This window comes from Enterobacter sp. PL_is379, assembly GCF_055817355.1.
In genome coordinates this window covers 115,344-230,686 of sequence record NZ_JBVPGT010000029.1, presented here as the reverse complement: position 1 = coordinate 230,686, position 115,343 = coordinate 115,344, and the positions used below count along the sequence as shown (strand labels likewise).

The window sequence follows — 115,343 nt, the reverse complement described above, 5'->3', positions numbered from 1 at the left end:
TACCGAGGCCAGCTGGCTTTCGTTGTCAGAGTAACGGAATAACGCCGAATGCAGCACCACGTTACCGCCAAAGAAGGCGAAGGCGTTGATTTCGTCGTTATTGATTAAATAGAAATGGAAGGGGGTTTTTACCGAGTCGGCGTGCGAAACCAGACGCATCCCCAGCCCGTTAATGTACTGTACCAGCAAAGGGTCGTTAATCAGCGGGGCGCTGCCGCGCAGCTGGCGAACATAGTAATCCCCCATTTGCATCTCTTGCCCAATAGAGAGCGTGCTTCCTGCTGTGGTGCCCATGTCCGGCAATGTATCGGACGAGTCAGCAAAAGCGGGCAACACCTGACCGACCGTCACCGCGGCAATCAGTGTCGCAACCAGTGTTTTTCTCAACTGCCTGAACATAACCACTGTCCTGTATGTTGGATGTGCTAATTTGACCGATGAACCGGTATATCGTTCATCTCTGCTGCTCTGGGAGTGTAGCCGTGTTGTAGCATGAAGAAAATCCCATTCATCAGGCTTTTGCGGATTGTGATCGGGATACAAAAAGCGAAAGTCTTTTTTGTGACAGTTAGATACAATTCATCGTCTCACTCCCGCCATTCGATTCAGGGAAGGGTTGTATGCTCGAAATGTTAATGCAGTGGTACCGGCGTCGGTTCAGCGACCCGGAAGCCATTGCTTTGTTGGTTATTCTGGTTGCCGGGTTCGGTATTCTGTTCTTCTTCAGCGGCCTGCTCGCGCCCCTGCTGGTGGCGATTGTGCTGGCGTACCTGCTGGAGTGGCCAACGGCGCGCCTGGAGCACATCGGCTGTTCCCGTCGCTGGGCAACCAGCATCGTGCTGGTGCTGTTTGTCGGCATCCTGCTGTTAATGGCCTTTGTGGTGATGCCGGTTGCCTGGCAGCAGGGGATCTACCTTATTCGCGATATGCCCGGCATGCTCAACAAGCTTTCTGATTTTGCCGCCACGCTGCCGCGCCGTTACCCGGCCCTGATGGATGCCGGGATTATCGACGCGATGGCGGAAAATATGCGCGCCCGCATCATGACGATGGGCGATTCGGTGGTGAAATACTCTCTGGCTTCGCTGGTCGGACTGCTGACGCTGGCGGTTTACCTTGTGCTCGTGCCGCTGATGGTCTTCTTCCTGGTGAAAGATAAAGACCAGATGCTCAACGCCGTGCGCCGTATTCTGCCGCGTAACCGCGGGCTGGCGGGGCAGGTCTGGGAAGAGATGAACCAGCAGATCACCAACTACATTCGCGGCAAGGTGCTGGAGATGATTGTCGTGGGGGTCGCCACCTGGATTGGCTTCCTGATTTTCGGCCTGAACTACTCGCTGCTGCTGGCGGTGCTGGTGGGGCTGTCTGTCCTGATTCCGTATATCGGCGCGTTTGTGGTGACCATTCCGGTGGTTGGCGTGGCGCTGTTCCAGTTTGGGCTGGGGACTGAGTTCTGGAGTTGCTTCGCGGTGTACCTGATTATTCAGGGCCTGGACGGTAACCTGCTGGTACCGGTGCTGTTCTCCGAAGCGGTGAACCTGCATCCGCTGGTGATTATCTTATCGGTGGTGATTTTCGGCGGGCTGTGGGGGTTCTGGGGCGTGTTCTTCGCCATTCCGCTGGCGACGCTGATTAAAGCCGTGGTTCACGCGTGGCCGGATGTGCCGGCGGTGGAAGAGAAGTAGTTTTGAGCGGCCTGATGCCCTCACCCCGACTCTCTCCCACGGGAAGAGGGGGGAAACACGAAAAACGGCAACCTGGGTTGCCGTTTTGCTGTTTATCAGGCGCTTTCTTTCAGCCAGTTCAACACCACGTCGTGGTGGTTGCTGGTTTTGAAGTCGTCAAACACGTGTTCAACTTTTCCGTCAGCGTCAATCAGGAAGCTGATGCGGTGAATACCGTCGTAGGTTTTACCCATAAACGTCTTCTCGCCCCAGACGCCGAACTGCTCGCACACCTGATGGTCTTCATCAGAAAGCAGCGTGAAGTTCAGCAGCTCTTTTTCAGCAAATCGTGACAGCTTTTCTGGTTTATCCGTGCTGATACCCAGCACTTCCACGCCGACTTTTTTCAACTCGTCCATGTTGTCGCGTAAGCCGCAGGCCTGTACGGTGCAGCCGGGGGTCATGGCTTTCGGGTAGAAATAGACCAGAACACGCTGTCCCTGGAAGTCGGTCAAATTTACTTGCTCGCCGTCTTGATCCGGTAAGCTAAATTTCGGTGCGATGTCACCGGCTTTCAGTGGGTTCATTACTCAACTCCATCCTGTTCGTGCTGCGAATAATTGACGACGCTTATACTGCCCTGCGCGTTTAATTCTGTACAGAGGGCTTTGAACGCTTGCTCGATATTTGACGCATCCTGTGATGCAGGACTGTGCGCGGTAATTTGAATAAAGAGCGTGGGAACCGTACTTGCGTCGCCCGGCTGTGTGCGGGAAACGAGCTCGGCAATGTTCATCTGATGGCTGTCAAACAGCGCGGTGAAGCGCTCTATCAGATGGGGAGAATCAGGCACTTCAACCTGCACCCAGACGGTAGAAGGCATAGCCGGACGCGGTCGCGCCGTGGTGCGCTTCATGACAATCAGCAAATCCAGCTCGGCGCCCTTCAGCGGCAGGGTCGATTCAATCAACGTAATGGCGTTCCATGTCCCGGAAAGCAACATAATAAATGTGAACTCTTCGCCAAGCATGGCCAGACGGCTGTCTTCGATATTACAGCCGCAGCTGCTTACGTGGCGGGTGATGGTGTTCACGATACCCGGCCTGTCGGCACCCAGCGCAGTGATAACCAGGTAATGTTGTGATGAGGTTGTCAAACCTGTTCTTCCTTTGCATGGTTAAGTCTTCCTAAGGAAAGCATAAAAAAAACATGCATACAACCGCCTGAGAGCCTCAGGTCGCTTGCTTTTATTACAGTTCCAAACGTAACATTGAGGCTCTTGTTCGCACAGAGGATGGCTCATGTTCACGGGAAGTATTGTCGCGCTTGTTACACCGATGGATGAAAAAGGTAATGTCTGCCGGTCAAGCATGAAGAAGCTCATTGATTACCATGTCGCCAATGGAACCTCGGCGATCGTTTCGGTAGGGACTACCGGTGAATCCGCAACGCTGAGCCACGACGAGCACGGCGATGTAGTGATGCTGACCCTGGAACTGGCTGACGGACGTATTCCGGTCATCGCGGGGACAGGGGCTAATGCAACCGCAGAAGCTATCAGCCTGACCAAACGTTTTAACGACAGCGGCATCGTTGGCTGTCTGACGGTGACCCCTTATTACAACCGTCCTACTCAGGAAGGTTTGTTCCAGCACTTCAAAGCCATCGCTGAACATACTGACTTGCCACAAATTCTGTATAATGTGCCGTCCCGTACCGGTTGCGATATGCTGCCGGAAACCGTTGGTCGTCTCTCGGAAGTAAAAAATATTATCGGTATTAAAGAGGCGACAGGGAACTTAAGCCGCGTTCATCAGATCAAAGAGCTGGTTTCAGACGACTTTATCCTGTTGAGTGGTGATGATGCGACCGCGCTGGACTTTATGCAGCTCGGTGGCCATGGCGTGATTTCCGTAACGGCAAACGTTGCGGCGCGCGATATGGCTGAAATGTGCAAACTGGCCGCAGCCGGTCACTTTGATGAAGCCCGTGTCATTAATCAGCGTCTGATGCCGCTGCACAATAAATTATTTGTCGAACCCAATCCGATCCCAGTGAAATGGGCATGTAAGGAGTTGGGGCTTGTAGCAACCGATACGCTGCGTCTGCCAATGACACCGATTACCGACCACGGTCGTGACATCGTCAGGGCGGCGCTGAAGCATGCCGGTTTGCTGTAGAGTTTAGGGAGATTTGATGGCTTATTCAGTACAGAAGTCGCGCCTGGCGAAGGTTGCGAGTGTTTCGCTTGTTATGCTGCTCGCTGCCTGTAGTTCAGACTCGCGCTACAAGCGCCAGGTGAGCGGTGATGAATCCTATCTGGATGCGACCCCGCTTGCTGAACTTCACGCACCGGCTGGTATGATCCTGCCGATTCAGAACGGCGATTATAATATTCCCGTGACCAACGGCAGCGGCCTGGTCGGTAAAGCGCTTGATATTCGTCCGCCAGCACAGCCTCTGGCGCTGGTTAACGGGGCGCGTACCCAGTTCACCGGTGATACGGCGTCTCTGATGGTTGAGAGCGCGCGCGGTAGCACGCTGTGGCCGCAGGTTGTCAGCGTCATTCAGTCGAAGAACTACACCATCGATAAACGCGATGACGCCAGCCAGACGTTAACCACCGACTGGATCGAGTGGAACCGTCTGGATGAAGACCAGCAGTACCGCGGTCGTTATCAAGTCTCCGTAAAACCACAGGGTTACCAGCAGGCGGTTAACGTTAAGCTGTTGAACCTGGAGCAGGCGGGTAAACCGGTTGCGGATGCCGCGTCCCTGCAGCGTTACAGCACCGAAATGCTGAACGTGATTGCCGCGGGTCTGGATAAAACCGCGACCGATGCCGCCAACGCCGCGCAGAGCCGCAACGGTGTGACCTTCGATGTGCAAAGCGGTGCGGATGATACCGGCCTGCCAATGCTGGTGGTTCGTGCACCGTTCAACCAGACCTGGCAGCGTTTGCCAGCGACGCTGGAAAAAGTGGGCATGAAAGTGACCGACAGCACCCGCTCAACCGGTAGCATGACGGCAACCTATAAGCCGCTCTCCGACAGCGCATGGCAGGAACTGGGCGCGAAAGATCCTCAGCTTGCCTCCGGTGACTACAAAATTCAGGTCGGTGACCTTGATAACCGCAGTAGCCTGCAGTTTATCGATCCGAAAGGTCACACGCTGACCCAGTCGCAGAACGATGCGCTGGTCGCTGTCTTCCAGGCAGCATTCAGCAAATAAATACGAGGGCTGGTGAATCCAGCCCTTTTTATTTTCGTGCCACGCAAACGTGTGCGTGGCATAATATGCCCAGTTTTGAACACAAATCATCACACCAGGAGTAATGAAGATGCAGAAGCAAGCTGAGTTGTATCGTGGCAAAGCGAAGACCGTATACAGCACGGAAAACCCGGATCTGTTGGTGCTCGAGTTCCGCAATGATACGTCAGCAGGGGATGGCGCACGCATTGAGCAGTTCGATCGTAAAGGCATGGTGAACAACAAGTTCAACCACTTCATTATGACCAAACTGGCCGAAGCGGGTATCCCGACCCAGATGGAAGCGTTGCTGTCCGATACGGAATGTCTGGTGAAGAAACTGGATATGGTTCCGGTTGAGTGCGTTATTCGTAACCGTGCGGCGGGCTCCCTGGTGAAGCGTCTCGGCATTGAAGAAGGTATCGAGCTGAACCCACCTCTGTTCGACCTGTTCCTGAAAAACGACGCCATGCATGACCCGATGGTCAACGAATCCTACTGCGAAACCTTCGGCTGGGTGAGCAAAGAGAACCTGGCGCGTATGCAGGAGCTGACCTATAAAGCCAACGACGTGCTGAAAAAACTGTTTGATGACGCGGGCCTGATCCTCGTCGACTTCAAGCTGGAGTTTGGTCTGTTCAAAGGCGAAGTGGTGCTGGGCGATGAGTTCTCACCAGACGGTAGCCGCCTGTGGGACAAAGAAACCCTGGATAAAATGGACAAAGACCGTTTCCGTCAGAGCCTGGGTGGCCTGATTGAAGCCTACGAAGCGGTTGCTCACCGTTTAGGCGTTAAGCTCGACTAACTCCCTCACCTGCCAAAGGATGTTCGCATCCTTTGGCGTCTTACCTTTGTTTCCTATGGTAATCTTGCCGTTAACCGCCTACGATCATAGCTATTATAAATGGAATAGTTCGAGGTGGTTATGCGCTGGCAAGGGCGTCGTGAAAGTGACAATGTAGAAGACAGACGCAGTGATGGTGGCGGCGGTCCTTCAATGGGGGGGCCCGGCTTCCGGTTACCCAGCGGCAAGGGCGGCATCATCCTGCTGATTGTGGTGTTAGTCGCGGGTTACTACGGCGTTGACCTCACCGGGTTGATGACCGGTCAGCCGCTGCAACAGCAGCAGCATTCTCAGCGCTCCATCAGCCCGAATGAAGATGAAGCGGCCAAATTTACCTCCGTTATTCTCGCCACAACAGAAGACACCTGGAGTCAGCTGTTTGAGAAAATGGGGCGTACCTACCAGCAGCCGAAGCTGGTGATGTACCGGGGGGCAACCCGCACCGGATGCGGCACCGGACAATCCGTGATGGGGCCGTTCTACTGCCCGGCAGACGGTACCGTCTATATCGATCTCTCTTTTTACGATGACATGAAACGCAAGCTTGGTGCCGACGGTGATTTTGCCCAGGGCTACGTGATCGCGCATGAGGTTGGCCATCACGTGCAAAAGCTGCTGGGGATTGAGCCAAAGGTACGCCAGCTGCAGCAAAATGCGTCGCAGGCTGAAGTGAACCGCCTGTCCGTCAAAATGGAGCTGCAGGCGGACTGCTTCGCGGGCGTCTGGGGTCACAGCATGCAGCAGCAGGGCGTGCTGGAATCCGGCGATCTTGAGGAGGCGCTGAATGCCGCTCAGGCTATCGGTGACGACCGTCTTCAGCAGCAGAGCCAGGGGCGCGTCGTACCGGACAGCTTCACTCACGGTACCTCACAGCAGCGCTACAGCTGGTTTAAACGCGGTTTCGACAGCGGCGACCCGGCGCAGTGTAATACCTTCGGCAAAGCGATGTAATGCTGGCGTTTGATCAGCTGATACGCGAGCTTGAGCGCACCGGCCATCGTCGGCTGGTGGTGCTCAGCGGTGAGGCGCAGTGGACGTTAAGCCAGGCGGTTGCCCTGCGTGACGCCTTGCCCGGAGACTGGGTAAGGCTTCACGAACATCCTTCAAAAGCCATCAGCGGCCTGCTGGGACGCGAGTTCCGGCATGCCGTTTTTGACGCCAGCACCGGGTTTGATGTCGCCGCGTTTGCCGCCCTGAGTGGAACGCTGAGCGCCGGAAGCCTTCTGGTGCTGCGGGTTCCGCCGCTTGCTGATTGGGCCGACAGGCCTGACAGCGATTCTTTGCGCTGGAGCGACAGCGTGGAGCCAATCGCCACTCCACACTTTGTGCACCACTTCTGCCGGACGCTTGCCGCCGATTCGGATGCGATTGTCTGGCATCAGCATCGTCCCTTGTCCGTTCCCGTTGCGCCGGATTTACCCGCCTGGCAGCCTGCCAGCGGCGCACCGCAGCGCGAGCAGGCGGAGATCCTCGACCTGCTTCTGACCATGCCTGCGGGCATTGCCGCGGTAACGGCACCGCGCGGACGCGGAAAGTCAGCGCTGGCGGGGATGCTGCTCAGTCGCATTCAGGGGAGTGCGTTGGTCACGGCACCGGCTAAAGGGGCAACGGATGTCATTGCGCGCTTTGCGGGCGAGCATTTCCACTTTATGGCTCCGGACGCGCTGTTGGCCTCTTCACGCCAGGCTGACTGGCTGATTGTCGATGAAGCGGCTGCGATCCCTGGTCCGCTGCTGGAGAAGCTGGTGACGCGTTTTCCGCGCGTAGTGTTAACCACCACGGTCCAGGGCTATGAGGGGACGGGCAGGGGATTCCTGCTCAAGTTCTGCGCCCGTTTTAGCGGATTGCGGCATTATGCCTTATCGACCCCCATTCGCTGGGCTGCCGGATGCCCGCTTGAGCGATTCGTGGCGAATGCACTGTTATTTGATGATGCGCTTATCGATCGCAAACCGGAAGGCGACGTGCGTATAACGCCGCTGGCGCCGCGGATGTGGGAGAGTGACCCGGCACGCGTGGCAAGCGTTTATGAACTGCTGTGTGCTGCACACTACCGTACTTCACCGCTCGATTTACGCCGGATGATGGACGCGCCCGGCCAGCACTTTGCTGTTGCCGGAACGGAGGCAGAGATCGCCGGCGCGCTCTGGCTGGTGGAAGAGGGCGGGTTGTCCCCTGAGCTTAGCCGCGCCGTGTGGGCGGGATACCGGCGTCCACGCGGGAATCTCGTGGCGCAGTCGCTGGCGGCGCACGGCGGATCGCCACTCGCGGCGACGCTGAAAGGGCGACGGGTTAGCCGCATTGCGGTTCACCCCCTGCGCCAGCGGGAAGGCATCGGGCAACGGCTTATCCGTAGCGCCAGCGGGGAAGACTATCTGTCGGTGAGTTTTGGTTATACCGACGAGCTGTGGCATTTCTGGCATCAATGTGGGTTTGTGCTGGTGCGGATGGGGAGCCATCGGGAAGCCAGCAGCGGCTGCTACACGGCGATGGCGCTGCTGCCGCTGAACGAAGCCGGGCGTCAGCTGTGCGCGCAGGAACATCAGCGTTTGTGCCGGGATATGCGCGTCCTGTCGGCCTGGAACGGTGAAAAGATCCCGGTGGAAGACGGCTGGGAAGCTACCCTTAATAGTGACGACTGGCGGGAGCTGGCGGGGTTTGCGTTTGCCCATCGGGCGTTTTCAACCTCGGTTGCCGCGCTGACGCGGTTGTTGCTCACCGTTGATATGCCGCTTCCGGCCCTGCGGGGGAAAATGGCAGGGAAAGCGGATGAGGTCGGGCGAAAAGCGTTGCTGGCAAAGCTGCGCAGTGAAACCGCGCAAGCGCTTGAAAGCCTTGATTATCCGCGCTGCCAGCGGTTGAAGGAAGCCATTTTGCAATGGCAATTTTTTCAATGACTTCTTCAGTAAAGTGGCATGGTCATTCCCGCCGGGAGGCGTAGAATCCAGGTCATCTATTAAGGAGACCACCATGAAACACGACCATTTTGTTGTTCAAAGCCCTGACAAACCGGCTAAACAGTTACTGCTTCTGTTTCATGGTGTTGGCGATAATGCCGTCAATATGGGTCAGATTGGCAGCTGGTTTGCGCCCATTTTCCCCGAAGCGCTGATTGTCAGCATCGGTGGCGTTGAGCCATGCGGCCCGAACGGGCGCCAGTGGTTCTCGGTTCAGGGCGTGACGGAAGAGAACCGTCAGGCGCGCATCGATGCCATCATGCCGACCTTTATCGATATCGTCCGCTACTGGCAACAGCAGAGCGGCGTGGGTGCCGACGCGACCGCGTTGATTGGCTTCTCACAGGGGTCAATCATGTCGCTGGAAAGCGTTAAAGCGCAGCCGGGTCTGGTTTCACGGGTAATCGCGTTTAACGGCCGTTTTGCGACGTTACCGGCAAGCGCAACCACGCAGACCACGATCCACCTGATCCACGGCGGCGAAGACCGGGTGATTGAGCTCTCGCATGCGGTTGCTGCCCAGGAAGCGTTGATTCGCGAAGGTGGGGATGTGACGCTGGATATCGTTGACGATCTGGGCCACGCCATCGACGACCGCAGCATGCAGTTCGCGCTCGATCGTTTGCGCTATACCGTACCGAAGCACTACTTTGATGAAGCGCTCAGCGGCGGTAAGCCGGATAATGATGATATTGTTGAGTTTATGTGAGGTTATCCCCTCTCCACAGGAGAGGGGATACAGACCGATTACTTCTTCTGGTCTTTCTTCGGCCAGTCGTCGTCATCGTCCCACTTGTCGTTAAAATCACGGTGCGGGGGAAGGTCCGGTTTGTTGGCGAGAAATTTTTTATGGTCAACGCGCTTCAGGTCTTTAATCACGTTCAGCAATACGCCAACCAGAAAAACCAACACCAGAATCCACCAGTACTTTGAAAGCCAATCCATTCGCTATTCCTCTCAGAGCGTTCGTCAGGCGACGAGTTGCTCCATAATACGTTGATACATACGGGCCAGCAGTTGCAAATCTGCCGCATTGACACACTCATTTATTTTATGAATGGTTGCGTTTACTGGCCCCAGTTCGACAACCTGGGCGCCCATACGGGCGATAAAGCGTCCGTCTGAAGTGCCACCCGTTGTCAGCAGCTGTGGCTTAATTTCATTATAGTGCTCGATGGCGTTCACCACCGCATCCACCAGCTTACCGCGCTGCGTCAGGAACGGCTGGCCGGAAAGCCACCACTCCACGGTGTAGCGCAGCTGATATTTTTCCAGCAGGGCGATAACGCGCGCCTTGATCATCTCATCGGTCAGTTCGGTGCTGAAGCGGAAGTTAAACTGGACGAAGTAATCACCCGGGATCACGTTGTTGCTGCCGGTCCCGGCCTTGACGTTCGCAATCTGCATGCTGGTTGGTGGGAAGAATTCGTTGCCTTTATCCCACTCGATGCCCACCAGCTCGTTCAGCATCGGCGCAGCGCGATGTACCGGGTTATCGGCCAGATGCGGATACGCAACGTGCCCCTGAACGCCGTGAATGGTCAGGTTACAGGTCAGCGAGCCACGGCGCCCGTTTTTGACGACATCACCCACCACTTCGGTACTGGACGGCTCACCGACCAGGCAGTAGTCCAGACGCTCGTTGCGCGCCATCAGCGCTTCAACGACCTTCACGGTACCGTTATGGGCGCTGGCTTCTTCGTCGGAGGTTATCAAAAACGCGAGACGGTTTTTGTGGTTCGGATGCTGCGCCACAAAGCGTTCTGCCGCCACGACCATCGCCGCCAGAGAGCCTTTCATGTCTGCCGCGCCGCGACCAAACAGCATGCCATCGCGAATGGTCGGCTCAAACGGCGGGTTAATCCAGCGATCCGCATCACCTGCGGGAACGACGTCAGTATGCCCGGCAAAGGCCAGCGTTTCACCCTGACCGCGCCACGCCCAGAAGTTCTGGGTATCGCCAAAATCCATGTGTTCAACGGTAAAACCGATGGCACGCAGGCGTTCAATCATAAGAGCCTGACAACCTGCGTCGTCCGGGCTAAGGGAAGGACGGCGAATAAGCTGCTGAGTCAGCTCAATGACCGGGCATGACATAAACTACACCTCAACGAAAAAAGTCGGAATAAAGGGTTTCACTGAAACCCAGCAGCATAGGCTGCCCTGGCGCGCAGAGCAATGGGCGTTTGATAATTGCCGGCATCTCGAGCATCAGTTTTGCCGCGCTGTCGGCATCTTTGATGCTGGCGCGCAGAGAGTCGTCCAGTTTACGCCAGGTGGTACCGCGGGTGTTCAGCAGGGCTTCCCAGCCCAGTTCGCGAATAGCGCTATGCAGAAATTCTGCATCGAGCCCATCGGCACGGTAATCGTGGAAGCGGTACTCCACGCTGTTTGCTTCCAGCCAGCGGCGGGCTTTTTTGATGGTGTCGCAATTTTTAATGCCGTACATCACAACCATGGTGAATCCTTTTGATGTTCTGATAATTAAATGTTCAGTAAATTCGAAGATATATCCTTAAGTGGAATATAACACATTCAGGAATCGTCTGGATTAATGTGTCTTCTTAATTCGACTCACAACTGTACGCTGAATATTCTTTCATCATTTAAGCATAGATGTCCATAAACTTTAAAAAACCAATAAAGTCAGCCAATAAAATAAAACTCACCCGTCCGTAGGGTTATTTCAAAATATTGCTGGCCGTCACAAAAAATTGAGGGCTCTCCGTTCATATTTATCATAAATCCCCGCAGGACGTGGGGTACAATCACAGCAATTGGTTAAATAGTCTTCACAATGATGGTACGTTTTTGTAGAATGCGCATAATAATAAGAGAGGTTGTTATGATTGAACGTGAACTGGGGAACTGGAAAGATTTTATCGAAGGCATGCTTCGTAAATGACATTCAGTAAGAATTGCAAGAGCACTAAAATAAGTAAAATAACCATAGTGTGAATTAATCACACAATAAAAAGGCGGCCGATAAAGCCGCCTTTTTTTATTTCAACCACTTACTCAGGACGTTCCTTCAGCGGGAAGCGGCGACGCACCAGTACAAAGAACAGCGGAACGAAGTAAATGGCCAGAATGGTGGCCGAAATCATGCCGCCCATCACCCCGGTCCCGACCGCATGCTGGCTGCTGGAGCCCGCGCCCGTGCTGGTTGCCATTGGCAGAACACCAAAGACAAACGCCAGCGACGTCATCAGGATCGGACGCAGGCGCTGACGGCAGGCGTGCAGCGTAGCGGCCATCAGCTCGTGGCCTTTGGCATTCATCTCGTTGGCAAACTCAACGATCAGAATGGCGTTTTTCGCCGACAGCCCAATGACGGTGAGCAGGCCCACCTGGAAGTAGACATCGTTCTCCAGGCCGCGCATCCAGGTCGCCAGCAGCGCACCGATGACGCCAAGGGGCACCACCAGCATGACCGAAAACGGGACCGACCAGCTCTCATACAGTGCGGCAAGGCAGAGGAAGACCACCAGCAGCGAAAGCGCATAAAGCGCAGGGGCCTGCGCCCCGGAGAGACGCTCCTGGTAAGACATGGCCGTCCACTCGAGACCAAAACCGGCGGGCAGCTGCTGCACCAGTTTTTCCATGGTGTCCATGGCAGTACCGGTACTGACGCCCGGCGCGGCTTCCCCGACGATTTCAACCGCAGAATAGCCGTTATAGCGCTCCAGGCGCGGCGAGCCGCTCTCCCAGTGCGAATTAGCAAAGGCGGAGAACGGCACCATGCCGCCAGCATTATTCCTGACAAACCAGCGGTTGATATCATCCGGCAGCATGCGGAACGGCGCGGCGGACTGGACATACACTTTTTTCACGCGGCCGCGGTCCATAAAGTCATTCACATAGCTCGAGCCCCACGCCGTCTGCAGGGTGTCATTGATATCGTTGATCGAGACGCCCAGCGCCTGCGCCTTACGCTGATCGATATCCACCTGGAGCTGCGGACTATCATCAAGGCCGTTATGGCGAACGCGGGTCAGGCCCGGATCGTTGCCCGCCAGCGCTAGCAGCTTATCGCGTGCCGCCATCAGCGCCGTGTGGCCCGCCCCTGCGTGATCCTGCAGCTCCATATCGAAACCGGCAGAACTGCCCAGCCCGCTTATCGCCGGTGGACTGCTGGCAAAGACGCGCGCCTCTTTGATGCGCGCAAAGGCTTTGGTCGCACGTTCAATGATGGCAAATGACGTTCCCGTTCTGGTATCGCGCTCGTCCCAGTCCTTCAGACGGACGAACATGCGGGCGACGTTCTGCCCGTTCCCGCCCGGACCGGAGCCGACGGTAGAGAAGACCGACACCACGTTATCTTTCTCTTTGGTGAAGAAGTACTGTTCCACTTTCTGGACCACTTTCAGCGTCTGCTGCTGCGTTGCGCCGCTCGGAAGCTGCACCGAGGTGGTGAACATCCCCCGGTCTTCCATCGGCAGGAACGAGGTGGGCAGGTGCAGGAACAGCCAGACCATGCCGCCCAGCAGCACAACGTAAATCATCATCCAGCGCAGGCTGCGGTGCAGTACGCGACCGACGGCAGATTCATACCGCGCGGCGTTGCGGTTGAACATCCGGTTAAACCAGCCGAAGAAGCCTTTCTGACCGTGATGCTCCCCTTTGTGCAGCGGTTTCAGAATGGTGGCGCACAGCGCGGGGGTGAGGATCAGCGCCACCAGCACGGAGAGCACCATCGCCGAGACGATGGTTATCGAGAACTGACGGTAAATCGCCCCGGTGGTGCCGCCAAAGAAGGCCATCGGGATAAAGACGGCCGACAGCACCATCGCAATCCCGACCAGCGCCCCCTGAATTTGCCCCATGGATTTGCGCGTCGCCTGGCGCGGAGTGAGTCCTTCTTCGCTCATGATGCGCTCGACGTTTTCAACCACCACGATGGCATCATCCACCAGAAGGCCAATCGCCAGCACCATGGCAAACATCGTCAGGGTATTAATGCTGTACCCGAACGCGTACAGCACCGCAAAGGTCCCCAGCAGCACTACCGGGACGGCAATGGTGGGGATCAGCGTCGCGCGGAAGTTTTGCAGGAACAGGTACATGACCAGGAACACCAGCGCGATGGCTTCCAGCAGGGTCTTCACCACGTCCTCAATCGACGCTTTAACGAAGGAGGTGGTTTCATAGGCGACTTTATACTCCAGCCCGTGCGGGAAATACTGCGACAGCTCGTCCAGACGATCTAACACCAGTTTCGCCGTCGCCATTTCGTTCGCGCCGGAGGCCAGTTTAATCCCCAGGCCGGAGGCCTGATTGCCGTTAAAGCGGCTCAGGTAGTCGTATTTCTCCGCCCCCATTTCCACCGTGGCAACATCGCCGAGACGCACTTCCGACCCGTCCTGATTCACGCGCAGGGTGATGTTGCGGAACTGGTCCGGCGTCTGCAGCAGGGATTGCGAATTGATGGTGGCGTTCAGAGCTTGCTTATCAACGGAAGGCGTTCCCCCCAGCTGCCCCACCGCAATCTGGGCGTTCTGGGCTTTAATGGCATCCGTCACGTCGGTTGCCGTCATCTGGTAGCTGTTCAGCTTGTTGGGATCGAGCCAGATACGCATCGAGTATTGTGAGCCGTAGGCGTCGATATCTCCGACGCCGTTAATCCGGCTGATAGGATCCTGAATATTACTGGCGACGTAGTCCGCGATGTCCTGTTTATCCATCGAGCCATCTGTCGAGACAAACGCGATGGTCAATATGTTGGTATCGCCAGTTTTACGCACGGTCACGCCCTGGTTCTGCACCGCCTGGGGCAGCTTGCGCATGGCCGACTGCAGCTGGTTTTGGACCTGCTGCACCGCTTCGTCCGGGTCGGTGCCCGCCTTAAAGCTCAGGGTCACCGTCGCCTGACCCGTGGCGCTACTTTGCGAGGACATGTACATCAGGTTATCCAGACCCGTCATGTTCTGCTCGATAACCTGCGTCACGGTATTTTCCAGCGTTTGCGCGGACGCGCCGGGGTAGTTGGCGGTGACGCGCACGTTAGGCGGTGCCAGGTCGGGGTATTGCTCAACAGGAAGTGAAGTAATCGCCAGGACACCTGTCAGACACAACAGGATGGCAAGCACCCAGGCAAAAATGGGGCGATCGATGAAGAAATTCGCCATGAAAGTGTGACCTCGTTTTGCTGCACGTCATTATTGTTTATTGCCCGCATAACTTTAGCGGTAAGGGCCAGGTCAAACGTGGAGAAATAAAGGAGATAATGTAAATTATCATGCGCTTTTCCCTGCGCTTGCCCCTTTACCGTTATTTACCTGTTAACGGCGTGGGCACCGGGAACGTCACGCTGACCAGCGTGCCGCCGTTTTGCGGCTGTGAAAAGTGTAGTGTTCCCCCAAGCCGTTGCGCGCGTTCACGCATAATGTTCAGCCCGTAGTGTCCCGGCGGCTCGCTGGCCTCGCCAATTCCGATCCCGTTGTCACGAATGCTGACGCAGTGCGTACCGTCCGCTGCCGTCACGCAGTTCACCGCGATTTCGCTGGCCTGCGCGTGCTTAATGGCGTTCAGCACGGCCTCACGCACGATCTGTAAAAGATGCACCTGCTTTTGCGCGTCCAACGCCAGCGAGGAGAGGCGACAGTCGAGATGCAGCTTAGCCTGCGTCTGGCTCTGCAGGATGTCCAGGGACTCCTGTAGCGCCGCGGGTAAATTCGCGTGGTTCAGCGTCAGGCGGAAGGTAGTGAGCAGTTCGCGCAGCTGCTGCCAGGCGTTGTTCAGCTCGCGGGAGAAGTCGGAGATGATGGTCTGCGCCGGAGTATTTTCCTCCGGCACGGCGCGTTTGAGCAGCGCAAGCTGAATGCGCAGATACGACAGCACCTGCGCCAGCGAATCGTGCAGCTCGCGGGCGATGGTGGCGCGCTCTTCCATCAGCAGCAGCTGCTGGTAATGTTTTTGCGCCTGGTTAAAGTACAGCCCGCGCCCGAGCATGGTCGCCACGCTTCTCATCAGCGGAAGGGGGACGCTGTCCGTTTCGCTTTGCCAGCGCAGCTCGCCGTAAAGGGTGTCCTGCATCAGTACCGGCAGGTTTTGTAGAGGGATCCCCCTGGACTCCTTCCCTTCACACAGCCGCCAGTCGTCGCTGGTGCGCAGCTCCAGATAATTCATCTGCGTATAGTCATGGACAATCTGCAGGATATGCCGGAAACAGTGGCTGTCTATCTGGCCGGTATTCAGCGCCTGCGAGCACTTGAACAGCATGTCGAGCTGCTGGTGGGCTTCGTGCAGGTGCCGCGTTTTTTCCGCGACCGAAGCCTCAAGCGAACGGTAGAGCGTATCTAATTCGGCGGACATGTGGTTGAAGGCGCGGGAGAGCTGGCCCAGCTCATTCGGCAGGGCGGAATCCGGCGCCGGAGTTGCAAATTCCCCGCGCTCAACCCGTTCGCTGGCCGCCACCAGATTGTTAAGCGGCAGCACCACCTGGCGACGGATGCGTCGCAGGGTAAACAGCGTCAGCAGCAGGATCCCGAGAGCGCCTGCCAGGGAAAGCAGGGTCACCGTCTGAATTTTATGTTCGGTGTAGTGCTGAAGGGCGAGGACAAAGGCATCAATGCGGCCGACAAAATCTTCAATATTGTGTTGATACCACGCGCTGTCGCCGCGGGCGATGTGAGCATCCATCTCCTGCCAGGCCACGTGCAGCTGCTGGTAGCGTGCTTTAACATTGTCCGGAACGTACCAGCGGTTCAGCTTCTGCAGCGCAGGCGCGCCGAGCGTCTGTTGCCAGCTCTCGCGATGTGCAGCAAGGGAAGGGCTGTTGCGCTGCATCTCGTAGCCCAGACGATAGCTCTGCATGCGCAGCGAGCCGGCGATATTAATGGCTTCGGCATCGCGCTGGCTGCTGGCCAGCGTCAGCAGCGCGACGGTGCTGCTGAGCACGGATAGGGCAATGATCGAAAAGAAAGCCCAGGCAAGGCTTCCGGAAACGGGTCGTTTAACGGTCACAGAACGGCTCTCTGAATAAAATTGATCTGCCACAGGTTCACTGGAAATAATTGGGCGTTCAGGGCATTTGAACATTGCCCGATCGCACCGTGATGCGTAAATACCATACTCTTATAAAGAGAAAGGTTATTGAACCAAAAACAGGTGTGGTTATGAATCGTTTTATTATGGCTAACAGCCAGCAGTGCATTGGGTGTCGCGCCTGCGAAGTGGCCTGCGTGATGGCGCACAACGATGAGCAGCATGTCCTGAGCGAGCGCCATTTTCATCCTCGTATTACGGTCCTGAGATCCGGTGAGAAGAGCAGCCCCGTGACCTGTCATCATTGTGAAAATGCACCCTGCGCGCAAAGCTGCCCGAACGGTGCCATCAGCAAATGCGATGACAGCGTACAGGTGAATCAACAAAAATGCATCGGCTGTAAGGCCTGCGTGGTGGCCTGCCCGTTTGGCACGATGGAGATTATCGTCACCCCGCTCGACAACGGCAGCGTGAAGGCCTCGGCGAATAAATGCGATCTCTGTCTGACGCGGCCACACGGCCCGGCCTGTATCGAAAATTGCCCGGCAGATGTCCTCTCACTGGCAACGCCTGCTGTCCTTGATCATCTGGCGAAATCGCGCCGACAGCGCACGGCCTGCCTGGAGGCGCAGCCCTGGCATGCGGAGGCCGTCGGAGAAGATGCTCCGCGCACCAAACTGCAGCAGATGCAGGGGACGGCGCCACGCGGCGAGCCCGATAAACTGGCTGCCGCTGAACGCGTAAGCCATTTTAACGAAATTTACCTGCCGTTCCGGGACGGGCAGGCCGCCCGCGAGGCGTCGCGCTGCCTGAAATGCGGAGAGCACAGCATTTGCGAATGGACCTGCCCGCTGCATAACCACATCCCACAGTGGATTGAGCGCCTCAACGCGGGGGATATCGCCGGCGCGGTCGAGCTTTCTCATCAGACCAACTGTTTACCTGAAATTACCGGCCGCGTCTGCCCGCAGGACCGATTATGCGAAGGGGCCTGCACAATACGTGAAGAGGCGGGATCCGTGACCATCGGTAACATCGAGCGCTATATCTCCGATCGGGCGCTGGCGATGGGCTGGCGGCCGGATATGTCCGCCGTCACGCCGACAGATAAACGTGTCGCGATTGTCGGCGCGGGGCCTGCCGGGCTGGCGTGCGCCGACGTGCTGGCGCGCAGCGGCGTGAGCGTGACGGTCTATGACCGGCATCCGGAAATCGGTGGATTGCTAACCTTTGGCATCCCGGCATTCAAGCTGGACAAATCGCTGCTCGCGCGGCGCAGAGAGATATTTACCGCGATGGGGATCCGCTTCGAGCTGAACTGCGAGGTGGGCCAGGACGTATCGATGTCGCAGTTAAAGCACGATTACGACGCTCTGTTTATTGGCGTGGGAACCTATCGTTCGATGAAGGCGGGTATCCCGCATGAAGACGCGCCAGGGGTCTATGACGCGCTGCCTTTCCTGGTGGGCAACACGCGGCATGTTATGGGGCTGCAGGCGACGGCCAGCGAACCATTCATCGACACCCATGGCTTAAACGTGGTGGTGCTTGGCGGGGGCGATACCGCCATGGACTGCGTCCGCACCGCGTTACGCCACGGTGCGGCGAAGGTGACCTGCGCCTATCGTCGGGATGAGGCCAACATGCCGGGCTCGAAGAAAGAGGTGAAGAACGCCAGAGAAGAGGGCGCGGCGTTTGAATTTAACGTCCAGCCGGTTGAGCTGACGCTGGATCCGAACGGAAAGGTCAACGGTATCCGGATGCTGCGTACCGAGCTCGGAGAGCCGGATGCGCAGGGACGGCGGCGACCGGTTCCCGTGGCGGGCAGTGAGTTCGTGATGGCCGCGGATGCAGTCATCATGGCGTTTGGTTTTAACCCGCACGCGATGCCGTGGCTGCAGGCGCAGGGTGTCGAAACGGATGACTGGGGGCGGATCGTTGCCTCCGTCGAGAGCCGTTACCGTTACCAGACGACTAACCCGCAGATCTTCGCCGGGGGCGATGCGGTACGCGGCGCGGATCTGGTGGTGACCGCCATGGCGGAAGGGCGTCATGCGGCGCAAGGGATACTCGACTGGCTTGGGGTTAACGCGCCAAAACATCATTAAACCGGCGGGCGACAAAGCGGGATTCACGGCGTAGTATAGGACGACTCATTGTGTCGTGGAGCCCGTATGACCCTGAAAATTGACGTTATCAAAGACAAAATTCTCTCTGAAAACTACTTTGTCCTGCGTAACATCACCTATGACCTTACGCGTAACAACGGTGAAGTGATCCGCCACAAACGCGAGGTCTACGACCGCGGCAATGGAGCAACTATTCTGCTCTATAACCGTGAAAAGCGGAGCGTGGTGCTGATCCGCCAGTTCAGGGTGGCGACATGGGTCAATGGCAACCCTGACGGACGTCTGATTGAAACCTGCGCGGGCCTGCTCGATGATGATGAGCCGGAAGTCTGCATCCGCAAAGAGGCCGTTGAAGAAACCGGCTTCGAAGTGGGCGAGGTCAAAAAGGTCTTCGAGCTGTTTATGTCGCCCGGCGGCGTGACGGAAATCGTCCATTTCTTCATCGCGGAATACAGCGACGCGCAGCGCACTCACCGGGGCGGTGGCGTCGAGGATGAAGATATCGAAGTGCTGGAACTTCCTTTTGCCCGAGCGCTGGAGATGGTGCGAACAGGGGAAATCAGGGATGGTAAGGCGGTGATATTACTGCAGTATTTACAGACTACCGGGCTGATGAATACCCCTTTCGAACGGATATAGCCTGTTTTTCGGGTATATCTGATAAATCCGATTGAGCAACCCCGGCGGGAACACGAAGATACTGCCCAGTTATGCGTTTTCGTTCCGGGATTGTGCCATTCATGCGCTACAGCGTCTTTTTATTTTCCCTGTTTTGGGTGCTCCTCGCGCCGCAGGTGCGGGCTGCACCCGCGCAGCAAGCCTTTTCTGACTGGCAGGTGACCTGCAATAACCAGAACTTTTGCCTTGCCCGCAACACGGGCGAACATCGTGGTCTGGTCATGACGCTCACCCGAAGCGCCGGGGCGAAAACGGATGCCACGCTGCGTATCGATCTCGGCGGTCTTGATACTCCCTCCGTTAAAGAGCCTGAGATTGCTCCCCGCCTGCTGCTGGATAACGTTCCTCTGAAGCTCGACAAACAGCGCTGGCAGCTCACGCCCTGGCATCTGAAAACGGACGATGCGGCCACCATCACCGCCTTTCTGAAAAACATCCAGGAAGGGAAGTCCCTGACCCTGCGCGGTGGTAAGCAGGTCATTTCACTGAGCGGTCTGAAAGCCGCGCTGTTGTTCATTGATGCGCAGCAAAAGCGCGTCGGCAGCGAAACTGCGTGGATAAAGAAAGGTGACGATCCGCCGTTAAGCGTTCCGCCTGCACCCGCCTTAAAAAAGGTGGCGGTCGTCAATCCGACCCCGACGCCACTCTCCCACGCCGAACTGAACGACCTGCTGGACTATGGTACCGGACGGATGAACAGCAGCCAGTGCTCGCTGGATCCTAACCGCCGGGAAGTGCGCGTCACCGCGTTAACCGATGACAAAGCGCTGCTGATCGTCAGCTGCGAGGCGGGGGCCTATAACACGGTCGATCTGGCGTGGCTGGTATCACGTAAAAAACCGTTCACCGCCCGCAGCGTCAGGCTGCGTCTGCCGTTTACGCCGTCAAGCGACGGCAGTGAGATGGAGTTGATGAACGCCAGCTTCGATGAGAAGACGCGCGAGCTGACAACGCTCGCGCTGGGACGCGGTATGGGCGATTGCGGGATCCAGACGCGCTGGCGTTTCGACGGCCAGCGTTTCCGCCTGGTGCGCTACGCCGAGGAGCCCAGCTGCGACAACTGGAATGGGCCAGATGCCTGGCCCACGCTGTGGATCACGCGGTAGCTTTTCTGCCGGGTAAGCGCCAGCGCCACCCGGCAAAGCAGACCGCACCCTCGTTACTGTTTACGGAAAAAGTCGTTATACAGCATGTAAAGATGCGCCGCGCTCCAGGAGAAGTTAGGCGCGCCCTGCTGCGCGCCGGTCAGCGGGTTGTAGTTTTCCTGAATCGGGCCGTCGGACGTTAACCCCTTCGCGTGCTTAAAGAAGTTTTCTGCCAGCGTTTGAGCCTGCTCCCGGTAGCCATAGCGTTCCATCCCTTTCAGCCCAAACCAGAACTGGTCGACCCACACCCGGCCTCGCCAGTAGATATCCGGACCAAAGGCCGGGTTGGTTAGCGCGGCAGTCCCGAGCGGCACATACGTGTTGAACTCTTTCGGATCCAGCATCACCTTCACCACGGCATCCGCATGCGCCTGCGTTGCCGCACCGTTAAACAGCGGCGACCAGCCTTCCGGTCCTTTACCGCGCTCGACGATAGGGTTGCCCGCACAGCCGTTCGCCAGCGGTTTATCCTCGATACGGATGTCATAGTAAAAACCGCTCTTCGCGTCGAACATGCAGGTATTGATGTAGGTCGCGAGCTTATCCGCCAGCTGGCGGTAGCGGCTGGCCTCCTGCTCTTTACCCAGCAGGCTCGCCATCTGCGCCAGATAGTGATTGTCGCTGTACATGTAGCTCGCCTGATCGACGGACTCCTGCAGCAGCGAATAGCCCAGCAGCTTGCCCTCGTTATCGCGATTTTCAGCAAACTTCACCGTCCAGTCGCTGCGCTTGCCGCCGTTTTCGACGTAGTTATCCAGCTGGGCTTTATCGATAAAACCGAATACGGCTGCGTCATCGCGACCTGATTCCCACGAGGCCGCAACCTGCGCCGGGATCTCCAGACTGTCGTAATGGTCCTTGTCGATCACCCGGGCATAGTTGTTCAGGCCGGAAAGCGATTCCTCTTTATCGCCTTTTTTGACCGTAAAGAGCATCTCCCCGCTGGCGGTGTTATGGGCTTTGTCACGCGTCGCGCCGTACTCCGGCACGCCGTTGCCGTTATGGTCGCGGTTGCGCAGCCACCAGTCGTGGTAGGCCACCAGTTTAGGGTACATTTCTGCCAGCCAGGCTTTATCCTGCGTGGTGTTATATACCTCCATCACCGACCACGCTGCCAGGCTCGGTTTAGTATTGCGCTCATTCCAGTTGCCGCCGTCGCCGCCGCGTTCCGGGCTCAGGTTCCAGGCGATGAGATCCGGCACAAAGCCGGCATCCTGCGGGCGTACCGGATCGTCGGGTTTGATTTGCCAGGAGAAGACCGCGCGAATGTTCTCTTTGGCGATATCCGGGTTGAAATGCGACATGGCAAACGCCTGTTTCCAGGTATCCCAGGGCCAGGTCTGGTTGCCGGAGAACCACCGTCCGGTGACGGATGGCGTCACCGTGTTATAGCGCACCGCGCCGCCCGGCGAGCGCCAGTTGCCGTTCAGCGTCTCGATGGCCTTCACCGCCACGCGGGTTTGCTCTGGCGTGGCGTTAGGGTTAGTTAACCCTTTCTGCAAATAGCCCTCCCAGCGCTGCTGCGAGGCCGTCATATAAGCGGCCGGGCGCGCCAGAATATCGCGGATCTGCACCTGCTCGCGCTTCACCTCATCGGCATTCAGCAGATGGGAGTAGGTGGTATACAGCGTGGTGCTGCCGGTAATGTGTGCCCGGCTGGTAAAGCGATGCCCGTCGACGGTGGTCTCGACGGGGAGGGATTTATGCACCTGATATTCGGAACTGCCGGAGGTCAGAAGATCCCAGGTGGAGCGTACTTTGCCAAAGGTCACTTTCAGGCCGTCACGGGTGGGGACCAGCCTGCGCTGGTAATCCGGATACGCGCCGTCGATGGTCTTATCCGACAGCGGTTTGCCCTCTTTGGCCTCCAGCTTTTCCAGTAGTTCGCCGTCCCACACCAGTTCCAGCGGTGCCTTGCTGGTGATGCGGGTCTCCAGCAGCGAGGTGCGCGCGGTGGCAAAGCGCAGCGTCATCACGATCTGCACATCTTTCGCGCTCAGCTTTTGCACCAGCGCGCCGGGAAGGCTGTAAGCCTCAAGGGTAAAATCGACTTTTTTGCCGTTCTGATACACATTCAGGCGATCGAAATTGGTCGCCATAAAGTTGATGTACTCTTCGGTGAGCAGCGCTACGCCGGGAAATCCTCCCTGGGTCTGCGGCCCGTTCGGCAGCAAATGACCATGCCAGGCACCCAGATCGAAAAAGGGATTAAACCGCTGGTGGTCGTCAGCGTCGAAATCGTGCATGTATTCCGGCGCACCGGTACGGTTGATGACATTTTTAAAATCAGCTGGAGCGGTGGCATGAGCCGAAAAGCTGAGCGCCAGCGCGCAGGCCAGCGGTGTAAGGCTGAGTTTCATATCGGAAGATCCTTTTACCAGTAGACGTATTGCATCAGGAAGACCTGATCGCTCGGGTCGCCGGAGGCATTTTTCATGTAAAAGCGGCTGTCGGCTGCGGTGGCAAAGCGTCCACCGCCGTACTCATACCAGATGCCGAACTGCATAAACGAGGTTGTTTCATCGGCGGCATTGTCCGGGCGATGCTTTGCGTAGCTGTAAGCGGTGGAGAGATAGACGCCTTTTAACGCTTCAACCATGGCGCTGACCATATAGCCGGTTTCAGTCCCGGAGACGTCCTTGCCGCTGGCGCGTCCGGTGTGATGCCAGGCGCGCGCCGCCAGGTTGGGCGACAGAATGCCGGTCAGGAAGAGTTGTCCCGTGCCGTCGGTGACCTCAAGTCCGTTCATCCAGGTGACATCTTTGACGATGTCATACTGGATATAGCCATTCGCCATCGCCGGATAGGTATACTTATCGTCATAGCGATCGTATTTACCAAAATGCAGCCAGGCTTTGCTCTCGTCATGGTGCCCCGCAGGCGTGGCGGTGACGCTGTAGCGCAGGTTCCCGGAGAGGTTTTGTACCTTGAGCGCGTACATAATGTCGCGGGTGTTGGGGATCACGTAGCCCAGATCGGGCGTGAAATCTCCCCACCACTGCAGGTCATCAAGGGAGGAGTCCTGACGCAGGCTGAGCATGATCTCGGTGTTGCCGTCGGTTTTGTAGCCGCCGTAAAAGCGGTTAAGCCCACCTTCGAATCCGCCCCAGCTGTGGTCGGGCACCCAGGCGTTCCCCTGATGGTCAGCCTGTACGGTCCAGCCCTCGCCGTAAATCAGGCCGAACCAGTGCCCGTATTTCATTTCCAGACCACTCTCAATGTAGGTGCCGTCACTGTATTTATGTTTATTCTGACCTTCTAAATCCATATATCCGCCAACTCCCAGCTCGCCATAAAAACGAAACGACGGAGAGGTAATTTCCGGGGTTCGGGTATCGTCATGTTCAGCGGGTCGGGCTTCTTCTGCGGCAAATGCCGGGCAGCAGAAAGAGAGGGCAGCGAGTGCCCCAATTGTTTTCTCTTTAATTTTCATGCACTCATCCCAGTGAAAAAATATCCATGCCTTCAGCGTTAGTGAAGATTTGAGGCAGGTGACGCTTCTGTTTGTTGTTGTTCTTTTGATAATCCCTTGACGTATTTGCTGTATTTCCACCAGGCAAATCCGAGGAATAACACAATGCCACCGACGTTATAGAAAATAATCGTCAGAATATTGGCACCGGTGGGGAAAGTTGAGGCCACAAAGCCGATGGCAAAAATCACAATCAGCATCGACACCACCACCATGCCCGTGGTGCGTGAGCCCATTTTGAAGTCGCGCGGGAGATGATCGAGCTTACGGCGCAGATTCAGGTAGGCCAGCATAATGAACAGCGGCGGTAACATTGACGCGGCGGCGGTCATATTAATGACGGTATTCATCAGCTCCTGCGCGGTATTCGACCCCATAGTTGGGATAATCATGAGCGGAATGACGATCAGATACTGGATCCACGCCGCCCGCGCCGGTACGCCGTTCTCGTTCAGCGCCACGGTTTTTGGCCCAAAGATGCCGCTCGGGATTTCAGAAAAGAAGATTTTGACCGGGGTTGCCGTCCACATCAGCAGGGAGCCGAACATCGCGGTAAAGGAGACCAGGCCGACGAAGCGGTTCATCAGCACTTCCGGCAGGCCAAACCATACCGCCAGGCCGTGGAACACCTGTACCGAACCACCGGTGAATTTCAGCTCTTTGCTGCTGATAAAGACGTTAATCAGCACCGAGGAGATGGAGTAGAGCACGCCGATGAAAATCCCCGCCAGAATGATCACCCTGACAAAGGATTTTGAGCCGCCCTTCACGTCGTTAACGTATACCGCAACGGACTCTGCGCCCCCGGCGGCCATAAATATCCAGGTGGTGATGCCGAGGAAGGCCCAGTTGAAGTTGGGGATCATCGCGTCAACGGTAATCGGGTCGGCTGGCTGCACGCCGCCCACCAGCGCCGCGCCGGCCAGAAGAATATAGGAGAGGGTCAACAGCAGCATGAGCGTTGAGGTCACCGACGTGATAGGCCCCAGCATCTTCGCCCCGTTGGTGGACACCCAGGTCGAGAAGGCGAACAGCACCATGCTCAGTACCGTGGTGGCAAACGGCGTAAGAATGTACTCATAGCCCAAAAAGGCGTAAGAGGCGTAGGCGATGACGCGCGGTAATAACGAGGTAAAGAAGAACAGGTTCACGAACCAGTAGGTGTAGGCGGTAATAAACGCCCAGCGCCCGCCGAGCGAGCTTTTCACCCAGGCGTACACGCCCGCTTCGGAGTTTTTATTCAGGGAGACAAACTCCGCGATGATTAAGCAGAAAGGAATAAAGTAGAACAGGGTGGCTAAAAAGAACATCGGCGCGGAGGCCAGCCCCAGCTCGATGTTGTTATTAATCACGTTGTTAAAACTGAATACGGCGGCAAACGTCAGCGACAGCAGGCCGAATTTGCCGATGGTATTACGCTTGGTAGTTTCAGACATAACCTATCTCCGGGTACGAGGAGGATAGCGGTGCTTCATTGGCACCGCTGGATTTTTTATTTGTTATGGAAATAACCGTCTTCGATGGTCACATAGAGGACGACTTTTTTGGCTGGCGTTTCGCTGATAAAGCGATACGCCTCGTGGTTTTCACATATCACGATCTGTCCCTCCCGCACCTGTTCGGTATGGCCCACGCCTTTCAGGTATTCGCGGTCGGTTTCATCCCGGTAGCACTCCACAAGCTGAAGGGCGTCTTTTGCGGCGTACTCAATTTTCTGCGCGCCCTGCAGGTAGTAATGGACCTCGAAATAGCGGCGATGGCCGACGAACAGCGCGTCGGTGCTGGCATCATGGGTCACGCGGTAGGCCAGAGAGTCGCCAATCGAGTGGGCAACGCCGGGCTGGATGTGGTCGATGTTATTAATGGCCTCTGTGCAGCGCTGCCATTTGCGGCCCGTGCGATAACGCTGCTGGAACTGTTCCAGGCTGTCGAGAACGATCATTTTTCTGCCTCGCTATGCGAATTCATGGAGAAGAAACCGCTGCCGAACCGATGGCGCGCCAGCGTCTGCGCGGCGGTGTGTCCGCCTTCCAGCGGGAGCAGGGTGAAGCCGTAGCGGAACGGCCGGAACCAGACGCGCCAGGTATCCAGCACTTCGCTTCCCCAGGAGTTAGAGCCTAAGCCCAGTACCTGATGGTCGAGATTGAGGGTGATGTCCTCGCTGCGACGCAGTTCGTTGCAGTGCTGCGCGGCGTGGATGTTCTCTGCCGTGTAGTGCCAGGCGCTGAAATGGATGGGCTGCTCAGGCATCACCAGCAGGCCGCTGCCGTGACGGCTGGCGAGCGTTGCCCAGCGCACCTGCTGACGGTTGCCGTTGTTCTGCGGGAACGGGTAGTTTTCGAACATTTCGTCCACCGTGGTGTGCCACAGGTCTATGGTGCTGGCCTGCTGGCTGTCCGGGTAGTTCTCTCCAGGGCCGCGTCCGTAGTAGCTTACCTGGTCGAATTCGCCGTTGATGCCGAGGGTAAAGCCGATGCACGGGATAATGTGCGGATAATCACCGTAGCGTTCACCGCTCAGCTCAACGTTAATTTGCCCGTCGGCGGCAATGCGCCAGCGATAGGTGCAGCGCATACCAAAATCAAACACCGGCGGGGCAATCAGCGTGCGGGTGGTAATGACGATCGCATCGTCCTGCTGCTCGACCTCAAAACCGCGCAGGTGCTCCTGCATAATCTGCAGATGGTTGGGTTGCCACAGCCCCTCATACTCCTGCTTGTGGTTATCAATCATCGGTTTGAAAAAGTTAATCTTTGGTTCACGGGTGATGTTTTCCTCACCGTTAACCAGCCAGGAGCAGAGTTTCCCCGTCACTTTTGAGAAGCGTGCGCGGAAGTTATGCCCGATCACGGTACAGTTCAGACGGTCTTCTGCCAGCCGCAGCGGTGTGGCGTTAGCGTTACTAAACGGCGTGGCGTGAGCCGTGCACGCTTTTAGCGGGAACTGATACACCGCAATCTCGTGCCCCGCTTCGCTGTAGCGCGTGCGGCTGTTTTTGCTGATGCGCACGGTCAGGAACGCTTCGTGCTCGTCGAGTTCGGGCAGGTTCAGGCTCACGCTGCGGGTGCTGTTGGGGGCCAGCCCGGAAATTGTCAGCGGCTGGCTGTGCAGGGTTTCACCTTCGGCACGCACCTCAACGAGCAGGGTGTAATCATCCAGGCTGGTGAACCAGAAGCGGTTTTCAACGTGCAGCTCGCCGTTCTGCCAGCGAAGTTTGACCGGGGCAATCACCTGCTTATATTCACGCAGGCCCGGACCCGGCGTTTGATCGGAGTAGATCAGTCCGTCGAGGCAGAAGTTGTAGTTATTCGGGTAGTCACCAAAGTCGCCGCCGTAGGCGTAATACGTATTGCCGCTGGCATCTGCCGCCTGAATACCGTGGTCGCACCACTCCCAGACGTAGTGGCCCTGAATACAGTCGTGGCGATCGAAAACGTTTTGATATTCCGTTAACCCGCCCGGGCCGTTGCCCATCGCGTGGGCGTATTCGCAGATAACGCGCGGTTTGGCGTGGGGATACTCGCCGAACAGGTTCATCAGCGGCACGCGGGTGTACATGGTGGAGATGATATCCACCACCTCGGCGTCGCGATCTTCTTCGTAATGCAGCAGGCGCGTGTCATCCAGCGCCTTTGCCGCCCGGGCCATGGCGCGGATATTACAGCCGTAGCCGGACTCGTTTCCAAGCGACCAGATGATGATGGAAGGGTGGTTTTTCTGGGCGTGAATATGGCGCTCGATGCGCTCAACGTAGACATGTTCCCACACCGGATCGTCCGTGATGCGGCTCAGGTCGCCGACGTTGGCAAAGCCGTGGGATTCCACATCCGTCTCCGCCATCACGAACAGGCCGTAGAGGTCGCACAGCTCGTAGAAGCGCGGATCGTTGGGGTAGTGGGCGGTGCGCACCGAGTTGATATTGTGCTGCTTCATCAGGATCAGGTCGCGCTCGACGCGATCCATGCCCACGGCGCGGCCTTTCTGGTGATCGTTGTCGTGACGGTTTACGCCGTGCAGCTTCAGGTAGCGGTTGTTCACGTAGAACAGGCCGTCTCGCACCTTGATGTCGCGGAACCCAATGCGCTGAGGGATAACCTCCAGCGTCTGTCCGTGTTCATCTTTGAGCGTTACGACCAGATGGTAGAGGTAGGGCGATTCCGCAGACCACTGCTGAGGCTGTTTGACCTCAATGCTAAAGGCGGTTTCCGCGCTGCGGGTCACGGTCAGGCTGTCGGTAGTGCCCTGATGGATCGCTGCTTCGCCATCATACAGGGCATACTCCAGCGACACGGCGGATGCGTGCGGGGCCAGGTTTTCCAGCTCAAGCTGACAGAAAAGGGTGGCGTCTTTCCATGCCTCGTCAAAGGTGGTTTTGATCGTGACGTCGCGCACGTGAGTGGGATTTTTGCCGATCAGATAGACGTCGCGGAAAATGCCGGCCGTCCACCACATGTCCTGATCCTCAATGTAGGTCGAATCCGCCCACTGCAGCACCCGCACGCACAGCAGGTTTTGCCCACCGTGCACTGCGTGGCTGATATCAAACTCGGCGGTCAGCCGGCTGCCCTTGCTAAAGCCAATATAGTGACCATTCACGTAGACTTCGAAATAGGTTTCGACGCCGTCAAACTTGATGAGGGTCTGCTTCCCCTGCCAGCCGTCCGATAGCGTGAAGTGGCGCTGATACGCCCCGGTAGGATTGTCTGTAGGTACCCACGGCACGTCGACCGGGAAGGGGAAGCCTTCGTCGGTGTACTGCAGCTGGCCGTGGCCTTCCATCTGCCACATGGCGGGTACGGTAATGTCGCCCCAGTCGGCCATATACTCAGAGGTAAAGTTTTCCGGTACCAGAAGGGGGTGGGTAAAAAAGCGAAAGTTCCACTTACCGCTCAGAGACAGAAAGTGGCTGCTGGCCTCGCGGGCAAAGGTGCGAGCCTGCGCGACGGTGTCGTATGAGAAGAAGTACGCTCGCGGCGGAAGCCGGTTCTCATGCGTGAGTTGAATATTTTCCCAGCGATTCATGCGATCTCCCTGTAGGGGGTAAACATCAATGCTGGAGATTTTAGTAAATATTTTACTAAATAAAATCAGTAAAATTGATTTGCTTTAACTCGATCACGAAATAAAAAAATGCCGGGCATGCCCGGCAGTGTGTTAATCGAGGGGAATTAGCGGGTGGTGCCGCGCAGTTTCAGCACGCTCGGCACGAAAACCTGCAGCGGCAGCGTCCGGCCATCGCGGGCTTTTTCCAGCAGCAGGTTAACCCCCTGGCTGCCCATCATTTCCGAGTGGATGCGTACGGTAGAGAGCGGCGGGAAGGTGAAGCGGGCGGTCGGGATATCGTTCACGCTGATGAGCGAAATGTCCTCCGGGATCGCCAGCCCTTTTTCATGGATAGCGCGCAAGACGCCGATGGCTATCGAATCAGAGGCCACAAACAGGGCGGTAGGCCAGCTTGTCTGAGCCAGCATGGTTTTTGCCAGTTCGTATCCGGATGAGCTGGAAAAACCGCCGCGCCAGATATCCTGTTCTGACACCACCCCTTTCAGGCGACCATACTCGACAAAAGCGGCTTCGCGGATATCGGCTTTGCCGGGCTCATCTTCCCCGCCGATAAAGCCAATGCGCTTAACGCCCTGATCAATGAAGAAATCAACGATCTGCTTGCTGATGCGCGAGAGGTCAATGTCGACGGAATCGAACGCGCTGCCGGGCTCGTGAAAATCGATAAAGCAGACGTTGTCCGTCAGGGCCATTGCGCTACGGCGAGTTGCTGAAGAAGGTTTGCCCACAATCAGTACGCCGGTAAGTTTTTTACTCTCTGGCAGGGTGGCATTGGCGTAACAGTTGCTCAGCTCGACGCCCAGCTTTTCACACTGTGTCTCAATACCGTGGCGGATGGCAAGGTAGTAAGGGTCGTTAATCTCCAGCTCTTGCTGGTAGCTGTAGAGCGCCAGAATGTGCTGCTGACCCACCGCGGCAGACTGCATTTTGCGGGAAGTTGTGCTTTTGTATTCCAGCTTTTCCGCAATCTCCAGAATGCGGTGCTTGGTCTCTTCTTTTACGTTCAACGTTGGGTCATCGTTTAAAACCCGGGATACCGTCGCCAGCGAAACGCCAGCCTCCGTCGCGATGTCTTTGAGCGTAGCCATGTTTGTCCTTATTCCCCCACGTGATGACCCATTGTAAAGGATGAATCAGGACATGCATCCGTTTTTACTAAATATCCTGCCCATTGCTTCCGGCAAATAGCGTGCTAGTATTTAGTAAAACTTTACCAAGGAGAGAGCATGGACACGATAGCTTACGATGACTTTGCAAAGCTGGAGATCCGCGTGGGGACGATTGTGGACGTTAAGCGCCACGCCAACGCAGACAAACTCTATATCGCGCAGATTGATGTGGGCGGAAAAACGCTGCAAACCGTCACCAGCCTGGTGCCGTATTACCGGGAAGAAGAGCTTATGGGAAAAACGGTGGTGGTGCTGTGTAATCTGGCGAAAGCGAAGATGCGCGGCGAAACGTCTGAATGCATGCTGCTCTGCGCGGAAACCGATGACGCCAGCGAAAGCGTGTTGTTAACGCCGGAGCGGGCGATGGCGGCGGGTGTCCGGGTGGTATAAAAAAAGGGTGGCAAAGCCACCCGATTTTCCAGGCCGGGTAAGCGACAGCGCCACCCGGCAACGCAGACCGCACTACAGCACGCTCAGCGCCTTCTCCACCACGTTCTCAACCGTAAAGCCGAAGTACGGGAACAGCTTATCGGCAGGGGCGGACTCACCGTAGCCCCGCATGCCGACAATCGCCCCTTTGAGCCCGACATACTTGTACCAGTAGTCGGCGATACCGGCCTCCACCGCCACGCGCGCCGCGACGTTAGAGGGCAGCACCGACTCCCGGTACGCCTCGTCCTGAGCGTCAAAAATATCCGTAGAAGGCAGGGATACCACGCGAACCGCGTGGCCTTCGGCAGTCAGTTTTTCCGCCGCTTTCACCGTGATTTCCACCTCGGAACCGGTCGCAATCAGGATCACGTCCGGCTTGCCGCCGCTGTCTTTCAGGATGTAGCCGCCGCGGGCGATGTTTTTCACCTGTTCCGGCGTACGCTCAATCTGCGCCAGATTCTGGCGTGACAGAATTAATGCCGTTGGGCCGTTATGGCGTTCTACCGCCAGCTTCCAGCCCACTGCCGCTTCGACCTGATCGCACGGACGCCAGGTGCTGAAGTTTGGCGTCAGGCGCAGGCTAGCCAGCTGTTCAACCGCCTGGTGGGTGGGACCGTCTTCTCCCAGACCGATGGAGTCGTGGGTATAGACCATAATCTGCCGCGCCTTCATCAGCGCCGCCATGCGCGCCGCGTTACGGGCGTACTCGACGAACATCAGGAAAGTGGCGGTGTACGGCACAAACCCACCGTGATGGGCGATGCCGTTGGCGATCGCGGTCATCCCGAACTCGCGCACGCCGTAGTGGATATAGTTCCCGGCAATATCCTCTTTCAGCGATTTCGAGCCGGACCAGATCGTCAGGTTGCTTGGCGCCAGGTCCGCCGAGCCGCCGAGCAGTTCGGGCAGAATAGGGCCGATTGCGTTCAGGGTATTTTGCGACGCCTTACGGGTGGCGATTTTCGCCGGGTTGGACTGCAGGTTTTCAATCAGCGCCTGGGTTTTATCGTCCCAGTCTTCCGGCAGACCGCCGCTCATGCGGCGGGAGAACTCGGCGGCCAGCTCCGGGTGCGCTTTTTTATAAGCGGCAAATTTCTCGTTCCAGGCGTGCTGGGCCTTCTCGCCGTCTTCACGGGCATCCCAGGCTCTGTAGATCTCTTTTGGGATCTCAAACGGCGGGTATTTCCAGCCCAGCTTCTGCCGGGTCAGCGCCACTTCCTCCTCGCCCAGCGCCGCGCCGTGCGCCTCCTCTTTGCCCGCCTTGTTCGGCGAGCCGAAGCCGATGACCGTGCGGCAGATAATCAGGGACGGTTTGTCCTTCACGCTCTGCGCTTCCTGAATCGCTTTTTTCACCGCCTCAGGGTCGTGACCGTCAATCTCATGCACCACGTGCCAGTGGTAGGCCTCGAAGCGTTTTGCCGTGTCGTCGGTAAACCAGCCCTCGGTCTCCCCGTCGATGGAGATGCCGTTGTGATCGTAGAACCCGATCAGCTTGCCGAGCCCCAGCGTGCCCGCCAGGGAGCAGACCTCGTGGGATATCCCCTCCATCAGGCAGCCGTCACCCATAAACACGTAGGTGTAGTGATCGACAATCTCGTGGTCCGGCTGGTTAAACTGTGCCGCCAGCGTACGCTCGGCAATCGCCAGCCCGACCGCATTGGCCAGCCCCTGACCGAGCGGCCCGGTGGTGGTCTCTACGCCCGGCGTATAGCCAATCTCCGGGTGCCCAGGGGTTTTGGAGTGCAGCTGGCGGAAGTTTTTCAGCTCCTCAAGCGGCAGATCGTAGCCGGAAAGGTGCAGCAGGCTGTAGAGCAGCATTGAGGCGTGACCGTTGGAGAGAATAAAGCGGTCGCGATCGTACCAGGTGGGGTTATTCGGGTTGTGCTTCAGGAAGTCGTTCCACAGCACTTCGGCAATATCGGCCATGCCCATCGGTGCGCCGGGGTGGCCGGAATTGGCTTTCTGCACGGCATCCATGCTGAGGGCGCGGATGGCATTGGCGAGCTCTTTACGGGACATAGTTCACTCCGTGGCAAGGTTAAAGTTTGGCGGCGAGAAGGTCTTCAAGTTTGCGCTGGTCGACGGCGAACAGGCGGATACCTTCCGCCAGTTTTTCCACAGCCATCGCGTCCTGGTTGTGTTCCCAGCGGAACTCCGCTTCGGTCATGGTTTTCGGTTTTGGCAGAACGGTGGAGGTGGGCACCAGCTTACGGATCACCGTCTCTTCTTTGTCCTGTAGCTCCTGGAGCAGGTTAGGGGAGATGGTCAGACGGTCACAGCCTGCCAGGGCGAGGATCTGCTCGGTACGGCGGAAGCTGGCCCCCATCACGATGGTTTCGTAGCGGTGCTGTTTGTAGTAATCGTAGATGTTACGGACCGATTTCACGCCCGGATCCTCATCCACCACGTACGGATCCATCGGCTGTTTTGCCTGATACCAGTCGTAGATGCGCCCGACAAACGGTGAGACGAGGAACACGCCCGCTTCCGCGCAGGCGCGCGCCTGGGCAAACGAGAACAGCAGCGTCAGGTTGCAGTGGATACCCTCTTTTTCCAGCACCTCTGCCGCGCGGATGCCTTCCCAGGTGGAGGCGAGCTTGATCAGAATGCGTGATTTATCGATGCCCTGATCCTGGTAGAGCTCCACCAGACGACGCGCCTTATTAATGCTTTTTTCTTTATCAAATGAGAGGCGGGCATCGACTTCGGTCGAGACGCGTCCCGGAATGCTTTTCAGAATTTCTGTACCAAAATTAACCGCCAGCTTGTCGCTGGCTTCGGCGACCTGCTGCTCCTGCGTTTTCCCGCGCTGTTTACCGTAGGCAATGGCGTCATCAATCAGATGGCTAAAATGGGCAAGCCCGGCCGCTTTGAGCAGCAGCGAAGGGTTGGTGGTCGCATCCTCCGGCTGATAGTGGCGAATCGACTCGATATCGCCGCTGTCTGCAACCACGGTGGTGAATTTTTTGATGCCGTCTAGCTGGTTCATAAATGATTACTCCTTGGAAATAAAAGCGTTAGCTGAGTGCGTTAGTTCACACTTCTGGAAAAATCATGATGGACTTAACAAAAAAGCATAGCAGACGGGGGAGGCATTGCTTTTGAGACGGGTAACATGGCTGTTATAAATTGATAACAATTTTTAATGTGTGATGGTGAGAGTTTGGCAGCCTTCAAAGTTTATGCGCTGTCCTGCGGCGATACTATCTGACCGATACGTAAAAGGAATAACAAGATGGACGATCAGTTAAAACAGAGTGCCCTCGATTTTCACGAGTTTCCTGTCCCGGGGAAAATCCAGGTCTCCCCAACCAAGCCGCTGGCAACCCAGCGCGATCTGGCGCTGGCCTATTCGCCGGGCGTAGCTGCCCCGTGTCTGGAAATTGAAAAAGACCCGCTGGCGGCCTACAAATACACCGCGCGTGGCAACCTTGTCGCCGTGATCTCTAACGGCACGGCGGTGCTGGGGCTGGGCAACATCGGTGCGCTGGCCGGTAAACCGGTGATGGAAGGGAAGGGGGTACTGTTCAAGAAATTCGCCGGTATCGACGTGTTCGATATCGAGGTGGATGAGCTCGACCCTGACAAATTCATCAACGTGGTGGCCGCGCTGGAGCCGACCTTCGGTGGGATTAACCTGGAAGACATCAAAGCGCCGGAATGTTTCTATATCGAGCAGAAGCTGCGCGAGCGTATGAACATTCCCGTGTTCCATGATGACCAACACGGGACCGCGATTATCAGCACCGCCGCGATTCTGAACGGCCTGCGCGTGGTAGAGAAAAATCTCTCCGACGTGCGCATGGTGGTTTCTGGCGCAGGCGCCGCGGCCATCGCCTGTATGAACCTGCTGGTGGCGCTGGGTATGCAGAAACACAACATTGTGGTCTGCGATTCCAAAGGCGTTATCTATAAAGACCGCGAGCCGAACATGGCGGAAACCAAAGCGGCCTATGCGGTGGAAGACGACGGTAAACGCACCCTGGACGACGTGATCGACGGCGCGGATATCTTCCTCGGCTGCTCGGGTCCGAAGGTGCTGACCCAGGAGATGGTGAAGAAGATGGCGCGTGCGCCAATGATCCTGGCCCTGGCGAACCCGGAGCCGGAAATCCTGCCACCGCTGGCGAAAGCGGTGCGTGAAGACGCCATTATCTGTACCGGTCGTTCTGACTACCCGAACCAGGTCAACAACGTGCTCTGCTTCCCGTTCATCTTCCGCGGTGCGCTGGACGTCGGCGCAACGGCGATCAACGAAGAGATGAAGCTTGCCGCCGTTCACGCCATCGCGGAGCTGGCGCACGCCGAGCAGAGCGAAGTGGTCGCGTCTGCGTATGGCGACCAGGATCTGAGCTTCGGTCCGGACTACATCATTCCAAAACCGTTCGACCCGCGTCTGATTGTCAAAATTGCTCCCGCGGTGGCCAAAGCGGCGATGGACTCCGGCGTGGCGACGCGTCCGATTCACGATTTCGACGCTTACGTCGATAAGCTCACCGAGTTTGTCTATAAAACCAACCTGTTCATGAAGCCGATCTTCTCCCAGGCGCGCGCCGACGCGAAGCGCGTGGTGCTGGCGGAAGGGGAAGAGGCGCGCGTGCTGCACGCCACCCAGGAGCTGATCACCTTAGGCCTGGCGAAACCGATCCTGATTGGTCGTCCGAGCGTGATTGAGATGCGTATCCAGAAGCTGGGCCTGCAGATTAAGCCGGGCGTCGACTTCGAGATCGTTAACAACGAATCCGATCCGCGCTTCAAAGAGTACTGGAGCGAATACTACGCGATCATGAAGCGCCGGGGGATCACTCAGGAGCAGGCGCAGAAAGCGGTGATCAGCAACACGACGGTGATCGGCGCGATCATGGTCCATCGCGGCGAGGCGGATGCGCTGATCTGCGGCACCATCGGCGATTACCACGAGCACTTTAGCGTGGTGCAGGAGATCTTCGGCTATCGCGACGGCGTCCATACCGCTGGGGCGATGAACGCGCTGCTGCTGCCAAGCGGCAACACCTTTATTGCCGATACCTACGTTAACGACGACCCGACCCCGGACGAGCTGGCGGAGATCACCGTGATGGCCGCCGAGACCGTGCGTCGCTTTGGTATTGAGCCGAAGGTGGCGCTGCTGTCGCACTCTAACTTTGGTTCGTCTAAATCCGCGGCGGCCTGCAAAATGCGTGAGACGCTGGCGCTGGTGCGCGAGCGCGCGCCGGAGCTGATGATTGACGGGGAAATGCACGGCGATGCGGCGCTGGTGGAGAGCATCCGTAACGAACGTATGCCGGACAGCCCGCTGAAGGGATCGGCTAACATCCTGATTATGCCGAACGTGGAAGCGGCGCGTATCAGCTATAACCTGCTGCGCGTCTCCAGCTCTGAAGGGGTGACCGTAGGACCGGTACTGATGGGCGTGGCGAAACCGGTGCATGTGTTAACGCCGATTGCCTCCGTGCGTCGTATCGTGAACATGGTGGCGCTGGCGGTGGTTGAGGCGCAGACGCAGCCGCTGTAATATCACTTTAATTTATTTCCGGCGCGGGTTTCTCCCGCGCCTTTTTATTTTCCCTTTCTTAGTGATCCACTTCACCTTTTAAACCTGGTTGCCGAATTTTGTTATTTGCTCTGACAAAAAATTGCCACGATGAGGGCAGTTTTAGAGGAGGCGGTGAGCAATGGAAAAAGAACGCATTATTCAGGAATTTGTGCCGGGGAAACAGGTCACGCTGGCGCATCTCATTGCGCACCCCGGAGAGGAACTGGCGAAAAAGATCGGCGTTCCCGAAGCCGGTGCCATCGGCATCATGACGCTGACGCCAGGGGAAACGGCGATGATTGCCGGTGACTTAGCCCTGAAGGCGGCAGATGTACATATCGGTTTTCTCGATCGATTCAGCGGTGCGCTGGTTATCTACGGCTCGGTAGGCGCGGTAGAAGAAGCATTATTACAGACGGTAAGTGGTCTGGGCCGGTTATTAAATTTCACATTGTGCAATCTGACAAAAAGTTAATCAGAGGCGGCGATGAAACGTATTGCGTTTGTCGGTACGGTGGGGGCGGGGAAAACGACGCTCTTTAATGCGCTACAGGGAAATTATTCCCTCGCCAGAAAAACACAGGCCGTGGAGTTTAATGAGAATGGCGATATCGATACGCCAGGGGAATATTTTAGCCATCCTCGCTGGTATCACGCCTTAATTACTACGCTGCAGGATGTCGATACGTTGATTTATATACATGCGGCAAATGATAAAGAAAGTCGCTTACCTGCCGGGCTGCTGGATATTGGCGCAAGTAAACGACAAATCGCCGTTATCAGCAAAACGGACCTGCCGGATGCCGACGTCGCCGCAACGCAACAACTTCTTTGCGGGATGGGGTTTCAGGAGCCGATTTTTGAGCTCAATAGCCATGACCCGCGCAGCGTGCAGCATCTGGTGGATTATCTGACTGAGCTCAGCCAAAAGGAGGAAAGGGCAGGTGAAAAAACTCATCACAGCTAACGATATTCGTGCGGCCCACGCACGCGGCGAACAGGAAATGTCAGTTGTTCTGCGCGCCAGCATCATCACCCCGGAGGCGCGCGAAGTTGCGGAGCTGCTGGGCGTCACCATCAGCGAATGCGATGAATCCACGCCATGCGCAGCCGCTGCTAAACCGGCTGCGGTGATTGATGGCAAAACGGAAAACCAACGCATTCGTGAAACCATCATTGCACAGTTACCGGAAGGACAGTTTACCGAAAGCCTGGTTGCCCAACTGATGGACAAAGTCATGAAGGAGAAACAGTCGCTGGAGCAGGGCGGAATGCAGCCGAGCTTTAACTCGGTGACTGGCAAAGGCGGCGTCAAAGTCATCGACGGCAGTAGCGTGAAGTTTGGTCGTTTTGACGGCGCACAGCCACACTGTGTGGGGTTAACCGATCTGGTGACCGACCAGGACGGCAGCAGTATGGCCGCCGGGTTCATGCAGTGGGATAACGCCTTTTTCCCATGGACGCTGAACTACGACGAAATCGACATGATTCTGGAAGGTGAGCTGCACGTTCGTCACGAAGGTGAAACCATGATTGCTAAAGCCGGGGACGTGATGTTTATCCCGAAAGGCTCCAGCATCGAATTTGGTACGCCCTCGACGGTGAAGTTTCTGTATGTGGCCTGGCCTGCGAACTGGCAGTCCTGCTAAGGCGGATGTATGAAGGATTTCATTACCGAAGCATGGCTCAGAGCGAATCATACGCTCAGCGAAGGGGCTGAAATTCATCTCCCCGCTGACGCTCGCCTGACGCCGTCTGCCCGGGAATTACTGGAAAGCCGACATCTGCGCATTAAGTTTATCGACGAGCAGGGCAGCCTGTTTATTGCTAACGAAGACCAGCAGCCGCAGCCGGTGCATGGGTTAACCAGCAGCGATACGCATCCACAGGCCAGCTGCGAACTGTGTCATCAACCGGTGGCGAAGAAACCTGACACGCTGACGCATCTGACGGCGAACAAGATGGTTGCCAAAAGTGATCCGCGCCTGGGATTTCGCGCCGCGCTGGACAGCACCATCGCGCTGGCCGTGTGGTTGCAGATAGAGCTTGGGCAACCGTGGCAGCCGTGGCTTTCGGATATCCGTTCGCGCCTGGGCAACATTATGCGCGCCGATGCGATGGGCGAGCTGCTGGGAGCACAAGCTATCGTCGGCTTAAGTGACGACGATTTACACCGCCTTTCGCATCAGCCGCTGCGCTATCTGGACCACGACCATCTGGTGCCTGAAGCCAGTCACGGACATGATTGCGCGCTGCTTAATCTGCTGCGTACCAAAGTCCGTGAAACGGAGACGGTGGCGGCCCAGGTTTTCATCACCCGTAGTTTTGAAGTCATGCGACCGGACATCATGCAGGCGCTCAACCGCCTTTCCAGTACGGTCTACGTCATGATGATTCTGAGCGTTGCGAAGCACCCGCTGACGGTTAGCCAAATTCAACAGCGACTGGGGGAGAAACCGTGATCATTGAACGTGCTCGTCAACTCTCCCACCGCTCACCTGCACGGGTGGTGTTTCCGGATGCGTTGGATGTTCGGGTACTGAAGGCGGCAAATTATCTGCATCAGCACCGTCTGGCGCGTCCCATTCTCGTCGCCAGTCCGTTTGCGCTGCGCCAGTTTGCTCTCAGCCACCGGGTGGCGATGGATGGCATTCAGGTTATCGATCCGCAAAGCAACCTGCCAATGCGTGAAGAGTTTGCGCTGCGCTGGTTGGCCCGCGCGGGAGATAAAACGCCTGCGGATGCCCGGGAAAAACTCAACGATCCGCTGATGTTCGCCGCGGCAATGGTCAGCGCGGGTAAAGCTGACGTCTGTATTGCGGGTAATCTATCGTCGACGGCAAACGTGCTGCGCGCCGGTTTGCGCATTATTGGGCTACAGCCAGGCTGTAAAACGCTGTCGTCAATTTTCCTGATGCTGCCACAGTATCTCGGGCCGTCATTAGGGTTTGCCGATTGCAGCGTCGTACCGCAGCCCACCGCCGCACAGCTGGCGGATATTGCGATTGCCAGCGCGCAGACATGGCAGGGGATCACGGGGGAAGAGCCGCGCGTGGCCATGCTGTCGTTTTCAAGTAATGGCAGCGCTCGCCATCCCAACGTCGCTAACGTGCAGCAGGCGACGGAGATTGTTCGTGAGCGTGCCCCGCAGCTTATCGTGGATGGCGAACTGCAATTTGATGCCGCCTTTGTTCCGGAAGTCGCCGCGCAAAAAGCGCCCGCCAGTCCGTTAAAGGGCAATGCCAACGTGATGGTTTTCCCGTCGCTGGAGGCAGGCAATATTGGCTACAAAATTGCCCAGCGTTTGGGAGGGTATCGCGCCGTTGGCCCCTTGATTCAGGGGCTTGCCGCACCGCTTCACGACCTCTCTCGCGGCTGTAGCGTACAGGAAATTATCGAACTGGCGTTGGTGGCCGCTGTGCCGCGCCAGACTGACGTGAGTCGTGAAAACGCCTCGCACACACTGGTTGTATAAGGTCCCGTTCTGGACCCCTTTGACTTAAGAGGAAAGCAAAATGGAAGCATTAGGAATGATTGAAACCCGGGGCCTGGTTGCACTGATTGAGGCTTCTGACGCAATGGTTAAAGCGGCACGTGTGAAACTGGTTGGCGTGAAGCAGATCGGTGGCGGTCTGGTCACGGCTATGGTCCGTGGCGACGTAGCGGCATGTAAAGCGGCAACAGACGCAGGTGCTGCGGCTGCACAGCGTATTGGCGAGCTGGTTTCCGTACACGTGATCCCGCGTCCGCATGGCGATCTGGAAGAAGTGTTCCCGATCAGCTTTAAAGGCGACAGCAACGACATGTAAGTCGTCCATGTGACGCCACAAATTTCATTGCTGGCGTCACCCTCTCTCCTTTTCACATTACCTTCTGCGGAGGGTAGGGGGAGGTTTTACCTGAAATATGCCACGGAGGCGCGTATGAAACTGGCAATCGTCACAGGACAAATTGTTTGTACCGTACGCCATCAGGGGCTCGCGCACGACAAGTTGCTGATGGTGGAAATGATTGATGCCCAGGGTAATCCCGACGGCCAGTGTGCTGTTGCTATCGACAGCATCGGAGCGGGAACCGGGGAGTGGGTGCTGCTGGTCAGCGGCAGCTCAGCCCGTCAGGCGCACCGTCACGAATCATCACCTGTCGATCTGTGCGTGATTGGCATCGTCGATGAAGTGGTGGCTGGTGGCCAGGTGATCTTCCATAAATAAGGCAGAAAATCATGAATCAACAGGATATTGAACAGGTCGTGAAAGCGGTGCTGCTGAAAATGAAAGACAGCAGCCAGCCCGTCAGTGCCGTTCAAGAAATGGGCGTTTTTGCCTCCCTGGATGACGCAGTGACGGCAGCAAAACTGGCCCAGCAGGGGTTGAAAAGCGTCGCCATGCGTCAGTTGGCTATCGCGGCTCTTCGCGAGGCGGGCGAAAAGCACGCCAGAGAATTAGCGGAACTTGCCGTCACAGAAACCGGCATGGGACGCGTTGACGATAAATTTGCCAAAAACGTGGCGCAGGCACGCGGTACGCCGGGGGTGGAATGCCTGTCTCCACAGGTCCTGACCGGCGATAACGGCCTGACGCTGATTGAAAATGCGCCGTGGGGCGTGGTGGCCTCGGTGACGCCGTCTACCAACCCTGCCGCAACCGTTATTAACAACGCCATCAGCCTGATTGCCGCTGGCAACAGCGTGGTCTTCGCTCCGCATCCTGCGGCAAAAAAAGTCTCTCAGCGCGCCATTACGCTGCTTAACCAGGCGATTGTTGCCGCAGGCGGCCCGGCAAACCTGCTGGTGACCGTTGCCAATCCGGATATCGAAACCGCCCAGCGCCTGTTCAAGTACCCAGGCATCGGCCTGCTGGTGGTGACCGGCGGTGAAGCCGTAGTGGATGCTGCGCGTAAGCACACCAACAAGCGTCTGATTGCCGCCGGCGCGGGTAACCCGCCGGTGGTGGTGGATGAAACGGCCGACCTGGCCCGCGCGGCGCAGTCGATCGTCAAAGGCGCATCGTTTGATAACAACATCATCTGCGCCGATGAAAAAGTCCTGATCGTCGTGGATAGCGTTGCCGACGAACTGATGCGCCTGATGGAAAGCCAGCATGCGGTGAAACTGACAGCGGCTCAGGCCGAACAGCTGCAACCTGTGCTGCTGAAAAATATCGATGAGCGCGGTAAAGGCACGGTCAGTCGTGACTGGGTAGGCCGCGATGCAGGAAAAATCGCGGCGACGATTGGTCTGACCGTACCAGAGCAAACGCGGCTGTTATTCGTCGAAACCTCAGCGACGCATCCGTTTGCCGTCACCGAATTGATGATGCCGGTGCTGCCTGTCGTGCGGGTCGCCAGCGTCGATGAGGCCATTGAACTGGCGGTCAAGCTTGAAGGCGGCTGTCACCATACGGCGGCGATGCATTCGCGCAATATCGACAACATGAACCGCATGGCAAACGCCATTGATACCAGCATTTTCGTCAAGAACGGACCTTGTATTGCGGGGCTTGGGCTCGGCGGTGAAGGCTGGACCACGATGACCATTACCACACCAACCGGGGAAGGGGTGACCAGCGCGCGCACGTTTGTGCGTCTGCGTCGCTGTGTGTTGGTGGACGCCTTCAGAATTGTATAAGGAGTAAAAGGGATGGCGCACGACGAACAGCGTTGGCTGACACCCAGGCTGCTAAAAGCGGCAGCGCTATGTAACCAGACGCCTGCTGCGAGCGATTCACCGCTGTGGCTGGGCGTTGATTTGGGAACGTGTGATGTGGTGTCGATGGTTGTCGACAGTGACGGACAGCCGGTTGCGGTTTGCCTGGACTGGGCCGATGTCGTGCGCGATGGCATCGTCTGGGATTTCTTCGGCGCGGTGACCCTCGTTCGTCGCCATCTCGATACGCTCGAACAACAGCTGGGTTGCCGCTTTACCCATGCGGCAACCTCGTTTCCACCGGGAACGGACCGGCGCATTTCGATCAACGTGCTGGAGTCTGCCGGACTTGAAGTGAGTCATGTGCTCGACGAACCGACCGCGGTGGCGGACCTGTTGCAGCTCGATAACGCTGGCGTGGTGGATATCGGGGGCGGTACCACCGGGATTGCCATTGTTAAACAAGGCAAAGTGATCTATTCCGCCGATGAAGCGACCGGCGGGCATCATATTTCCCTGACCCTCGCCGGGAACCGTCGCATCCAGTTGGAGGAAGCCGAGCAGTACAAGCGCAGCAATGGCAAAGAAATCTGGCCAGTGGTTAAGCCGGTCTACGAAAAGATGGCGGAAATCGTGGCTCACCATATAGCCGGACAGGGCGTCGCTGACTTGTGGCTGGCCGGTGGCTCCTGTATGCAGCCGGGCGTTGATGAACTGTTCCGTAAGCGTTTCCCGAAGCTGCAGGTGCATTTACCCCAGCACAGCCTGTTTATGACTCCGCTGGCGATTGCAAATAGCGGAAAAGAAAAAGCGGAAGGAATCTATGCAAGCTGAATTGCAGACCGCGCTCTTTCAGGCATTCGATACCCTGAATCTGCAACGCGTAAAAACGTTTAGCGTTCCACCGGTTACGTTATGTGGACTGGGAGCGCTGAGTACCTGTGGGCAGGAAGCAAAAGCGCGCGGACTGACGCATATGTTCGTCATGGTTGATCGTTTCCTGCATCAGGCGGGGATGACCGCTGCACTGGAGCGCAGCCTGGCGATGAAAGGCGTGGCGATGACGCTGTGGCCATGTCCGGCGGGCGAACCGTGCATTACGGACGTCTGCGCGGCGGTCGCGCAATTGCGTGAATCTAAGTGCGATAGCGTTGTGGCCTTCGGCGGCGGTTCCGTACTGGATGCCGCAAAGGCAGTCGCGTTGCTGGTGACCAACCCCACGCAGACGCTGGCTGACATGACGGAGCACAGCGTGTTGCGTGCGCGTCTGCCGCTGATTGCGGTGCCAACTACCGCCGGAACGGGCTCAGAAACCACTAACGTCACGGTAATTATCGACGCCGCGACAGGACTTAAACAAGTGCTGGCCCACGCAATGCTGATGCCGGATGTGGCGATCCTTGACGCCGCGCTGACGGAAGGTGTGCCCGCACACGTCACGGCGATGACCGGGATCGATGCGCTGACGCACGCCGTTGAAGCATATAGCGCGCTGAACGCGACGCCGTTTACCGACAGCCTGGCGATTGGCGCGATTGCGATGATCGGTAAATCGCTGCCGAAGGCCGTCGGCTACGGTCAGGATCTGGCGGCGCGGGAAAGCATGCTGCTGGCGTCCTGCATGGCGGGAATGGCGTTTTCAAGCGCGGGACTGGGCTTGTGTCATGCGATGGCGCACCAGCCGGGCGCTGCGCTGCATATCCCGCACGGACAGGCTAACGCCATGCTGCTGCCCACGGTAATGGGGTTCAACCGCATGGTGTGTCGTGAGCGCTTCAGCCATATCGGACGGGCGTTAACTAACAAGAAGTCGGACGATCGCGATGCCATCAACGCCGTCAGCGAGTTGATTAGTGAAGTGGGCCAGACAAAACGACTCTCTGACGTTGGGGCAAAGCCCGAGCATTACAGCGCATGGGCGCATGCCGCGCTGGAGGATATTTGTATTCGCAGTAACCCACGCACCGCCACGCAGGCCGACATTATCGCGTTGTATGCGACGGCACAATAAATACACATATGACAGGGAGTGAAGGTTATGGGAATTAACGAAATCATCATGTACATCATGATGTTCTTTATGCTGATTGCCGCCGTGGACAGGATCCTGTCGCAGTTCGGCGGTTCGGCGCGCTTCCTCGGTAAGTTCGGTAAGAGTATTGAGGGTTCGGGCGGCCAGTTTGAAGAAGGTTTCATGGCGATGGGCGCGCTGGGCCTGGCAATGGTCGGTATGACCGCGCTGGCACCCGTACTGGCGCATGTGCTTGGGCCGGTGATTATTCCGCTGTACGAAATGCTGGGCGCAAACCCGTCGATGTTTGCCGGAACGCTGCTGGCGTGCGATATGGGCGGCTTCTTCCTGGCGAAAGAACTGGCGGGCGGCGACGTTGCGGCGTGGCTGTACTCTGGCCTGATCCTCGGAGCGATGATGGGGCCGACGCTGGTCTTCTCCATTCCGGTTGCGCTGGGAATTATTGAACCGTCTGATCGTCGTTATCTGGCGCTGGGCGTGCTGGCCGGTATTGTCACCATTCCAGTTGGCTGTATTGCGGGTGGTTTGGTCGCGATGTACTCCGGCGTCGAAATCAATGGTCAGCCGGTAGAGTTCACTTTTGCGCTGATCCTGATGAACATGATCCCGGTGCTGATCGTGGCCGTGCTGGTGGCGCTGGGATTGAAATTCATCCCGGAAAAAATGATCAACGGCTTCCAGATCTTCGCGAAATTCCTTGTGGCGCTGATCACCCTCGGTCTGGCGGCTGCGGTGATCAAATTCCTGCTCGGCTGGGAGCTGATTCCGGGTCTTGATCCTATCTTCATGGCACCGGGAGACAGGCCGGGTGAAGTGATGCGCGCCATCGAAGTTATCGGTTCTATCTCCTGTGTGCTGCTGGGTGCCTACCCGATGGTGCTGCTGTTGACCCGCTGGTTTGAAAAACCGCTGATGAGCGTCGGCAACCTGTTAAACGTTAATAACATTGCGGCTGCGGGGATGGTCGCGACGCTGGCGAACAACATCCCGATGTTCGGCATGATGAAGAATATGGATACCCGCGGCAAAGTGATCAACTGCGCCTTTGCGGTCTCTGCGGCCTTTGCTCTGGGGGACCACTTAGGCTTCGCCGCTGCCAACATGAACGCGATGATCTTCCCAATGATTGTCGGCAAGTTGATCGGCGGTGTGACGGCGATTGGCGTGGCTATGCTGTTAGTACCGAAAGACGAAGATGTTCCGGCACCAGCAGACACTCATCCGGAGGCGCAATCGTGAATATTCGCCAGCTACTCAGCGTCGGTATCGATATCGGCACCACCACCACTCAGGTGATCTTCTCGCGCCTTGAGCTGGTCAACCGTGCGGCAGTGTCGCAGGTGCCGCGCTACGAATTCATCAAACGCGAAATTAGCTGGCAAAGCCCGGTGTTCTTTACCCCGGTTGATAAACAGGGCGGGTTGAAAGAGGCCGAACTTAAGGCGCTGATCCTCGCCCAGTATCAGGCGGCGGGCATCAAGCCTGAGGTCGTCGATTCCGGTGCGATCATCATTACCGGAGAAAGCGCCAAAACCCGCAACGCACGACCCGCAGTGATGGCGCTCTCCCAGTCGCTGGGGGGCTTTGTGGTTGCCAGCGCCGGCCCGCATCTGGAATCGGTGATTGCCGGTCAAGGCGCGGGAGTGCAAACCCTGTCCGAGCAAAAAATGTGCCGGGTACTGAATATCGACATCGGCGGCGGGACGTCGAACTACGTCCTGTTCGATGCCGGAAAGGTCAGCGGTTCGGCCTGCCTGAACGTTGGAGGAAGGCTTCTGGAAACGGACGGTCAGGGGCGAGTGGTGCATGCGCATCAACCGGGGCAGATGATTGTTGATGACGTATTTGGTCCGGGCTTTGACGCCCGAGCCCTCAATGCGGCGCAGCTTGTTCAGGTGGCCCGACGGATGGCGGCGCTGATTGTGGAGGTAATTGACGGCACGCTTTCACCGCTGGCGCAGGCGATGATGCAAACCGGTTTACTGCCTGCGGGTGTGAAACCGGATGTGATTACGCTTTCAGGGGGAGTGGGCGAATGCTACCGCAACCAACCTGCCGATCCGTTCTGTTTTTCCGATATCGGGCCGCTCCTCGCCACGGCGCTGCATGAACATCCGCGTCTGCGTGAGATGAACGTGCAGTTCCCGGCGCAGACCGTGCGTGCCACGGTGATTGGTGCCGGTGCACATACGCTGTCGCTTTCGGGCAGCACTATCTGGCTGGAAGGCGTGGCGCTTCCGCTGCGCAATCTGCCGGTGGCGATTCCGGTTGATGAGGCTGATCTGGTTGCCGCCTGGCAGCAAGCGCTGATGCAACTCGATCTGGATCCGCAAACGGACGCCTACGTGCTGGCGCTGCCCGGTTCGCTGCCGGTGCGCTACGCCGCGCTATTAACGGTGATTGATGCGCTGCTGGCCTTTGTCGCGCGCTATCCGAATCCGCATCCCCTGCTGGTGGTAGCCGAGCAGGATTTTGGTAAAGCCCTGGGCATGCTGTTACGCCCACAGTTACAGCAACACCCGCTGGCGGTCATCGATGAGGTGGTTGTCCGGGCGGGGGACTATATCGACATTGGTACGCCTCTTTTTGGCGGATCGGTTGTGCCGGTGACGGTGAAATCACTCGCATTTCCTTCCTGAGGGAACGACTTATGAAACTAAAGACCACATTGTTCGGCAATGTTTATCAGTTTAAGGATGTGAAAGAGGTGCTGGCAAAAGCCAACGAACTGCGTTCGGGGGATGTGCTGGCAGGGGTAGCTGCAACCAGTTCGCAGGAGCGCGTGGCGGCCAAGCAGGTGCTGTCAGAAATGACGGTGGCGGATATCCGCAATAACCCGGTGATTTCCTATGAAGAGGACTGCGTCACGCGTCTGATTCAGGATGACGTCAACGAAACGGCCTATAACCGCATCAAAAACTGGAGCATCAGCGAACTGCGCGAGTACGTGCTGAGCGATGAAACCTCCGTTGATGACATTGCGTTTACGCGTAAAGGGTTAACGTCGGAAGTGGTCGCCGCGGTAGCTAAAATCTGCTCTAACGCGGACCTGATCTACGGCGGTAAGAAAATGCCGGTTATCAAAAAGGCCAACACCACTATTGGTCTTCCTGGCACTTTCAGCTGCCGTTTACAGCCGAACGACACCCGTGATGACGTGCAGAGTATTGCGGCACAAATCTACGAGGGACTCTCCTTCGGTGCGGGCGATGCGGTAATTGGCGTAAACCCGGTAACGGATGATGTGGAAAACTTAAGCCGCGTACTGGATACCGTGTACGGCGTTATCGATAAATTCAACATCCCGACCCAGGGCTGCGTACTGGCACACGTTACCACCCAGATCGAAGCGATCCGTCGCGGCGCGCCGGGCGGGCTGATTTTCCAGAGTATCTGCGGCAGCGAGAAAGGCTTAAAAGAGTTCGGCGTTGAGCTGGCCATGCTGGATGAAGCACGCGCAGTGGGCGCGGAGTTCAACCGCATCGCCGGTGAAAACTGCCTGTACTTCGAAACCGGACAAGGGTCTGCGCTCTCCGCAGGCGCTAACTTCGGTGCCGATCAGGTGACGATGGAAGCGCGTAACTACGGGCTGGCGCGTCACTACGATCCGTTTCTGGTGAACACCGTGGTGGGCTTTATCGGGCCGGAGTATCTGTACAACGATCGTCAGATTATTCGCGCGGGTCTGGAAGATCACTTTATGGGCAAGCTGAGTGGCATCTCAATGGGCTGCGACTGCTGCTACACCAACCATGCTGATGCTGACCAGAACCTCAACGAAAACCTGATGGTTCTGCTCGCCACCGCTGGCTGCAACTACATCATGGGCATGCCGCTCGGTGACGACATCATGCTCAACTATCAGACCACCGCCTTTCACGATACCGCCACCGTCCGTCAGTTGCTGAATTTACGGCCGTCGCCGGAGTTTGAACGCTGGCTGGAAACCATGGGCATTATGGCAAACGGTCGCCTGACCAAACGGGCGGGCGATCCGTCACTGTTCTTCTGATGACGCGGGGATGACACACGATGGATCAAAAACAGATTGAAGAAATTGTACGCAGCGTTATGGCGTCAATGGGAGAGTCACAGCCGCAGGCGCAAGCGTCGTCACCTGAAGAGAAATGTAGCACCGCGCAGGGTGCTGCACCAACGGGTGAAAGCTGTGCAATGGATTTAGGCTCAGCCGAGGCCAAAGCATGGATTGGCGTTGAGAACCCGCATCGCGCAGAGGTATTGACCGAGCTGCGCCGCAGCACCGCCGCGCGTGTATGTACCGGCCGTGCCGGTCCACGCCCGCGCACTCAGGCGCTGCTGCGTTTCCTGGCCGATCACTCGCGTTCAAAAGACACGGTGTTGAAAGAAGTGCCCGAAGAGTGGGTAAAAGCCCAGGGGCTGCTGGAAGTACGCTCGGAAATCAGTGACAAAAACCTGTACCTGACGCGCCCGGATCTGGGGCGTCGTCTGAGTGCGGAAGCCATTGAAGCGCTGAAATCACAGTGTGTAATGAACCCGGATGTGCAGGTGATTATCTCTGATGGCCTGTCTACCGACGCCATCACCGCCAACTACGAAGAGATCCTGCCGCCGCTGTTGTCGGGCTTAAAACAGGCCGGATTGAAGGTTGGGACACCGTTCTTTGTTCGCTATGGTCGCGTGAAAATCGAAGATCAGATCGGCGAACTGCTTGGTGCGAAAGCGGTGATCCTGCTGGTTGGGGAACGTCCGGGCCTTGGCCAGTCTGAAAGCCTTTCCTGCTATGCCGTCTATTCGCCGCGCGTGGCGACGACCGTTGAAGCTGACCGTACCTGTATCTCGAATATTCATCAGGGCGGTACGCCACCGGTTGAAGCGGCGGCGGTGATTGTGGATTTGGCCAGGCGCATGCTGGAGCAAAAAGCATCCGGCATCAATATGACCCGTTAAGGAGGCATCATGCCAGCATTAGATTTGATTAGACCTTCAGTCACCGCAATGCGCGTGATTGCCTCGGTAAATGACGGTTTTGCCCGTGAACTTAAATTACCGCCACATATACGTAGCCTTGGACTCATCACAGCAGATTCTGATGACGTGGCGTATATTGCCGCAGACGAAGCGACAAAACAGGCAATGGTCGAAGTGGTTTATGGCCGCTCGCTATATGCCGGCGCGGCGCACAGCCCCTCTCCAACCTCGGGCGAAGTGCTGATTATGCTCGGAGGGCCAAACCCGGCCGAAGTTCGCGCAGGTCTGGACGCGATGGTGGCCAATATTGAAAGCGGTGCGGCGTTCCAGTGGGCAAATGACGCAGAAGATACCGCTTTCCTGGCGCATGTGGTTTCGCGTACCGGGTCGTATCTCTCGGCGACCGCAGGATGCCGACCTGGCGATCCGATGGCGTATCTGGTGGCGCCGCCGCTGGAGGCGACGTTGGGTATTGATGCTGCGCTGAAATCTGCCGATGTGCAGATTGTCACCTATGTGCCGCCACCGTCAGAAACCAACTATTCGGCCGCGTTTTTGACCGGTAGCCAGGCCGCCTGTAAAGCCGCCTGTAACGCCTTTGCCGATGCCGTGCTGGATATTGCCCGTAATCCAGTCCAGCGCGCGTAAGAGAGGTAGTGATGATCAATGCACTGGGATTACTGGAAGTGGATGGCATGGTGGCTGCCGTCGACGCGGCAGATGCCATGTTGAAAGCCGCTAACGTGCGTCTGCTGAGCCACGAAGTGCTCGATCCTGGCCGGCTGACGCTGGTGGTGGAAGGCGATCTGGCTGCGTGCCGCGCAGCACTGGATGCCGGCAGCGCTGCCGCAGCGCGTACAGGCCGTGTTATCAGCCGTAAGGAAATAGGCCGGCCGGACGATGACACCCAGTGGCTGATCGGCGGTTTTACGCGCCAGCCGAAGAAACCAGAACAGAAGCCAGAAGTGAAAACAGAGGTAAATCCGCAGAAGACGCAGGATGCCCCGTTGACGTCTGAATCCTCTGAGCAACTTCTGGCGCTGTTGACATCGGTCCGTCAAGGAATGACGGCAGGAGAAGTGGCTGCCCACTTTGGCTGGTCACTTGATGAAGCCAGAAAGGCGCTGGAACAGCTCTTTTCTCACGGAGCGTTGCGTAAACGCAGTAGTCGCTATCGCTTAAAAAATTAATCTGTCGGAGGGCCGGGGGCTTCGTGGAGGCTTCCGGCTTAAAAGATCATGAAAAAGACCCGAACTGCAAACCTGCACCATCTTTATCATGAAGCATTACCCGAAGACGTTAAACTTACGCCGAAAGTGGAGGTGGACAACGTTCATCAGCGGCGAACAACGGATGTGTATGAGCATGCGCTGACGATTACCGCCTGGCAGCAAATCTACGACCAGCTGCATCCGGGAAAATTTCATGGCGAGTTCACGGAAATCCTGCTCGACGATATTCAGGTGTTCCGTGAATACACCGGACTGGCGCTGCGTCAGTCATGTCTTGTCTGGCCGAACTCGTTCTGGTTTGGTATTCCGGCCACGCGCTGCGAACAGGGATTTATTGGCACCCAGTGTCTGGGTAACGCTGAAATTGCCACCCGCCCGGGCGGGACGGAGTTTGAACTGAGTACGCCGGATGATTACACCATTCTGGGCGTCGTCATTTCTGAAGAGGCCATTGCCCGTCAGGCCAACTTCCTGCATAACCCGGAAAGGGTGATGCATATGCTGCGTAACCAGTCGGCGCTGGAAGTGAAAGAACAACACAAAGCTGCTCTATGGGGCTTTGTGCAGCAGGCGCTGGCGACATTTAGCGAGAATCCGGTAAACCTCCATCAACCTGCGGTACGCAAAGTGCTGGGCGATAACCTGCTGCTGGCGATGGGCACAATGCTGGAAGAAGCGCAGCCGATAATCACGGCCGAGAGTATCAGCCATCAGAGCTATCGTCGCCTGCTGTCGCGTGCGCGCGAATATGTGCTGGAAAATATGTCAGAGCCGCTGACCGTACTTGACCTGTGTAATCAGTTACACGTCAGCCGTCGGACGCTGCAAAACGCCTTTCATACGATACTCGGAATTGGTCCGAATGCCTGGTTAAAACGTATTCGTCTGAACGCCGTGCGTCGCGAGCTGATAAGCCCGTGGTCGCAAAGCGTGACGGTAAAAGACGCCGCCATGCAGTGGGGATTCTGGCATCTGGGGCAGTTTGCCACTGACTATCAGCAATTGTTTGCGGAGAAACCGTCGTTGACGCTGCATCAGCGTATGCGCCAGTGGGCGTGATGACATTATTGTGCCGGATACGACGCTTTGCGCCTTATCCAGCCTGCGGGGCGGTGCCTCAGTCATTGCAGGCCTGATAAGGCGCTAGCCGTCATCAGGTCAGGTAAACTACACCCAGTCGCGGATCTGAATAAACTCGCTAAGGGCGGCTTCCGGGCTGTTCGCTTCCGGCTGCCAGTCATATTCCCAGCGCACCAGCGGCGGCATCGACATTAAAATCGACTCCGTGCGCCCGCCGGTCTGCAGGCCGAACAGCGTCCCGCGATCCCACACCAGATTAAATTCCACGTAGCGCCCCCGACGGTAGAGCTGGAACTCACGTTCGCGCACGCCATAGTTGGTGTTTTTACGGCGTTCGACAATCGGCAGGTACGCGTCGGTATAGCCTTCACCCACCGCGCGCATAAAGCTGAACGCAGTATCAAAATCCGGCGTGTTGAGATCGTCAAAGAACAGCCCGCCGATGCCGCGCTGCTCGTCGCGGTGCTTCAGGTAAAAGTAGTCGTCGCACCACTTTTTAAATTTCGGGTAGACGTCTTCGCCAAACGGCAGGCAAAGATCCCGCGCGGTGGTGTGCCAGTGCACGGCATCCTCTTCGAAGCCGTAATAGGGCGTTAAGTCGAAACCGCCGCCGAACCACCAGACCGGGTCGGCGCCCGTTTTTTCCGCAATGAAAAAGCGCACGTTGGCGTGGCTGGTCGGCACAAACGGGTTGTGCGGATGCACCACCAGCGAGACGCCCATTGCCTCAAAGCTGCGGCCTGCGAGCTCGGGACGATGTGCCGTCGCAGATGCAGGCATGGCGTCGCCGTGAACGTGGGAAAAATTCACGCCCGCCTGTTCGAAGATGCCGCCGTTTCGCAGCACGCGGCTGCGCCCGCCGCCTCCGGCCTCGCGCTGCCAGGTATCTTCCTGAAATTCACCGCCGTCTGCGGCGGCCAGTTTCTGGCAGATCTCATCCTGCAGCTGCAGCAGGAAGATTTTGACCAGTTGAGCATCGGGTTTCATTAACGTTTCCTGGAGTGCGCTTTTTGGTTATCGAACCAGTTAAAGTAACTGATAATGCCGGAGGCGATGGCGTTGGCGATCTTCTGACGAAACGCCGTGGTGCCGAGGAGTCGCTCCTCTTCCGGGTTGGTAATGAAGGAGGTTTCCACCAGCACGGACGGGATGGACGGTGATTTCAGGACCACGAACGCCGCCTGCTCGGTGCCTTTACTGTGCAGACGATGCACTGGCTTAATCTTCTTCAGAATATGCGAGCCGAGCGTCAGGCTGTTTTTGATCGTATCCGTCTGCACGAGGTCGAACAGCACCTGCTGTAGCAGGTGGTCTTTGTCGGTGGCTTTCTTCCCGGCGACTTCATCCGCCCGGTTTTCGCGGTCGGAGAGGTATTTCGCCATGGCGCTACTGGCGCCACGGTTGGAAAGCGCAAACACCGAGGCACCGGCCGCAGAAGGGTTGGTAAAGCCGTCGGCGTGGATCGACATAAACAGATCCGCCCCGTGCTGGTGGGCGATCTCTACGCGGTCATACAGCGGAATAAAGGTATCGCCAGAACGCGTCAGACGGGCGTCAATGCCGTTACTGCGTAAAATTGCGCGCACATTTTTTGCAATTGCCAGCACGACGTGTTTTTCTTTCGACCCGTTTTTGCCGATGGCGCCGGTATCAATGCCGCCGTGCCCTGGGTCGAGCATCACCAGACGCTTCGCGCCCGGCTTTTTGGCTTTTGGTTTGCTGTGTCCGTTACTGGTTTTGAGCGTGCTCTCGTCTTTCGCCTGAGCCTGCTTTGCAATGCCCGTTAACGTTAAGGCCGCCAGCCCCGCTTTGAGAACCTGACGACGCGATGTGAGTGCTTTTAATGGTTTGAATGTGCTCATGCGGCCTGAATACTAAAAAATGGGGTCCTGGTGTTATATCGTATCGTGTTTCCCGTTACGACAGTCCATATTGAGAATTGTTTTACTTTTCATTTCAATACGTGACAAAGTGACATTATGCCAAATTTTGGCGAGATTTTCCCCGGTTATTGGCTAAAGGCGTGCTTCGCGCCATAATCACTGTTTTTAAACCCGAAAAGGCGGTTAATACCATGGAGATACGCGTTTTTCGCCAGGAAGATTTCGAAGAGGTGATCACCCTTTGGGAGCGCTGCGATCTGCTGCGTCCGTGGAACGATCCGGAAATGGATATCGAACGTAAGGTGAATCACGACGTCAGTCTGTTTCTGGTCGCGGAAGTTAATGGCGAGGTTGTGGGGACGGTAATGGGCGGTTACGACGGCCACCGCGGCTCGGCCTATTATCTGGGCGTTCACCCGGAATACCGTGGCCGCGGCATTGCCAATGCGCTGCTGAACCGACTCGAGAAGAAGCTGATCGCCCGCGGCTGCCCAAAGATCCAGATCATGGTGCGGGAAGATAACGACGTCGTGCTGGGCATGTATGAGCGTCTGGGCTACGAGCACGCTGACGTGCTGACTCTGGGCAAGCGTCTGATCGAAGATGAAGAGTACTGAGATCCATCCGGCTGACTATGACGCGCAGGGCCGCGTCAGGCTGCCCTTTTTATTCTGGTGCGTTCTGCTGCTCCAGGCCCGGACCTGGGTGCTGTTTGTGATGGCCGCCGCGTCGCGCGGGCAGGGCGACACGCTGCTGAATCTCTTTTATCCCGATCACGACGCCTTCTGGCTCGGACTACTGCCGGGCGTACCGGCGGTGGTGGCGTTTTTGTGCAGCGGCCGGCGGCAGGCGATCCCGCGTATGTGGCGCGCGCTTCGCGGGCTGCTGATCCTTGCCCAGATTGCGCTGCTCCTCTGGCAGCCGGTACTCTGGTGGTACGGTGAACCGCTGACGGGCATCGGTATTGCGCTGGTGGTTGCCGATATTGTGGCGCTGCTGTGGCTGCTGACGAATCCGCGTCTTCGCGCCTGTTTTGCGCCTCAGGATGATTAATCCGGCACTTTTTGCCGATGTCGCACTCCAACAAGCGTTGATTTAATTAGAAAGGACGTTTCAATGAAATCGCTGCGTTTACTTTTATGCGCTCTCCCGCTGGCGTTGACCGGCTGTTCGACGCTCTCCTCTATTAACTGGTCCGCCGCGTATCCGTGGAACTGGTTTGGCTCAGCAACGGAAGTGACCGAGCAGGGCGTGGGGAAAATTACCGCCGCGACGGCGCTGGATCAGAATGCTATTCAGGATGCGCTCAGCAGCGATTACCGCCTGCGCAGCGGCATGAAAACGGAGAATGGCAATATTGTTCGCTATTACGAAGCGCTGAAGGGCGACAAGCTGGCGCTGGTGATCAACGGTGACAAAGGCACGGTAAACCGAATTGCGGTGATGGATGAAGATATTCCGACCGCTAGCGGCGTGAAGGTAGGGACCCCGTTTAGCGATCTTTATAAGCAGGCTTTTGGCAATTGCACCAGCTTGCCGTCTGACGACAAGGTCGCGGTGGAATGTAAGGCGGAAGGCAGCCAGCACATCAGCTATGTCTTCACCGGAACCTGGAGCGGACCGGAAGGACTGATGCCGTCTGACGACACGCTCAAGAGCTGGAAAGTGAGCAAAATACTCTGGAAGCAGTAATTTGCGCCTGAACAAACCGCCTCGCTGAAATCCGGGTATAATACCCGCCATCAATGCCACGCTGACGTGGCATCTTTATTTCAGGAGGAGCGATGTCTCAGGTTCAGAGTGGCATTTTGCCAGAACATTGCCGCGCGGCGATTTGGATTGAAGCCAATGTTAAAGGGGACGTGGATGCCCTGCGTGCGGCCAGTAAAGCGTTTGTTGATAAGCTGGCCACCTTCCAGGCCAAATTCCCGGAAGCCCACCTCGGCGCCGTTGTTGCCTTTGGCAATAACGTCTGGCGTCAGCTGAGCGGTGGCGAAGGGGCGGAAGAGCTGAAAGACTTCATCCCTTATGGCAAAGGTCTGGCACCTGCGACCCAATATGACGTGCTGATCCACATTCTCTCCCTGCGTCACGACGTGAACTTTTCCGTTGCCCAGGCCGCTGTGGCGGCCTTTGGCGACAGCATTGAAGTGCAGGAAGAGGTTCACGGCTTCCGCTGGGTGGAAGAGCGCGATCTGAGCGGCTTCGTCGACGGGACGGAAAACCCGGCGGGTGAAGAGGTTCGTCGCGACGTGGCGGTGATTAAAGACGGCGTGGACGCGGGCGGCAGCTACGTGTTCGTTCAGCGCTGGGAGCACAACCTCAAGCAGCTTAACCGCATGAGCGTGCACGACCAGGAGATGATGATTGGTCGTACTAAAGAAGCCAACGAAGAGATCGACGGCGATGACCGTCCGGTCACCTCGCACCTGACCCGCGTTGACCTCAAGGAAGACGGTAAAGGACTGAAGATTGTCCGCCAGAGCCTGCCGTACGGTACCGCAAGCGGCACGCACGGCCTCTACTTCTGCGCCTACTGCGCGCGCCTGTATAACATTGAGCAGCAGCTGCTGAGCATGTTCGGCGATACCGACGGTAAGCGCGACGCCATGCTGCGCTTCACCAAACCGGTGACCGGCGGCTACTACTTTGCTCCGTCCGTTGAGCGTCTGCTGGCGCTGTAATAGCCTTTCTCCCTCTCCCTGTGGGAGAGGGCTGGGGTGAGGGCATCAGGCCGCACCCCTTATTCCCTTTTCTGCTTCTAAATCACCAAACGGTATATAAAACCGTTACTCCTTTCATCCCCGTTATAAATATTATGACTATAAGATAGTCATCACATTTATAAGGGTGCGCAATGGCCGTTACTGTACTAAAAAAAGGAACTCTGGCGCTGGCAGGTTTACTGCTGGTGGCACAGGCGCAGGCGACTGAACTGTTAAACAGTTCGTATGACGTCTCCCGCGAGCTGTTTGCCGCCCTTAACCCACCGTTCGAACAGCAGTGGGCGAAAGACAATAACGGCGATAAGCTGACCATCAAGCAGTCCCACGCCGGGTCGTCCAAGCAGGCGCTGGCGATTTTGCAGGGCCTGAAAGCGGATGTGGTGACCTACAACCAGGTCACTGACGTGCAGATCCTGCACGACAAAGGCAAGCTGCTTCCGGCCGACTGGCAGAGCCGTCTGCCGAACAACAGCTCGCCGTTCTACTCCACCATGGGCTTCCTGGTCCGTAAGGGCAACCCGAAGAATATCCACGACTGGAGCGACCTGGTCCGTTCCGACGTGAAGCTGATTTTCCCGAACCCAAAAACTTCCGGTAACGCGCGTTATACCTATTTAGCCGCGTGGGGCGCGGCGGACAAGGCTGACGGTAACGATAAAGCCAAAACCGAGCAGTTCATGACCCAGTTCCTGAAAAATGTCGAAGTGTTTGATACCGGCGGCCGTGGGGCGACCACGACTTTCGCAGAACGCGGTCTCGGCGATGTGCTGATCAGCTTCGAGTCGGAAGTGAACAACATCCGCAAACAGTACGAAGCGCAGGGCTTCGAGGTGGTTATCCCGAAAACCAACATTCTGGCCGAATTCCCGGTCGCATGGGTGGATAAAAACGTGCAGGCAAACGGTACCGAGAAAGCGGCAAAAGCCTATCTCAACTACCTGTACAGCCCTCAGGCGCAGACCATCATTACCGATTACTACTACCGCGTGAACAACCCGGACGTAATGAACAAACTGAAAGATAAATTCCCGCAGACCGCGCTGTTCCGCGTGGAAGATCATTTTGGCTCCTGGCCTGATGTGATGAAAACGCATTTTGCCAGCGGCGGTGAGTTAGACAAACTGCTGGCGGCGGGGCATAAGTAATGTTTGCAGTTTCGACAAAACGCGTGCTGCCGGGCTTTACCTTAAGCCTCGGGACCAGCCTGCTGTTCGTCTGCCTGATCCTGCTGTTGCCGCTCAGCGCGCTGGTGATGCAGCTTGCGCAGATGAGCTGGGCGCAGTACTGGGACGTGGTCACCAACCCGCAGGTGGTGGCGGCCTATAAGGTGACGCTGCTGTCGGCGTTTGTCGCCTCCATTTTTAACGGCGTGTTTGGCCTGCTGATGGCGTGGATTTTAACCCGCTATCGCTTCCCGGGCCGTACGCTGCTTGACGCCCTGATGGATCTGCCGTTTGCGCTGCCGACGGCGGTGGCGGGCTTAACCCTCGCGTCGCTCTTCTCCGTGAACGGGCTGTACGGCGAGTGGCTGGCGAAATTTGACATCAAGGTGACCTATACCTGGCTCGGTATCGCGGTGGCGATGGCCTTTACCAGCATCCCGTTTGTGGTCCGTACCGTGCAGCCGGTGCTGGAAGAGCTGGGTCCGGAATACGAAGAAGCGGCGGAAACGCTGGGCGCCACTCGCTGGCAGAGCTTCCGCAAGGTGGTGCTGCCGGAGCTCTCTCCGGCGCTGATGGCGGGCGTCGCGCTGTCGTTTACCCGCAGCCTTGGTGAGTTCGGCGCGGTGATTTTTATCGCCGGGAACATCGCCTGGAAAACAGAAGTGACCTCGCTGATGATTTTCATCCGTTTGCAGGAGTTTGATTATCCGGCGGCGAGCGCAATTGCCTCGGTGATCCTCGCAGCCTCGCTGCTGCTGCTGTACTCAATTAACACTCTGCAAAGTCGCTTTGGTCGACGTGTGGTAGGTCACTGATGGCGGAAGTTACGCAATTGAAGCGATACGATGCACCCCGCATCAACTGGGGTAAATGGTTTCTGATTGGGGCGGGCGTGCTGGTTTCCGCCCTCATTCTCGTCGTGCCGACGGTTTATATCTTCGTTCAGGCGTTCAGCAAGGGGCTGATGCCCGCGCTGGAAAACCTGGCAGACCCGGATATGCTGCATGCTATCTGGTTGACCGTAATGATTGCGTTGATCACCGTGCCGGTGAACCTCGTGTTCGGGACTCTGCTGGCCTGGCTGGTAACGCGCTTTAACTTCCCGGGACGTCAGCTGCTGCTTACCCTGCTGGATATTCCGTTTGCCGTGTCGCCGGTGGTGGCGGGCCTGGTATACCTGCTCTTTTACGGCTCCAACGGCCCGCTGGGCGGCTGGCTGGATGCGAATAACCTGCAGATCATGTTCGCCTGGCCAGGCATGGTGCTGGTTACCATCTTCGTGACCTGTCCATTTGTGGTGCGCGAGCTGGTGCCGGTGATGTTAAGCCAGGGCAGCAACGAAGACGAAGCGGCGGTGCTGCTGGGGGCTTCGGGCTGGCAGATGTTCCGCCGCGTGACGCTGCCGAACATTCGCTGGGCGCTGCTTTACGGCGTGGTGCTGACCAACGCCCGCGCGATTGGTGAGTTCGGTGCCGTTTCCGTTGTTTCCGGTTCCATTCGCGGTGAAACCCTGTCGCTACCGCTACAGATTGAACTGCTGCAGCAGGACTACAACACCATCGGCGCGTTTACTGCCGCAGCGTTGCTGACGCTGATGGCCATTTTGACCCTGTTTTTGAAGAGTGTGGTGCAGTGGCGTTTAGAAAATCAGGAAAAACGTCAGCATCAGGAGGGAAATCATGAGCATTGAGATTGCCAATATTAAGAAGTCTTTTGGTCGCACCCAGGTGCTGAATGATATCTCGCTGGATATCCCTTCCGGACAAATGGTGGCGCTGCTGGGGCCGTCTGGCTCGGGTAAAACTACGCTGCTGCGTATTATCGCCGGGCTTGAGCATCAGACCAGCGGGCATATCCGCTTTCACGGCACCGACGTGAGCCGCCTGCATGCCCGCGATCGTAAAGTAGGTTTTGTGTTCCAGCATTACGCGCTGTTCCGCCACATGACCGTGTTCGACAACATCGCGTTTGGCCTGACCGTGCTGCCGCGTCGCGAGCGCCCGGATGCAGCAACCATTAAGGCGAAGGTGACCAAACTGCTGGAGATGGTGCAGCTGGCTCATCTGGCGGATCGTTTCCCGGCCCAGCTGTCCGGCGGGCAGAAACAGCGCGTGGCGCTGGCGCGTGCGCTGGCCGTTGAGCCGCAAATTCTGCTGCTGGATGAACCTTTCGGCGCGCTGGATGCACAGGTGCGTAAAGAGCTGCGCCGCTGGCTGCGTCAGCTCCATGAAGAGCTGAAATTCACCAGCGTCTTCGTGACCCACGACCAGGAAGAGGCGATGGAAGTCGCGGATCGCGTGGTGGTCATGAGCCAGGGCAACATTGAGCAGGTTGACGAGCCGGAACAGCTCTGGCGCGAACCGGCGACCCGCTTCGTGCTGGAGTTTATGGGCGAGGTAAACCGTCTTCAGGGTACTATTCGCGGTGGGCAGTTCCACGTTGGCGCGCACCGCTGGCCGCTGGGCTATACCTCCGCGCATCAGGGACCGGTCGATCTGTTCCTGCGTCCGTGGGAAGTGGACGTGAGCCGCCGAACCAGCCTGGATTCACCGCTGCCGGTGCAGGTGCTGGAAGCTAGCCCTAAAGGTCACTACACCCAATTGGTGGTACAGCCCCTGGGCTGGTATACCGAGCCGCTGACTGTGGTCATGCGCGACGACGTGCCGCCGCACCGGGGAGAGCGCCTGTTTGTCGGTCTGCAGCACGCCCGTATCTATCACGGCAAGGAGCGCATCGAGACGCGCGAGGATATTGCTCTCGCGGAGTCAGCCTGATAGGTTATTAGGATGTTTATCGCCCGGTGGCGCTGCGCTTACCGGGCCTACAGTTATCACTGTGTCTTGTAGGCCGGGATCGCTGCGCGCGCCCGGCTTTTTTATTGAGTAAAAAACGTGAATACACTCGAAAACACCATCGGCAACACGCCTCTGGTCAAGCTTCAGCGCATGGGGCCAGACAACGGCAGCGAAATCTGGGTCAAACTCGAAGGCAATAACCCGGCGGGGTCGGTGAAAGACCGCGCGGCGCTGTCGATGATTGTCCAGGCCGAAAAGCGCGGCGAGATTAAGCCGGGCGACGTGCTGATTGAAGCCACCAGCGGGAACACGGGTATCGCGCTGGCGATGATTGCGGCGCTGAAAGGCTATCGCATGAAGCTGCTGATGCCGGACAACATGAGCCAGGAGCGCCGCGCCGCGATGCGTGCCTACGGAGCCGAGCTGATTCTGGTGACCAAAGAGCAGGGGATGGAAGGCGCGCGCGACCTGGCGTTAGAAATGGCCGAGCGCGGCGAAGGTAAACTGCTCGATCAGTTTAATAATCCGGACAACCCGTACGCGCACTACACCACCACCGGCCCGGAAATCTGGCGGCAAACCGACGGCCGTATCACCCATTTTGTCTCCAGCATGGGTACCACCGGCACCATTACCGGGGTATCGCGTTTTCTGCGCGAGCAGGATAAAGCCGTCACCATTGTCGGCCTGCAGCCGGAAGAGGGGAGCAGCATTCCGGGCATTCGCCGCTGGCCTGCGGAGTATATGCCCGGCATCTTTAATGCGCAGCTTGTGGACCAGGTGCTGGATCTTCACCAGCGCGAGGCGGAAAATACCATGCGTGAGCTGGCCGTGCGCGAAGGCATCTTCTGCGGCGTCAGCTCGGGCGGCGCGGTAGCGGGTGCGATTCGGGTAGCAAAGGCAAATCCGGGCGCGGTGGTGGTGGCGATTATTTGCGATCGCGGCGATCGCTATCTGTCTACCGGCGTCTTTGGTGAAGAGAGTTATTCGCAGGGGGCGGGGATTTAAGCGTCATGGAGATGATTCTATTCCGGGATAATACCCGGGCGCAGCAAACCGATATTGTCGCCGTGCAGTCGCAGGTGGTTTACGGCAGCGTGGGGAACAGCATTGCGGTACCGAATATTCGAACCCACAGGCTGAACGTTACCGCCGTGCCGACGGTACTGTTTAGCAACACGCCGCACTACGACACATTTTATGGTGGAGTGATCCCCGACGAGTGGTTCAGCGGCTACCTTAAGGCGCTGGAAGAGCGCGAGATCCTGCGCGAGCTTAAAGCAGTCACCACCGGCTATATGGGCAGTGCCAGCCAGATCGTCCTGCTGGCGCAGTGGCTGAAGGCGGTCAAAGCGCAGCATCCTGACCTGCTGGTGCTGGTCGACCCGGTTATCGGCGATATCGACAGCGGAATGTACGTGAAGCCCGAGATCCCCGAAGCGTATCGGGAGCACCTGCTGCCGCTGGCGCAGGGGATCACGCCAAACGTCTATGAACTGGAAGTGTTAAGCGGCAAACCGTGCCGCACGCCGGAAAGCGCCATCGCGGCGGCACAGGGACTGCTCTCTGACAGCCTGAAGTGGGTGGCGATCACCAGCGCGCCGGTCGCTGACGACCCGCAGAACATCCACGTGGTGCTGGTGACGAATGAAGGCGTGACCATCAGCGCGCATCCGCGGGTAGAAACCGATCTGAAAGGGACGGGCGACCTGTTCTGTTCAGAACTGGTGAGCGGCATTGTTGAGGGGAAAACCGTTGCCGATGCCATTCGCATGGCCGGCGATCGGGTGACGGACGTGATGCTTTATACCCAGTCGAAAGGTTACGACGAGCTTATCCTCCCCGCATAAACAAAAATGGCGCCCGAAGGCGCCATTTTTCTGTGCGGCAAGAATTACTTCTTGATGCGGATAACCGGGGTTTCACCCACGGTGACGCTGCCAGACAGTTTGATCAGTTCTTTGATTTCGTCCATGTTGGAGATAACAACCGGAGTCAGGGTAGACTTGGCTTTTTCTTCCAGCAGTGGCAGATCGAATTCAATCACCGGGTCGCCAACTTTAACACGCTGGCCTTCTTCCGCGATACGTTTGAAGCCTTCGCCTTTCAGTTCAACGGTGTCGATACCGAAGTGAACGAACAGTTCGATACCGCTATCAGATTCGATAGAGAACGCATGGTTGGTTTCAAAAATTTTACCGATGGTGCCGTCAACTGGAGCAACCATTTTGTTGCCAGTTGGTTTGATAGCAATGCCATCACCAACGATTTTCTCAGCAAACACTACATCCGGCACGTCTTCGATGTTGACGATCTCGCCGGAGAGCGGAGCAACAATCTCAATAGTTCCGGAGTCTTTTTTATCATCAGAAACCAGAGATTTCAGTTTATCGAACAAACCCATGATCTTCTCCTAAGCAGTAAATTGGGCCGCATCTCGTGGATTAGCAGATTGTTTTTTCTTCAATGAACTTGTTAACCAGCGTCATTAACTCGTCCGTTGTCGGTTGAGCAAGAGCCTGCTCTGCTAATACCTTCGCATCTTCGAAGTTCGTGTTACGGATAATCTTCTTAATGCGCGGGATGGAAATGGCGCTCATAGAGAATTCGTCCAGACCCATACCCAGCAACAGAAGTGTAGCACGTTCGTCGCCTGCAAGCTCACCACACATGCCAGTCCATTTACCTTCTGCATGAGAAGCATCAATAACTTGCTTGATCAAGTTCAGTACGGACGGTGACATTGGCTGGTAGAGATGTGAAATCATATCATTACCACGGTCAACTGCCAGGGTGTACTGCGTTAAATCATTGGTACCGATACTAAAGAAATCAACTTCTTTGGCTAAATGACGCGCAATGGTCGCCGCCGCCGGTGTTTCCACCATCACGCCGATCTCGATTGACTCGTCAAACGCTTTACCTTCGTCACGCAGTTCCTGTTTGTAGATTTCGATCTCTTTCTTCAGTGCACGCACTTCTTCAACAGAGATGATCATCGGGAACATGATGCGCAGTTTACCGAAAGCAGAGGCGCGCAGGATCGCACGAACCTGGTCACGCAGGATCTCTTTACGATCCATCGCGATACGCACGGCACGCCAGCCCAGGAACGGGTTCTCTTCTTTCGGGAAGTTCATGTACGGCAACTCTTTGTCGCCACCGATGTCCATGGTACGGACGATAACCGCCTGAGAGCCACACGCTTCAGCCACGGCTTTGTAAGCAGCAAACTGCTCTTCTTCCGTTGGCAGCGCGTCGCGGTCCATGAACAGGAATTCTGTACGATAGAGACCGACACCTTCCGCACCGTTGCGCTCAGCGCCATCAACGTCGCGGACGGTACCGATGTTTGCGCACACTTCAACCTGATGGCCGTCCAGGGTGATGGCTGGCAGGTCTTTCAGCTTAGCGAGTTCCGCTTTTTCAGTCGCAACCTGCTCCTGAACCGCGCGCAGTTTATCGATCTCTTCATTGGTTGGGTTGACGTAAACCAGATTGTTTACGGCATCCAGAATCAGATAGTCGCCATTTTTCACCTGAGAGGTGACGCTACCGGTACCCACGATGGCAGGCAGTTCCAGAGAACGCGCCATGATAGAGGTGTGGGAGGTACGGCCGCCCGCGTCGGTGATGAAACCGAGGACCTTTTTCAGGTTCAGCTGTGCGGTTTCAGACGGGGTGAGGTCAGCGGCAACCAGGATCACTTCATCCTGAATCGCGCTCAGGTCGATGATGGCCAGGCCCAGGATGTTGCGCAGCAGGCGCTTACCGATATCACGTACGTCAGCCGCACGCTCTTTCAGGTATTCATCATCCAGTTCTTCCAGGGCAGTTGCCTGACCTTCGATAACTTCATGCGCAGCCGCGTCGGCCGTCATGCCTTTATCTTTAATCAGGGCTATGATTTCCTGCTCCAGCTCCTCATCTTCGAGCAGCATGATGTGCCCTTCGAAGATGGCTTCTTTTTCTTCACCGAAAGTTTCGCCAGCTTTAGTTTTGATTGCTTCCAGTTGCGCAGATGCCTTGGCACGACCGCTCAGAAAACGTTCAACTTCCTGATCAACCTTGTCGGCAGAAATTTTTTTCCGGTCGATGACGATCTCGTCTTCTTTCAGCAGCAGTGCCTTGCCGAAAGCGATACCCGGGGATGCTAAAATGCCTGAAATCATAACCCTACCTTACTTGTGACTGATATTTAAAAGAACCCGGAAACTTACTCGAGCTCAGCCATCAGTTTAACCAGATGCTCAACTGCTTTCTGCTCGTCTTCACCTTCTGCAGAGATGGTGACAACGGTGCCCTGAGTCAGGCCCAGAGTCTGCAGTTTGAACAGGCTTTTTGCGCTCGCGCTTTTGCCGTTGGAAGTCACAGTGATTTCAGAAGTGAAGCCTTTTGCTTCTTTAACAAACTGAGCAGCAGGGCGGGTGTGCAGACCGTTCGGAGCGGTAATGGTAACTTCTTGCTGGAACATTGTATTTCCCCAACTTATAGGTTTAGTGTTGTGGAACTAAAGTCTAGCCTGGCGACTGAACTTTAGCCTGTATTGTTAGCGCTGACGTTTCGATCGTCATTAAACATTATGCAGCGAAAGCAAGACTTGAACCAAATCATAAAATCGATTCAGCAAGGCTATTTCGTTTGCCGATTAATTTCACGCATCAAAATAATTGCTGGTTTAAATACCAGACCCTTCGGGGTGAAGCAATGCCAGGAGGGGTAAAAGTTTGAAGCAGGCCACAAAAAAGCACCTGAAAAGGTGCTTTTTTACGCGTTATTAACATGCTGGCACTACTGTTGCAGTTCTTTTTCGGTAAACAGATCGGCAAACAGTGCGGTGCTCAAGTAACGCTCACCCGAGGACGGAAGGATAACCACAATATTCTTATTGGTAAAGGCTTCATCTTCCTGAAGCTTGAGCGCTGCCGCAACGGCCGCACCGGAAGAGATACCCGCCAGAATGCCTTCTTCATCCATCAGGCGACGCGCGGTAGAGATGGCTTCTTCGTTAGTGATGGTAACCACTTTATCGATCAGCTTCAGATCCAGGTTGCCCGGAATGAAGCCTGCGCCAATACCCTGAATTTTGTGTGGGCCGGGTTTGAGCTCTTCACCCGCCAGTGCCTGGGTGATAACCGGTGAGTCGGTTGGCTCAACGGCAACGGTGATCAGGTCTTTTTTACCCTTTGTGCCTTTAATATAGCGCGACACGCCGGTCAGCGTACCGCCGGTACCCACGCCGGAGATAAAGACGTCAACCTGGCCGTCGGTATCTTCCCAGATTTCCGGACCGGTGGTCTTCTCGTGAATTTCCGGGTTAGCCGGGTTGCTGAACTGCTGCAGCAGCAGATATTTCGCCGGATCGCTGGCCACAATCTCTTCGGCTTTCTGAATGGCGCCCTTCATGCCCTTCGCGCCTTCGGTCAGCACCAGGTTCGCGCCCAGCGCTTTGAGCAGCTTACGACGCTCGATGCTCATGGTTTCTGGCATGGTCAGCGTCAGCTTGTAGCCGCGCGCGGCAGCCACATAGGCCAGAGCGATACCGGTATTGCCGCTGGTCGGTTCCACCAGCTCAACGCCTGGCTTCAGTACGCCACGTTTTTCAGCATCCCAAATCATGTTTGCACCGATACGGCATTTTACGCTGAAGCTCGGGTTACGTGATTCGACCTTCGCCAGAATGCGTCCATTACCGATACGGTTCAGTCGAACCAGGGGCGTATGACCGATAGTCAGCGAGTTGTCTTCATAAATCTTACTCATGGCCTGTCCTTAACTGTATGAAATTGGGATACCGACCCAGCATACCTGCTAAGCAGGTAGGGGGAAGTAAGGAATTCGCATATCTATATACTGCAAGGAAATAATGGGGATCAGTATGGAATAAGGGGCGGCATAAGCCACCCCTGCTTTACACATTTTTGCATTATTTCCATAACGCGTGCTTAGCACGGTAGCAGTCGACCCACATCGCCGTCGCGCCGCAGACGGCGACGGGCATGATGAACAGATTCAGGAAGGGAATCATGGTGAACAGGCTGGTCAGCGCGCCAAACTGCATATTGGCGACCTTCTGGCTGCGCAGGGCGGTGCGCATCGTTTTAAATGGCACCTTGTGGTTATCGAACGGATAATCACAGTACTGGATGGCCAGCATCCAGGCGCTGAACAGGAACCACAGCACGGGTGCCACCGTCTGGCCAATGCCTGGCACAAAGTAGAGGATAAGCAGCACAACCGCGCGGGGCAGGTACCAGGCAAACTTTTGCCATTCACGCTTCATAATGCGAGGGAGGTCTTTCATGATCCCCCATATGCCCGTGTCCGGCGGCGTCGCGCCGGTAAGCCGCGCTTCCAGCTGTTCCGCCAGCAGACCGTTAAACGGTGCGGCTATCCAGTTCGCAATCGTCGAGAAGAAATAGCCAAACACCAGCAGCACGGAAATCACCGCCACCGGCCAGAGCAGGTAGTTCAGCCACTGCAGCCAGTCCGGCACATGGCTCATCAGCGACGGGATCCAGCTCTCCAGCTTGGTGAACAGCCACCAGAACGCGCCGCCCATCAGAATAATATTGATCAACAGTGGGAGAATGACGAAGCGTCGAATCCCCGGCAGGGAGACCAGTTTCCAGCCCTGAGAAAAATACCAGACGCCGCTGCGCGGGGGAGAAGAAGATGTTGAAACCATAGCCAGGCTGTACTCCTTTTTACACAACCAGTGGAATTGCCCGCCTATATTATCCACTTACGGAGCAATGACCAGTTCGGAAATGTTCGAAAAACCAGCAAAAAGCACGATTTCCTTCATCTTTATGCTGTGAATGCTCTGCACACACTTGCACTTGACGTAAACGGCAAATACTCTTAGTGAGTAAATGTTTGCCGTGGTGGCAAGGTGTTAGAACAACAGAGAATATAATGATGCAGGATTTGCGTCTGATATTAATCATTGTTGGCGCGATCGCCATAATCGCTTTACTGGTACATGGTTTCTGGACCAGCCGTAAAGAGCGTTCCTCGATGTTTCGCGATCGCCCACTGAAGCGCATGAAGTCCAGTCGTGATGACGATGACAGTGAAGATGACATCGACGGCAGCGACGACGACGGCGTGGGTGAAGTTCGTGTTCATCGGGTCAATACTGCGCCCGGCGCAGGCCATGGGGAGCAAGAAGCACCTCGTCCTTCGCAGCACCAGTATCAACCGCCGTATGCTTCCGCACAGCCGCGCCAGCCAGCGCAGCAGCCTGTGGAAGAGCCGGTGCGCCAGCCGCCGCAACAGCCTGTCTATCAGCAGCCTGCCCAGCCGGTTCAACAGCAACCGGTGCAGCAGCCCGTGCAACAACAGCCTGCTCAGCCGGTACAACAGCCTGCTCAGCCGGTACAACAACCGCAGCAGCCTGTTCATGTCCAGCCTGCGCCTCAACCTGCTCCGGCACCGCACGTTGAGCCTGAGCCCGTTGTAGAGCCAGAGCCGGTTGTTGAAAAACCGCAGCGTAAAGAAGCGGTGATCATTATGAACGTGGCCGCGCATCACGGTAGCCATCTTAACGGTGACGTGCTGCTTAACAGTATTCAACAGGCAGGCTTCAAGTTTGGCGATATGAACATTTTCCATCGCCACCTGAGTCCTGACGGTAGCGGTCCGGCGCTGTTCAGCCTGGCCAACATGGTTAACCCTGGCACCTTTGATCCGGAAATGACCGGTGATTTTATGACCCCGGGTGTGACTATCTTTATGCAGGTGCCGTCCTACGGCGATGAACTGCAAAACTTTAAGCTGATGCTGCAGTCTGCCCAGCATATCGCTGACGAAGTCGGCGGTGTGGTGCTCGACGATCAGCGTCGAATGATGACCCCGCAGAAACTGCGCGAGTATCAGGACCGCATCCGCGAAGTTAAGGAAGCCAACGCGTAATCGCCGCGTTGACTTCAACTCCTCCTCAACCCCCGCCTGTCGGGGGTTTTTTCTCATTGATGGTGCGATATGGACTCAATCGAACAACAACTCACTGAACTGCGAACCACGCTTCGCCATCATGAATACCTCTATCATGTTATGGACGCACCGGAAGTTCCGGACGCGGAGTATGACCGCCTGATGCGCGAGCTGCGCGAATTAGAGGCGCAGCATCCTGACCTCATCACACCGGATTCCCCCACCCAGCGCGTCGGCGCTGAGCCGCTGGGGGCTTTTAGCCAGGTGCGTCATGAAGTGCCGATGCTGTCGCTGGATAACGTCTTCGATGAAGAGAGCTTCCTCGCGTTTAACAAGCGCGTGCAGGATCGCCTGAAAAGCAGCGACTCCCTCACCTGGTGCTGCGAGCTGAAGCTGGATGGCCTGGCAGTCAGCCTTCTCTACGAAAACGGCGTGCTGGTGCGTGCCGCGACGCGTGGCGACGGCACGACGGGTGAAGACATCACCACCAACGTGCGTACCATCCGAGCGATCCCGCTGAAGCTGCAGGGCGACAACATTCCTGCGCGTCTGGAAGTGCGCGGCGAAGTGTTCCTGCCCCAGGCGGGCTTCGAGAAAATTAACGAAGAGGCGCGTCGCACCGGTGGGAAGGTGTTTGCTAACCCGCGTAATGCGGCGGCGGGCTCTCTGCGCCAGCTTGACCCGCGTATCACCGCGAAGCGACCGCTTACTTTCTTCTGCTACGGCGTCGGTATTCTGGAGGGCGGCGAGCTGCCGGATACCCATCTCGGGCGTCTGCTGCAGTTTAAAGCGTGGGGCCTGCCGGTGAGCAACCGCGTTCAGCTCTGCGACTCGCCGGAAGCGGTACTGGCGTTCTACCACAAAGTGGAAGAGGACCGTCCGACGCTCGGGTTTGATATTGATGGCGTGGTCATCAAGGTGAACTCACTGGCGCTGCAGGAGCAGCTGGGCTTTGTGGCGCGCGCGCCGCGCTGGGCGGTGGCGTTTAAGTTCCCGGCTCAGGAGCAGATGACCTTCGTTCGCGACGTAGAGTTCCAGGTCGGCCGTACGGGCGCCATTACCCCGGTTGCCCGTCTGGAGCCTGTGCAGGTTGCGGGCGTGCTGGTGAGTAACGCCACGCTGCATAACGCCGATGAAATCGAACGCCTGGGCCTGCGCATTGGTGACAAAGTGGTGATTCGCCGCGCGGGGGACGTGATCCCGCAGGTGGTTAACGTTGTGGAGTCAGAACGTCCTGATGATACGCGCGAGATTGTCTTCCCGACCCATTGCCCGGTGTGTGGATCTGACGTAGAGCGTGTGGAAGGTGAAGCGGTGACGCGCTGCACGGGGGGCTTAATCTGTGGCGCACAGCGTAAAGAGTCACTGAAGCACTTCGTCTCCCGTCGGGCGATGGACGTCGACGGCATGGGTGATAAAATTATCGATCAGCTGGTTGAGAAAGAGTATGTCCACACGCCAGCGGATCTCTTCAAACTGACGGCGGGCAAACTGACCGGTCTGGACCGCATGGGGCCGAAGTCAGCCCAGAACGTGGTTAACGCGCTGGAAACGGCAAAAGAGACCACCTTCGCCCGTTTCCTGTACGCGCTGGGCATTCGTGAAGTGGGTGAAGCAACCGCAGCAGGTCTGGCAGCATACTTTGGTACGCTGGACGCGCTGGAAAAGGCGAGCATCGAGGAGCTGCAGAAAGTTCCGGATGTCGGCATCGTTGTCGCCACGCACGTCTTTAACTTCTTCGCCGAAGAGAGCAACCGCGAAGTCATCGGCAAACTGCTGGAAGAGGGCATCAGGTGGCCTGCACCGGTAGTGGTCAACGCCGAAGAGATCGACAGCCCATTCGCCGGTAAAACGGTGGTGCTGACCGGCAGCCTGAGCCAGCTTTCACGCGACGATGCAAAAGCGCGTCTGGTGGCGCTGGGGGCAAAAGTGGCGGGCAGCGTGTCGAAGAAAACCGACCTGGTGATCGCCGGGGAAGCGGCGGGTTCGAAGCTGGCGAAAGCCCAGGAGCTCGGCATTGAGGTTATCGACGAAGCGGAAATGATGCGTCTGTTAGGAGAGTAACGTGCAGAAAGAGCAGCTCGTTGAGATCGCCAATACCGAGATGCCGTTCGGTAAATACAAGGGCCGCAGGCTGATCGATTTGCCGGAGGAGTATCTGCTGTGGTTTGCCCGCAAGGATGAATTCCCGGCAGGGCGACTGGGCGAGCTGATGGCTATCACGTTACTGATCAAAACCGAGGGGCTGACCCAGCTGGTGCAGCCCCTGAAACGTCCTTAAGCCTTCGCGGCGCGGGTCTCTTCCTGCGCCAGCTTTTCGGTCTGGCGTTTGTAGCGACGCGCCAGCACCGCGCAGACCATCAGCTGGATCTGATGGAAAATCATCAGCGGCAGCACCATCATTCCAATCACCGAGGTCGGGAACAGAATGTTGGCCATCGGGATACCGTTAGCCAGACTCTTCTTCGAACCGCAGAACACAATCGTAATTTCATCCGCTTTGTTGAAGCCGCACTTGCGTGCCACAAAGACGTTTACCGCTATTACAATCGCCAGCAGGACAATGCTGACCACCACGATAAACAGCAGCGAGCCTGCCCCCACCTTGTGCCAGATCCCGTTCACGACCGCTTCGCTGAAGGCGGAGTAAACCACCAGCAGAATCGAGGTTTGGTCGGTTTTTGAGATCCACTTTTTATGCTTCGCCACAAATGCGCCGGTCCACGGACGGGAGAGATGGCCCAGGACAAACGGCAGCAGCAGCTGCAGACAGATTTTACCCACCTGCTCAAGGTTACCTTCCGCACCGTGCATGTTCATCAGCAGGCCCACCAGCAGCGGAGAGACGAAAATCCCTAACAGGCTGGATGCGGATGCCGAGCAGACCGCGGCCGCCACGTTCCCTCCCGCGAGAGAGGTAAAGGCAATGGCGGACTGCACCGTGGCCGGCAGAATACAGAGATACAGGAAGCCGGTGTAGAGTGCCGGGTCAACATTAACCGGTGCCCACCAGGCAAACAGCACCCCGAGGATCGGGAACAGAATAAAGGTGCTACACATCACCCACAGATGCAGTCGCCAGTGTCCGCCGCCTGCGATAATGGCTTCGCGGGAGAGTTTGGCGCCGTGCATAAAGAACAGCAGGGCGATGGCCGCCGTGGTCAAGCCTTCAAAGAATGGGACGAAACCGCCGCGAGCCGGGAAAAACGAGGCCAGTAAAACGGTAACCACCAGGGTAAGCGTGAACGGATCAAGGATACGAAAAAGTTTCATAATCTCTCCTGAAAACAGATGTCGCTATTGTGCTTTCTTCCGTTTGAGAAATAAAATTGATTTATTGCATCCATTCATGAATTAAATAGATGAATTATTCATTACGTCAGCTTCGTGTTTTTGTCACCGTGGCGCAGGCTCGTAGTTTTAGCCGGGCAGGGGAGATGATTGGCCTGAGCCAGTCGGCGGTCAGCCACAGCGTGAAAGAGCTGGAGAATCAGACCGGGGTGAAGTTGCTTGACCGCACCACGCGCGAAGTGGTGTTGACCGAAGCAGGTCAGCAGCTGGCCCTGCGCCTCGAGCGGCTGCTGGATGAGCTGAACAGCACGCTCAGAGACGTGGGGAGGCTGGGGCAGCAGCTTTCGGGTACCGTGCGGGTCGCGGCCAGCCAGACGATCTCTGCGCACCTTATTCCGCAGTGTATAGCCGAGGGCAGTCATCGCTACCCGGACATTGATTTTGTCCTGCATGACAGGCCGCAACAGTGGGTGCTGGAGAGCATCCGTCAGGGAGATGTGGATTTTGGTATTGTTATCGATCCCGGTCAGGTGAGCGATCTGGCGTGCGAAAGCATACTTTCGGAGCCCTTTTTGCTGCTCTGTCGTGACGACGATCCGCTGGCCACATTGCCGGAAGTCAGCTGGCAGTCCCTGCAGGGCGCGAACCTGGTTTTACAGGATTATGCCTCGGGCAGCCGTCCGCTGATTGATTCCGCGCTGGTGAATCAGGGCGTAAAGGCAACGATTGTCCAGGAGATTGGTCACCCGGCGACGCTGTTTCCGATGGTGGAAGCCGGGATTGGCATCAGCGTGTTGCCAGCCCTGGCGCTTCCCCTGCCGCAGGGAAGCCGGCTGGCCGTCAAGCGATTAACGCCCGTTGTCGAGCGAAAGCTGATGCTGGTGCGGCGAAAAAATCGTTCACTCTCGGGGGCGGCGCAGGCTATCTGGGAAGTGGTGCGTATCCAGGCACAACGATTAACCGAAGCCCGCATACGCGACCCACTGTTTAACGCATCAGAAGATTAGATGTAGATATCGATCTGATTATTGTCTGACGGGCTGTTCACCCCTTCCACTTTGCCCAGTTTTTGATCCTGCTTCTTCTGGGCCTCTTCAGCCTGCTGGCGCTGCAGTGCGGCGAGCTGCGCCTGCAGCACTTTGATCTGGGTCTGAATAAGTTCCTGCTGCTTCTTCTTCTCATCCGTGCTGACGGGGCTGTTCGCCAGCTCTTTTAACTGCTGGGTCAGCTTTTTGATCTTGTCGAGAATGCGGGTGATTTGCGCAGAGATATCGTTACTGCTCGAAGTGCCACTCGCGCCGCTGGTTTGAATCTGTTGGGTTGAAGCCTGAATGGTCGTCATACTTTTTCCTCGCGTTATAAAACAGAGGTATCGGCACCGACGGGATTAGCTTGAGCAAAACTGCCATATCTGGCAGGGAGTTGCATCGATACACAATCAGTATTGATGGTGCGGTGAAAGTGTATTGGAGGTCACCGGCAGGCTGCGGATATAAGACGTAAGTCATGCGATCCCCGCTATCGCGATTTTCATCCTTAAGGAGCCTCTATGACCCTCTCGAATAACCCGTGGTACTGCGCCGATATCATTCGCGCCGCTAAGCCGAACTTCACGCCTCGCGTGGCGTTTATTCTCGGCTCTGGCCTGGGCGCACTTGCCGACCAGATTGATGACGCCGTTTCCCTGAGCTACGAAAAGCTGCCGGGCTTCCCGGTGAGCACCGTGCATGGCCATGCCGGCGAGCTGGTGCTCGGGCATCTGGCCGGGGTGCCGGTTGCCTGCATGAAGGGGCGCGGCCATTTCTATGAAGGGCGCGGGATGACCATCATGACCGATGCGATCCGCACCTTTACGCTGCTGGGGTGCGAGCTGCTGTTTAGCACCAATGCGGCGGGTTCGCTGCGCCCGGAGGTTCAGCCAGGAAGCCTGGTTGCCCTGAGCGACCATATCAACACCATGCCGGGCACGCCGATGGTGGGGCTGAACGATGAGCGCTTTGGCGATCGTTTCTTCTCTCTGGCCAATGCTTACGACGCGGATTACCGTGCCGTTCTGCAAACTGTGGCAACGAAAGAAGGCTTCCCGCTCCATGAAGGGGTGTTTGTCTCTTATCCCGGCCCGAACTTTGAGACGGCGGCTGAGATCCGCATGATGCAAATTATCGGCGGCGATGTGGTGGGGATGTCCGTGGTGCCGGAAGTGATTGCCGCGCGCCACTGCGGCCTGAAGGTCGCGGCCGTTTCTGCAATTACCAATCTCGCCGAAGGGCTGGGGGAGGTCAAACTCTCGCATGAACAAACCCTTGCCGCCGCCGAGCTCTCCCGCCAGAACTTTATCAATCTTATCTGCGGTTTTCTTCGCCATATTGCCTGAGTAAAACAATAAAGTGGCCCGCCAGGGCCACACTGCTATAAGGAATGGGTTATGAACATCACGACTCGCTTAAAGCTGATGTCCTTTATGCAATATTTTATCTGGGGGAGCTGGCTGGTAACTCTCGGCGCTTACATGATTAACACCCTACACTTTACCGGCTCCGACGTGGGCATGGTGTACAGCTCCAAAGGACTTGCCGCGATTGTTATGCCCTCGCTGGTGGGAATTATTGCCGACAAATGGCTGCGGGCAGACCGTGCTTACGTGATTTGCCACCTCATCTGCGCCGTCGCGCTCTGCTATGCCGCACAGGTCAATGAGCCCGGCCTGATGTTCTGGGTCATGCTGGTGAATGCGATGGCCTTCATGCCCACGATTGCGCTGTCGAATACGATTTCTTACTCCTGTCTTGAACAGGCAGGTCTGGATACGGTGAGCCATTTCCCGCGAGTGCGGGTGTATGGCACCGTGGGCTTTATTGCCGCGATGTGGGCCATAAGCCTGATGGGGGCGGAGCTGAGCAACGTGCAGCTCTATATTGCGGCTGCCGCGTCCCTGCTGCTGGCGCTCTATTCTTTGACATTGCCAGCCATTCCGGTGGCGAAAACAAAAACGTCTACGTCGCTGGCCAGCAAGCTGGGCCTCAATGCGTTTATCCTGTTTAAACAGCCCCGCATGGCGGTGTTCTTTTTATTCGCGATGCTGCTGGGCGCCGTGCTGCAGATAACCAACACGTTTGGCAGCCCCTTCCTGCATGATTTTGCGCGTAATCCGGCGTATGCCGATAGCTTTATCGTCAACTATCCGTCCATCCTGCTCTCCGTTTCGCAAATGTCTGAGGTGTTCTTCATTCTGACCATTCCGTACTTCCTCGGACGCTTTGGCATTAAAGCCGTTATGCTGATGAGCATGGTGGCCTGGATGCTGCGGTTCGGTCTATTCGCCTTTGGCGATCCGTCCGCGACGGGCTTCGTGCTGCTCATGCTCTCAATGATTGTCTACGGCTGCGCGTTCGACTTCTTCAATATTTCCGGCTCGGTATTTGTTGAACAGGAGGTCAGCGCCGATATCCGCGCCAGCGCGCAAGGGTTGTTTATGACGACCGTTAACGGTATCGGGGCGTATTTCGGTTCGGTATTGAGCGGTATGGCAGTGGATTATTTCTCGGTGGACGGGGTGAAGGACTGGCAGACGATCTGGCTGGTATTTGCGGCCTATGCCCTGGCGCTCGCGGTAGTGTTTTATTTCAGCTTTAACTATCGCCACACCAGCAAAAACAGCGGGATGCGCACAGTTGCACACTAAATTTCCCCTCCGGACGCGGAAAGGCTTTAAGGTAGGCGCATAAGTGTTATCGCCAGGATATGTTTTGATGGAACGCGTCTATCGGACCGATCTCAAGCTGCTGCGCTATTTTCTGGCCGTGGCGGAGGAACTGCATTTTGGACGGGCTGCGGCCCGTCTCAATATGTCTCAGCCGCCGTTAAGCCTGCATATTAAAGAGCTGGAAAGCCAGCTGGGCACGTTATTGTTTATTCGCCACTCGCGGAGCGTCGCGTTGACGCATGCCGGTAAAGTGCTGATGGAAGAGTCACGACGGCTGCTCGCCAGCGCAAACCAGGCTCTGGCTCGCGTCGAGCAAATTGGCCGGGGGGAAGCAGGGCGCATTGAGCTGGGGATTGTGGGCACCGCCATGTGGAGTGAGGTGCGCACGGTTATGCGCGCTTTTTTGAAAGAACATCCGAATGTTGATGTCGTTTTTCGCGAGAAATCCCCGGTCATGCAGATGGCGCTGCTTGAGCGCCGGGAGCTGGATGTCGGGATCTGGCGAATGGCAACGGAACCTACCGCGGGGTTTACCAGCGTGCGGTTGCGTGAGGCGGCTTTTCTGGTGGCGATGCCGGAAGATCACCGGCTGGTCAGGGAACCTTCTATTGCGCTCGCAGAATTGCAGGACGAGTATTTTGTCACGATGCCGTCGGCCCATTCTGACTGGGCATTTTTACATCGTGTCTGCCAGCAGGCCGGTTTTTCGCCGATGATTGTGCGCGAAGCCGTTGAACCGCAAACGGTGCTGGCGATGATCAGCATGGGCATGGGGATTACGCTCGCCGCAGACAGCTACGCGCAAATGCAGTGGCCGGGTGTGGTGTTCCGTCCGCTGAAAGAGCGGATACCGGCAGATTTATATGTGGTGTATGACGAGAAGCAGGCGACGCCAGCGGTGAAGACGTTAATTGCGACGTTGACGGCTGGGAAGTAGACAAATCGCAGATAGCAAAAAAGCGCCTTTAGGGCGCTTTTTTACATTGGTGGGTCGTGCAGGATTCGAACCTGCGACCAATTGATTAAAAGTCAACTGCTCTACCAACTGAGCTAACGACCCGAAATGGTGGGCGATGACGGGCTCGAACCGCCGACCCCCTCCGTGTAAAGGAGATGCTCTACCAACTGAGCTAATCGCCCATTTCGGAACTGCTGCGATAAGGTGAGAATGGTGGGCGATGACGGGCTCGAACCGCCGACCCCCTCCGTGTAAAGGAGATGCTCTACCAACTGAGCTAATCGCCCAATCTCAATTCTTATCTACACTGCGAGTCTACCGAAGTAGATGGTGGGTGATGACGGGCTCGAACCGCCGACCCCCTCCGTGTAAAGGAGATGCTCTACCAACTGAGCTAATCACCCCCGCTGTGTGGAGTCGCATTATAGGGAGAGTTGAAAATGAGTCAACGCATTTTCTAAAGTTTTTATTCGTTCGTCGTAAAATTAAACAAAACGATCGCGAAACGGGCTGTGGCGCATGATTTCTAAACAAAAATCGCAAACCCGGTCATGATAAAGGGATCAACATTGAGGATTCCCCCCACAGTGATAGAATATTGCCCATCGTTTTTTCCCCAGGATTTGCCGATTGCCGGCATCTTTATAACGTAAGGCCATTTCATGAAAATCAAAACTCGCTTCGCGCCGAGCCCGACAGGCTATCTGCACGTCGGTGGTGCACGTACCGCTCTCTATTCCTGGCTTTTCGCACGCCACAACAAAGGTGAGTTCGTGCTGCGTATTGAAGACACCGATCTTGAGCGCTCCACGCCGGAAGCAATTGAAGCCATTATGGATGGGATGAACTGGCTGAATCTGGAATGGGACGAAGGCCCGTATTTCCAGACCAAACGCTTTGACCGCTATAACGCCGTCATTGATGAGATGCTGGTCGCGGGCACGGCGTATAAGTGCTACTGCTCAAAAGAGCGTCTGGATGCGCTGCGCGAAGAGCAGATGGCGAACGGTGAGAAGCCGCGTTATGACGGCCGCTGCCGCCACGACCACAGCGAGCATGCTGCTGATGAACCTTGCGTCGTGCGTTTTGCTAACCCGCAGGATGGCTCGGTGATCTTTGACGACCAGATCCGTGGCCCGATCGAATTCAGCAACCAGGAGCTGGACGATCTGATCATCCGTCGCACCGATGGTTCCCCAACCTACAACTTCTGTGTTGTGGTTGACGACTGGGATATGGAAATTACCCACGTTGTGCGCGGTGAAGACCACATCAACAACACGCCACGTCAGATCAACATCCTGAAGGCACTGAACGCGCCGGTGCCTGTTTATGCGCACGTCTCCATGATCAACGGTGATGACGGCAAAAAACTGTCTAAACGTCACGGTGCGGTGAGCGTCATGCAGTATCGTGACGACGGTTATCTGCCGGAAGCGCTGCTGAACTATCTGGTGCGCCTGGGCTGGGCCCACGGTGATCAGGAGATCTTCAGCCGCGAAGAGATGATCGAACTGTTCTCTCTGAGCTCTGTGAGCAAATCAGCGAGCGCATTTAATACCGACAAGCTCCTGTGGCTGAACCATCACTACATCAATACCATGCCGCCAGAATATGTGGCGACGTATCTGCAGTGGCACATTGAGCAGGCAAATATTGATACCCGCACTGGCCCTGAGCTGGCGGATCTGGTGAAACTGCTCGGCGAGCGCTGCAAAACCCTGAAAGAGATTGCCGAAAGCTGCCGCTACTTCTATGAAGAGTTTGATGCGTTCGACGCGGACGCCGCGAAGAAACACCTCCGTCCGGTTGCGCGTCAGCCGCTGGAAGTGGTGCGTGATAAGCTGGCTGCACTCACCGAGTGGACCGCTGAGAATGTGCATCACGCCATTCAGGCAACGGCAGACGAGCTGGAAGTCGGCATGGGTAAAGTCGGTATGCCACTGCGCGTTGCGGTGACCGGTGCGGGTCAGTCTCCGGCGCTGGACGTAACGGTTCATGCCATCGGCAAATCACGCAGCGTGGCGCGCATTAACAAGGCGCTGGACTTCATCGCTGAACGTGAAAATCAGCAGTAATCACGTCTACAAAAACGGCAGGGTAACCTGCCGTTTTTTTATGCCTCTTTTTCCGCGATACCCAGACGTGTAAGAAAACCGTGTATACCCTCGCGTTTCAATAAAGCGTCCAGACGCTTCTGCTCTGACGGAGTCATACTCTCCAGCGTCTCAATAATGCCCGGAGACAGGTTTGAAGAGGGTCCATTATAGGCAGACGTTGCCTCCGCGAGATGGTAAACCGCCTGACGGTTACGGATCGCCGGGAGGCTTATAATATGTTCCTTCACGCGCGCATCAACATGAATGAGCCGAGCCCGACCCCCCTTTACGCCGTTGAGTCCTTCCGTTTTCCACCCCTGCTGGCGTATCCAGCGATTAACCGTTTGTCTGGCCACGCCTAAACACTCCGCCAGCTCTTCCGTGGTCATTTTGCTACGTAATTTTTTCATATCAGTTCTGATCGCGAATCCCTAAACGTTGCAACAATCCGGTAATCCCTTCCCGCATTAAAAGCGATGTCATCTGCTTCTGCTCTTCCGGCGTCATTTCATTGGCCAGCGTCAGGAGTAGGGTGTGAAGCGAACCGTCATGGCTGGTGCCTTCCGGCAGTTCGGACGTTTCACTTGCCCGACGTGCGCTGCGGATAAAGTCACGGACTTTTTCGTTCACATGCACCAGGCGCGCTTTCCCGCCCTGGACGCCTGGCTTTGGTGATGTAATCCAACCCTCTTTGCGTACCCATTTATTGATGGTCTGGCGGCTATAGCCAGTGAGGAGGGCTAACTCTTCTGGCGTCATTCGTTCCTTGATCATGCAATTTCCTGAATATCTGTGGGGTTAATTAACGGCTCATTTTATAGCACCGTTTTACGTGAAAACGTGACAGGCTTAACTCCTGACTGCGAGCAGGCTCGCAAAGTGATTCATTTGCATGATTTTTCGGCGATTGAATGGCTTGAATTGATTTTGCCGTTGACACTCCGCAGCGGAATTCATATTATGCCGCCCGTCAACATGACAGCTTTACGATGGGGCTATAGCTCAGCTGGGAGAGCGCTTGCATGGCATGCAAGAGGTCAGCGGTTCGATCCCGCTTAGCTCCACCAAACTCTGAACCCAACAGAGTGCGGTTAGTAAAGTAACATGTGGGGCTATAGCTCAGCTGGGAGAGCGCTTGCATGGCATGCAAGAGGTCAGCGGTTCGATCCCGCTTAGCTCCACCAAAATTGTAAACCCTCGTCAAAAGACGAGGGTTTTTTTTATGTGTTTGTAACACACTCTCCCGTATTTTGTTATCAAAAAGAAGGTATTCTCGTACCTCACCTCAATCGACATCAATAAAGCAGTCTATAAATAGACTTGAACTTGATTCGTGCAATTAATAAACCTATTATCCACCCGGTCAATGATTCGAACGGATAATATACTCATCAGCTTAATGAATAGAAAAACGTACAATAATGTAAAGATATTTATAATTGCCCTGACACTTTGTCTGATTGCGGTACCTGTCTCCCGTTATCTCTCCCCCCGCGCAATGGTTAATGGTCACGACGTTTATTTAGCATGGCTACCGCTAAGCGTTATGCTGGCAGTAATTCTGCTATTTGGGCGCAGGGCAATTCTTCCCATTGTGTTAGGTTTTACTGTCACTAATTTATTTTATGTTAATTTAGCACCGCTACAATATTCAGTTTTACTGTTCTGTCAGACCTTTGCGCTGTTTGCGGCGTGCGGCCTGCTGCGCCTCATGCTGGGCAAGCGCTGGCGTCACAGCATCCCTAACAAGCACATCGGGCTACGTATATTCTGGCTCGGTTTTATTGTGCCATTAGGTATTAAACTGTCGATGTATATGGCAGGCTATTTGTTTGATTTTCCGGTGACTATTTCCACCTTTTTCGGCGAAGGAACGGTAATTTATAACGTTGTGGATATACAAAGCCTGATATGTGCGGCATTGATTTTTACCATGATGTTCTATTACCCATTAAGAATGATAATTAATCCTCGTTATGCCATGACCTTCTGGCGGCGAAGCGTGAAGCCCGTGTTTAATCACAAGAATCTATTATTTATTTTTGTCTGGCTGATGCTTTTAGGCTTCATTCTCGTCATTTTATGTGGTCCTTTTGAATCACCGGTCATTGCGGGCTACTTGATGCCGCTGATTTTTATTCTTTTTACCTTAGCGATAAGCCGCCTGAGCTATGCGCTTATCTCTCTGCTGTGGGCTGCATCCGCGCTCCTGCTGTTGACCTACAACTACAACTTCCTTAACGGGGTGGAATCGGGCCATTCGCTCTCTTTTATCCTGTCCGTGCTTATCTCTTTTGCTATCTGTCTGCTTTACATGTCACGAATTTACCAGCGCAGCGAGTGGCTGAAACGGGGCTGGCAGGGCAGGGCGCTGACCGATCCGCTGACCGGTTTGCCCAATATTCGTGCGCTGGAGGATTACCTCGAGATTCATCCGGAAGCCAAAGTGTGCATTCTGCGTATGGATAACCTGGAGTTTTTGAGCCGCCACTACGGGATTATCATGCGGGTCCACTGCAAACGTACGATCGCCACGTCGCTACAGCCGCTTTTGCAGAAAGATGAGACGCTCTTCCAGCTTCCGGGAAGCGAACTGGTGCTGGTATTACTGGGACCGGGAACCGCCGAGCGTCTCCAGCACATGGTCGATCGGCTGAACAGCCGTAAGATTTTCTGGAACAACACCGGGCTGGATATTGAATTTGGCGCGTCCTGGGGAATGGTCGAAAACGGCGAAAAGCTGCATCACACGCTGGGACAGTTGAGCTGGCTGGCAGAGCAGGCCTGCGGAGAGCAAAACGTTCTCGCGCTCACAAATAGCCTTGAGGCGGCATCAGGCCAAACGACAGAGCGTGTCCTGATGCTGGCGCGAATTAAGCATGCCCTTGAGGCGGGGCAGTTCCATTTATACGCGCAACCGATCCAGAAGGCGGACGGGAGCGGGTATTACGAAATCCTGGCGCGTATGGAGAGCGAGGGCGAGATCTTCACCCCTGACCGCTTTATTCCGCTGATTGCCCAGTTCAACCTCAGCCATCGGTTTGATATGTGCGTCATGGAAAAATTACTGGTGTGGCTGCGCGATCACCCTGCAACGCAGGCTGGCGCCCGTTTTTCCGTCAATCTGATGCCGCTCACGCTGATGCAAAAAGAGGTGGCGAACGAGATTTGCGCGCTCTTTGAACGCTACGGCGTTGCGCCGCAGGCCGTCGTGATTGAGATCACCGAAGAGCAGGCCTTCTCAAACTCTGGCTGCAGCATCCACAATATTCAGCAGCTGCGGGATTACGGTTTCCGGATTGCCATTGATGATTTTGGTACTGGCTACGCCAACTACGAGCGTCTCAGACGCCTGCAGGCAGATATCATTAAAATTGACGGCTGTTTTGTTAAAGACATTTGTACCGACGATATGGATGCGATGATCGTCCAGTCGATGTGTAATCTGGCGAAGACGAAATCGCTGTGCGTTGTGGCGGAATATGTAGAAACACCTGAGCAGCGGGAGATGCTGCTTCGCTTCGGCGTGGATTACCTGCAGGGCTACCTGATAGGTAAACCCAAACCGCTGGAAGAGTTGCGGGCATAAAAAAACCGGGAGCCAGGCTCCCGGTTTTTTGTTTAACGGTAAACGTTACAGTACCAGTGCCGCGATGGAAGCAGACAGGACGCTCACCAGCGTAGAGCCGTAAACCAGCTTCAGGCCAAAGCGAGAAACCACGTTACCCTGTTCTTCGTTCAGACCTTTAATCGCACCCGCGATAATCCCGATGGACGAGAAGTTAGCGAAGGAGACCAGGAACACGGACAGAATGCCCTCCGCGCGCGGAGAAAGCGTGCTGGCAATTTTCTGCAGATCCATCATCGCAACGAATTCGTTAGAAACCAGCTTGGTTGCCATGATACTGCCCACCTGCAGCGCTTCGTGAGCCGGAACACCCATCACCCATGCAACAGGGTAGAAGATGTAGCCCAGAATCCCCTGGAAGGAGATACCCAGCACCGCGGCGAACAGGGCGTTCAGGCCAGAAATCAGCGCAATGAAGCCGATCAGCATGGCGGCAACGATAATCGCCACTTTGAAACCGGCCAGAATGTACTCACCCAGCATTTCGAAGAAGCTCTGGCCTTCGTGCAGGTTTGACATCTGGATGTTCTCTTCGCTGGCGTCAACGCGGTACGGGTTGATCAGCGACAGAACGATAAAGGTGCTGAACATGTTCAGAACCAACGCCGCAACAACATACTTTGGCTCCAGCATGGTCATATACGCGCCCACGATAGACATGGAAACGGTAGACATTGCGGTTGCTGCCATGGTGTACATGCGGTTGCGGGACATTTTGCCGAGAATATCTTTATACGCGATGAAGTTCTCAGACTGACCGAGGATCAGGGAACTGACGGCGTTAAAGGATTCCAGCTTGCCCATGCCGTTCACTTTGGATAACAGGAAGCCAATTCCACGAATAATGAACGGCAGAACGCGGATGTGCTGCAGAATACCGATCAGTGCGGAGATGAAGACGATTGGGCAGAGAACCTTCAGGAAGAAGAACGCCAGACCTTCGTCGTTCATTTTACCGAAGACAAAGTTGGTCCCTTCATTGGCGAATCCGAGCAGTTTTTCGAACATTTCGGAGAAGCCTTTTACGAAGCCGAGGCCTACGTTGGAGTTCAGGAAGAACCACGCAAGTAAAACTTCAATGACCAGCAGCTGGACAACATAACGGATACGAATTTTTTTGCGGTCTGTGCTGACCAGCAATGCAAGTGCAGTAACGACAACAAGTGCCAGGACAAAATGAAGGACGCGGTCCATATTTGCTCCAAATATGAGGCAGGTTTAATTTTCGTGCACATTCTATGTAACAAGCGAAAAGAAAACGAGATCGAGGACACACTATAGTTACATCCTGTGACGAGTCTCAAAAATAGTGATCCACAATACATTTTTGTTATGTTAGGTAAATGAGTGAAAAGTTAAGTTTGTGTGCTAGTCTTCACAAAAGCGCGCGCGATTTCAGTTTCTGTTAGATCGCCCCACTTACCCGCCCGTCTATCGTTCAAAGCTATCAGAGAAATCACTGTAAACTTCACAAATGAACTTGATAATCATTCTCATTTTGATAGCATTAAACATAGCAAAGGCTATATTTCAGAGGCAGAAATGACAAACAGTCGCGTAGAGGGTAGCAGTGGCAGAGCCGCGCGCAAGTTGCGGTTCGCATTAATGGGACCTGCGTTCATCGCTGCCATTGGCTATATCGATCCAGGTAACTTTGCGACCAATATTCAGGCCGGGGCCAGCTTCGGCTATAAGCTGCTGTGGGTGGTCGTCTGGGCTAACCTGATGGCGATGCTGATTCAGATGCTCTCTGCAAAGCTGGGGATTGCCACGGGCAAAAACCTGGCGGAGCAAATTCGCGACCATTATCCGCGTCCGGCCGTCTGGCTCTACTGGATCCAGGCGGAAATCATCGCTATGGCCACTGACCTCGCTGAGTTTATCGGCGCAGCGATCGGCTTTAAGCTGATTCTGGGCGTGTCGCTGTTGCAGGGGGCGGTACTCACCGGGATTGCCACGTTCCTGATCCTGATGCTACAGCGTCGGGGTCAAAAGCCGCTGGAGAAGGTCATTGGCGGTCTGCTGCTGTTTGTCGCGGCGGCCTATATCGTCGAGCTGATTTTCTCACAGCCGAATCTGGCGCAGCTCGCTAAAGGGATGGCGATCCCAAGCCTGCCAACCTCGGAAGCGGTGTTCCTGGCCGCCGGGGTATTGGGGGCGACCATCATGCCGCATGTGATTTACCTGCACTCCTCGCTGACGCAGCATCTCCACGGTGGGACGCGCAAAGAGCGTTACTCCGCCACCAAATGGGACGTGGCGATCGCCATGACCATCGCCGGGTTTGTCAATCTGGCGATGATGGCTACCGCAGCTGCCGCTTTCCACTTTAACGGTCACACCGGTATTGCCGATCTCGACCAGGCGTATCTCACGCTGGAGCCGCTGCTGAGCCATGCTGCCGCCACGATATTTGGTCTTAGCCTGGTGGCTGCCGGTCTTTCTTCCACGGTGGTGGGCACGCTGGCAGGCCAGGTGGTGATGCAGGGGTTTGTCCGGTTCCATATTCCGCTGTGGGTGCGTCGCTCCGTCACCATGCTGCCGTCATTTGTTGTGATTCTGATGGGGCTCGACCCCACGCGAATTCTGGTCATGAGCCAGGTGCTGCTGAGCTTTGGTATCGCGCTGGCGCTGGTGCCGCTGCTGATCTTTACCAGCGACAAAAACCTGATGGGTGAACTGGTCAACTCAACGCTGGTGAAACGGACCGGGTGGGCCATCGTGGTGGTGGTGGTGGCGCTGAACCTGTGGCTGCTGATTGGCACAGCGTTGGGACTCTAAAAGAAAAAGGAGCCGTGAGGCTCCTTTTTGCTGTTAGTCGTCATGACCGTGGTGGCCATGTCCGTGACCTTTGCCGCGACCCCAGCCGCCGCGACGGTCATCACGATCGTTCCACCCTTCACGGTAGCCACGCTCGTAGGCGCTGTCTTTATACCAGCCGCGGTGTCTGCCGTTATCATGTTTCCACCAGCGGTCTCCGCGCCACTCATAGTGACGGTTCCAGTAGTCACGGTCGCGCCAGTAGCCACCGTCCCAGTATCTGCCGTAGTCATCACGATCGCCAATTTGTAATTTTACTGATGGCAACAGGGTGATTTCGCCCGCAGTGGCGATCAGCGGGGCTGAAGCCAGTAATACCGCTGCAAGAATCAGTGACCTGAACATACTCTTTCTCCTTCACGATCGGGGCCTTTGTGGGGCCTGTTAACGCAATTTTACGAGTTGGTAAAGCCTCGTTTCATCGCCTCAACTCCGAATTCCTGAGGGAGAGCACTTTTTGCTAAAAGTGGTTCTATTTTGAGCTGTTCAGAATGCCTTCTATACGGGACAGTTCTTCCGCAGAGAAATGGCGGTTTGCCAGCATGCCCACGGCGTCATCAATCTGCGCCGCTTTACTTGCCCCAATCAGTACTGACGTCACATTCTCATGGCGTAATACCCAGGCCAGCGCCATCTGGGACAGCTTCTGGCCGCGCTCTTCCGCCATGGCATTCAGCTTTCTAACCTTCTCCAGCTTCTCTTCGGTTATCTGGTCAGGGTTAAGGAACTTACTGCCGCTTGCCGCGCGTGAGTCTGCCGGAATGCCGTTCAGATAGCGGTTGGTCAGTTGCCCGCCGGCCAGGGGCGAGAAGGGAATACAGCCAACCCCTTTTTCCTGCAGCACGTTCAGCAGTCCCGCTTCCGGCGCACGTTCAAAGAGGGAGTATTTCGGCTGGTGGATCAGGCAGGGCGTACCGAGGTCATTAAGGATATCAATCGCCTGGCGAGCCAGAACCGCCGGGTAGTTGGATAACCCGACATACAGGGCTTTTCCCTGGCGCACCACATGGTCAAGCGCTTTCATGGTTTCCTGCAGCGGCGTTTCCGGATCTGGCCGGTGATGATAGAAGATATCCACATACTCCAGCCCCATGCGCTTCAGGCTTTGATCGAGGCTTGCCAGCAGATATTTGCGCGATCCCCAGTCACCGTAAGGCCCCTCCCACATGGTATAACCCGCTTTGGTGGAGACGATCAGCTCATCGCGCCAGGGCAGGAAATCCTCCTGCAAAATACGGCCGAAATTACGTTCCGCGGATCCGGGCGGCGGGCCATAGTTGTTGGCAAGGTCGAAATGCGTAATGCCCAGATCGAACGCACGCTGTAAAAGTTGACGGCTGTTTTCGATAAGGGTGGCGTCACCAAAGTTATGCCACAGCCCAAGCGAGATGGCGGGCAACCTGAGCCCGCTTTGCCCGCAGCGGCGATACTCCATTGTCCCGTAACGATTTTTATCCGGCTGATAACCCATTTTCTTAACCTCTGGCGCTGAAGTAAAAAATCAGTGTATGCGTTTACATCTACGTGAAAAAAAGCAGCATAGCGCAGCCTTTTTTGTAAAGCATTCTTTCCATGGTCTTCTTATCGCCAATTCTGGACAGCCATCACGCTTATTTAATACTCAAGGTGAGGTCAAAACATTAGAAGGATACCTGTTTATGCGTACCCCATACTGCGTCGCCGATTACCTGCTGGACCGTCTTACAGATTGTGGAGCCGATCATCTGTTTGGCGTGCCGGGCGACTATAACCTGCAGTTTCTCGACCATGTGATAGACAGCCCGGATATCTGTTGGGTGGGCTGTGCCAACGAGTTAAACGCCTCTTACGCCGCTGATGGATATGCCCGATGTAAGGGCTTCGCCGCGCTGCTGACGACATTTGGCGTAGGAGAGTTAAGCGCCATGAACGGCATTGCGGGCAGCTACGCCGAGCACGTTCCGGTCTTGCATATTGTGGGTGCGCCGGGTACGGCGTCACAGCAAAGAGGTGAGCTGCTGCACCATACGCTGGGCGACGGTGAGTTTCGTCATTTTTACCATATGAGCGAACCGATCACCGCTGCACAGGCGATCCTGACCGAACAAAACGCCTGTTATGAAATCGACCGGGTATTAACGACCATGCTCCGGGAACGTCGTCCCGGCTATCTGATGCTGCCCGCCGACGTGGCTAAAAAGGCCGCCACACCGCCTGTAAACGCTCTCACGCTCCGGCACGCGCATGCCGATAGCGCCTGTCTGAAAGCGTTCCGGGATGCCGCAGAAAACAGGCTTGCCAGGAGCAAGCGTACTGCGCTGCTGGCCGATTTCCTTGTCCTGCGCCATGGCCTGAAGCATGCGCTACAGAAATGGGTCAAGGACGTGCCGATGGCGCACGCCACTATGCTGATGGGTAAAGGCATATTTGACGAGCGTCACGCCGGTTTTTACGGCACGTACAGCGGTTCGGCGAGCGCCGGCGCGGTAAAAGAGGCGATTGAAGGGGCGGATACCGTGCTGTGCATCGGCACGCGATTTACCGATACCCTGACCGCCGGCTTCACGCATCAGCTTACCCCGGCTCAAACGATAGAAGTTCAGCCTCACGCCTCACGCGTCGGTGATATCTGGTTTACCGGCATCCCCATGCTCCAGGCAATCGAAACGCTGGTGGAGCTGTGTAAACAGCACGTACACGATACGCCGGTACCGGCCTCTCAAAGCGCGATGGCCTACCCGCAGCCGGATGGCTCGCTGACGCAGGCGAATTTCTGGCAAACGTTGCAGACGTTTATCCGCCCGGGGGACATCATTCTTGCGGATCAGGGCACCTCGGCCTTCGGCGCGATCGACCTTCGTCTGCCGGCTGACGTGAATTTTATCGTCCAGCCGCTGTGGGGATCGATTGGCTATACGCTGGCGGCGGCATTTGGCGCACAAACGGCCTGCCCGAACCGGCGTGTGATTGTGCTGACGGGGGATGGCGCGGCGCAGCTCACCATTCAGGAGCTAGGCTCAATGCTGCGGGATAAACAGCACCCCATCATTCTGGTCCTTAACAACGAAGGGTACACGGTAGAAAGGGCGATCCACGGGCCGGAGCAGCGGTATAACGACATTGCGCTATGGAACTGGACGCAAATCCCGCAGGCACTGAGCCTTGATCCTCAGGCCCAGTGCTGGCGGGTCAGTGAAGCGGAGCAGCTGGCGGACGTCCTTGAAAAAGTGGCGCACCACGAGCGGCTCTCGCTGATTGAGGTGATGCTGCCAAAAGCAGATATTCCACCGCTGCTGGGGGCGCTTACCAGAGCGCTGGAAGCGCGCAATAACGCCTGACTACTTGTCGTTTCGCCAGGCCATCATCATCGGTTTGCCCGCCAGCAGGAGCCAGGCGGGCAACATCACGATACAAAGCAGAGGGAAAAGCGTCGAATCCGGTACGACTACCGCCGCCATGAACAGGCTGAGCCACGCGTCGCGCGTGACCACCAGAACCAGTCCCAGAATAGAGCAGGAGACGGTAATCGCCGCCGGCACCGCATCGACATGTTCGTGCAGCATCAGCCCCAGCGCGACGCCGACAAAGACCGCCGGGAAGATGCGTCCACCGCGGAAACCGCAGGCGGCCGCCACCACCAGCGCTGCCAGCTTGATTACGGCAAACAGCAGATAGTCGGAGACGCTAAATACCTGGCTGAAGGCCAGCTGCTGCATCTCGTCCAGACCTTTAAACAGCGTCACCGTCCCACCGATTGCCCCTAAAATACCGAGGATCAAACCGCCAGCCCCCAGAATTAACACCGGGTGTTTGAGTCTATGCATTAGCCGGTGCAGACGTGGAAGGCACCATACCGCCACCATCCCCAGCGCAATGGCGATAGCGACGACGATGGCGCCGCTGAAAATATCGGCGATTTGCATCTGGCCGTAGTGGGGGAGTGAGAGTGAAAAATGAGGATGGAAAAACAGGCTGGTGGTCAACGCCCCGGCGGCGGCGGCCATCAGCGGCGCAAAGAGTTTATCCCACAGGGGGACGTCGTTATTGCTGCTGAGCGTCTGCGAAAAGATCAGTGCGGCAGCGACGGGTGTACCGAAAAGCGCTCCGATGGTGCCTGCGGAGGCGAGAATGGTCCAGTCCAGCGCGCCGACGCGGGGCAAAATGCGTGAACCGAGGAAAACCGCCAGGCCAATGTTGACCGCCATAATCGGATGCTCTGGTCCCAGGCTGACGCCACCGGCCAGACCGAGAATCAACGCGATAATCAGCCCCGGCAGTGCCGAAGGAGAAACCGGGGCACCAATCAGCGGTTCCTGTGCCGGGTCTGGTCCAGCATGGCCAGGACTGAAACGGATCACCAGGCCCACCGCAATACCGGTCAACGTTAGCATCACAACGATCCAGGCAGGAGAATCCGCGGTGACCCCCAGTCCTGCAGGAAGCGCGTTCCATAATAGTGTTTGCAGCACCGACGCGACTTTCATCACGACAATGAGCACCAGGCTTGAAACCACGCCAATGATTAGCGCCGGAATAGCCAGCAACAGCATGGTTCTGGCTCGCGGGTGGAGCATGATGATTTCCTTGTACAAAACGGTATTACGTTACTTTGCACATTAAGCTTTATGGCAATAGTGCAAAAGGTGCTGAAACGGTAAAGTTATTCTGTGACGAAGATCGATAATCCATGGGCATTCACCTTACGGCCGTTGTTGTTATCACGCCTTGAATTTACAGTGTCCCAAAGATTTATTCTGACTTTAGCGGAGCAGTAGAAGAATGACAAAGTATGCTTTGGTAGGTGATGTGGGCGGCACGAACGCGCGCCTCGCATTATGCGATGTAAGTAGCGGTGAAATTTCCCGGGCGAAAACCTACTCAGGGCTGGATTATCCAAGCCTTGAGGCCGTTGTCCGCGTCTATCTGGACGAGCATCAGGTTAGCGTTGAAGATGGCTGCATCGCCATTGCCTGCCCGATAACCGGCGACTGGGTCGCAATGACCAACCATACCTGGGCATTCTCCATCGCCGAGATGAAAAAAAGCCTCGGCTTTGCGCATCTTGAAATCATCAATGACTTCACCGCGGTGTCCATGGCGATCCCGATGCTGAAGCCGGAGCATCTGATCCAGTTTGGCGGCGCTGAACCTGTCGAAGGTAAGCCGATTGCGGTTTACGGGGCCGGTACCGGCCTGGGCGTTTCACATCTGGTGCACGTTGCTCAGCGCTGGGTGAGCCTGCCGGGTGAAGGCGGCCACGTAGACTTTGCGCCAAACAGCGAAGAAGAGGGCATTATCCTCGAAGAATTACGCGCTGAGATCGGCCACGTCTCCGCCGAGCGTGTCCTTTCGGGGCCGGGGCTGGTGAACCTGTATCGGGCGATTGTGAAATCTGACGGTCGTCTGCCGGAAAACCTGCAGCCGAAAGACGTCACCGAACGCGCGCTGGCGGACACCTGCATTGACTGCCGTCGTGCCCTGTCGCTGTTCTGCGTGATTATGGGACGCTTCGGCGGCAACCTGGCGCTGACGCTGGGAACCTTCGGTGGGGTCTATATTGCGGGCGGGATCGTACCGCGCTTCCTCGACTTCTTTAAAGCCTCGGGCTTCCGCGGCGGGTTTGAGGATAAAGGGCGCTTCAGAAGCTACGTGCAGGACATTCCGGTTTATCTGATCGTGCATGATAATCCAGGCCTGCTGGGGTCGGGTGCCCACCTGCGTCAGGTTCTCGGTCAAATTCTCTGATGCATGGCCCTCTCCCGCGGGAGAGGGCTTTTTCTTTACAGGTGCATCAGTTGGCGGAACTCTTTCACCTTGCTGCGGCTCACCGGCACCTGAAAATCCAGATCCTTCAGGCGCAAAATGTAGGTGTTGTTAAACCAGGGTTCGATCTCGCGGATCTTGTTTAAATTCACGCAGAACGACCGGTGGCAGCGGAAAAAGTGCGACGCAGGCAGCTTGCTGCAAAACTCGGTGATGTTCATCGCCATCACGTAAGATTCCCGCCGCGTATAAACAAACGTCATCTTTTCATGGGCTTCGGCATAGTAGATATCATTGACCGGCGTCACGATGATGCGCTCATCTTTGACCAGATTAATGGTGTCGTTTTCCCGTACCGTTGGGGTGGCGCTAGCGGGGGCGGTCTGCTGCTGCCATGCGGCCTCCAGCTTTTGCAGCATGCTGACAATCCGCGACTCCTGGTAAGGCTTAAGGATATAGTCAAACGCCTCCAGCTCGAAGGCCTCAACGGCGTGCTCTTTCCAGGCGGTAACGAAAACGATAAACGGCTTATGGGCAAATTGATTGATGTTTTGCGCCAGCAATACGCCATCCAGCGACGGAATGTTGATATCCAGGAAGATAGCGTCGACCCGGTTATGCTGCAAAAACTTCAGCACGTCCAGACCATCATCAAACGTACCCACAATCTCCATCTTGCTGTGGGTGTTGATAAGCCAGGTGAGCTCCTGTTGAGCCAGGAATTCATCTTCTACGATGATAACTTTCATGGGTTACTCCACCTGGGGCAACAGTGATGTTGTCGAATGAACGGGAGAGCGCTCATTCGGGACGTAAAAAGCAATTTCGGTGCCCGGCTCAAGACGCTGAATATGCAGTCCGTCGCCGTAAAGCAGCTTGACCCGGTGGTGCACGTTCAGCAGGCCGATTTTATTCCCGGGCATCTCGTTAGACTCCACGCGCTCAATGACTTTTGGGTCAATCCCGTGGCCGGTATCGCGCACGGCAATGCGTACCCGGTTACCGCTTTCGGTAATGCTGATGGTGACTACCCCTTTGCCTTTACAGGGCTGAATGCCGTGAACAATCGCGTTTTCGACCAGCGGCTGGATAAGCAGGCTCGGAATCACGCAGTTGACCTCTTCATCAATATCGTAAATGACCGTGAGCTTGTCACCAAAGCGCGCCTGTTCAATCGCGATGTAATCCTTGATCTGATACAGCTCTTTTTTGATGTCGATCTGCTCGTCATCTTTCAGCTCGATGTTGTAGCGCAGATAGCGGGACAGGTTAAAAATCAGCTGGCGCGCGGTGTCCGGATTAAGACGAATGGACGAGGAGATCGCGTTCAGCGCGTTAAACAGGAAATGGGGATTGATTTTGCTCTGCAGCGCGCGCAGCTCTGCCTTATTTGCCATCTCACGCAGCTGTTCTGCACGGGAGACTTCCAGCTGAGTGGAGATAATCTGCGACAGGCCAATCGCCATCTCCTGCAGGGAGGAGGTGATCTGATGCGCGTGACAGTAATAAATTTTCAGCGTGCCCGTCACGACGCCTTTCTCCCACAGCGGAATCACCAGCATGGAGTGGATTTCCGGCGTTCTGTGGGCTTCGTCATTGTTTTTAATAATGATTTTACCGTAATTGATCGCCTGTCTGGTGGTCGGGCTGATGGTGTCATCATTATCGCGATAGTTGTGTTCCCCGACGCCAACATAGGCCAGCACGTGGTCAATATTGGTGATGGCGACGGCGTCTGCGTGGATGTCGTGGCGGATAATCTCGCAGACCTGACGCAACGATTCCGCGTTAACGTGGCGGAAAAGCGGCAGCGTTTTGTTGGCGATATCCAGCGCCAGCTTGGCCTGACGGGCGGCGCTGGCCTCTTTTTCCCCTTCAACGCTTTGCACCAGCAGCACGATAAAACCGATGCACACGCTGCCCAGGATCATCGGAATCCCGATTTTCGAGACGATATCCAGCCCCAGCGCGGTGGTGGGGGCCCAGACGACGACCAGGATCATAGTCAGCGTTTCGCACACCATGCCTGCGACGATCCCGGCGCGCCAGCGCTGTTTTTTCGGGATTTTGCGGCTGATCCAGCCGGAGAGCACCCCGGCGATAATGCTGGTAATAAAGCAGGGCACCGCCGTTACGCCGCCGATATCAATCAGGTAGCGATGGGTTCCGGCAATCACGCCGGTGATAACGCCCACCCACGGGCCAAACAAAATTCCGCCGGACATCACGGCGATAATGCGCACGTTAACCAGCGAGCCCTCTACCGGCACGCCTGACCAGGTGCTGAACAGGGCGAACAGCGAAAAGATGGCGGTAACGGCCAGCAGCTCTTTTGGCGAGTGGGCGGATTTGTGCAACAGCTCGCGAAACAGGCGAATGCGGATGAGGAAGAACAGGCAAATCAGCATTAATGCCGCACGGTCAAAAACCGCCAGCAGCATAGTGAATATTTCGTGCACGAGTAGACCTGGGAAAACGGGAAAGAACCATGATAAAAAACCTGGCGCGTATTGACCAGCTATCCGTCAGGTTTATCAAATGAGGAAAAACCATAATTCTTAAAGGGGATTGTCCGGCGGTAACGGACACGGCCTGATTTTTTATAGCCAGCGCATCGTCAGGTAACTGTTTTGATATCATCCTGTTAAATAATGGCTATCAGAAAGCCAACCCTGAAACAGGGGCTTCCGCTTTTTGGCACTGCCGGGTTCCGGTTTTCAGGCGATCGCTTTTTTTTCATTTCCCTCTCGACAGCATGATTTTTTTCAGGTTATTTTCTAAGCATGCCACATCGGTGGCAGCGTCGCTCGGACGGTCCGGGCGCTAACGTTAATCTGAGGAATCTATGGCTGAATTCAGTCCTGAACGCCGTTTTACGCGTATCGATCGTCTCCCCCCTTATGTTTTCAATATCACTGCTGAACTGAAAATGGCTGCGCGTCGGCGCGGCGAAGATATCATTGATTTCAGCATGGGTAACCCTGACGGCCCAACGCCACCGCATATTGTTGAGAAGCTCTGTACGGTTGCCCAGCGCCCGGATACGCACGGCTACTCAACGTCTCGCGGTATTCCCAGATTACGTCGCGCGATCTCGCGTTGGTATCAGGATCGCTATCAGGTTGATATCGATCCTGAAAGTGAAGCGATTGTCACCATCGGCTCGAAAGAGGGGCTGGCACACCTGATGCTGGCCACGCTGGATCATGGCGATACGGTGCTGGTGCCTAATCCAAGCTATCCGATCCACATCTACGGCGCGGTGATTGCCGGGGCGCAGGTCCGTTCCGTTCCGCTGGTGGAAGGTGTCGATTTCTTTAACGAACTGGAGCGTGCGATTCGCGAAAGTTATCCGAAACCGAAGATGATGATCCTCGGTTTCCCGTCGAACCCAACCGCCCAGTGCGTGGAGCTCGATTTCTTCGAGAAAGTCGTCGCCCTGGCTAAACGTTATGACGTACTGGTGGTTCATGATTTAGCCTACGCTGACATCGTCTATGACGGCTGGAAAGCGCCTTCCATCATGCAGGTTCCGGGCGCGCGTGACGTGGCGGTCGAGTTCTTTACGCTGTCAAAAAGCTACAACATGGCGGGCTGGCGTATTGGCTTTATGGTGGGTAACAAAACGCTGGTGAGCGCACTGGCGCGCATTAAGAGTTACCACGACTATGGTACCTTCACGCCGCTACAGGTCGCGGCTATCGCTGCCCTGGAAGGCGACCAGCAGTGCGTTCACGAGATTGCCGCCCAGTATAAGCGCCGCCGTGACGTGCTGGTAAAGGGCTTGCATGAAGCAGGCTGGATGGTGGAAATGCCGAAGGCGTCCATGTACGTCTGGGCAAAAATTCCGGAGCCGTACGCGGCGATGGGATCGCTGGAGTTTGCCAAAAAGCTGCTGCAGGATGCGAAGGTGTGCGTATCACCGGGCATTGGCTTTGGTGATTACGGCGACACCCATGTGCGATTTGCCCTGATTGAAAACAGCGATCGTATCCGTCAGGCGGTGAGGGGCATCAAGAGTATGTTCCGGGCCGACGGTCTTCTCACTTCAAAGAGCGTCGCTGAACATCCCGCGTCGTCATGACATAAAAAAACAGGAGCCGATGGCTCCTGTTTTTTTGACTGCATGTTCTTCACTAGATCATCAGGGCAAAGGTTCCGGCCCAGACTAAAACAATCACCGAAATGCCCATAAAGAAATATTTCACGTTTCATCGCTCCGCGTATCTTGTGGTACGCATTTAAAAACAGAGTCCACCTGATTATAGAGAACTGAAATCCGGTCAAAACGGAAATGAGAATTTTCCCGTTACGCCGTTAACTCCAGTTCAGAATTCTGTGCTTTCCTGTTGCCAGACGGCGCTAATGTACGCCTAAAAATGAGGGGTGACAAGAGGCATTTTTTTAAATAATTTCCGTCACTTACGAGTGTCGTGGATCGGCGACAGTTTGATTTCGCATCGCAATAAATTCACTTTGGGCGACGCAACGAAAGAGGGCTTCTCAACGGGATGACAGGTGATTGAAAAGGTTAGTTTCTTAGCGAAACTAACCTTCCTGAAAGACTAAATATAGAGAGAGGCTTCGCCAAGAGGGCGGGTTTTGAAACGGCGATGCATCCACAGATACTGCTCTGGCGCACGCATGATTTCAGTTTCGATGACTTTATTGATAAACGCTGCGGCTTCGCACTCGTTTTCCGGATAGTTAGCCATTTCAGGGGAGATGTGCAGACGATAGCCTGACTTATCTGCTTTTCTCACCATCGTTACGGTCAGCATGGAAGCGCCCGACAGACGCGAAATGACAAAGGTGCCGTTAGTCGTCGCAACGTCTTTAACGGCAAAGAAAGGCGCAAAGCTGCTGCCTTTACGTCCATAATCCTGATCGGGTGCAAACCAGACGGCTTCACCTTTCTTCAGGGCACCGACCATGCCGCGCAGGTTGTTACGGCTGATCATCGCCTTATTGGAACGCATGCGGCCTCGCGTCTGTACCCACTCCATCAGCGGACTGTTGTGCGGTCTGTAGGTTGCCATCATTGGCTGACAAAGCCCCATCACGCGGCCGCCCAGCTCCAGCGACATAAAGTGAACGCCAACGACCATCACGCCGCGTTTTTGCATCTGCGCGCGCTTAAGATTATCCAGGCCTTCCACGTCAAACCACTTGCGGACACGCTCATCCGGCCAGAACCAGGCCATGCCGGTTTCAAGCAGCGCCATGCCGATAGACTTAAAGTTTTCAGCGATGAGCTTCTCGCGCTCTTCGGCATTGTACTGCGGAAAGCAAAGCTCAATATTTTTACGCGCGATGGATTCGCGACGTTTCAGGAAGAAGCGGGAAGCGCTGCCCAGTTTCGACCCCAGCAAACGCAGTACAGGGTACGGAAGTTGAACCAGCAGCCAGAGAACGCCAAGACCAAACCATGTAAACCAGTAACGCGGGTGTAAAAACGCGCGTTGAAATTTGGATTGAGACAAAATAGTAAAACCTATGTGAAGCCTGTAAAGGTAGCGCAGAGTTTGCGATACGACGTGCCGATAAGACCGTTCTTCAAGGTGATGGTTGCAGGCTTTACCGAACTTTACGGCGTTGCCTGGCCACTGCTGATTTGGGCGGGCGGCGTAATGTAGCACCGTTATACGATATGTGCTATTACTCGTTTTTGATTAAAAAAGCGGCAGTTTGGAAGGTGCTTGATTTTACAGATTTTATAATCACTCGCATGCAAGAGTATGCCGTCTGCCCTATCCGGGAAGAGAGAGCATCTTCTGATGAGGGTGTGTGGATAAAAGAGCTGCGTACTTATTCGTGACCGATTACGCACTTGTGAAGTTTATTTATCGCTTCAACATTCGCGAATAGGAAAATTCCATGTGAAAATTCTCATGTATTATTTATGCAACCAATAATTCAGTTTGTATCCATTATTGAAAAGTATTCTGTTTTTATCGTGCTGCAATAATACATTGCCCTCAATTCATGATTTTTGGTCTCAACATTTTGATGCAAATCAATATAACGTATTTTTCCTGCCGTCTATCTGTATGCGATCATTTTTTCGATACAAATATTCGGTTTGCATACCAAAAGCAGTGTCTTTTTCTGAGATGGCAGAGTAATTCGCCATAATGTTTTAGTGGAAAATTCTTAAGAAATTTCTTATCTCAGATAAAAGATCTGTGTATTTGATTTTGATTCGATCATTATTCTATTATTGCGCATCAAGAACGATACCGTGAAGTTGGCATACCAAAACAAAAAGGGGTGATGAGATGGCTGACAGTTTTCAGAATGAGGTGCCTAAGGCACGTATTAACCTGAAGCTTGACCTGCATACTGGCGGGGCAAGCAAGAAAATGGAATTGCCATTGAAATTACTGGTTACAGGTGATTTCAGTAATGGGCGGGAGTCTTCTTCAATATCTGAGCGTGAAAAAGTTAACATCACGAAAAATAATTTTGATAGCGTTCTTTCCGAATATTCCCCAAAAGTTAATCTGGCCGTTAAAAATACGCTGTCTGACGATGGTGGTGAGGACAACATTCAGCTGACTTTCCAGAGCATGAAAGATTTCACGCCAGAGCAGGTGGCAGCCCAAATTCCACAGCTGAAGGCGATGCTGGCGATGCGCAACTTGCTCCGCGATCTGAAAGCCAACCTGCTGGATAACCAGACTTTCCGAAAAGAGCTGGAGAAAATCGTTCTTGACCAGTCACTTAGTGCTGAGTTGCGAAATGAACTATCCGCACTGGCTTCAAAAAAACCTTAACCATCATGCTGTTTTAACGGATTAATCAAGGAATGCTCATGTCTGTACAAAATAATACTGCTGGCGGGGAAAGCGTGGTGCTGGAACGCCCTGCTGTGGGTGGGGTATACGCCTCACTTTTTGAGAAAATCAATCTGAACCCTGTCTCCGAGCTGAGCGCGCTGGATATCTGGCAAGATGCGCAGGCGATGTCGGATGCGACCGCTGACGAGCGTCTGACCGCAGGTATGCAGGTCTTTCTGGAATGCCTGACAAAGGCAGGCTCGAAGGTCGAAAAACTGGATAAAAGCCTGATCGATCACCACATCGCTGAGCTCGATTACCAGATAAGCCGCCAGCTCGACGCCGTTATGCACCATGAAGATTTTCAGGCGGTTGAGAGCCTGTGGCGCGGCGTAAAGTCGCTGGTTGATAAAACGGATTTTCGCCAGAACGTGAAAATTGAGCTTCTGAGCATGTCTAAAGAAGACCTGCGCCAGGACTTTGAAGACAGCCCGGAAATCATCCAGAGTGGTCTCTATAAACACGCCTACATTGATGAATATGATACCCCGGGCGGCGAGCCGATTGCTGCGCTGATTTCCGCTTATGAGTTCGATGCTTCAGCGCAGGATGTCGCTCTGCTGCGCAACATCTCTAAAGTATCCGCGGCTGCGCATATGCCGTTCATCGGCTCGGCAGGCCCGAAATTCTTCCTCAAGGAGTCAATGGAAGACGTCGCGGCGATTAAAGATATTGGTAACTATTTTGACCGCGCAGAGTACATCAAGTGGAAATCGTTCCGCGATACGGACGACGCTCGCTACATCGGTCTGGTGATGCCCCGCGTACTGGGTCGTTTACCGTATGGCCCGGATACCGTTCCGGTTCGCAGCTTCAACTATGTTGAAGAAGTCAAAGGTCCGGATCACGACAAATACCTGTGGACGAATGCGTCGTTTGCCTTCGCGTCCAACATGGTGCGTAGCTTTATCAATAATGGCTGGTGCGTACAAATCCGTGGCCCACAGGCCGGCGGTGCGGTTCAGGATCTGCCTATCCATCTGTATGACCTGGGTACCGGCAATCAGGTAAAAATCCCGTCTGAGGTCATGATCCCTGAAACGCGTGAATTCGAGTTCGCGAATCTGGGCTTTATTCCTTTGTCCTACTATAAAAACCGCGACTACGCCTGCTTCTTCTCAGCCAACTCCGCTCAGAAACCGGCTCTGTATGACACCGCAGATGCGACGGCTAACAGCCGCATCAACGCCCGCCTGCCGTACATCTTCCTGCTGTCGCGTATCGCCCACTACCTGAAGCTGATTCAGCGCGAGAACATCGGTACCACCAAGGATCGCCGACTTCTGGAGCTTGAGCTGAACACCTGGGTCCGCAGTCTGGTGACCGAAATGACCGATCCGGGCGACGAACTTCAGGCTTCTCATCCACTGCGTGATGCAAAAGTGGTGGTGGAAGATATTGAGGATAATCCTGGCTTCTTCCGCGTGAAGTTGTATGCGATCCCGCACTTCCAGGTGGAAGGGATGGACGTAAACCTGTCGCTGGTTTCCCAGATGCCGAAAGCGAAATCGTAAGGCGAGGGGTGATCAGGGATGAAAATTTACCGCCCACTTTGGGAGGATGGGGCCACTCTGGCCCCGCAACAGTTCCAGCAGCAGGTCCGCTGGATTGAGCACGTTGCCAGCATGGTCGCCCGGATGGGTATTTCTCATCCCTGGGGCGTGGTTGCGGCAGAATTTGATGATGCTGCACTTGCGCTCTCGCGTCTGAATGCCATCCGTCTGGTCGTAAGTTTCCAGGATGGCACGATTGTTGATACGGATCTGGCGGATAATATTCCGCCGGTCTGTGATTTGTCTGCCGCATACGGCTCAGAGGTTGTTGAGGTGGTTGCCGCATTGCCGCTGCTGAGCGCCAGTGGTGGCAACCTCGATAACGGACAGGACAGTGAACGCCCGCGTCGCTGGAAAGCCGAACGTGTGGTGGTGCAGGAACTGGCTGGGTATGAAAGCGGAGAGTTGGCCATTTTGCGTCATGCGCTGACCCTGCGTTTGTCCAGCCAGGAAAATACGGCATACCTGACCTGTCCGGTGACCCGCCTGGTGCGTAATGCTCAGGGGCAGTGGAGCCGGGACCCGGCTTTCATTCCGCCGATGCTTTCCCTTTCTGCAAGCCCGTCGCTGGCCACCGAACTGGGTGACCTGCTGGTTCGTCTGCAGGCCCGCCGCCGTCGCCTGATGGCTATGCGCCGTGAAAGCAATGAGCGGATGGCAGACTTTGCTGTCGCGGATGTCTCCCTGTTCTGGCTGCTGAATGCGCTGAACAGCGCCGAGCCGGTGTTAACGGAACTTCTGCAGACGCCCGATCGTCACCCGGAACTCCTGTACCGCGAACTGACTCGTCTTGCCGGCAGCCTGCTGACATTCTCACTGGAACATGACGCCGGGGACATTCCTGCTTATCAGCATGATGCACCGGAACGGGTATTCCCGCCTTTGCTGGCATTGCTGGACAAGCTCCTTGAAGCGAGCCTGCCGTCGCGGGTCGTAAGAATCTACCTCGAGCATCAGGACCAGATCTGGAAAGGTGCCCTGCACGACGCGCGTCTGCGCGAAGGGGCGGACTTCTACCTCTCAGTACGTTCTTCCATGCCGAACCATGAGCTTCAGACAAAATTCCCGCAGTTGTGTAAAGCGGGCAGCTTTGATGATGTTTCGGATGTGGTGAATGTAGCGCTGAGTGGGATGCTGATTAAGCCTTTGACGCATGTTCCGGCCGCTATCCCGTTGCGCCTTGAGAATCAGTATTTCTCGCTGGATCTGAGCAGTGAGGCGGCTCGCGCCATGCTTGAGATGGGCTGTTGCACCTTCTATACCCCGCGCTCGCTGGGGGATGTTGATCTCGAACTCTTTGCGGTGCTGCGTACATGAATAAATCTGAACTCAGCCAGATAGAACGTATTTTCTACCCGGGCTGGCTGATGGCCAGCCAGATACGGGGCGGTCAGGAAGTCCGTGACGGGGAAGGGCTATACCGGAGGGCCTGCCGTCTGGTGCAAGAGGCGAAAGCGGCGCTCACTGAGGCTGGTTACAGCGACATCAGCCGTGACCATATGGTGTATACCCTGTGTGCACTGCTTGATGAGAGCGTGATGAACCGGGGAACCACCGATGCTGGCTACCTGACCTGGCGCCGTGACCCGCTGCAGGCACACTTCTTTGGTACCCTCAACGCAGGTGAAGAGCTGTGGGAAAGGATCCGTAACCTGCTGAAAGAAACAGCCCCTGATACCGCCGTCCTGACCTGTATGTACCGGGCTCTGCAACTGGGGTTCGTGGGACAGTATCGCGCTCAGGATGATGAGCGTAGGGAAGATATTGTTCGCGCTCTCGCAGAGCGGGTGCCCGCCTTCACATTGGCACAAGATGCCCCCATTGTTGCCCGCGCATCGCGTCTGCGCAGCGGCCGTCGCTGGTACTGGCTGAGCTGGGTTGTGGCCGCTGTCGCCCTGGCAGCGCTCTGGTTCTTCCTTTCGTCTTCGCTTACCGAACTGGTAAGCCAGATCGTCAGGCTGGGGTAGGCGATGCGGGTTATGTACCGAAGTCTGTTAACTGCCCTGGGTGCCATTCTGGCGCTGTGGCTCGTTCTGGGATTCTGGCCATTGTCCACGGGCAGCCGTGTAGCACTCGGTCTTCTGGTTGCTCTGGCGGCCGGAGTTATTTTCTGGTGCCAGCGTCGGGGTTCTCTGGCGAGGGCAACCGCTGTTCGTGAGATCGTGGATGAAAGCCTGCCGCCGGAAGATTTTCAGGGGGCGGTTATCTTTGTCTGTGGTGATAACGCTCCACTCTTTGTGTCCGGAACCCGTCACCGGGAAACCCGGCAGGGCTGGTATCTGTGGGTAAAGGATGCAGAGCAACTACCGCTCTTTGCACAGCACCTGAGTTTGGTGCGCCCGGCTCTGGTGTCGCAAATCTCGGTCATGCTGGCGGTTGTGCCTGAGCAGCACATATCCAGCGATGATTTTACCCAGTCTCTTCGGGGCTGGCAGCGTGCTGTCGTCCAGTGTCGCGCGGCATTCGGCACGCTCCCTCCATTGTGGACCGTAACCTGGGTGTCACCACCGGCGGCGTATGCGGAAGCCGAGCCTGTCTGGTTTACCACGATAAGCCAGCGGAGCGGTATTCAGGTCTATCAGCCTGGTCAGGGCAATGTGTCACTGACGGAGTGGGCCCGGGATACTGGGTCAGACGGACGTTTTTCCCGTCTGAGTCAGGCCCTGTGGCTGGACAGTCTGCTTGCCTGGCAGAAAAGCGCGGTGAATGACTTGTTGTCGGTACGGCGGGGTGAGTTACCCGTGATGAAGCCCTGTGTGCAGGGCATGTGCATGGTGCGAGTGAACGGTATCGCGGGCAATCTCTGGCAACAGCACGTTACCTCTTTGACGGCTCTGCCACCGGATGCGGCCGTGACCACAGAGCCACTGCCGCTACCTGAACTGCTTCTGCCGGCGTTACCACGCCGACATGGTATTAGCCGTCGGAAGGTATTCTGGGGTTATGCCGGGCTACTCGGGGGCATTTTCCTTGCGTTGGCGATGCTGGCGTCCTGGATGAACAACCAGCGCCTCATCCGTAACGTTGGCGATCATCTTGCACTGTATCACCAACTGAGCGGTAAGCCTCTTGAACCGAAACTGCATGCGCAGCAGCGTCTGCGGGCTGATGGTGCGTTGCTCGACGACTGGCTGCGTCGTGGGGAACCACTACGTTATCGCCTGGGACTATATCAGGGGCTGCGCCTGGTTCCGCTCGTTGAGGCCGCTCTCAGCGACTGGGCACCTCCGCCACCGCCTCCACCGGTCATTAAGAAAATCATCCAGGGACCGAGAACCATTCGCCTCGACAGCATGTCGCTGTTCGATTCCGGCAAGTCCGTGCTGAAAGCGGGTTCCACCAGGATGCTAGTGAATTCACTGGTTGGCATCAAAGCGAAACCGGGCTGGCTGATTGTCGTGTCTGGGCATACCGATAACACCGGCAATCCGCAACTGAACCAGACGCTGTCTCTGAAACGCGCCGAAGCGGTGCGCAACTGGATGCGTGATACCGGTGATGTACCGGAAAGCTGTTTTGCGGTGCAGGGCTATGGCGAAAGCCGTCCTGTCGCAACCAACGACACCCTGGAAGGGCGTGCGCTCAACCGCCGTGTCGAAATCAGTCTGGTACCGCAGGCGAATGCCTGTCAGATACCCGGCAAACACCCGGCGCCATCGCAGGATGATGGCGCTTCACTACACAATGGAGAGTAATTCCATGGCAATTCCTGTTTATCTTTGGCTGAAGGACGACGGCGGCGCGGACATCAAAGGGTCTGTTGACGTTCAGGATCGTGAAGGCAGCATCGAAGTGGTTGCACAGGAGCATAACCTGTACATCCCAACCGACAACAACACCGGCAAGTTGACCGGCACCCGTATCCACACGCCGTTCCTGTTCACGAAGGAAATCGATTCCTCCAGCCCGTATCTGTACAAGGCGGTGACCACCGGTCAGACCCTGAAATCTGCTGAATTCAAGTGGTACAAAATCAACGACGCGGGCCAGGAAGTGGAGTACTTCAACACCAAACTGGAAAACGTGAAGGTAGTGAAAGTGAATCCTGAAATGTATGACATCAAGGATCCTTCTAAAGAGAAGCACAACCACCTTGAACGCGTTGAACTGCGTTACGAAAAAATCACCTGGACCTACAAAGACGGCAACATCATTCATTCCGATTCCTGGAACGAACGCGCCACGGCGTAATCCTGATGCGGGCAGGTTTCCTGTCCGCAGTTTTTTGCTGAGTGCCTGAGATGCGGACACTCAGCAAAGAAAAAACAATCTGCCTGCCTGACCTTATGCGCTTTGGTGAACAGCGAGGGGCGGTAGCGTGTCCAGGAACCGACAAAGAGAGAATCTCATGGAAAATCCAGCCATCCTGTTACGTCGTCTGAACCCTTACTGTGCCCGAGCGATGGAAGGCGCAGCTTCGCTCTGTCAGACCCGTGCCCATGCCGAAATTCTGCCGGAGCACTGGCTGCTGAAGCTGCTGGAGCAGGGGGAAGGTGACCTGACGGTGCTGGCGCGTCGCTATGAATGGGATATGGATGGCATCTGGCAGGATTTACTTGGCTGGCTCGACAGACAACCTCGATCCGTGCGCCATCGGCCCCAGCTCTCTGATGACATCCAGACTCTGATGCAGCAAGCCTGGCTACTGGCCTCGCTCAATGGCGAAGAGCACATTCGCAGCGTCCATCTGCTGATGGCGCTGGTGGAAAAACCAAAACTGGCACGTTGTGACGGCCTTTGGCCGTTGTTAACGCTTGCTCAGAGCCAGCTGGAACGTCTGCGACCTTTGCTGGATGCGCAATCGGATGAGCGTCCGGAAATGCAGCGCGAAGCCGAGCTGGCACAGAATCATGGTGGTGAGGTGGAGTTTGTCGGGCGTCCGGCTGGTGCGGAAATGAAAGAGGGGGAACTGAGTCCTGCGCTGCAGAACGCGCTGGATAAATTCACCCTCGACGTCACCGCCAAAGCGAAGGAAGGGAAGATCGATCCGGTGTTTGGCCGTGACACAGAAATCCGCCAGATGGTGGATATCCTCTCTCGTCGCCGCAAAAACAACCCGATTCTGGTCGGTGAGCCGGGCGTTGGGAAAACCGCACTGGTTGAAGGTCTGGCATTGCGTATTGCCGAGGGTAATGTGCCTGAATCACTGAAAACGGTCACTCTGCGTACCCTTGACCTGGGCCTGCTGCAGGCCGGTGCAGGCGTGAAAGGCGAGTTCGAACAGCGGCTGAAAAACGTTATCGATGCGGTGCAGCACTCCCCGTCCCCGGTCATGCTATTTATTGATGAAGCGCATACCATCATCGGCGCGGGCAACCAGGCAGGGGGCGCCGATGCAGCGAACCTGCTAAAACCGGCGCTGGCGCGTGGCGAACTGCGTACCATTGCGGCCACTACCTGGAGCGAGTACAAGCAGTACTTCGAACGCGACGCGGCCCTGGAGCGTCGTTTCCAGATGGTAAAAGTCGATGAGCCTGACGACGACACCGCCTGCCTGATGCTCCGTGGTTTGAAATCCCGTTACGCCGAGCACCATCACGTGCACATTACCGACGATGCGGTGCGCGCTGCTGTTACGCTTTCCCGCCGCTATCTGACGGGCCGCCAGTTGCCGGATAAGGCGGTTGATCTGCTCGACACCGCCGCAGCGCGCGTTCGCATGAGCATCGACACGGTGCCGGAACAGCTGACCTGCATTCGCTCGCAGATTACCTCACTTGAAATAGAGAAGCAGGCGCTGCTGGAAGATATTGCTGTCGGCAATCAGAGCCATGGTGAACGCCTGACCGTCATTGAGCAGGAAGAGAACGCTCTCATCGTTGCTCTCGACGAGCTTGAAACTCAGTACGGGCAGGAATTGAAACTCTCCGAACAACTGCTGGAAAGCCGCCAGGACATCTCCCGTCAAAGCGAGACGCACGCGCTGCAGCAGGAACTGAACGGCATGCAGCACAGCAACCCGCTGCTCTCTCTGGATGTGGATGTACGCACCGTTGCCAACGTGATTGCTGACTGGACAGGCGTTCCGCTGTCATCGCTGATGAAAGATGACCAGACCGAACTGCTGATCCTGGAAAATGAAATGGGTAAACGTGTCGTCGGGCAGGATGTAGCGCTCGCGGCCATCGCCCGGCGTTTGCGTGCGGCAAAAGCGGGTCTCACCTCCGAGAATGGCCCGCAGGGCGTATTCCTGCTGGTGGGGCCGAGCGGCGTGGGGAAAACTGAAACCGTGCTTGCGCTGGCCGATGTCATGTACGGCGGCGAGAAGTCACTTATTACGATTAACCTCTCTGAATACCAGGAACCACATACGGTTTCCCAGCTAAAGGGCTCGCCGCCGGGCTACGTCGGTTATGGCCAGGGGGGGATCCTGACCGAAGCCGTGCGCAAGCGACCGTACAGTGTGGTTTTGCTCGATGAAGTCGAAAAAGCCCACCGCGACGTGATGAACCTGTTTTACCAGGTCTTTGACCGCGGCTTTATGCGCGACGGTGAAGGGCGTGAAATCGACTTCCGTAACACCGTTATTCTGATGACCTCTAATCTTGGCAGCGACCACCTGATGCAGCTGCTCGACGAACAACCGGAGGCCAGCGAAGGCGATCTTCACGAGCTGCTGCGTCCGATACTGCGCGATCACTTCCAGCCCGCGTTGCTGGCCCGCTTCCAGATCGTCATTTACCGTCCGCTGGCGGAAGCGGCTATGCGTACCATCGTGGAAATGAAGCTGTTACAGGTTAGCAAGCGCCTGCATCGACACTACGGCCTGAGCACGCACATTGATGAAAGTCTTTATGACGCGCTGACCTCAGCCTGCCTGCTGCCGGACACCGGTGCACGCAACGTCGACAGCCTGCTCAATCAGCAAATTCTGCCGGTGCTGAGCCAGCAGCTGCTCACGCACATGGCCGCGAAGCAGAAGCCACACAGCCTGACGCTGGGTTGGGATGACGAAGAAGGGATTGTGCTGGCGTTTGATTAACTGGTTTATCTAAAAGGTAGCAATTATGGACAGCGCAAAAGAGATTGCCAGAGATATGCTTGAGGCCATTCATATCGATGGGGCTGGGTTTATCGGTGCTGTGGCGAAAGGTGTTATTTCCTTACCCGTCAGCCTTGCCTATCTTGGCTATGATTTTATAGATACGGAACACCGCAGAGAGAATCAGGATGATAAATTTCGGTTAGCAGCACTGGTTAAAAAAGTAACTTTTAACGATGAGGTTATTTATAAGGTTATTAAACCATTTATAGATGATTTTGTTTCTCATGTAGACACGCAGAAAATTTCATATTTTTCAAGAAATATATCTGGAAGTGTTATAGGTAAAATGATGTTCTCGCAGTTTACGGGGGTTAACCTCGGAAGGGCGATTATATCTCAAGGAGTTGGTGCCTTTTTTTCTGGTTCTGTTGCTGGTGGTGTATTGGGAGTTGGTGCTGAGGCATCAAGATCTATTTATACATCGCGGTACTTGCGTGAAAGAAACCCCATAATGTATGAGAAATTAAACAGTATGGGTGATTTTGATCTTTTTTATTATCTTGTTGAGGACATTGTTAGGCCTTATGAGACGGCTTGTGAAATTGAAAAGATAAATCCTGAAGAGTTTAATAATGTCTGCGAATACTTCTTTGGAGGTTTATGAATATAAAAGATTTTATACTTATCATTATTTCACGGATCGTAGCCAGTATCGGGATGACGCTAGGAACTATCAGTATGGTTTACTCTTTCTACTGTTTCTTTTTTTCAGCCGATCCTTACCGCTTTATTCTGGGTGGGGCAGGTATAGTAGCCTTTCTCATAGGTTATGGACTTTATAAATTCGCCTTGAAATATATTTATGATGAATGGGAACATTATAGATGATATTTATCATGTTTGTTGAGTTTGGTTCTATTTAATATCATTCTAACCCAGGACAGGAATTATAGAAATGGAAAATACATTTAAAATAACAGAGGGTATCCTTAATCGCTATAAACTGGATATTCCTTCCTGCCCTTATCCATTGGATGTGGAACGTTTTGATGGTTTAGAACAAATGAGTGCTCTCTATCATTACACCATTCGTTTTACCAGTTCACATCCGGATCTTACGGCTGAAATGATGTTAAGTAAAACCGCTACGCTGAGCATGGGGGTGGGGAAACTATTAGATTCTGTTGTCGGTAAAATTGTTCATGGTGTGGTGACAAATTTCCGACGCCTGGCCGGTTCACGCGATCAGGTTACGTATGAAATTATTCTGGAACCTTTTATATCCTTACTAGATAAGCAGTTTCGTACTCACCGTTTCTTCGTCAACAAATCAGTGCCTGAAGTGGTAGAGCAAATTCTTGGTGAGCATGGTTTGAAGGGGTGGGAATATGAATTCAAGCTTAAACAAACCTACCCAAAACGGGAACAGATAAATCAGTACCAGGAAAGTGACCTCGCGTTTATCGAACGTCTGCTGGCTGAGGTGGGGATTTTTTACTTCTTCACCCTTCAACCGGATACCCAGACTGAAGTGGTGCACTTTGCGGATAAGCAGAGCGCCTGGACATTCGATAAAAAACTGCCACTTAACAGCCCTTCGGGCACCAATGACAATGCCGTTGACTCGGTGTGGGATATCCACGTCTGGCACAACGTGGTGGAACGTTCGGTCACCGCCAGCGACTATAACCATCGCGAAGCGCAGAATATTCTGACGTCCGTCCCGGCAGACATGACCCGGGGCGACGGTGACGGTATCACTTATGGTGATGTGTATCACTATCGTCCGCGTCACCTCGAGCGGGGTGACAAAATTACCCCTGCAACCGAAACCGGTAACTTCTGGGCTCGTCTGGAGCATGAACGTTTTTTGTCCGCCCAGACTACAGTGACCGGCAGCAGTACGGACCACACCCTGGGCCCGGCGCAGGTTCTTACCATTACCGAAACCGCTATCTCGCCGACACTACCCCGTGAAACGGAGAATGGTGTTGTTATTATCCGCACTGGCTACTACGGCAGCCGTAAGAATGCCTTGAAAGTGACATGGGTAGCGATGCCGTACTACGAGAACCGATGCTGGCGTCCAGCCGCGAAAAAGCGTCCGGTGGTCAGCGGCACCCTGATGGCGCGTGTGACCAGTGCCAAAGATAACGACATCTACGCCTGGCAGGATGCATCCGGCATGTACCGGGTGAAGTTTGATGCCGACCGTGATGATAAAAAGCAGGGCATGGAAAGCATGCCAGTGCGCTTTGCCAAGCCTTATGGTGGGGACAAATACGGATTCCACTTCCCGTTGATCCAGGGTACTGAAGTCGCCATTGCCTTCCATGAAGGCGATCCGGATCGGCCGTATATTGCCCATGCCATGCACGACTCCCGCCACGTCGACCACGTCACTGAGGCCAACAGCACGCGCAATGTTATCCGCACAGCCGGCCTGAACAAGCTGAGGATGGAGGACAAGCGGGGTGAGGAGCATATCAAGCTCAGCACGGAGTACGGGGGTAAGACGCAGCTTAATTTAGGACACCTGGTTAATGCAGAAAGGGCATTGCGCGGTGAAGGCGCTGAGTTGCGAACGGATGACTGGGTGAGTATCCGGGGTGGAAAAGGAATTTTCATAAGCGCCGATGATCAACCCAAAGCGCAGGGAAAAATGTTGGATATGAATGCAGCTGTTGCACAGTTACAGGACGCGCTACAGCTGGTGACCTCCCTGGCAGAAAGCGCCAAAGCATCCGGAGCAATGGAAGCCGATACGGGGTCTCAACAACAGCTTGGTAAGGTTCTTGCGCAATTAAAAGGGGCTGGACTACTGGCTTCAGCGCCTGCCGGTATTGGTTTTGTGACACCAAAAAATATCCAGATTTCTGCAGGTCATACGCTGACTGCAACTGCAGGTGAGAATGTGGATATGGGCATAATGAAAAAACTCACTGTAGCTGCGGGTGAAGCCATAAGCTTATTTGCCCAAAAGATGGGGATGAAGATATTCGCCGCAAGAGGCAAAGTGGATATTCAGGCGCAAACCGATGCCATGCGACTTCAGTCTGACAAAGCAATGAACCTCAACAGCGTCAGCAGTGAGATTGTGTTGAACGCGGCTCAGGGAATAACCCTGACTAGTAAAGGTGGTGCCTATATAAAAATCAAAGACGGCGCAGTGGAAATCGGAGCTCCCGGTAAAATAGATCTCAAAAGCGGGTCTATCTTATGGGGGGGAAGTGCGTCGCTTGAACAGGCTCTTTCTCCTGTGACGGTGAGTGATCCCGAGTTTCATAATCCTATGAATGGTGGATTCCAAATAAAAGATCAGGCTAATAATCAGCCTAAACCGTACATTCCTTATCGGATCGAGACAGAGGATGGACAGGTTATTCGTGGCGTCACGGATGAGAATGGATATACACAGGCCCATTATGGTGTGGATCCTAAAGCAATCAAATTATTTTTTGAATAATCAGGGGGGGATAGTGAACAAACAAGGAACACCCGTTGCGGAACATTCTTTAAGTAAAGTCGAAAAAAATGTTAAAGTTGTTCTGCACAAGTCATGTCAGTGTTATTTTCGCATAGAGACGCTTGAGTTAATTTTTATTGATGAGGGCGATGCCGCGGAGCTTGAAAAACTGATGAGCAAGCTTAGCGAGGTAATAGATAAACAACATAAGGCCAAGATCAATTATTCTCAGGCAATAGAGGATTATGGTAATAATCTGAAAGATATTGCGAATAAAGATAAATTGCCTGGATATGAGGATAAGATCACTACGGCTGAAGCTGCTCTCGACAAAGCAACGAAAAATCTTCAGGCTGAACTAGGTGAATTTGATGAGAGTACGGGTTATAAACCCGTGATTGAGATGATTCCTGTTCAACCCTTAAATAAAGGAATGTTTGGACGTTGCTACTCTTATATAAAACAGTCTGATTATGACGCGCTTAAAAGCAAATTTACTATTCTTTCGGTTGATACATTCAGCGGTGATGCGATCTTTACTAAGGATGATAAAGGCAATATTACCGGAATCAATATCGGTGCGTTAAAAACTAAGCTAGTTGCTGCACAAAATGCCATCAAGCAGATGATGGATAACACCATGACGGTCAGTGGAGATATTAGCTATGAAGCTACGCTGACTGAATGGGCTAATGCATGGAATAATCAATATAAAGAATATAGTAAAGACGGTAATTATATTGATGTTTCTGCTGGCGCGCAATTCTTGAGGCTTACGGCTAATGCCTCAACGTTGAATACCTGGAACCCGGATACGGGGAATGTACATATTAAAGGCGAGGCGAAAGCGGCTTTGACCGTCTTTTGCGGCAAAGTGAATTCAACTATTTATGTTCCAGATCGGGTCGGCTGGGAACTAAAATTTATGGTAAGTGATACCAAGGAAGCGAAAATTGGGATTTTGAGAGCAAAGATTGAGGGGGAGTTGAGGGGGTATGTAGGCGCCTCGGCGCAGGCGGAAGGCAACCTGCAGTTTGTTACGTTTGGTAATAAGCAGTTGCTGATGGGAAACCGAACGCCTGGTTCGCGTTTCGCTACCCGAAAAAAAGAAGGCGTAACAATTAAAGACAGCAAAGAGAACCCAAAAGGGTTGGAACTTAAAGGGGAAGCCTTTGGTGGCGCAAAAGTCGGTGGTAGCATGGGGGGGGCTTTGCAATGGTTAAAGCCTTTCGATTCGCTGGTTGACGAACTCCCGAATATGTTGCATACCTTTGGGCTGGATTCTCCGGCGCTAAAAGAAATTCTTCCTCCCATTAGTCAGTCAGAGAAGAAAAAAGGAGCGTATCTGGGGGAATTTCAGGATTTCGCTTCGCTAACTCTTGGGGGCGATGCGGAGTTAGGCATAGGTTTGAGTGGTGAATTTAAAGTCCGTTTCGTAAAAGGTAAGTTCAGATTCCATATTAAAGGTAGCCTCTGTCTGGGCGCAGGTGCGAAAGGCGAGGTAGAAGGTGAAATTACGCCTGAACTGTTTCCTGAGTTTGCTATCTGGGTTATTTATCAGTTATATGGCATTGATTATAAGCATTTGACTATAATTACTAAAGAAGCGTTTATGGCGTTATCTTATGTTTTGATTATGGGGGGGCGAGCTATTTATGAGGAATATTATAAGAGTATTTCTGCTGAATTTGAAGATATAAAGTCGGATTTTAATGATTTTATTGATAAAATATCAACGCAGCTAACTGATGCCAAGCGTAGATCAACAGAGCGTAATGATTTTGCGAACGTGATTAATGCTAAGCCTGGCAGTGTGTATCTATTTTCTCCTGAGGCAAAGGGTATTGCTCTATATATCCTTATGGGTGACGGTGCATATGACCGTATAGATATCAATAATCAGGGGGATGGTTTTTTACCTGACCCCAATAAAAATAGAAAGAAAGCTGTATTACATATTTTGTCCAGCATTCAGACGAAGCGGGAATGGAAGAAGGTGTTGACACGCATAACAAAAGATGGAAGCGTCCGCCCTGGCAAGGAAGAGGCAATCGTCAAGCTAGCTCAGGAAGATTTAGCAATATTCTTACAGATAGGATTCAACCGGGATAAAGAACTCGAGGCTATTATTGATAAGTTAAACCTGAGGGATTTTGATGAAGTCATGAGTCGCCTGAAAAATAGCCCTGCCTACGGATATGCATTCTCACCGAACTGTTCGAAACAGTATTTTTTACACTGTGACGAAAACCCGTTTTATTCCTCGTTATGTCATTTTGTGCCTGTAGATACCCAGTATAACCAAAAATGGGAGAGAAATGAATAATGTCAAAAAATCGTCTGGGTAAATATAGTCTCATTTTAATGGTTTTTGTCAGTGGTTGTGATAATTCAGCGAGTGCAATAAAGCATACACCGCAAGAGAAAGCAGAGATTCAGCGCTATCTAAGCCGTGTTAAAGCGGATTTAGTCTATGTCCATGCGGGTACCTTCTGGATGGGCGATTTCTGCAAGAAAATGAGGGATGGTGGTCCCTACTGCTCACCAGAGAAAGACACAAAACCACTTCATGAAGTAGAACTCAGTAGTTATTCGATAGGTAAATTTAAAATCACACATGAAGACTATAATTTTTATCTAAAAATGGCAGGTTTGCCAGAGAAGCGTTTCGAAAAAAAATGGAGGAATGATATATTAGCTGAAATGACGCACTTTAATAATAGTCCTGCTATAGTAACCTGGAATGAAGCAAATAACTACTGCAATTGGTTGAAATATGAAACTGGATTACCCTTTTCCCTCCCCACTGAAGCCCAATGGGAATATGCCGCACGTAGCCGTGGAAGGAATATTTTAGTGGCAACGGATGATGGGGTTTGGCGAGAAAATGAGAAAAATGGAGAAGGAGAAAACTATGCAACTGATGAAGACCGAAATAAAGTTGAAGAACGGTTTGGGGTAAATGGTTTGCTTGTGTTTTTTCCAGTTGATAAGTATCCACCAACTTCATTCGGTTTATATGGCATGGCAGATAATGGTTATGAATGGGTTAAGGATTGGTATGACCCTGAATATTATCAACACTCCCCAAGGAAAGATCCTCTGGGGCCAGAAAAACCTGTTGTTAAAGATGAGGATACCGGGCAGTACTGGAAGGTGCGGCGCGGAGGAGATCATCCGGATCCTACTGGCGATGTTGGTCTGACTTTTTTCCGCGGTTATAATATTCCAGATAGTGATTACCCTGATGGCACAACAGTCCGATGCGTGGTTAATAATGCGGAGCCTGTAAATTGAAAAATATAAAAAAGCAATGGAGTATTTTATTGGTTCTTATTATTTGCGGTTGTGATGATTCAACGAACTCAATAAAACATACCCCGCAAGAACAAGCAGAGATTCAGCGCTATCTAAGCCGTGTTAAAGCGGATTTAGTCTATGTAAAAGGAGGGACTTTCTGGATGGGCGATTTCTGCAAGAAAATGAGGGGAGACGGCCCATACTGCTCTTCAGAAAAAGATACTAAACCACTTCATGAAATTGAATTGAGCAGTTTTTCCATAAGTAAATTTAAAGTTACCCATGAGGACTATAAGTTCTACCTCAAAATTAATAATCTGCCTGCCCAAATATTCGACAAAAAATGGAAGAATGCTACATTGGCAGAAATGAATCATTTCAAAAATAGTCCAGCCATAGTGAATTGGACTGAAGCCAATAATTACTGTGTTTGGTTGGGAAGGGTAACTGGTTTACCCTTTTCACTCCCGACTGAAGCTCAGTGGGAATATTCTGCTCGTAGCCGTGGTCAGTATATTCTTGTAGCAACTGATGATGGTGTGTGGCGAGAAAATAAAAAAAATGGGAAGGGAGTAAATTATGCTACGGATGTGGATCGCCAGGCTGTAGAGGATATGGTCGGGATTAATAGCACATCCGTTCATTTTCCCGTCAATGCATATCCTCCATCGCCTCTTGGACTTTATGGCATGGCCGATAACGGTTATGAGTGGGTGAAGGATTGGTATGATCCTAATTATTATAATGTAGCCGACAAAAAAAATCCGCAAGGGCCTGAGAAACCTGTTATTAAGGATGAGCGAACAGGCCAATACCGAAAAGTATTGCGTGGCGGTAATAACCCAGACCCCACCGGTGATGTAGGATTAACATTTTACCGTGGTTTCAGAATTACAGATAACCCTTATCCTGTTAGCACTACGGTTCGATGTGTAGTTAATGCACCTGACCCAATAAAAGAATGACTGACTCACTTTTACTAATGTTCATTTATAAACACTTCAGGTATTTATAACGATAATAACAGGAGGTGATATGAATAGTGATCGAGTTATTCCTCTTTCGGAATTAAAATGTCGACTTATGGAATTGAATCAGGATGGCGGTATTCCGTTTTCTGTAATTGAGCAAGGAGATAAGCTAGTTGCTTCATGGAAGATTGTGGATGCGAAATGGATCGAGTTATTCGGCGTTGATGGCCTGAAGAAGCAATACAAACTGACATTGATTTTTAATGAAGCAAAGAACAGAGTGAGTTACAGAGAAAAATCAACCGATATCGAAACTGAACTAAGCATTGAGGCAGTGGGTTTAAAAAAACAAGTTCAATGGGGTAGTCGCAAAGAATTTAGTTTTGAAAAATCCTGGGGGATAAAAAAGATGGGGCGATTGGAGAACAGTATTCTTATAAATTTAGTTCATCAGATATAAAGAGTCCTGTATTTAGTATTGTCAATGGCTCAGGTTGGGAACTCAAAAAAAGCTTGGTGGATAAATATCGCTCCATATTTCTCTGGCTTATCTTTATCGCGATGGTGTTACTCGGGGCTATGTATTATCTGGTTTAAAGGAATAATTATGCAGGGTGTAATTCGAATTAATGATAAAACGACTCACGGTGGCACTGTAATTGAAGGAAGTTCCGGTGTGAAATTTATGGGGTTAGAGGTTGCTTGTCTGATGGATAAAGTAACCTGCCCTATGCATGGTCAAACGTTTATTGCAGAGGGCGATGAAGGTTCAAAAATTAATGGCAGACCTGTTGCATTACATGGCCATCGCTGCGGCTGTGGTTGTACGCTCATTTCTTCATTACTTGTTGCCGGAAAACGTTAATTATGCCAGTTGATCTTAAACAGATCCCGAAGGCAGAGCCATTACCCGTACCTCCGAGTAAGTCTCGCTGGGTTCTAGCGATTGTTATTATCCTGATTGCGGGAGCCTTATTGGTGCTTTCTTTTTGGCCAAAAGGGTTGAGTACGCATTCCGCCTGGTTCTGGTTTTGTTCGCTTCTTATTCCTTTCTCGGTGGGAATGGCCGGTTATATTGCCAGATTAAGGCACTATGAGAACGAACGAGATCGCGTGATGTGGTGGAATCATTTACACCAAAAGCAGCATAATGAACAAGTTTTATTGGGGCAGCAAGCCGTTGGAGTGCTTGGGATGAGCTATACCACGCCTGTTGCCAGTAACAAACTTGCTGCAGCACTTTTGCAGGGATCAAATGCACTTCAGACAAACTATTATCCATCTCTTCAGTCCACGCTGACTTCGGCCTCACTCCATACGGCATCGAAAGTACGTAATGAAGCCGAGTATCTGTCCTTCCTGGATGTGGTACTGACCCGCGTTAGCCAGCAGTTACACGGAGAGATAGCAAAATTCACCGGTAACTTCGTTGTTCGCCTTCATCATGATGGCGTGTTGAAAGATGAGCAAATTTTCACTACCTGGCGAAGAGCTTTTCCTGAATTACATGCTGTTAACGACATTACCATCAGTACCGAAAACAATGGATTGATGTGGGTAGATGAGTGGCTCGACAAACAGGATGATACGCTGCTCCTTTCCGTTGAAATCAATTTATTTCTACTGGCCCGCGATCGACAGGCGGAATCGGTATCCGCTTTATTGCTGGCTTCTCCTTTGTGCATGGAGCGGCTGCATATTAAACCGCAAGCGTGGATACACCGCCCAGTTGTTGTGGGAGATGCCGAAAATAGTGTTGCGGATACTGCAAATTGGGGAAAAGTAACTTCTGGATTACCCTGGTATTTCTGGCGGGCCCAGGTGAAAAACGATGCACTGTCCGTTGTTCTTCAGATGATGGACAAGTGGGGATTTTTAACTGCTAAAAAAGGGGAGCAGGTTCTGGATGATGCCTTTGGCAGGCCAGCTGCTGCAGTGGGCAATATAACGCTGATTTGCGCTTGCGAACATGCTGTTACTTCGGGTTTGCCTCAGTGGTTACTTGTTGGCGCTCGTACTACCCAAATGGCTATTGTCCGCCCTGCATAATGCTACGCAAAGGATAGTGATGTGAAAAAGAAAAAACGCCTCAGTACCTGGCTAGTCGTACTGCTCATTGCGGCTATAGGCGGTGGACTGATATGGACTGAAAATCCCTTTGTTTATCTTCGTTCTCCAGAGAAAAAAATGGCGGCTTCCCTGGCTGTCTCGGGCTTATGT

The 115,343-nt window shown here is 55.0% G+C and carries 105 protein-coding genes and 6 tRNA genes (2 of these 111 cut by a window edge); 72 read left to right on the top strand and 39 right to left on the bottom strand.

The window, feature by feature from the left end; genetic code table 11:
• Positions 1 to 399, bottom strand: the start of a protein-coding gene (bepA, locus tag AC0TOY_RS13610; protein WP_048991275.1) for a beta-barrel assembly-enhancing protease. It extends 1,065 nt beyond the left edge of the window; the window shows 399 of its 1,464 coding nt (coding positions 1-399); its start codon is at positions 397 to 399; its stop codon lies beyond the left edge, outside the window.
• Positions 400 to 620: 221 nt separating this feature from the next.
• Here bepA and AC0TOY_RS13605 point away from each other — a divergent pair, with 221 nt between their 5' ends.
• The gene (locus AC0TOY_RS13605) at positions 621 to 1,685 is read left to right on the top strand and encodes an AI-2E family transporter (RefSeq protein WP_024907566.1); all 1,065 of its coding nucleotides are present in this window, start codon (positions 621 to 623) and stop codon (positions 1,683 to 1,685) included.
• A gap of 95 nt (positions 1,686 to 1,780) precedes the next feature.
• On the opposite strand, the gene bcp is transcribed toward AC0TOY_RS13605, so the two are convergent.
• Together bcp and AC0TOY_RS13595 are read right to left on the bottom strand one after the other, a co-directional pair.
• Complete coding sequence (gene bcp / locus AC0TOY_RS13600; RefSeq protein ID WP_008501635.1) at positions 1,781 to 2,251, bottom strand: thioredoxin-dependent thiol peroxidase; 471 nt, start codon at positions 2,249 to 2,251, stop codon at positions 1,781 to 1,783.
• The gene (locus AC0TOY_RS13595) at positions 2,251 to 2,820 is read right to left on the bottom strand and encodes a glycine cleavage system transcriptional repressor (protein WP_023325845.1); all 570 of its coding nucleotides are present in this window, start codon (positions 2,818 to 2,820) and stop codon (positions 2,251 to 2,253) included. The genes bcp and AC0TOY_RS13595 overlap by 1 nt, the downstream gene beginning before the upstream one ends.
• A gap of 145 nt (positions 2,821 to 2,965) precedes the next feature.
• Here AC0TOY_RS13595 and dapA point away from each other — a divergent pair, with 145 nt between their 5' ends.
• From dapA to ypfH, 6 genes are all read left to right on the top strand, one after another.
• Entirely contained in the window at positions 2,966 to 3,844 is an 879-nt protein-coding gene (gene dapA, locus AC0TOY_RS13590) for a 4-hydroxy-tetrahydrodipicolinate synthase (RefSeq protein ID WP_008501633.1), read from the top strand.
• Between the two features lie 16 nt (positions 3,845 to 3,860).
• Complete coding sequence (bamC, locus tag AC0TOY_RS13585; RefSeq protein WP_061714662.1) at positions 3,861 to 4,895, top strand: outer membrane protein assembly factor BamC; 1,035 nt, start codon at positions 3,861 to 3,863, stop codon at positions 4,893 to 4,895.
• A gap of 109 nt (positions 4,896 to 5,004) precedes the next feature.
• Positions 5,005 to 5,718 carry a phosphoribosylaminoimidazolesuccinocarboxamide synthase gene (gene purC, locus AC0TOY_RS13580; RefSeq protein ID WP_023332985.1) on the top strand — a complete coding sequence of 238 codons (714 nt, stop codon included), beginning with the start codon at positions 5,005 to 5,007 and terminating at the stop codon, positions 5,716 to 5,718.
• A 120-nt stretch (positions 5,719 to 5,838) separates the two neighbouring features.
• Positions 5,839 to 6,708: a KPN_02809 family neutral zinc metallopeptidase gene (ypfJ, locus tag AC0TOY_RS13575; protein WP_023308754.1), complete on the top strand. Its 870-nt coding sequence runs from the start codon at positions 5,839 to 5,841 to the stop codon at positions 6,706 to 6,708.
• Positions 6,708 to 8,654, top strand: a complete 1,947-nt coding sequence (locus AC0TOY_RS13570) for a tRNA(Met) cytidine acetyltransferase TmcA (protein WP_473721948.1) — start codon at positions 6,708 to 6,710, stop codon at positions 8,652 to 8,654. The genes ypfJ and AC0TOY_RS13570 overlap by 1 nt, the downstream gene beginning before the upstream one ends.
• Before the next feature lie 73 nt (positions 8,655 to 8,727).
• Entirely contained in the window at positions 8,728 to 9,423 is a 696-nt protein-coding gene (gene ypfH / locus AC0TOY_RS13565; protein WP_208763147.1) for an esterase, read from the top strand.
• Between the two features lie 38 nt (positions 9,424 to 9,461).
• Here the strand turns inward: ypfH and AC0TOY_RS13560 are convergent, their stop codons facing one another.
• The 3 genes from AC0TOY_RS13560 to AC0TOY_RS13550 are packed head-to-tail and all read right to left on the bottom strand — an operon-like array spanning position 9,462 to position 11,172.
• Positions 9,462 to 9,659 (bottom strand): YpfN family protein, encoded by a 198-nt coding sequence (locus AC0TOY_RS13560; RefSeq protein ID WP_014171111.1) that lies wholly within the window; start codon positions 9,657 to 9,659, stop codon positions 9,462 to 9,464.
• 24 nt (positions 9,660 to 9,683) lie between these two features.
• Positions 9,684 to 10,811 (bottom strand): succinyl-diaminopimelate desuccinylase, encoded by a 1,128-nt coding sequence (gene dapE / locus AC0TOY_RS13555; RefSeq protein ID WP_024907570.1) that lies wholly within the window; start codon positions 10,809 to 10,811, stop codon positions 9,684 to 9,686.
• A 10-nt stretch (positions 10,812 to 10,821) separates the two neighbouring features.
• Positions 10,822 to 11,172 (bottom strand): ArsC family reductase, encoded by a 351-nt coding sequence (locus AC0TOY_RS13550; protein WP_024907571.1) that lies wholly within the window; start codon positions 11,170 to 11,172, stop codon positions 10,822 to 10,824.
• Between the two features lie 387 nt (positions 11,173 to 11,559).
• Here AC0TOY_RS13550 and ypfM point away from each other — a divergent pair, with 387 nt between their 5' ends.
• Positions 11,560 to 11,619 (top strand): protein YpfM, encoded by a 60-nt coding sequence (gene ypfM, locus AC0TOY_RS13545; protein WP_015572204.1) that lies wholly within the window; start codon positions 11,560 to 11,562, stop codon positions 11,617 to 11,619.
• A 109-nt stretch (positions 11,620 to 11,728) separates the two neighbouring features.
• On the opposite strand, the gene acrD is transcribed toward ypfM, so the two are convergent.
• Positions 11,729 to 14,842 carry a multidrug efflux RND transporter permease AcrD gene (gene acrD / locus AC0TOY_RS13540; protein WP_090420118.1) on the bottom strand — a complete coding sequence of 1,038 codons (3,114 nt, stop codon included), beginning with the start codon at positions 14,840 to 14,842 and terminating at the stop codon, positions 11,729 to 11,731.
• A gap of 142 nt (positions 14,843 to 14,984) precedes the next feature.
• Complete coding sequence (gene narQ / locus AC0TOY_RS13535; RefSeq protein ID WP_473721947.1) at positions 14,985 to 16,679, bottom strand: nitrate/nitrite two-component system sensor histidine kinase NarQ; 1,695 nt, start codon at positions 16,677 to 16,679, stop codon at positions 14,985 to 14,987.
• 152 nt (positions 16,680 to 16,831) lie between these two features.
• On the opposite strand from narQ, the gene aegA reads away from it, so the two are divergent.
• The 3 genes from aegA to AC0TOY_RS13520 all read left to right on the top strand — a co-directional run bounded on the left by aegA (position 16,832) and on the right by AC0TOY_RS13520 (position 20,613).
• Positions 16,832 to 18,808 (top strand): formate-dependent uric acid utilization protein AegA, encoded by a 1,977-nt coding sequence (gene aegA / locus AC0TOY_RS13530; protein ID WP_473721946.1) that lies wholly within the window; start codon positions 16,832 to 16,834, stop codon positions 18,806 to 18,808.
• A gap of 66 nt (positions 18,809 to 18,874) precedes the next feature.
• Positions 18,875 to 19,468 carry a GDP-mannose pyrophosphatase NudK gene (gene nudK / locus AC0TOY_RS13525; RefSeq protein ID WP_032646762.1) on the top strand — a complete coding sequence of 198 codons (594 nt, stop codon included), beginning with the start codon at positions 18,875 to 18,877 and terminating at the stop codon, positions 19,466 to 19,468.
• Between the two features lie 101 nt (positions 19,469 to 19,569).
• Positions 19,570 to 20,613, top strand: coding sequence for a DUF1176 domain-containing protein (locus AC0TOY_RS13520; protein ID WP_208763926.1), 1,044 nt, complete (start codon positions 19,570 to 19,572; stop codon positions 20,611 to 20,613).
• A gap of 53 nt (positions 20,614 to 20,666) precedes the next feature.
• Here AC0TOY_RS13520 and ygjK read toward each other — a convergent pair whose 3' ends face one another.
• The 6 genes from ygjK to ebgR form a co-directional block, all read right to left on the bottom strand.
• The gene (gene ygjK / locus AC0TOY_RS13515) at positions 20,667 to 23,012 is read right to left on the bottom strand and encodes an alpha-glucosidase (RefSeq protein WP_473721945.1); all 2,346 of its coding nucleotides are present in this window, start codon (positions 23,010 to 23,012) and stop codon (positions 20,667 to 20,669) included.
• A 14-nt stretch (positions 23,013 to 23,026) separates the two neighbouring features.
• Positions 23,027 to 24,085, bottom strand: coding sequence for a protein YgjJ (gene ygjJ, locus AC0TOY_RS13510; protein WP_032646757.1), 1,059 nt, complete (start codon positions 24,083 to 24,085; stop codon positions 23,027 to 23,029).
• 38 nt (positions 24,086 to 24,123) lie between these two features.
• The gene (locus AC0TOY_RS13505; protein ID WP_024907579.1) at positions 24,124 to 25,560 is read right to left on the bottom strand and encodes an amino acid permease; all 1,437 of its coding nucleotides are present in this window, start codon (positions 25,558 to 25,560) and stop codon (positions 24,124 to 24,126) included.
• A 56-nt stretch (positions 25,561 to 25,616) separates the two neighbouring features.
• Complete coding sequence (locus AC0TOY_RS13500) at positions 25,617 to 26,066, bottom strand: beta-galactosidase subunit beta (protein WP_032646754.1); 450 nt, start codon at positions 26,064 to 26,066, stop codon at positions 25,617 to 25,619.
• The gene (ebgA, locus tag AC0TOY_RS13495) at positions 26,063 to 29,146 is read right to left on the bottom strand and encodes a beta-galactosidase subunit alpha (RefSeq protein ID WP_473721944.1); all 3,084 of its coding nucleotides are present in this window, start codon (positions 29,144 to 29,146) and stop codon (positions 26,063 to 26,065) included. The genes AC0TOY_RS13500 and ebgA overlap by 4 nt, the downstream gene beginning before the upstream one ends.
• Before the next feature lie 146 nt (positions 29,147 to 29,292).
• A complete protein-coding gene (ebgR, locus tag AC0TOY_RS13490) occupies positions 29,293 to 30,276 on the bottom strand; it encodes a transcriptional regulator EbgR (RefSeq protein WP_032646748.1) in 984 nt (327 codons plus the stop codon).
• A 138-nt stretch (positions 30,277 to 30,414) separates the two neighbouring features.
• On the opposite strand from ebgR, the gene AC0TOY_RS13485 reads away from it, so the two are divergent.
• A complete protein-coding gene (locus tag AC0TOY_RS13485; RefSeq protein ID WP_024907583.1) occupies positions 30,415 to 30,747 on the top strand; it encodes a tRNA-binding protein in 333 nt (110 codons plus the stop codon).
• A 72-nt stretch (positions 30,748 to 30,819) separates the two neighbouring features.
• On the opposite strand, the gene tkt is transcribed toward AC0TOY_RS13485, so the two are convergent.
• Together tkt and tal are read right to left on the bottom strand one after the other, a co-directional pair.
• Positions 30,820 to 32,808 carry a transketolase gene (gene tkt / locus AC0TOY_RS13480; RefSeq protein WP_473721943.1) on the bottom strand — a complete coding sequence of 663 codons (1,989 nt, stop codon included), beginning with the start codon at positions 32,806 to 32,808 and terminating at the stop codon, positions 30,820 to 30,822.
• Between the two features lie 19 nt (positions 32,809 to 32,827).
• Positions 32,828 to 33,778, bottom strand: a complete 951-nt coding sequence (gene tal / locus AC0TOY_RS13475; RefSeq protein ID WP_090420094.1) for a transaldolase — start codon at positions 33,776 to 33,778, stop codon at positions 32,828 to 32,830.
• Between the two features lie 246 nt (positions 33,779 to 34,024).
• On the opposite strand from tal, the gene maeB reads away from it, so the two are divergent.
• The 18 genes from maeB (at position 34,025) to eutR (ending at position 51,242) form a co-directional block, all read left to right on the top strand.
• On the top strand, positions 34,025 to 36,304 hold the full coding sequence (gene maeB / locus AC0TOY_RS13470) for an NADP-dependent oxaloacetate-decarboxylating malate dehydrogenase (RefSeq protein WP_024907586.1): 2,280 nt from the start codon (positions 34,025 to 34,027) through the stop codon (positions 36,302 to 36,304).
• Positions 36,305 to 36,464: 160 nt separating this feature from the next.
• A complete protein-coding gene (gene eutS, locus AC0TOY_RS13465; protein ID WP_024907587.1) occupies positions 36,465 to 36,800 on the top strand; it encodes an ethanolamine utilization microcompartment protein EutS in 336 nt (111 codons plus the stop codon).
• A gap of 12 nt (positions 36,801 to 36,812) precedes the next feature.
• Complete coding sequence (eutP, locus tag AC0TOY_RS13460; protein WP_032646741.1) at positions 36,813 to 37,292, top strand: ethanolamine utilization acetate kinase EutP; 480 nt, start codon at positions 36,813 to 36,815, stop codon at positions 37,290 to 37,292.
• A complete protein-coding gene (gene eutQ / locus AC0TOY_RS13455; protein WP_024907589.1) occupies positions 37,270 to 37,974 on the top strand; it encodes an ethanolamine utilization acetate kinase EutQ in 705 nt (234 codons plus the stop codon). Before eutP ends, eutQ begins: the two co-directional genes overlap by 23 nt.
• Positions 37,975 to 37,983: 9 nt before the next feature.
• Positions 37,984 to 38,787, top strand: a complete 804-nt coding sequence (gene eutT / locus AC0TOY_RS13450) for an ethanolamine utilization cob(I)yrinic acid a,c-diamide adenosyltransferase EutT (RefSeq protein WP_473721942.1) — start codon at positions 37,984 to 37,986, stop codon at positions 38,785 to 38,787.
• Positions 38,784 to 39,800 (top strand): phosphate acetyltransferase, encoded by a 1,017-nt coding sequence (gene pta / locus AC0TOY_RS13445; RefSeq protein ID WP_024907591.1) that lies wholly within the window; start codon positions 38,784 to 38,786, stop codon positions 39,798 to 39,800. The genes eutT and pta overlap by 4 nt, the downstream gene beginning before the upstream one ends.
• Before the next feature lie 40 nt (positions 39,801 to 39,840).
• Positions 39,841 to 40,134: an ethanolamine utilization microcompartment protein EutM gene (eutM, locus tag AC0TOY_RS13440; RefSeq protein ID WP_003835054.1), complete on the top strand. Its 294-nt coding sequence runs from the start codon at positions 39,841 to 39,843 to the stop codon at positions 40,132 to 40,134.
• A gap of 114 nt (positions 40,135 to 40,248) precedes the next feature.
• Positions 40,249 to 40,536 carry an ethanolamine utilization microcompartment protein EutN gene (gene eutN, locus AC0TOY_RS13435; protein WP_024907592.1) on the top strand — a complete coding sequence of 96 codons (288 nt, stop codon included), beginning with the start codon at positions 40,249 to 40,251 and terminating at the stop codon, positions 40,534 to 40,536.
• Positions 40,537 to 40,547: 11 nt separating this feature from the next.
• The gene (locus tag AC0TOY_RS13430) at positions 40,548 to 41,951 is read left to right on the top strand and encodes an aldehyde dehydrogenase family protein (RefSeq protein ID WP_024907593.1); all 1,404 of its coding nucleotides are present in this window, start codon (positions 40,548 to 40,550) and stop codon (positions 41,949 to 41,951) included.
• A gap of 12 nt (positions 41,952 to 41,963) precedes the next feature.
• Positions 41,964 to 42,803 (top strand): ethanolamine utilization protein EutJ, encoded by an 840-nt coding sequence (gene eutJ / locus AC0TOY_RS13425; protein ID WP_267217627.1) that lies wholly within the window; start codon positions 41,964 to 41,966, stop codon positions 42,801 to 42,803.
• On the top strand, positions 42,793 to 43,980 hold the full coding sequence (eutG, locus tag AC0TOY_RS13420; RefSeq protein WP_032646727.1) for an ethanolamine utilization ethanol dehydrogenase EutG: 1,188 nt from the start codon (positions 42,793 to 42,795) through the stop codon (positions 43,978 to 43,980). Before eutJ ends, eutG begins: the two co-directional genes overlap by 11 nt.
• Before the next feature lie 27 nt (positions 43,981 to 44,007).
• Entirely contained in the window at positions 44,008 to 45,240 is a 1,233-nt protein-coding gene (gene eutH, locus AC0TOY_RS13415; protein WP_032646725.1) for an ethanolamine utilization protein EutH, read from the top strand.
• Positions 45,237 to 46,640 carry an ethanolamine ammonia-lyase reactivating factor EutA gene (gene eutA / locus AC0TOY_RS13410; RefSeq protein ID WP_473721941.1) on the top strand — a complete coding sequence of 468 codons (1,404 nt, stop codon included), beginning with the start codon at positions 45,237 to 45,239 and terminating at the stop codon, positions 46,638 to 46,640. Before eutH ends, eutA begins: the two co-directional genes overlap by 4 nt.
• Before the next feature lie 11 nt (positions 46,641 to 46,651).
• Positions 46,652 to 48,013 (top strand): ethanolamine ammonia-lyase subunit alpha, encoded by a 1,362-nt coding sequence (gene eutB / locus AC0TOY_RS13405; protein WP_208763136.1) that lies wholly within the window; start codon positions 46,652 to 46,654, stop codon positions 48,011 to 48,013.
• 20 nt (positions 48,014 to 48,033) lie between these two features.
• Positions 48,034 to 48,930, top strand: a complete 897-nt coding sequence (gene eutC / locus AC0TOY_RS13400) for an ethanolamine ammonia-lyase subunit EutC (protein ID WP_290093577.1) — start codon at positions 48,034 to 48,036, stop codon at positions 48,928 to 48,930.
• 9 nt (positions 48,931 to 48,939) lie between these two features.
• Positions 48,940 to 49,599 (top strand): ethanolamine utilization microcompartment protein EutL, encoded by a 660-nt coding sequence (eutL, locus tag AC0TOY_RS13395; protein ID WP_024907599.1) that lies wholly within the window; start codon positions 48,940 to 48,942, stop codon positions 49,597 to 49,599.
• Between the two features lie 11 nt (positions 49,600 to 49,610).
• Complete coding sequence (gene eutK / locus AC0TOY_RS13390; protein ID WP_473721940.1) at positions 49,611 to 50,141, top strand: ethanolamine utilization microcompartment protein EutK; 531 nt, start codon at positions 49,611 to 49,613, stop codon at positions 50,139 to 50,141.
• Positions 50,142 to 50,189: 48 nt separating this feature from the next.
• Positions 50,190 to 51,242 (top strand): HTH-type transcriptional regulator EutR, encoded by a 1,053-nt coding sequence (gene eutR / locus AC0TOY_RS13385; protein WP_024907601.1) that lies wholly within the window; start codon positions 50,190 to 50,192, stop codon positions 51,240 to 51,242.
• Positions 51,243 to 51,350: 108 nt separating this feature from the next.
• Here the strand turns inward: eutR and hemF are convergent, their stop codons facing one another.
• Together hemF and amiA are read right to left on the bottom strand one after the other, a co-directional pair.
• A complete protein-coding gene (gene hemF, locus AC0TOY_RS13380) occupies positions 51,351 to 52,250 on the bottom strand; it encodes an oxygen-dependent coproporphyrinogen oxidase (RefSeq protein ID WP_473721939.1) in 900 nt (299 codons plus the stop codon).
• Positions 52,250 to 53,125: an N-acetylmuramoyl-L-alanine amidase AmiA gene (amiA, locus tag AC0TOY_RS13375; protein WP_024907603.1), complete on the bottom strand. Its 876-nt coding sequence runs from the start codon at positions 53,123 to 53,125 to the stop codon at positions 52,250 to 52,252. The genes hemF and amiA overlap by 1 nt, the downstream gene beginning before the upstream one ends.
• 212 nt (positions 53,126 to 53,337) lie before the next feature.
• On the opposite strand from amiA, the gene AC0TOY_RS13370 reads away from it, so the two are divergent.
• The 10 genes from AC0TOY_RS13370 (at position 53,338) to pdxK (ending at position 61,680) form a co-directional block, all read left to right on the top strand.
• Positions 53,338 to 53,763, top strand: a complete 426-nt coding sequence (locus AC0TOY_RS13370; RefSeq protein ID WP_024907604.1) for a GNAT family acetyltransferase — start codon at positions 53,338 to 53,340, stop codon at positions 53,761 to 53,763.
• Positions 53,750 to 54,199: a DUF2919 domain-containing protein gene (locus AC0TOY_RS13365; RefSeq protein WP_148770401.1), complete on the top strand. Its 450-nt coding sequence runs from the start codon at positions 53,750 to 53,752 to the stop codon at positions 54,197 to 54,199. The genes AC0TOY_RS13370 and AC0TOY_RS13365 overlap by 14 nt, the downstream gene beginning before the upstream one ends.
• A 63-nt stretch (positions 54,200 to 54,262) precedes the next feature.
• A complete protein-coding gene (locus tag AC0TOY_RS13360) occupies positions 54,263 to 54,838 on the top strand; it encodes an RpoE-regulated lipoprotein (RefSeq protein WP_048989355.1) in 576 nt (191 codons plus the stop codon).
• 92 nt (positions 54,839 to 54,930) lie between these two features.
• Entirely contained in the window at positions 54,931 to 55,830 is a 900-nt protein-coding gene (locus tag AC0TOY_RS13355; protein ID WP_023332959.1) for a Dyp-type peroxidase, read from the top strand.
• A gap of 173 nt (positions 55,831 to 56,003) precedes the next feature.
• Positions 56,004 to 57,017: a sulfate ABC transporter substrate-binding protein gene (locus tag AC0TOY_RS13350; protein ID WP_032646709.1), complete on the top strand. Its 1,014-nt coding sequence runs from the start codon at positions 56,004 to 56,006 to the stop codon at positions 57,015 to 57,017.
• Positions 57,017 to 57,850 (top strand): sulfate/thiosulfate ABC transporter permease CysT, encoded by an 834-nt coding sequence (gene cysT / locus AC0TOY_RS13345; protein ID WP_004123378.1) that lies wholly within the window; start codon positions 57,017 to 57,019, stop codon positions 57,848 to 57,850. The genes AC0TOY_RS13350 and cysT overlap by 1 nt, the downstream gene beginning before the upstream one ends.
• Complete coding sequence (cysW, locus tag AC0TOY_RS13340; protein WP_370883419.1) at positions 57,850 to 58,725, top strand: sulfate/thiosulfate ABC transporter permease CysW; 876 nt, start codon at positions 57,850 to 57,852, stop codon at positions 58,723 to 58,725. Before cysT ends, cysW begins: the two co-directional genes overlap by 1 nt.
• Positions 58,715 to 59,809, top strand: coding sequence for a sulfate/thiosulfate ABC transporter ATP-binding protein CysA (cysA, locus tag AC0TOY_RS13335; protein ID WP_008501607.1), 1,095 nt, complete (start codon positions 58,715 to 58,717; stop codon positions 59,807 to 59,809). Before cysW ends, cysA begins: the two co-directional genes overlap by 11 nt.
• Before the next feature lie 117 nt (positions 59,810 to 59,926).
• The gene (gene cysM, locus AC0TOY_RS13330) at positions 59,927 to 60,838 is read left to right on the top strand and encodes a cysteine synthase CysM (RefSeq protein ID WP_407858849.1); all 912 of its coding nucleotides are present in this window, start codon (positions 59,927 to 59,929) and stop codon (positions 60,836 to 60,838) included.
• 5 nt (positions 60,839 to 60,843) lie between these two features.
• Positions 60,844 to 61,680: a pyridoxine/pyridoxal/pyridoxamine kinase gene (gene pdxK, locus AC0TOY_RS13325; protein WP_048989362.1), complete on the top strand. Its 837-nt coding sequence runs from the start codon at positions 60,844 to 60,846 to the stop codon at positions 61,678 to 61,680.
• 44 nt (positions 61,681 to 61,724) lie between these two features.
• On the opposite strand, the gene crr is transcribed toward pdxK, so the two are convergent.
• The 5 genes from crr to cysZ form a co-directional block, all read right to left on the bottom strand.
• The gene (gene crr / locus AC0TOY_RS13320) at positions 61,725 to 62,234 is read right to left on the bottom strand and encodes a PTS glucose transporter subunit IIA (protein WP_003861316.1); all 510 of its coding nucleotides are present in this window, start codon (positions 62,232 to 62,234) and stop codon (positions 61,725 to 61,727) included.
• A 40-nt stretch (positions 62,235 to 62,274) separates the two neighbouring features.
• On the bottom strand, positions 62,275 to 64,002 hold the full coding sequence (gene ptsI / locus AC0TOY_RS13315; RefSeq protein ID WP_032646702.1) for a phosphoenolpyruvate-protein phosphotransferase PtsI: 1,728 nt from the start codon (positions 64,000 to 64,002) through the stop codon (positions 62,275 to 62,277).
• Positions 64,003 to 64,046: 44 nt separating this feature from the next.
• Entirely contained in the window at positions 64,047 to 64,304 is a 258-nt protein-coding gene (gene ptsH / locus AC0TOY_RS13310) for a phosphocarrier protein Hpr (RefSeq protein WP_000487600.1), read from the bottom strand.
• Between the two features lie 317 nt (positions 64,305 to 64,621).
• A complete protein-coding gene (gene cysK, locus AC0TOY_RS13305; protein ID WP_014884739.1) occupies positions 64,622 to 65,593 on the bottom strand; it encodes a cysteine synthase A in 972 nt (323 codons plus the stop codon).
• 163 nt (positions 65,594 to 65,756) lie between these two features.
• A complete protein-coding gene (gene cysZ / locus AC0TOY_RS13300) occupies positions 65,757 to 66,518 on the bottom strand; it encodes a sulfate transporter CysZ (RefSeq protein ID WP_024907612.1) in 762 nt (253 codons plus the stop codon).
• Positions 66,519 to 66,748: 230 nt separating this feature from the next.
• Between cysZ and zipA the strand changes: the two genes are divergently transcribed.
• The 3 genes from zipA (at position 66,749) to AC0TOY_RS13285 (ending at position 70,049) form a co-directional block, all read left to right on the top strand.
• Positions 66,749 to 67,747 (top strand): cell division protein ZipA, encoded by a 999-nt coding sequence (gene zipA / locus AC0TOY_RS13295; RefSeq protein WP_090420065.1) that lies wholly within the window; start codon positions 66,749 to 66,751, stop codon positions 67,745 to 67,747.
• Positions 67,748 to 67,816: 69 nt separating this feature from the next.
• Positions 67,817 to 69,832 (top strand): NAD-dependent DNA ligase LigA, encoded by a 2,016-nt coding sequence (gene ligA, locus AC0TOY_RS13290; RefSeq protein ID WP_090420062.1) that lies wholly within the window; start codon positions 67,817 to 67,819, stop codon positions 69,830 to 69,832.
• A 1-nt stretch (position 69,833) separates the two neighbouring features.
• The gene (locus AC0TOY_RS13285) at positions 69,834 to 70,049 is read left to right on the top strand and encodes a DUF3820 family protein (RefSeq protein WP_090420059.1); all 216 of its coding nucleotides are present in this window, start codon (positions 69,834 to 69,836) and stop codon (positions 70,047 to 70,049) included.
• Here the strand turns inward: AC0TOY_RS13285 and AC0TOY_RS13280 are convergent.
• On the bottom strand, positions 70,046 to 71,041 hold the full coding sequence (locus AC0TOY_RS13280) for a bile acid:sodium symporter family protein (protein ID WP_024907615.1): 996 nt from the start codon (positions 71,039 to 71,041) through the stop codon (positions 70,046 to 70,048). The two genes, AC0TOY_RS13285 and AC0TOY_RS13280, sit on opposite strands and share 4 nt — an antisense overlap.
• A gap of 89 nt (positions 71,042 to 71,130) precedes the next feature.
• Between AC0TOY_RS13280 and AC0TOY_RS13275 the strand changes: the two genes are divergently transcribed.
• Entirely contained in the window at positions 71,131 to 72,066 is a 936-nt protein-coding gene (locus AC0TOY_RS13275) for a LysR family transcriptional regulator (protein WP_024907616.1), read from the top strand.
• Here AC0TOY_RS13275 and AC0TOY_RS13270 read toward each other — a convergent pair.
• Positions 72,063 to 72,401: a FlxA-like family protein gene (locus tag AC0TOY_RS13270; protein WP_032659298.1), complete on the bottom strand. Its 339-nt coding sequence runs from the start codon at positions 72,399 to 72,401 to the stop codon at positions 72,063 to 72,065. The genes AC0TOY_RS13275 and AC0TOY_RS13270 overlap by 4 nt on opposite strands.
• Before the next feature lie 207 nt (positions 72,402 to 72,608).
• Between AC0TOY_RS13270 and xapA the strand changes: the two genes are divergently transcribed.
• The 3 genes from xapA to AC0TOY_RS13255 all read left to right on the top strand — a co-directional run bounded on the left by xapA (position 72,609) and on the right by AC0TOY_RS13255 (position 75,699).
• A complete protein-coding gene (xapA, locus tag AC0TOY_RS13265) occupies positions 72,609 to 73,433 on the top strand; it encodes a xanthosine phosphorylase (RefSeq protein ID WP_061714686.1) in 825 nt (274 codons plus the stop codon).
• 51 nt (positions 73,434 to 73,484) lie between these two features.
• Entirely contained in the window at positions 73,485 to 74,741 is a 1,257-nt protein-coding gene (locus AC0TOY_RS13260; protein ID WP_061714687.1) for a nucleoside permease, read from the top strand.
• Between the two features lie 67 nt (positions 74,742 to 74,808).
• Positions 74,809 to 75,699 carry a LysR family transcriptional regulator gene (locus AC0TOY_RS13255; protein ID WP_061714688.1) on the top strand — a complete coding sequence of 297 codons (891 nt, stop codon included), beginning with the start codon at positions 74,809 to 74,811 and terminating at the stop codon, positions 75,697 to 75,699.
• Between the two features lie 47 nt (positions 75,700 to 75,746).
• On the opposite strand, the gene AC0TOY_RS13250 is transcribed toward AC0TOY_RS13255, so the two are convergent.
• The 4 genes from AC0TOY_RS13250 to AC0TOY_RS13235 all read right to left on the bottom strand — a co-directional run bounded on the left by AC0TOY_RS13250 (position 75,747) and on the right by AC0TOY_RS13235 (position 76,124).
• Positions 75,747 to 75,822: transfer RNA gene (locus AC0TOY_RS13250), tRNA-Lys, on the bottom strand.
• A 4-nt stretch (positions 75,823 to 75,826) separates the two neighbouring features.
• Positions 75,827 to 75,902, bottom strand: a tRNA-Val gene (locus tag AC0TOY_RS13245).
• A 29-nt stretch (positions 75,903 to 75,931) separates the two neighbouring features.
• Positions 75,932 to 76,007: transfer RNA gene (locus tag AC0TOY_RS13240), tRNA-Val, on the bottom strand.
• Between the two features lie 41 nt (positions 76,008 to 76,048).
• Positions 76,049 to 76,124: transfer RNA gene (locus AC0TOY_RS13235), tRNA-Val, on the bottom strand.
• Between the two features lie 258 nt (positions 76,125 to 76,382).
• On the opposite strand from AC0TOY_RS13235, the gene gltX reads away from it, so the two are divergent.
• Positions 76,383 to 77,798: a glutamate--tRNA ligase gene (gltX, locus tag AC0TOY_RS13230; RefSeq protein ID WP_024907621.1), complete on the top strand. Its 1,416-nt coding sequence runs from the start codon at positions 76,383 to 76,385 to the stop codon at positions 77,796 to 77,798.
• Between the two features lie 38 nt (positions 77,799 to 77,836).
• On the opposite strand, the gene AC0TOY_RS13225 is transcribed toward gltX, so the two are convergent.
• The gene (locus AC0TOY_RS13225) at positions 77,837 to 78,229 is read right to left on the bottom strand and encodes a YfeC-like transcriptional regulator (protein ID WP_032645222.1); all 393 of its coding nucleotides are present in this window, start codon (positions 78,227 to 78,229) and stop codon (positions 77,837 to 77,839) included.
• A gap of 1 nt (position 78,230) precedes the next feature.
• Positions 78,231 to 78,593, bottom strand: coding sequence for a YfeC-like transcriptional regulator (locus tag AC0TOY_RS13220; RefSeq protein WP_048992413.1), 363 nt, complete (start codon positions 78,591 to 78,593; stop codon positions 78,231 to 78,233).
• Positions 78,594 to 78,810: 217 nt separating this feature from the next.
• Between AC0TOY_RS13220 and AC0TOY_RS13215 the strand changes: the two genes are divergently transcribed.
• From AC0TOY_RS13215 to AC0TOY_RS13205, 3 genes are all read left to right on the top strand, one after another.
• Positions 78,811 to 78,886 (top strand) — tRNA-Ala (locus AC0TOY_RS13215).
• A 41-nt stretch (positions 78,887 to 78,927) separates the two neighbouring features.
• Positions 78,928 to 79,003, top strand: a tRNA-Ala gene (locus AC0TOY_RS13210).
• A gap of 215 nt (positions 79,004 to 79,218) precedes the next feature.
• Entirely contained in the window at positions 79,219 to 81,408 is a 2,190-nt protein-coding gene (locus tag AC0TOY_RS13205) for a sensor domain-containing phosphodiesterase (RefSeq protein WP_024907624.1), read from the top strand.
• Positions 81,409 to 81,453: 45 nt separating this feature from the next.
• Here the strand turns inward: AC0TOY_RS13205 and AC0TOY_RS13200 are convergent, their stop codons facing one another.
• The gene (locus tag AC0TOY_RS13200) at positions 81,454 to 82,641 is read right to left on the bottom strand and encodes a NupC/NupG family nucleoside CNT transporter (protein WP_024907625.1); all 1,188 of its coding nucleotides are present in this window, start codon (positions 82,639 to 82,641) and stop codon (positions 81,454 to 81,456) included.
• 348 nt (positions 82,642 to 82,989) lie between these two features.
• On the opposite strand from AC0TOY_RS13200, the gene AC0TOY_RS13195 reads away from it, so the two are divergent.
• Positions 82,990 to 84,228, top strand: a complete 1,239-nt coding sequence (locus tag AC0TOY_RS13195) for an Nramp family divalent metal transporter (protein WP_024907626.1) — start codon at positions 82,990 to 82,992, stop codon at positions 84,226 to 84,228.
• A 33-nt stretch (positions 84,229 to 84,261) separates the two neighbouring features.
• Here AC0TOY_RS13195 and AC0TOY_RS13190 read toward each other — a convergent pair whose 3' ends face one another.
• The gene (locus AC0TOY_RS13190; protein ID WP_024907627.1) at positions 84,262 to 84,612 is read right to left on the bottom strand and encodes a DUF2502 domain-containing protein; all 351 of its coding nucleotides are present in this window, start codon (positions 84,610 to 84,612) and stop codon (positions 84,262 to 84,264) included.
• Positions 84,613 to 84,739: 127 nt separating this feature from the next.
• Entirely contained in the window at positions 84,740 to 85,738 is a 999-nt protein-coding gene (mgrA, locus tag AC0TOY_RS13185; protein ID WP_267215127.1) for an L-glyceraldehyde 3-phosphate reductase, read from the bottom strand.
• Between the two features lie 187 nt (positions 85,739 to 85,925).
• Here mgrA and ipdC point away from each other — a divergent pair, with 187 nt between their 5' ends.
• Positions 85,926 to 87,584 carry an indolepyruvate decarboxylase gene (gene ipdC, locus AC0TOY_RS13180; protein WP_267215126.1) on the top strand — a complete coding sequence of 553 codons (1,659 nt, stop codon included), beginning with the start codon at positions 85,926 to 85,928 and terminating at the stop codon, positions 87,582 to 87,584.
• Here the strand turns inward: ipdC and AC0TOY_RS13175 are convergent, their stop codons facing one another.
• Complete coding sequence (locus AC0TOY_RS13175) at positions 87,585 to 88,820, bottom strand: ion channel protein (RefSeq protein ID WP_024907630.1); 1,236 nt, start codon at positions 88,818 to 88,820, stop codon at positions 87,585 to 87,587.
• Positions 88,821 to 89,025: 205 nt separating this feature from the next.
• Between AC0TOY_RS13175 and glk the strand changes: the two genes are divergently transcribed.
• Positions 89,026 to 89,991, top strand: a complete 966-nt coding sequence (glk, locus tag AC0TOY_RS13170; RefSeq protein WP_208763124.1) for a glucokinase — start codon at positions 89,026 to 89,028, stop codon at positions 89,989 to 89,991.
• A 35-nt stretch (positions 89,992 to 90,026) separates the two neighbouring features.
• On the opposite strand, the gene AC0TOY_RS13165 is transcribed toward glk, so the two are convergent.
• Positions 90,027 to 90,758, bottom strand: a complete 732-nt coding sequence (locus AC0TOY_RS13165) for a LytR/AlgR family response regulator transcription factor (RefSeq protein WP_208763123.1) — start codon at positions 90,756 to 90,758, stop codon at positions 90,027 to 90,029.
• Between the two features lie 3 nt (positions 90,759 to 90,761).
• Complete coding sequence (locus AC0TOY_RS13160) at positions 90,762 to 92,468, bottom strand: sensor histidine kinase (protein WP_024907633.1); 1,707 nt, start codon at positions 92,466 to 92,468, stop codon at positions 90,762 to 90,764.
• Positions 92,469 to 92,854: 386 nt separating this feature from the next.
• Between AC0TOY_RS13160 and alaC the strand changes: the two genes are divergently transcribed.
• A complete protein-coding gene (alaC, locus tag AC0TOY_RS13155; protein WP_023308710.1) occupies positions 92,855 to 94,093 on the top strand; it encodes an alanine transaminase in 1,239 nt (412 codons plus the stop codon).
• Positions 94,094 to 94,145: 52 nt separating this feature from the next.
• Here alaC and ypdK read toward each other — a convergent pair whose 3' ends face one another.
• Positions 94,146 to 94,217 carry a membrane protein YpdK gene (gene ypdK / locus AC0TOY_RS13150; RefSeq protein WP_099458937.1) on the bottom strand — a complete coding sequence of 24 codons (72 nt, stop codon included), beginning with the start codon at positions 94,215 to 94,217 and terminating at the stop codon, positions 94,146 to 94,148.
• A 357-nt stretch (positions 94,218 to 94,574) separates the two neighbouring features.
• On the bottom strand, positions 94,575 to 95,495 hold the full coding sequence (gene lpxP / locus AC0TOY_RS13145) for a kdo(2)-lipid IV(A) palmitoleoyltransferase (protein WP_473721971.1): 921 nt from the start codon (positions 95,493 to 95,495) through the stop codon (positions 94,575 to 94,577).
• Positions 95,496 to 95,507: 12 nt separating this feature from the next.
• Here lpxP and AC0TOY_RS13140 point away from each other — a divergent pair, with 12 nt between their 5' ends.
• From AC0TOY_RS13140 to AC0TOY_RS13060, 17 genes are all read left to right on the top strand, one after another.
• Positions 95,508 to 95,645, top strand: a complete 138-nt coding sequence (locus AC0TOY_RS13140) for a hypothetical protein (RefSeq protein WP_159427010.1) — start codon at positions 95,508 to 95,510, stop codon at positions 95,643 to 95,645.
• Between the two features lie 642 nt (positions 95,646 to 96,287).
• Entirely contained in the window at positions 96,288 to 96,785 is a 498-nt protein-coding gene (gene tssB, locus AC0TOY_RS13135) for a type VI secretion system contractile sheath small subunit (protein WP_090420038.1), read from the top strand.
• Between the two features lie 32 nt (positions 96,786 to 96,817).
• Positions 96,818 to 98,362 (top strand): type VI secretion system contractile sheath large subunit, encoded by a 1,545-nt coding sequence (gene tssC / locus AC0TOY_RS13130; RefSeq protein ID WP_473721938.1) that lies wholly within the window; start codon positions 96,818 to 96,820, stop codon positions 98,360 to 98,362.
• A gap of 18 nt (positions 98,363 to 98,380) precedes the next feature.
• On the top strand, positions 98,381 to 99,718 hold the full coding sequence (gene tssK, locus AC0TOY_RS13125; protein ID WP_473721937.1) for a type VI secretion system baseplate subunit TssK: 1,338 nt from the start codon (positions 98,381 to 98,383) through the stop codon (positions 99,716 to 99,718).
• Complete coding sequence (gene tssL, locus AC0TOY_RS13120; RefSeq protein WP_473721936.1) at positions 99,715 to 100,368, top strand: type VI secretion system protein TssL, short form; 654 nt, start codon at positions 99,715 to 99,717, stop codon at positions 100,366 to 100,368. The genes tssK and tssL overlap by 4 nt, the downstream gene beginning before the upstream one ends.
• A 3-nt stretch (positions 100,369 to 100,371) precedes the next feature.
• Positions 100,372 to 102,096, top strand: a complete 1,725-nt coding sequence (locus AC0TOY_RS13115) for an OmpA family protein (RefSeq protein WP_473721935.1) — start codon at positions 100,372 to 100,374, stop codon at positions 102,094 to 102,096.
• 4 nt (positions 102,097 to 102,100) lie between these two features.
• Positions 102,101 to 102,592, top strand: coding sequence for a type VI secretion system effector Hcp (gene hcp / locus AC0TOY_RS13110; RefSeq protein WP_023325816.1), 492 nt, complete (start codon positions 102,101 to 102,103; stop codon positions 102,590 to 102,592).
• A 157-nt stretch (positions 102,593 to 102,749) separates the two neighbouring features.
• Entirely contained in the window at positions 102,750 to 105,383 is a 2,634-nt protein-coding gene (tssH, locus tag AC0TOY_RS13105; RefSeq protein ID WP_473721934.1) for a type VI secretion system ATPase TssH, read from the top strand.
• A 25-nt stretch (positions 105,384 to 105,408) separates the two neighbouring features.
• Positions 105,409 to 106,050, top strand: coding sequence for a hypothetical protein (locus AC0TOY_RS13100; protein WP_061714694.1), 642 nt, complete (start codon positions 105,409 to 105,411; stop codon positions 106,048 to 106,050).
• 291 nt (positions 106,051 to 106,341) lie between these two features.
• Positions 106,342 to 108,852 carry a type VI secretion system Vgr family protein gene (locus AC0TOY_RS13095; RefSeq protein ID WP_473721933.1) on the top strand — a complete coding sequence of 837 codons (2,511 nt, stop codon included), beginning with the start codon at positions 106,342 to 106,344 and terminating at the stop codon, positions 108,850 to 108,852.
• A 13-nt stretch (positions 108,853 to 108,865) separates the two neighbouring features.
• Entirely contained in the window at positions 108,866 to 111,178 is a 2,313-nt protein-coding gene (locus AC0TOY_RS13090) for a hypothetical protein (RefSeq protein ID WP_024907643.1), read from the top strand.
• On the top strand, positions 111,178 to 112,149 hold the full coding sequence (locus AC0TOY_RS13085) for a formylglycine-generating enzyme family protein (RefSeq protein ID WP_473721932.1): 972 nt from the start codon (positions 111,178 to 111,180) through the stop codon (positions 112,147 to 112,149). The genes AC0TOY_RS13090 and AC0TOY_RS13085 overlap by 1 nt, the downstream gene beginning before the upstream one ends.
• Entirely contained in the window at positions 112,146 to 113,117 is a 972-nt protein-coding gene (locus AC0TOY_RS13080) for a formylglycine-generating enzyme family protein (protein WP_228117548.1), read from the top strand. The genes AC0TOY_RS13085 and AC0TOY_RS13080 overlap by 4 nt, the downstream gene beginning before the upstream one ends.
• Before the next feature lie 70 nt (positions 113,118 to 113,187).
• Entirely contained in the window at positions 113,188 to 113,583 is a 396-nt protein-coding gene (locus AC0TOY_RS13075; RefSeq protein WP_024907646.1) for a hypothetical protein, read from the top strand.
• A gap of 147 nt (positions 113,584 to 113,730) precedes the next feature.
• Positions 113,731 to 113,988, top strand: coding sequence for a PAAR domain-containing protein (locus AC0TOY_RS13070; RefSeq protein WP_071994475.1), 258 nt, complete (start codon positions 113,731 to 113,733; stop codon positions 113,986 to 113,988).
• A 2-nt stretch (positions 113,989 to 113,990) separates the two neighbouring features.
• Entirely contained in the window at positions 113,991 to 115,172 is a 1,182-nt protein-coding gene (locus AC0TOY_RS13065; protein ID WP_061714699.1) for a hypothetical protein, read from the top strand.
• Positions 115,173 to 115,193: 21 nt separating this feature from the next.
• A protein-coding gene (locus AC0TOY_RS13060; protein ID WP_473721931.1) for an ImcF-related family protein crosses the window boundary here: on the top strand, positions 115,194 to 115,343 show its 5' end (the start). It continues 3,273 nt past the right edge of the window; only the first 150 of its 3,423 coding nucleotides appear in the window; the start codon lies at positions 115,194 to 115,196; its stop codon lies off the right edge, out of view.

Coding starts and splice junctions, on each gene's coding strand:
- tssL (WP_473721936.1), top strand. CDS start 99,715: ATGAATAAATCTGAACTCAGCCAGATAGAACGTATTTTCTACCCGGGC.
- cysZ (WP_024907612.1), bottom strand. CDS start 66,518: ATGGTTTCAACATCTTCTTCTCCCCCGCGCAGCGGCGTCTGGTATTTT.
- AC0TOY_RS13195 (WP_024907626.1), top strand. CDS start 82,990: ATGACAAACAGTCGCGTAGAGGGTAGCAGTGGCAGAGCCGCGCGCAAG.
- AC0TOY_RS13570 (WP_473721948.1), top strand. CDS start 6,708: ATGCTGGCGTTTGATCAGCTGATACGCGAGCTTGAGCGCACCGGCCAT.
- crr (WP_003861316.1), bottom strand. CDS start 62,234: ATGGGTTTGTTCGATAAACTGAAATCTCTGGTTTCTGATGATAAAAAA.
- AC0TOY_RS13220 (WP_048992413.1), bottom strand. CDS start 78,593: ATGATCAAGGAACGAATGACGCCAGAAGAGTTAGCCCTCCTCACTGGC.
- eutS (WP_024907587.1), top strand. CDS start 36,465: ATGGAAAAAGAACGCATTATTCAGGAATTTGTGCCGGGGAAACAGGTC.
- ygjK (WP_473721945.1), bottom strand. CDS start 23,012: ATGAAACTCAGCCTTACACCGCTGGCCTGCGCGCTGGCGCTCAGCTTT.
- xapA (WP_061714686.1), top strand. CDS start 72,609: ATGACCCTCTCGAATAACCCGTGGTACTGCGCCGATATCATTCGCGCC.
- aegA (WP_473721946.1), top strand. CDS start 16,832: ATGAATCGTTTTATTATGGCTAACAGCCAGCAGTGCATTGGGTGTCGC.
- eutH (WP_032646725.1), top strand. CDS start 44,008: ATGGGAATTAACGAAATCATCATGTACATCATGATGTTCTTTATGCTG.
- alaC (WP_023308710.1), top strand. CDS start 92,855: ATGGCTGAATTCAGTCCTGAACGCCGTTTTACGCGTATCGATCGTCTC.
- pdxK (WP_048989362.1), top strand. CDS start 60,844: ATGGAGATGATTCTATTCCGGGATAATACCCGGGCGCAGCAAACCGAT.
- AC0TOY_RS13365 (WP_148770401.1), top strand. CDS start 53,750: ATGAAGAGTACTGAGATCCATCCGGCTGACTATGACGCGCAGGGCCGC.
- ptsI (WP_032646702.1), bottom strand. CDS start 64,002: ATGATTTCAGGCATTTTAGCATCCCCGGGTATCGCTTTCGGCAAGGCA.
- eutR (WP_024907601.1), top strand. CDS start 50,190: ATGAAAAAGACCCGAACTGCAAACCTGCACCATCTTTATCATGAAGCA.
- tssB (WP_090420038.1), top strand. CDS start 96,288: ATGGCTGACAGTTTTCAGAATGAGGTGCCTAAGGCACGTATTAACCTG.
- AC0TOY_RS13370 (WP_024907604.1), top strand. CDS start 53,338: ATGGAGATACGCGTTTTTCGCCAGGAAGATTTCGAAGAGGTGATCACC.
- hcp (WP_023325816.1), top strand. CDS start 102,101: ATGGCAATTCCTGTTTATCTTTGGCTGAAGGACGACGGCGGCGCGGAC.
- AC0TOY_RS13200 (WP_024907625.1), bottom strand. CDS start 82,641: ATGGACCGCGTCCTTCATTTTGTCCTGGCACTTGTTGTCGTTACTGCA.
- ygjJ (WP_032646757.1), bottom strand. CDS start 24,085: ATGAAAATTAAAGAGAAAACAATTGGGGCACTCGCTGCCCTCTCTTTC.
- AC0TOY_RS13355 (WP_023332959.1), top strand. CDS start 54,931: ATGTCTCAGGTTCAGAGTGGCATTTTGCCAGAACATTGCCGCGCGGCG.
- AC0TOY_RS13100 (WP_061714694.1), top strand. CDS start 105,409: ATGGACAGCGCAAAAGAGATTGCCAGAGATATGCTTGAGGCCATTCAT.
- zipA (WP_090420065.1), top strand. CDS start 66,749: ATGATGCAGGATTTGCGTCTGATATTAATCATTGTTGGCGCGATCGCC.
- mgrA (WP_267215127.1), bottom strand. CDS start 85,738: ATGGGTTATCAGCCGGATAAAAATCGTTACGGGACAATGGAGTATCGC.
- AC0TOY_RS13605 (WP_024907566.1), top strand. CDS start 621: ATGCTCGAAATGTTAATGCAGTGGTACCGGCGTCGGTTCAGCGACCCG.
- acrD (WP_090420118.1), bottom strand. CDS start 14,842: ATGGCGAATTTCTTCATCGATCGCCCCATTTTTGCCTGGGTGCTTGCC.
- AC0TOY_RS13190 (WP_024907627.1), bottom strand. CDS start 84,612: ATGTTCAGGTCACTGATTCTTGCAGCGGTATTACTGGCTTCAGCCCCG.
- ipdC (WP_267215126.1), top strand. CDS start 85,926: ATGCGTACCCCATACTGCGTCGCCGATTACCTGCTGGACCGTCTTACA.
- eutG (WP_032646727.1), top strand. CDS start 42,793: ATGCAAGCTGAATTGCAGACCGCGCTCTTTCAGGCATTCGATACCCTG.
- AC0TOY_RS13075 (WP_024907646.1), top strand. CDS start 113,188: ATGAATAGTGATCGAGTTATTCCTCTTTCGGAATTAAAATGTCGACTT.
- AC0TOY_RS13095 (WP_473721933.1), top strand. CDS start 106,342: ATGGAAAATACATTTAAAATAACAGAGGGTATCCTTAATCGCTATAAA.
- eutJ (WP_267217627.1), top strand. CDS start 41,964: ATGGCGCACGACGAACAGCGTTGGCTGACACCCAGGCTGCTAAAAGCG.
- gltX (WP_024907621.1), top strand. CDS start 76,383: ATGAAAATCAAAACTCGCTTCGCGCCGAGCCCGACAGGCTATCTGCAC.
- tssC (WP_473721938.1), top strand. CDS start 96,818: ATGCTCATGTCTGTACAAAATAATACTGCTGGCGGGGAAAGCGTGGTG.
- AC0TOY_RS13255 (WP_061714688.1), top strand. CDS start 74,809: ATGGAACGCGTCTATCGGACCGATCTCAAGCTGCTGCGCTATTTTCTG.
- eutN (WP_024907592.1), top strand. CDS start 40,249: ATGAAACTGGCAATCGTCACAGGACAAATTGTTTGTACCGTACGCCAT.
- AC0TOY_RS13350 (WP_032646709.1), top strand. CDS start 56,004: ATGGCCGTTACTGTACTAAAAAAAGGAACTCTGGCGCTGGCAGGTTTA.
- cysW (WP_370883419.1), top strand. CDS start 57,850: ATGGCGGAAGTTACGCAATTGAAGCGATACGATGCACCCCGCATCAAC.
- eutL (WP_024907599.1), top strand. CDS start 48,940: ATGCCAGCATTAGATTTGATTAGACCTTCAGTCACCGCAATGCGCGTG.
- AC0TOY_RS13070 (WP_071994475.1), top strand. CDS start 113,731: ATGCAGGGTGTAATTCGAATTAATGATAAAACGACTCACGGTGGCACT.
- tssH (WP_473721934.1), top strand. CDS start 102,750: ATGGAAAATCCAGCCATCCTGTTACGTCGTCTGAACCCTTACTGTGCC.
- dapE (WP_024907570.1), bottom strand. CDS start 10,811: ATGTCATGCCCGGTCATTGAGCTGACTCAGCAGCTTATTCGCCGTCCT.
- nudK (WP_032646762.1), top strand. CDS start 18,875: ATGACCCTGAAAATTGACGTTATCAAAGACAAAATTCTCTCTGAAAAC.
- AC0TOY_RS13520 (WP_208763926.1), top strand. CDS start 19,570: ATGCGCTACAGCGTCTTTTTATTTTCCCTGTTTTGGGTGCTCCTCGCG.
- ebgR (WP_032646748.1), bottom strand. CDS start 30,276: ATGGCTACGCTCAAAGACATCGCGACGGAGGCTGGCGTTTCGCTGGCG.
- ypfJ (WP_023308754.1), top strand. CDS start 5,839: ATGCGCTGGCAAGGGCGTCGTGAAAGTGACAATGTAGAAGACAGACGC.
- dapA (WP_008501633.1), top strand. CDS start 2,966: ATGTTCACGGGAAGTATTGTCGCGCTTGTTACACCGATGGATGAAAAA.
- AC0TOY_RS13260 (WP_061714687.1), top strand. CDS start 73,485: ATGAACATCACGACTCGCTTAAAGCTGATGTCCTTTATGCAATATTTT.
- AC0TOY_RS13360 (WP_048989355.1), top strand. CDS start 54,263: ATGAAATCGCTGCGTTTACTTTTATGCGCTCTCCCGCTGGCGTTGACC.
- tssK (WP_473721937.1), top strand. CDS start 98,381: ATGAAAATTTACCGCCCACTTTGGGAGGATGGGGCCACTCTGGCCCCG.
- cysA (WP_008501607.1), top strand. CDS start 58,715: ATGAGCATTGAGATTGCCAATATTAAGAAGTCTTTTGGTCGCACCCAG.
- AC0TOY_RS13115 (WP_473721935.1), top strand. CDS start 100,372: ATGCGGGTTATGTACCGAAGTCTGTTAACTGCCCTGGGTGCCATTCTG.
- AC0TOY_RS13485 (WP_024907583.1), top strand. CDS start 30,415: ATGGACACGATAGCTTACGATGACTTTGCAAAGCTGGAGATCCGCGTG.
- eutK (WP_473721940.1), top strand. CDS start 49,611: ATGATCAATGCACTGGGATTACTGGAAGTGGATGGCATGGTGGCTGCC.
- AC0TOY_RS13205 (WP_024907624.1), top strand. CDS start 79,219: ATGAATAGAAAAACGTACAATAATGTAAAGATATTTATAATTGCCCTG.
- AC0TOY_RS13165 (WP_208763123.1), bottom strand. CDS start 90,758: ATGAAAGTTATCATCGTAGAAGATGAATTCCTGGCTCAACAGGAGCTC.
- AC0TOY_RS13270 (WP_032659298.1), bottom strand. CDS start 72,401: ATGACGACCATTCAGGCTTCAACCCAACAGATTCAAACCAGCGGCGCG.
- AC0TOY_RS13430 (WP_024907593.1), top strand. CDS start 40,548: ATGAATCAACAGGATATTGAACAGGTCGTGAAAGCGGTGCTGCTGAAA.
- AC0TOY_RS13500 (WP_032646754.1), bottom strand. CDS start 26,066: ATGATCGTTCTCGACAGCCTGGAACAGTTCCAGCAGCGTTATCGCACG.
- hemF (WP_473721939.1), bottom strand. CDS start 52,250: ATGAAACCCGATGCTCAACTGGTCAAAATCTTCCTGCTGCAGCTGCAG.
- purC (WP_023332985.1), top strand. CDS start 5,005: ATGCAGAAGCAAGCTGAGTTGTATCGTGGCAAAGCGAAGACCGTATAC.
- AC0TOY_RS13280 (WP_024907615.1), bottom strand. CDS start 71,041: ATGAAACTTTTTCGTATCCTTGATCCGTTCACGCTTACCCTGGTGGTT.
- AC0TOY_RS13550 (WP_024907571.1), bottom strand. CDS start 11,172: ATGGTTGTGATGTACGGCATTAAAAATTGCGACACCATCAAAAAAGCC.
- ebgA (WP_473721944.1), bottom strand. CDS start 29,146: ATGAATCGCTGGGAAAATATTCAACTCACGCATGAGAACCGGCTTCCG.
- tkt (WP_473721943.1), bottom strand. CDS start 32,808: ATGTCCCGTAAAGAGCTCGCCAATGCCATCCGCGCCCTCAGCATGGAT.
- cysK (WP_014884739.1), bottom strand. CDS start 65,593: ATGAGTAAGATTTATGAAGACAACTCGCTGACTATCGGTCATACGCCC.
- AC0TOY_RS13175 (WP_024907630.1), bottom strand. CDS start 88,820: ATGCTCCACCCGCGAGCCAGAACCATGCTGTTGCTGGCTATTCCGGCG.
- AC0TOY_RS13225 (WP_032645222.1), bottom strand. CDS start 78,229: ATGAAAAAATTACGTAGCAAAATGACCACGGAAGAGCTGGCGGAGTGT.
- ligA (WP_090420062.1), top strand. CDS start 67,817: ATGGACTCAATCGAACAACAACTCACTGAACTGCGAACCACGCTTCGC.
- AC0TOY_RS13560 (WP_014171111.1), bottom strand. CDS start 9,659: ATGGATTGGCTTTCAAAGTACTGGTGGATTCTGGTGTTGGTTTTTCTG.
- AC0TOY_RS13505 (WP_024907579.1), bottom strand. CDS start 25,560: ATGTCTGAAACTACCAAGCGTAATACCATCGGCAAATTCGGCCTGCTG.
- amiA (WP_024907603.1), bottom strand. CDS start 53,125: ATGAGCACATTCAAACCATTAAAAGCACTCACATCGCGTCGTCAGGTT.
- ypfH (WP_208763147.1), top strand. CDS start 8,728: ATGAAACACGACCATTTTGTTGTTCAAAGCCCTGACAAACCGGCTAAA.
- eutB (WP_208763136.1), top strand. CDS start 46,652: ATGAAACTAAAGACCACATTGTTCGGCAATGTTTATCAGTTTAAGGAT.
- bamC (WP_061714662.1), top strand. CDS start 3,861: ATGGCTTATTCAGTACAGAAGTCGCGCCTGGCGAAGGTTGCGAGTGTT.
- tal (WP_090420094.1), bottom strand. CDS start 33,778: ATGAACCAGCTAGACGGCATCAAAAAATTCACCACCGTGGTTGCAGAC.
- eutC (WP_290093577.1), top strand. CDS start 48,034: ATGGATCAAAAACAGATTGAAGAAATTGTACGCAGCGTTATGGCGTCA.
- maeB (WP_024907586.1), top strand. CDS start 34,025: ATGGACGATCAGTTAAAACAGAGTGCCCTCGATTTTCACGAGTTTCCT.
- cysT (WP_004123378.1), top strand. CDS start 57,017: ATGTTTGCAGTTTCGACAAAACGCGTGCTGCCGGGCTTTACCTTAAGC.
- eutM (WP_003835054.1), top strand. CDS start 39,841: ATGGAAGCATTAGGAATGATTGAAACCCGGGGCCTGGTTGCACTGATT.
- eutT (WP_473721942.1), top strand. CDS start 37,984: ATGAAGGATTTCATTACCGAAGCATGGCTCAGAGCGAATCATACGCTC.
- AC0TOY_RS13085 (WP_473721932.1), top strand. CDS start 111,178: ATGTCAAAAAATCGTCTGGGTAAATATAGTCTCATTTTAATGGTTTTT.
- ptsH (WP_000487600.1), bottom strand. CDS start 64,304: ATGTTCCAGCAAGAAGTTACCATTACCGCTCCGAACGGTCTGCACACC.
- AC0TOY_RS13275 (WP_024907616.1), top strand. CDS start 71,131: ATGAATTATTCATTACGTCAGCTTCGTGTTTTTGTCACCGTGGCGCAG.
- glk (WP_208763124.1), top strand. CDS start 89,026: ATGACAAAGTATGCTTTGGTAGGTGATGTGGGCGGCACGAACGCGCGC.
- bcp (WP_008501635.1), bottom strand. CDS start 2,251: ATGAACCCACTGAAAGCCGGTGACATCGCACCGAAATTTAGCTTACCG.
- eutP (WP_032646741.1), top strand. CDS start 36,813: ATGAAACGTATTGCGTTTGTCGGTACGGTGGGGGCGGGGAAAACGACG.
- AC0TOY_RS13065 (WP_061714699.1), top strand. CDS start 113,991: ATGCCAGTTGATCTTAAACAGATCCCGAAGGCAGAGCCATTACCCGTA.